Raw genomic sequence first — 113,750 nt, forward strand, 5'->3', positions numbered from 1 at the left:
GTCATCGGCGACGATGACATCACCGGGATTGACGTGCGCGCCTGCGCAGACGACAGGGACGTTTACGCTGCCCAGCGTGTTCTTCACCGTTCCTTGCGCGAAAATCGCCTTCGACCAGACGGGGAATTGCATTTCGGTCAGATCGCGCACGTCGCGCACCCCGGCATCGATGATGAGGCCGCGGCATCCGCGCGCCTGCGCGCTGGTGGCAAGAAGATCGCCGAAATAGCCGTCTTCACAGGGGCTGGTGGGGGCGAGCAGCAGGATGTCGCTTTCCTGCAATTGTTCGATGGCGACGTGAACCATCCAGTTGTCGCCCGGAGGCGCGCTGATCGTGACGGCGCTGCCCGCAATGCGCGCGCCGGAATAGATCGGGCGCATGTAACTGGCGAGGAGCCCTGTGCGGCCCTGCGCTTCATGTACGGTCGCGGTGCCGCATGCGGCGAGGCCGTCGATGACGTCCCGGTCGGCGCGTTCGATATTCTGGACGACGATACCCATAAGTTCTCCTTCAGCTTCGGCTATGCGCCCGGTGTTGGGGGATCGCCAATGCGAAGCTTTGCCGTGTTATAATATTTTGCTAATCCTGTGGTATGAACGAACGACTTCCCAACATACGGCACCTGGCCGCATTCGCCGCGACGGTCGAACATGGGTCCGTTACGCGCGCGGCTGACAGGATCGGCCTGACGCAGCCCGCGCTGACTCAGGCGATTTCCCGGCTTGAGGCGGATCTTGGCTGTCAGCTGTTCGAGCGTGAGCCCGGCGGGATGCGCCCGACGGAGCCTGCCCTGCTGCTCGCCCCGCGGGTTGAGAGCGCGATTTCGCGTATCGGATCCAATCGCGTCACGGCGACACAGATGCGGGCCTTCATCGCCTTGGCACAGGCGGGCAGCTATGCTGCGGCGGCAGAGCGAACCGGGCTGACCTCCGCCTCGCTCCACCGCGCGGTTGCCGATCTGTCGCTGGCCGTGTCGGAGCGACTGGTGGACCGGCGCGGCAGGCATCTGACCTTGACGCGCAAGGGGGAAAGGCGGGCGCGTGATTTCGGCCTGGCTCTCGCCGAGATTCGCAGCGGTTATGCCGAGGTGTCGCAATGGCTGGGCAAGGCCGGCGCGCGGATCGCGATAGGTGCCATGCCGCTTAGCCGGGCGCGATGGCTGCCCCGCGCCATCCTCGTGTTCAAGGAGCGTAATCCGCATATCGACGTTACTGTCGTGGAAGGCAGCCATAGCGAGCTTTCCGGACCGTTGCGCGACGGGGAAATCGATTTCCTGCTGGGCGCGCTGCGGGATGAAGCCGGGTTGGATGACTTGCGCCAGCAAACGGTGTTCGAGGACAGGCCAAGGATCATCATGCGAAGCGGTCATCCGCTGGCAGCGCGGTCGACGCCGCCCGATACTTCCGATCTTGCGCGATATCCCTGGGTGCTGCCCAATCCGCAGACACCGCTTTACGGGTACTGGAAGGACATGATGTCCGATGATGGAAGCCAGCCGCCGCATGTGACGATCGAGTGTGGTTCGGTCCTGACGGTTCGCGAACTGTTGCTCGAAACCGATATGCTTACGTTGCTATCGCCCGATCAGTTGCGGGTCGAGATCGAGGCGGGCCTGCTCGTCGCGCGTGATACGCCGACGCCCGTTTTGCGCACCATAGGCATCACCACCCGGCAGGATTGGCGTCCGACGCAATCGCAGCAGCAGATGATCGACATCCTGTGCAATATCGGTCGAAACATTTCGTAAAAACTTATACCTGAACTGCGCTATTCATTTGGAACCGGCGGGCCGCTTGGGCAAACCGTTTCCCATGAACGACAAGATTGCCCTGATCGGTTTCGGAGAGGCCGCCACCACTTTCGCGCAAGCGGCGCGGTGGAGCGGCTGTGCGTTCGACATCCTGCCGGATCGCGCACGGGTGATGGCGGATGCGGGCATCGAATGTTCGGCGACTGCCGCGGATGCCCTCAAAAATGCCGATATCGTGCTCTCGCTCGTCACGGCGGACAGTGCGCTGAACGTGGCGCGCGACTACGCTCCGTATTTGCAGGCCGGGGCGATCTGGTGCGACATGAATTCCGTGGCGCCCGATACAAAGCGCGATGCCGCGCTTGCCGTGGAAGCGGCGGGAGGGCGCTATGCGGACGTTGCGGTTCTGGCACCGGTCAATCCGGCAAGGCTGGCTGTTCCGCTGCTCGTTTCCGGTCCGTGCGCTGCCGAGGCGGTCGTGGCGCTGGAAGCATTGGGGTTCACCAATGTCCGGTCGGTCGGGTCCGAAATCGGCCGTGCTTCGGCGATCAAGATGATCCGGTCGGTCATGGTGAAGGGGCTTGAAGCTCTGACCGACGAGATGATGCAGGCGGCCCGTGCCGCAGGCGTCGTCGACGAAGTGCTGACCTCGCTCGACAAGAGCGAGAAGTCTGCGCGGTGGGCCGACAGGGCCGAATACAATCTGGAACGGATGACGACGCATGGTTTGCGCCGCGCCGCGGAGATGGAGGAAGCCGCAAAGACCCTCGCGTCTTTGGGCATCGAACCTCTGCTGACGTCCGCCACAGTCACGCGGCAACGCGAAGCCGCCACACGCCATGAAAAAGTCGGGAGCAAGGAATGAGTTTGGTTATCGATTGTCACGGCCACTACACCGTGCTGCCCAAGCCTCACGAGGATTGGCGGGCCGAACAGATCGCCGCCTTCGAAGCGGGGAGGGAAGCGCCGCCCTATCCGGACATTTCCGACGACGAGATCCGTGAAACGATCGAAAGCAACCAGCTGCGCCTGTTGAAAGAGCGCGGCGCGGACCTGACGATCTTTTCCCCGCGCGCCAGTGCCATGGCGCCCCACGTGGGCGACCAGTCGGTGGCGAGTGCCTGGGCACGGGCCTGCAACGACCTGATCTACCGCGTTACGCAGCTTTATCCCGATACTTTCGCAGGGGTGTGCATGTTGCCGCAAAGTCCGAAATCGGACCTTTCGGCATCGGTGACAGAACTGCGTCGCTGCGTCGAGGAAATGGGTTTCATCGGTTGCAACCTCAATCCCGATCCGGGTGGCGGCCATTTCGAGCATCCTCCGCTGACCGACGAATACTGGTTCCCGATCTATGAGGCGATGTGCGATCTCGACGTGCCCGCGATGATCCACGTTTCGGGCAGCTGCAATCCGGCCATGCACGCTACCGGCGGTTATTACCTGGCGGCGGACACTGTCGCGTTCATGCAGCTGCTGCAGGGGGACTTGTTCTCCCGCTTCCCGACGCTTCGCCTGATCATCCCGCATGGCGGCGGGGCCGTGCCCTACCACTGGGGGCGGTATCGCGGACTGGCCGACATGTTGAAGCAGCCGGACATCGAAACGCACCTGATGAACAACGTGTTCTTCGATACCTGCGTCTATCACCAGCCGGGCATCGACCTGCTGGCCGACGTGATCGCGAACAAGAACATCCTGTTCGGCAGCGAAATGGTGGGCGCGGTTCGCGGTATCGATCCGCAGACGGGCCATTATTTCGACGATACGAAACGCTACGTCGATGCGCTCGATATCTCCGATGCGGAACGCCACGCCATTTTCGAAGGCAATGCCCGGCGCGTATTTCCGCGCCTTGATACACAATTGAAGGAGCGAGGGCTGTGACAAGCTGGGTCGAAAACGCCTGGTACGTGGCAAGCTGGGACGCGGGCATTACGTCCACGCCCAAGGCGCGCACCATCTGCGGCATCCCGATGATGTTCTATCGCAAGCTCGACCGCAGCGTCGTGGCGATGCGCGATGCCTGTCCGCACCGGATGCTGCCGCTTTCGATGGGGATCAAGGAAGGCGACTCGATCCGCTGCAAGTACCACGGGCTGAAGCTGGGGCCTGATGGCGTGGCCGAGGAAATGCCGCTGCGCAACGATCCCGTGAACAAGCGCATCTGCGCGGAAACGTTCGCAGTGCACGAACGCCATCGTTTCGTGTGGGTGTGGATCGGCGACAAGGACAAGGCTGATCCGGCGCTTATCCCGGATCTTTGGCCCTGTTCCGCCGATGGCTGGACGTTCGACGGCGGCTACTATCACATCGCCTGCGATTATCGCCTGATGATCGACAACCTGATGGACCTGACGCACGAAACCCACGTGCACTCCAGCTCCATCGGTCAGCCCGAAATCATGGAAGCCCCGCTGGAATGCGAGGTCAAGGGTGACAAGGTCGAGCTGTGGCGCTGGATGTCGGGCATCGACGCTCCGCCTTTCTGGCGCGAGGCGCTGGGCAAGGAAGGGCCGGTCGATCGCTGGCAGATCTGCCAGTTCCTGCTGCCCTCCAGCGTGATGATCGACGTTGGCGTGGCGCCGGTTGATGCGGGGGCGACTCTGGCCAATCACGATCAGGGCGTGCGCGGCATGGTCGTCGATTGCATGACGCCCGAGACCGAGACGAGCCACCATTACTTCTGGGGCATGGCCCGCAATTTCGATATCAACGACGTCGGTTTCACCGCGCGCTTCAAGGCTCAGCAGGGCGGCGTCTTCGCCGAAGACAAGGTCATCCTCGAGGCGCAGCAGCAAGCGATCGAGCAAAATCCGGACCTGAAGATGAACAGCTATTCCATCGACCAGGGCGGCGTGCGCGCAAGGCAGATCATCGCCCGCGCAATCAGGGCAAAAGAGGAGCAAGGCGCATGAGCGGGCCGAAAGACATCCACACCTATCTTGCCGAGTTCGACGACATTCCCGGCACCCGCGTGTTCACCGCCGCCCGGGCAAGAAAAGGCTATCACCTCAACCAGTTCGCGATGAGCCTGATGAAGGCCGAGAACCGCGACCGCTTTCGCGCCGACGAAAAGGCCTACCTCGACGAGTGGAAACTGTCCGACGAGGTGAAGGCGGCCGTGCTGGCGCGCGATTACAACGCGCTGCTCGACCTTGGCGGCAACGTCTATTTCCTGTCCAAGCTCTTTTCCACCGACGGCATCAGCTTTGCCGAAGCGGTTTCGACCATGACCGACATGGACTTTCCCGCTTATCGCGAAATGATGAACCGTGGCGGTCGTTCGCCCGAAGGACTGCGTTCGATAAGGGAGAAACGCTGATGGCCCGTATTACTGCAGGCATCGCCACGAGCCATGTCCCGCTGCTTGGCGTGGCGGCCGATCAGGGCAAGTCGGGCGACGAGTACTTTTCGCCGATCTTCGCAGGTTACGAATGGTCGCGGGAGTGGCTGGCTGAAAACCTGCCCGACGTGATCGTGCTGGTCTACAACGATCACGCATCCGCCTTCGACATGAAGATCATCCCGACTTTCGCCATCGGCTGCGGCGAGAGCTATGCCCCCGCGGACGAGGGGTGGGGGCCGCGGCCCGTTCCCGACGTCGAAGGGCACCCGGACCTTGCATGGCATATCGCGCAAAGCCTGATCCTCGACGAATTCGACATGACCATCATCAACGAGATGGACGTCGATCACGGGCTGACCGTACCGCTGACCATGCTGTTCGGCGCGCCCGACAAGTGGCCGTGCAAGGTGATCCCCTTGGCGGTCAATGTCGTCACCTACCCGCCGCCTTCGGGCAATCGCTGCTGGGCGCTGGGCGAGGCAATCGCGCGGGCCGTCGACAGTTTCCCCGAAGATCTCGACGTGCAGGTCTGGGGCACGGGCGGCATGAGCCACCAGCTTCAGGGCCCTCGCGCCGGCCTGATCAATCCGGAATGGGACAACATGTTCCTCGACGGACTGGTCGGCGACACCGACAAGCTGCGCCATATTCCGCATATCGAGTATCTGCGCGAAACCGGCAGCGAAGGCATCGAGATGGTCATGTGGCTGATCATGCGCGGTGCCCTGGGGCGTGAGACAAGGGCGCTCCACCGCCACTATCACGTGCCCTGTTCGAACACGGCCATCGGGCACATCGTGCTCGAGCCAGTCGACGGCACCGTGCCGCCTTCCACGACGATCGAAGGCAACAATTCGGCCGCCAAGGCATAAGCGCCAAGGCCATAAACGAATACATTCAGGAGAGTCCCATGATCCGCATCGCCCTCGTCGGCGCCGGCGCTTTTGGTGAAAAGCATCTGGCCGGCCTCAAGAACGTTCCCGATGCCGAAGTCGTCACCGTCGTCAGCGCATCCGAAGCAGAATCGCGCAAGTTGGCCGACCAATTCGGCGTGGCCGACGTTTCGGACGACTACGAAGCCACTTTGCAGCGTGACGACATCGACGCGGTCATCCTGACCACGCCGACCCCGATGCACGCCGCACAGGCGATCCAGGCGATGGATGCCGGAAAGCATGTCGAGGTCGAGATTCCGGCTGCGGATAGCTGGGCCGATGCGCAGGCCGTGTTGGCCAAGCAGCAGGAAACCGGCCTTGTCTGCATGGTCGGCCACACGCGCCGCTTCAATCCGTCGCACCAGTACGTGAAGCAGCAGATCGATGCCGGGAAGTTCACGATCCAGGCGATGGATATCGAGACGTTCTTCTTCCGGCGCACCAACACCAATGCCAAGGGCGAGCCGCGTAGCTGGACCGACCACCTGCTCTGGCACCATTCGGCCCATTCGATCGACATTTTCCAGTACATGACAGGGGCGAAGGTCGTGAAGGCCAACATCCTGCAAGGGCCCAAGCATCCCGACCTCGGCATCGCGATGGACCAGTCGATCCAGATGAAAACGGACAAGGGCCAGATCCTGACGCTTGCGCTGTCGTTCAACAACGACGGGCCGCTGGGCACCTTTTTCCGTTACATTGGCGATACGGGCACCTATATCGCGCGCTACGACGACCTGGTGAATGGCCGCGAGGAACCCATCGATGTCAGCAATGTCGATATCAGCATGAATGGAATCGAATTGCAGGACCGGGAATTCGTCGCCGCGATCAGGGAAGGGCGCGAACCCAATTCCTCCATCGCCCAAGTCATGGACTGCTACCGCGTGATCGGCGAACTTGCCGAAAGTCTTGAGCAGCAGGACGGCTGGTCTTGAGCGCAAGGCAGCTTTGCGGCCGATCGGTGCAGCCGATCGGCCTGGGGTGCATGAACCTGTCGTGGGCCTATGGCGAGCCGCCGGAACACGCGGAAAAGATCCGCCTGCTCAACGAAGCGCTCGATCACGGTTACGACCACCTCGACACTGCGAATATCTACGGACAGGGCAAGAACGAGGAACTGCTGGCCGAGGCAGTGATGCACCGGCGCGGGGAGTTCTTACTTGCCAGCAAGACGGGCATCATCGTCGATGGCGCGCGGCGGGGTATCGATTGTTCGCCCGATGCCATTACGCAAAGTCTTGATGCCAGCCTGACGCGGCTTAAGACCGATCACATCGACTTGTTCTACATGCACCGCTTCGATCCGAAGGTGCCGATTGCCGACAGCGTCGGCGCCATGCAGCGCGCGATCGAGGCGGGGAAGATCGGGGCATACGGCGTGTCCGAATGGTCTGCCGCGCACATCCGCGAGGCGCATGCCTGCTATCCGGTCGGGGCAGTTCAGACCGAACTGTCGCTCTGGACCCGCAATGTCGAACTGGGCGTGCTGGATGCGACCGTGACGCTTGGCATACCGCTTGTCGCGTTCTCACCCGTGGGCCGCGGCGCGCTGGGTGGTGTCTTGAAAAACCCGGCAAAGCTGAGCGAGAAGGATCTGCGCCGCAAGATGCCGCGGTTCAGCGAAGAGAACTGGCCCGTAAACCGCCAGTTGATCGAGCGGTTTGACGCCATCGCCGCGCGGGAAGGGCTGGCGCCTGCCCAATTGGCGCTGGCGTGGGTTCTGGACCAGGGCGCGAATGTCCACGCGATCCCGGGCACGACCAGCATCGCCCACATGGCCGAAAACTTCACGGCCGGTTCCATCGCGGTGGACCGGGCAGTGCTGGATGAGGCGGGTGCGGTGATCAACACGCTTACCGTGGCCGGGCACCGCTATCCCGAGATGATACGCCCGACCATCGACACCGAAGAATACTGAAGCCCTGAGGGCAATGCTCGATCTGCGGGACCGCCATGGCTGTCCGCGCAGAGGCTGCCGATTTGGCGGTGATGGCTGGCACGCCGCACGGCCCGATGAACTATAATCAAAACTTCTAGTGATGGACAAAAACAAACAATTGGACCGCTTGTTCTAAGCGGCGCAGTCTGACCGGCGTGAAGGCCAAAAAAGGCCACTGGGGAGGATTGTGAGATGAAGCATTTCGCGTTGGCGAGCACGGCCATGGTGCTGGCGCTGTCCGCAACATCGGTGTCGGCACAGACCGCAGATGACGCTTCGGGCGATAGCCGGACTTCGACGAACGAGGTTCGCGGCGGCATTAGCGAGATCGTCGTCACCGCGCAGCGCCGCGAAGAAAGCCTGCAGGACGCCGCGATTCCGATCAACGCGGTCGATGGCGCGGAACTGGCGCGATCGGGTGTGTCCGACGTTACTCAGCTGAACAAGGTCGCCCCCGCGCTCTACGTGCCCGAAGCGGGCGGCGCGAATGTCGGTTACTTCGTGCGCGGCGTCGGCAATTTCGCCAACAATGGTTATACGAACCCTGCCGTCGCCTTCAATCTCGACGGCGTCTATATCGGCCGCCCTTCCTCGACCGTTGCCTCTTTCCTCGATGTCAATCGCGTCGAAGTGCTGAAGGGGCCGCAAGGCACGCTCTACGGCCGTAACGCGACCGGCGGAGCAGTGAACGTCATTCCCAATGCGCCGCGCCTCGACGTGCTGGAAGGCAGCGTTTCGGCGCAATACGGCAATTACGATGCGCTGGAATTGGGTGGCGTCCTAAACGTGCCACTCGGCGAAACCGTGGCCGCGCGCTTCGCCGGTGCCTGGACCGATCGCGATGGCTACTATTCGGACGGAACCGGCTCGGCCGAAAACCTTGCCTTGCGCGGGCAGCTGTTCTTCGAAATTTCGCCCGCAGTGGACCTGCGCCTGTCCGCCGATTATTCGACACAGAAAGGAACCGGCCCGGGCCTTGATGTCGACGGCGTCTATACTTTCGCTCCGTTCACGCCCGATGCGACGGTCCCGAACTGGCAGTTCATTCCCGCGCCTGCCACTGTGTCGGACCCGTTTACCGGCCTTTTCGTACCCGAAGCGCTGGGCTTCATTCAATCGAGCGCCACGGCCGCACCGCTCTATTCGCCCGTCACCGGCTACGCTTATCCGTTCCGTGACGACGAGTACTGGGGCATGAATGCCGAACTCAACGCCGATCTGGGTTTCGCGGACCTGGTGGTGATCCCGGCCTATCGCCGGTCGGAGCTCGACAACCTGTTCAACGGCGCGCCGTTCAAGGGCGCGCTCAACCAGGACAAGGCCGAACAGTTCTCCATCGAAGCGAGGCTGTCGGGCGATGCGGGTCCGCTCGAATGGCTCGTCGGGGCATTTTACTTTGACGAGGACGTGTCCGGCCTCAATTCCTATAACCAGTTTTCGACGATTTCATTTCAGGACTTTGCCACCAAGACGGAATCCACCGCTGTCTTCGCTCGTCTGAGCTACAGCGTGACGGACGATTTCCGGTTGGTTGGCGGCATCCGCTATACCGACGAAAGCCGGTCGATCGATGCGCAGTCGATCGCGGTGGCGGGCGTGTGCCTGATCGAGCCGGCCTTTGGTCCGCCCAGCTGTCCGCAAGTTCCGACTTTGCCGCTGGGCCTGACACTGGAAGACAGCATCGCGCAGCTCGACCCGGCCCTGTTCCCCGCCGGTTCGCCGCTTACCCGCCCGTCGCCTTATGGCGCGTTCCCCTACGGTCCGTTCGGCATGATGGGGCCACAGGCACTGCTGATCGTGACGCCGACCGAAATCGTGAGGGACGCAAGCGATGACCAGATCACCTGGCGCGCCGCGGCAGAGTACGACGTCACCCCCGACAATCTGCTCTACGCCATCTTCGAAACGGGCTTTCGTGCCGGTGGTTTCAACCTGACGTTCGGCCAGGAGGAATACGACCCGGAATTCATCGACGCCTATACACTTGGCGCGAAGAACAGCTTCCTGAACAATCGCCTGCAGCTCAACTTCGAGGCTTTCTACTGGGATTACCGCGGGCAGCAGCTGGCGGCGCTGGGGGTCGATGCGCGGGGTAACAACTCGTTCTTCACCCGCAATGTGGGGAAATCCACCATCAAGGGTGTGGAGATCGATTTCCAGGCGCTGGTTGCGCAGAACACGTTGCTGCGCGGGGGCGTGCAGTATCTCGACGCACAGTTCGACAGCTTCGTCTACGATCAGGTCGACCTGTCGGACCAGACCGACCCGCCCAACTTCCTCACGCCGATCACGGGCTGCGACTATACCCAAAACCTTGGCGCACAGCGGTCCTTCACCATCGATTGTTCGGGCAAGCCATCGCTCAATGCGCCGAAATGGACGGTGAATTTGGGCCTGCAGCAGACCTTCGAGCTGACCGATTACGAGATCATCGCCACGATCGATGGGCGCTCTCGCAGCAATCGCGTGACCGGGTTCAATTACCTGCCGACCGGGAACAGCGGCAACGACTTCACGCTTGATGCAAGCATCTCGCTCGTACCCATCGACAAGGGTTTCACGGCCGGGCTGTACATGCGCAATATCACGAACGAGGCGATGCCGTCGCTGTACCAGCTGGGCGCTGCGAACGTGGCTTCGGTGAAGTATGAGCCGCCCCGGACCTACGGCGTGCGCGTCGGGTACGAGTTCTGATCGTGGCGTGTTTCCGTCAGGTTGCCGTCGGCGTAGCCGCCATGCTGACGGCGCTGGCCGCGCCGGTCGGTGCGCAATCGGGGCAGTCGGGTTCGGATTCTGAAGGCATATGGATCACTTTGGGCACTGCCGGGGGGCCGGTTACGAACCCCCGGCGCTCCCAACCGGCGAACCTGCTTCGGTTTGGCGGCAAGGATTATCTTGTCGATGTCGGTGATGGAACGGCGGGTCAGATCAGCCGGGTCGGCGTGCAGAGCAAGATGGTCGATGCCGTCTTCATATCGCATCTTCATTTCGATCATACCGGCGGGCTGGCTGCGCTCCTCGGCCTTCGGTTCCAGACCAGCAGCCGCGATCCGCTCACCATATACGGGCCTCCGGGCACGGGTGAGATGGTCGACGGGTTGCTTGCCTCGATGGTGCCGGGCGCCACGGCCAATTACGGGGTTGCCGGGGCTCCTCCCGTCGATCACCGTGCGAACATAAAGGTCGTGGAACTACGCGGCGGTGACAGCGTGACGGTGGATGGCATGACCGTGACCGCAGCGTCCAATACTCATTACAGTTTTCCGCCCGGCAGCGATCTGGCACAGCGTTTTCAGGCACTCTCGTTCCGTTTCGACCTGCCCGGTCGCTCCATCGTCTATACCGGTGATACCGGGCCCAGCGATGCGGTGGTAAACCTTGCCAGAAATGCCGACCTGCTGGTGGCGGAGATGATGGACATTCCACTGACCATCGAACGCATGAGCAAGGCAAATCCCGGGATGCCGGAACCGATGCTGAAGTCCATGCAAACCCATCTCAGCGAACATCACCTTTCACCCTCGGACGTGGGCGAACTGGCCCATGCCGCGGGTGTCGGATCGGTGGTCGTGACCCATTTTTCGGGCTGGGAAGCGGATGACCCGCGCCATTTCGCTTATCTGCAGGGCATTGGCGCGGTCTACGATGGCCCATTCGTCATCGCCAGCGACATGGACGCGTTCTGATGGATTAGCTGCGCGAAGATAGTTCCCTGATCTTTTCCCTCAACCACATGAGGCCCGGATCGGCTTCGCGCGTGGCGTGAAACTGCATCATTTCGCGCATCGGCGGTATGGGGAAAGGCGTGGGCAGCACTTTGAGCGGCAGGCGCTTTGCCATGTAGTGCGCCAGCCTTTCGTGCATGACGCATAGCCGCATCGTGCCGGGGACGAGGAACGGGGCCTGGATGAAGGAGGGCACGCGCACTTCGATCCGCCTTTCCACGCCGTTGCGCTCGAACCATTCCTCGGCAAAGGTGTGCTTTCGCGCCACGCTCACGCCAACGTGGCCGGAATTGGTGAAGGTAGAGCGGCTCAGGCCATCGGTAACCATCGGATTGTCGGCGCAGGCGACAGTTACGTGCCTCTCCTCGAAAACCAGCTCGTAAGGGTGGTCGGGGTGAACGAAGACCTCGGGCGTGAGCATGAGGTCCAGATCGCCGTTGCCCAGCGCGACCTGCGATTCCGGTCCGGGAAGTTCGAACGCAAAGCGGATCGAGGGTGCTTCCTGCGCAAGGGAATTGATCAGCGGCGCGAACAGCACGGTTGAAATATAATCCGAGGCCGCGATCCGGAACCGGCGATCCGACTGGCGCGGATCGAACCGGCCCTGGCGCGTGATGAGCGCGCGCAGTTCGGAAACCTTTTCGGAAATTTCACCCTGCATCGTCAGCGCGAAAGGGGTGGGGATCATGCGCTTGCCATGCTGGGCAAGGATGTCGTCCTGAAAGCTTTCGCGCAGGCGTTTCAAAGACGCGCTCATCGCCGATTGGGTGACGTTCAGGCGATTGGCCGCCTTGGTGACGTTCTGCTCCTGCATCAGCACATCGAAGGCCACGAGGAGGTTCAGATCAAAGTTGTCGAGCCGCATGCTCCATCGATAGCGATGATGATAAGTAAGCAAAAGAAAAAATTGGACTGATTTTGCGGTGAGTGAGACTGTCTCTCCACACGCTCTTTGGAAGCGCGGGAGAGATTTTGACAATGCAAAACCTGGAAGTCCTCGTCATCGGTGGCGGGATCGGCGGGCTGACCGCTGCGATCGCACTGCGCCGCGATGGCCACAACGTGACGGTGATCGAGAAAGATCCCAACTGGGCGGTCTATGGCGTCGGCATCATTCAGCAGGGCAATGTCCTGCGCGCGATGAACCAGCTGGGCCTGCTGGACGACTACATCAATGCATCGGTCGGCTTCGACACGGTCGCGGTCCACGCCCCCGACGGTACCGAAGTCGCGCGCGTGCCCAGTCCGCGCCTTGTCGAAGGTTATCCCGCCAATGTCGGCATCGGCCGGCCCGCGCTGCAAAAAGTGCTGGGCGACCGCACGATAGCCGCGGGCGCAGAAGTGCGCCTTGGCGTCACCGCGGACAGCATCGCGGACGACGGCGAAGGTGTCACGGTAGAGTTCTCCGACGGCACGACGGGCCGGTTCGATATCGTCGTCGGCGCGGACGGCGTCTATTCGGACACGCGCCAGAAGATCCTGCCCGATGCCGAAAAGCCGGAATATACCGGGCAGGCAGTCTGGCGTTACAACCTTCCGCGCCCGGACGATCTGGATGCGCTCCACGCCTATAACGGTCCGACCGGCGTTGGCCTCGTGCCGATGAGCCCGGACCTCATGTACATGTTCGTCACCACGCCGGAACCGGACAACCCCTGGTATGAGAAAACCGGCATCGCAAAGACGATGCGGGAAAAGCTGGCGAATACCGCGCCGCAGTTGCAGGAAATGGCCGAAGGCATCACCGATGACGACGGGGTGGTCTATCGCCCCTTGGAAGCCATGATGATTTATGGTCCTTGGAGCAGTGGCCGGGTCGTTCTGCTGGGTGATGCCGTCCACGCGACGACGCCGCATCTGGGGCAGGGCGCGGGCATGGCGATCGAGGACAGTATCGTTCTGGCCGAGGAACTGGCCAGGGCCGACACGCCCGAAGCGGCTTTCGAAGCCTATCGCGAGCGCCGGTTCGAACGCTGCCGCTATATCGTCGAAAGCTCGCTGGCGATTTGCCACGGCCAGATCGGCAAGGGGCCCCCGGTCGACAATCACAAGGCAACCGCCGAAATGTTCAAGGTCGTGGCCGAGCCGATCTGAGCGTCCGTGCCCAGCCGCTTTTACCGAGTGCAAAGCGAGCGGGTGGACCTTTCACCATGGGGATCACCGGCAGTGTAGCCCCAAAGAATTCATCGAAAACGCGCCTGCCGCATTTTCGAACAGCTGATGAAACAAGAGGAATTGCAATGAGCCGAGTCACCGAGATCCGCTACGTCGGCTACGGCGTCCAGGACTTCGACAACGAGCGCAAGTTCTACGCCGACGACTGGGGCCTGGTCGAAGTCGAAGCCAATGACGACACCGCATGGTTCAAGACCCACGGTCATGACGAACACCACGTGGTCCGCCTGCATCGCAGCGAAACCAACTGCGTCGAAGTGATCGCGCTCGCCGCAGACAGCCGTGAGGACGTGGACGCCCTGCAGGCGAAAGTCGAAGAGGCCGGGTGCAAGATCATCCACGCCGCGCGTGAACTCGACGCGCCGGGCGGCGGATACGGCTTCCGCTTCTTCAGCCCGGACGGGTTGCCCTTTGAAATCAGCGCCGACGTCAAGCGTCTCGACAAGCGGGCGATGGAGCGTTGGGAAGGCGTGCCGGTCAAGATCAGCCACATCGTACTGCATTCGCCCGATCATCACGCGCTGACCAAGTTCTTCACCGATGTCCTTGGCTTCAAGGTTTCGGACTGGCTTGGCGATTTCATGGTTTTCCTGCGCTGCAACGATGCGCACCATCGCATCGCCCTGCTGCCCGGGCCGCCGTGCCTCAATCACGTTGCCTATGACGTGCTGAGCGTTGACGACATGATGCGGGGCGCCAGCCGCCTGCGCAAGCGCGGCACGGACCTGCGCTGGGGCCCCGGTCGCCACACGGCGGGGAACAATGCGTTTTCGTATTTCTGCACACCCGCGGGCTTTGCCGTCGAATATACGGCCGAGCTGGAGAACGTGGACTTCGAAACGCACGAACCCAAGGTGCACGAGCCGGGTCCGCAGATCATGGACCAGTGGGGCGTTGGAACCGGTGGGCCGCAGACGATGCCCAAGCCCGAGGCCGATCCCTGCCTTTTCCAGCCGGCGGGAGCGTAATCGATGTCGCTCTATTCCCCCTTCAAGAACTACATCTGGAACCTCTCGGTCGCCATCGCGATGGAGAGCGGCGGGCGCATCGGCGAGATCGTCGACATGTGCCAGCCGATCCTCGACGCTGCGGATAAAGGCGCGGATGCGGGCACGCCGCAGTTCATGCAGGCATGGGCCGGGATGGGCCACAAACTGCTGGAACTGGCCGCAGAGGACGAGGCCAAGGGCCGGATGTTCTCCGCATCGGACAAGCTGGAGCGCGGAGCGCTCTACCTGCTCGTCGCCGAACGCATGCAGGGTCACGGAACCAAAGGGCGCGAGGAAACTTACGCGCTGGCCCGCGATACGTTCGACAAGTCCACCCGGCTCGGCAAGATCAACCGCGAGCGCGTCGAAATACCGCTTGAGAACGGCACGATGTCGGCGCTCTTCACCCGCGCTCCGGGTAACGGACCGAAGCCCTGCGTGGTGTTCTGCAACGGCCTCGATAGCTGTAAGGAAATGCTCTACTGGACCGGCGTACCTGCCGCCCTCGCGCGGCGGGGTATCTCAACGCTTTGCGTCGATCAGCCCGGTACCGGCGAGGCGCTGCGCCTGCAGAACCTGCCTGTCGATCCCCATTCGGAAAGCTGGGCCAGCAAGGCCGTCGACTGGCTGGAGCAGCAGGACGAGGTCGACAACGCCAAAATCGGCATGACCGGCATCTCGCTCGGCGGGCACTTCGCACCGCGCGCCGTTGCCTATGAGCCGCGCTTTGCCAGCGGTGCGGTATGGGGTGCGAACCACAACTGGCGTGAAGTGCAGGACAAGCGGATGGAGCGCGAAGGCGAAAATCCCGTCCCGCATTACTGGGCGCACGTCCATTGGGCCTTTGGCGCCAAGGATCAGGAAGACTTCCTTGAAAAGTCGACCGACATGAACCTCAACGGCCACATGGACCGGATCAAGGTGCCATTCCTTGTCACCCACGGTGCACACGACCGGCAGATCAACGTCGGTTACGCCGACGATCTCTATGACCAGCTCGTCAATTCGCCGCGCCGCGAGAAGGTGATCTTCACCGAACGCGAAGGCGGGGTCGAGCATGTCGGCGCGGACAACATGAGCTATGGCCGCGACCTCATCGCTGACTGGTTTGCCGAAACGCTGGGCGGTCATTGCGGATGACATCCGCCGCTTGGCCCGGCCCGGCGGTCAAACAACGGGAAGGGGGCATGGACTGGCCGGCTTCGGCCAACATGCCCCTTGCCCCGTGTGCCGGTGACAAGGCACGCGCGCAGTGACCACGCAGACCAGCCCCGTGGCATCGATGGGCAACGGGCAGACCCGTCACGGCGTCGTCGTCCTTGCCGCGTCGATCATGCCGATCATGGCGATCATCTCGCTGGTCCCGGTGCTGCCGCTGCTGGAGCGGGAATTTGCCTCCGTGCCGGGCAGCGAGTTTCTGGTGCCCATGGCGCTGACGATACCGGCCCTGTGCGTGGCGCTGTTCTCCCCGCTTGCCGGGTGGCTTTCGGACCGGATGGGTCGCAAGCGGTTGCTGGTCGCGGCGCTGGTGCTTTACGCGGGCTTTGGCATCGTCCCCTGGTTCCTGACCGACCTGATGCTGATCATCGCCTCGCGCATACCGCTGGGTCTGGCGGAAGCGGCGATCATGACGATCGCCACGGCCCTGATCGGTGATTACTTTTCGGGTGAACGGCGGGAGAACTGGATCGCGATCCAGATCGCCACGGGCAGCATCGCGGCCATCGCGCTGATCGCCATCGGCGGAGGTCTGGGAGAGCTCTTCGGCTCTCGCGGTCCATTCCTGCTTTACCTCGTGGCTTTGCCCATCGCTCTTGCCGCGGCGCTCATTCTTTACGAACCCGCAAAGCCGCATGGTGATGAAGAGGCACGCGGCGTGCGTTTCCCGTTTGCCGCCGTTTTGCCGCTGGTGGCCACGACGCTTCTGGCAGGGATCGTCTTCTATACCGTGATCGTACAGCTCGGCCCGATCCTGCAGCTTTCGGGCAGTGTGTCTCCGGGGGTCATCGGCCTTATCGGTGCGGGCGCGAACCTGGGCGTGGCGGCGGGCAGTTTCCTGTTCAAGCGATTCAGGAGGAACGCGGGACCGCTGCTTCTGGCGCTCGGCTTTGCCCTGGCCGCTGCGGGTTATCTGGGCGCGGGTCTTTCGGACAGTCTCGTTTCGATTTCCGCCTTCGCCATTCTTGCCTGTGTCGGCAGCGGTGTCGTCCTGCCCAACATGATGACCTGGACGATGCGCCGCGTGCCGGTCGAAACGCGCGGGCGCGGCATGGGTCTTTGGACCGGCGCTTTCTTTCTGGGCCAGTTCATCGCACCGCTGGTGGCCGTCGCCCTCATCGGCGCGGCGGGTGGGCTGGCCCCCGCACTGACGCTTTACGCCGCGGTGATCGCCGCAGCCGCGCTTGGCGCGCTACTGGTGGCACGAAGCGGTGCGAGCCGCGCCGCACATTCGCCATTGAATTGAGAGGATAGAGCATGAACATCAAACCGATCCGCCGGATCGTGACCGGTCACGATGCCGAAGGCCGCGCCATCATTCAGGAAGACGGCGCGGTCGCCCGCATGCAGCGCATCGGTGGCGACATCGGGCCCATGTTCCATGAAGTGTGGAACACGCAGTCCACGCCCGCCGTGATCGACGCGGCCAGCGGAGAGCCGGAGGAGGAAGGCATCGTCCTTGCCCCGCCAAAGAACGGCACGCGCATTCGCGTGCTCGACATCCCGCCCGAAGGGGACGGCATCCGCAACATGACACCCGAAGAGGCCGCGGCCCACTTTGCCGAGGTTGGCGCAGGCCATGCATCCAACGCCGCCAAGTCCGGTGCGAAACACGCGTTGATGCACCGGACGGAGACGATCGATTACGGCATCGTCCTTGAAGGGGAACTGGTGCTGATCATGGACGAAGGCGAAACCACCGTGCGCGCGGGCGATATCGTGATCCAGCGCGGCACGAACCACGGTTGGGCCAATCGCAGCGACGCCAATTGCCGTATCGCTTTCATCCTGATCGATGGCGCTTTCGAAGAAGGCCTTGCCTGATGCGCCTTGCGACCAGACGGAACGGGACGCCCGATGGCGAATTGATCGTGGTGTCGGCCGATGGCACGCGGTGTCTGGCCGCTGGCAACGGCGTGCCCAACCTGCTGGGCGCGATGGGCGATTGGTCCGCCGCCGCCGATGTGCTGTCGATGCTGGCCGGGCGTCTCGACGCGGGTGAGGGCGAGCCGCTCGACATGGGCGCGCTTACTGCGCCGATGCCGCGCAGCTGGCAATGGCTCGACGGGTCTGCTTTCGGCACGCATGCTGAACTCATGCAGATCGCGTTTCAGCAAGAGCCGCTGCGGCACGAACGTCCGCTGATGTACCAGGGCATGTCGGACCGGTTCTTCGGCCCCACTGAAGACGCGGTCTTTCCCGACGAGAAGGCCGGCATCGATTTCGAGGGCGAATTCGGCGTGATCGTCGACGCCGTGCCGATGGGCACGAGTGCGCAGGACGCCCTAAATCACATCAAGCTGATCGTGCAGATCAACGACTGGTCGCTGCGCGCCTATGCCGTGCCGGAAATGCAGACCGGGTTCGGTTTCATCCTGGCAAAGCCTGCCAGCACGATAGCGCCCTTTGCGGTGACGCCCGATGAACTGGGCGATGCATGGCGCGATGGCCGTGTCGGCCTTGACCTGTGCATCGACTGGAACAGCGACAGGTTCGGCAGCGCCAATGGCCGGGAAATGGCGGTCGGTTTCCATGACCTGGTCGCCCATGCCGCCACGACCCGGGACCTGGTGGCCGGGACGGTGATCGGATCGGGAACCGTTGCCAACAAGGGTTACGCACAAGTCGGATCGAGCTGTATTTCCGAACGCCGCGCGATCGAGATCATCGCCGATGGGAAGCCGTCGACCCAGTTCATGAAATTCGGCGATACCGTGCGGATGGAAGCCAGGCTGTCCGATGGGCGCGCCCCGTTCGGTGCAATCGAACAGAAAGTCGCCGCGCCCACAAGCTGAGCGGCGCGCCGTACTGGACGCAGCTTCGCTCGACCGCGTTATGGCAATTTTGCCGCGCCCGTGGTGACTTTCGTCACAGGGGCGCGGCACGTTTAGGGCGCTAGCATCTGCCGTGGCCAACAGCTGCGAGCGGACCCGCTGCCAATTAGATCACTGAAATTTCACGAAAAAGCGGACTGTTGCCTCGTTTCGTCCGACACCAAAGACCCACGCAAAATTTTTTCACACTTCCTGCATCCGGTTGGCGATCGGCGACGTAGCTGCACGTGCCCGCGACAAATGCGTGGCACCGCATCAGGGGTGAAGGCGTGTTCGAACGTTTGATCCTGTTACCCGGTGCGGTTCGAACAGAACCGGGAGCAGACAATGCGCAAGATGAGAACACTTACCCTTTCGGCAGGAGGGCTGGCGCTTGCCACGGGCGCCGCATTGCTCGTGCCGGGCCTCGGCGGATTTGCCGCCGATCACCTCGACCCGCCGGCGCGAACCGATCCTTCGGTCGATGCAACGCCCGACCGGGCGGCCGACATCGCGGACCTCTTCGCGTGGCACGATGACAACAACGTCAATCTCGTCCTGACTTTCGCAGGCCCGCAAGCCACCGATCAGCCGGCCACTTACGATCGCGACGTTCTCTACACGATTAACGTGTCGAACGCGTCTCCGCGCACAACCGCCGAATTGCCGATCGAGGTTCGCTTCGGTCCGGGCAATACGGACGGTAGCTACGGCGTCCAGATTTCCGGCGTGCCCGGCGTGACCGGCGCGATTGCCGGGCCTGTCGAAACCGACCTGATGCAGGACGGCGTCATGGCGCGGGCAGGACTGTTCGACGATCCGTTCTTCTTCGACCTCCAGGGCTTCAAGGATACAGCGGCGACCGGCGAACTCATGTTCGACAGCACCCGCGATTTCTTCGCAGGTCAGAATCTTACCGCTGTCGTGATTTCCATCCCCAAGGACCGGATCGCGAATGGCGACAATCCCGTGGACGTATGGGCCACGACCGCACGTTTCGGAGGACAGCTGTGATGACTTACTCAGCAAGAAGTGCCGCAAAGGCCCTTGGCCGCCTCGCGCCGATCACGATCGCAGCCCTTCTGGTCAGCGGCTGCGGGGGCGACGATGACTACATGAAGGACGACCCGGTCATGATGCCGTCGCCATCGCCCAGCCCATCGCCAACCGCGACGCCGACACCCACCGCCAGTTACGACGTGACCGCCTGCCTGACGCAGGAAGTCGCACCGGGGGTTTCGGTCGCCGATCTCGTCGTGCCGGACACCCTGACGCTGAACCTTGCGGGCACGTCGGGATTTCCGAACGGGCGCAAGCTGGCCGACCCGGTTATTGACGTGACGCTGGCCGTGATCTTCCTCGACCTATCGGTCGATGGGCCGGGCACGCTGGCCGGGCTTCCACTGAACCCGCCGAAAAACGACGTGGCATTCCGCTCCTCGTTCCCATTCCTCGCCGCCGCCCAAGGTTCACCGCCTACGGCAACGCAGGGAAGCGGTTTCGATTTCAGGAGTGACGGTGCCTCTGCCTATACCCGCGTCGATCGCATGGGGATGCCCGCGGTATCGACGGCCCTTATCGGTTCGGATCAGAAGAACGCCTACAACGACGCCGATCCGGCCGATGACGCCAGCGGCGTCTTCGTCGACGAGCTGACCGAACAGCTGACAGGCCTGACCAACGCGCTGGCGGATGATCTTGTCGCTGCTGGCCTCACGCCGTGCGCGACACCGGTCTCGTGACAATGGGTGCATCGCTTTCGCAGGAGGGCGATGCACCTTCGCCCTTTGTCGGGAGTGCGTTCGACTTTGTGCGTTGGGGCGGGGGTTGGGCGATACTTCTTCTGCCTCTTGCGATCGTCCTTGCGGTCGTCCTGGCCGAATGGGCTTCGAGCTCTGAGGGTCAGGACGAGCTGCTCGGTCGGTCAGCGCCCGTTCCGGCAGAGCTGGGGCAAGGCTTGGCCTTCGGGCCCGCCACACACGGCCTTGCCCTGGCTGCCAATGCAGATGCGATCGCGCTTGCGAATGAGCGCGTGGCGAATGGCCCTGGCCAGTGGCTCCGTCAGGAAGGACTGGCGGCCGCCTTGTTGCAGCGTTTTGCGCTTACCCACGATTATGCCGATCTGAAGAATGCCTCGGATACGCTGAGAAAGGCGCGCGGCCTCGCACCCTCGGGATCGGGGCCATGGCTGCGCGAGGCAGCGGCGGCGATGATGAATCACGACCTTGCAAAGGCCGAACGCGCGCTCAACGGGGCGGCGGCTATGGCGGTCAGTCCGTCGCGCCCGGACAGGGCGGAGATCGCCGCGATACGCGGGGACATCGCATTCTATCGCGGCGAAATGACCGGTGCGGCGCATCGCTACAGAGAAGCGCGAAACCTCGACGAGACCTCTACCCAACCTTACCGCCGTGCTGTCCTGGCGCGCTCGCAAGGACACTTCGACGAAGCACGACAGCTTTTTGCGGCGGCGGCCGCGACGGGCGATACGCCGCAGATGCGCGCGCAAATCGCGATGCAGATCGGCAGGACCGATAGCGCGCAGGGGCGCTATGCCTCGGCCGCGGAATGGTATCGCGAAGCGGACCGCCTGTTTCCCGGAAGCCCGCTGGGCGCTGCCCTCAACGCCGAAGCGCTGGCATTGTCGGGTGACAGCGATGGGGCGATTGCGGCGCTTGAAAAAGCAATCGCGGCGCATCGTTGGCCCGAGATGATGGACGCGCTTGCGATGATCCACAGAAGCAGGGGCGAACGCGCCGAGAGCGAATACTGGTCGGCACAGGCGAGGGAAATCTGGGCGGATCGGATGTCCATGGCACCGCTTGCCGCACAGGCCCACGCCGCCGAACACGAACTGGCTTTTGGCGATCCGCGCCGCGCATTGCGACTGACAAGCGCGAACCTTTCGGCCCGCCCACATGGCGAGGCGCGCATCCTCATGGCAAACGCCCTTTTGGCCAATGGGCAGCCGGACAAGGCCCTGGGCCAACTTCGGGCGGCAGAGCGAGAGGGGTGGCGCAGCGCGCCGATGTTCGCGGCCATGGCCGAAGCTGCGGCGATGACGGGCGACGATGCTCTCTCGACCGAAGCGACCGAGAAGGCCGAACGCATCAATCCCGAAATCTTCAAGTCAGCAACACGATTGGCATGGTTTGGTCATGGCTAGAATTCTGCAAATCCTCATCGCCCTCTCCCTGCTGGTCTGCGGACAGTCGGCAGCTGCGCACCTAACGCCCAATAGCGAGATCAGCCTTCGGCCGGTATCTGACGGATATGCCGTCAGTATCATCGTGCCCGCGGCCGAATATACATACGCGTCGGGGAATGCGTCAGACAACCGCGCCTCATCGCTGGATGACGCGGTCGGATACCTCAAAGATCGATTTCGGGCGACCGGCGAGGACGGAACGCCTCTTGCCATCGACATCCTCGACGTCAAATTCGCGCAAGTCGAAGGCCCCGAAGACCTCTTTGCCGAGGCAAGGATAACGCAGCCGCCGGGCAGTGCGGATTCCCCGTTCACGCTGCACTGGTCCGTCGTCATCGACCGTGTGCCCGATCACTTCGCGCTCGTGTTCATGGACAAGGACGGTTCGCGCCAGGTCCAGGGTTCGCTGCGGCAGGTGGACCAGTCGCTCAGCATCGATCCGAAAGGGGCGCCGTCCGCCGGATTTGCGAACGCGGTCTGGTTGGGGGCGTCACATATCATTGGCGGGTTCGACCACCTGCTTTTCCTGCTGGCCTTGCTGATTTCCGCGCCGCTTATCGCGCAGAAGGGGCGCTGGGTCGGAATAGCACCGCCCAAACGTGCAATCTGGCAAGTTGCGAAAGTCGCGACCGGATTCACGCTTGGCCATTCGATCACGCTTGTCGTGGCGGGGCTGGCGAACTGGAGCCTGCCGGTCGCTCCGGTCGAGGCGCTGATCGCGCTGTCGGTGGTGGTCACCGCGACACACGCGATACGACCGATTTTTCCTGGGCGGGAGGCTTGGGTCGCAACCGGCTTCGGACTCGTCCACGGACTGGCTTTCGCGACGCTTGCGACCGGTTCGACCGCAATGCCTTCGCTCAACCTGACGACGTTGCTTGGCTTCAACATCGGTATCGAACTGGTGCAGCTTGCCGTGCTTGCGGCAGCCCTGCCGGTCCTGTTCCATGCGATGCGCGACGCGCGTTTTGGCAAGATACGCAATGCTGCGGGCCTGTTCACCGCCGTGTGCGGATCCATCTGGTTGATGCAGAGGCTGTCCGGCGCGCTGGCGTGATCGGTATGAACAAGTGGCATGGGCGAAAGGCGGTCAGAGGGCCGTCTGAATTGTAGAATTCGGTGCCCAACCGTGATACCGGCCCCCCATCATCCGGCAGGAACAGGGGGAGGGTCTTTATCATGGCTGAATTGAAACTGGGTACACTGGCCGTGCACGCGGGTTGCGAACCCGATCCGGCCACCAATGCGCGGATCACGCCGATCTACCAGACCGCGGGCTACGTTTTCGACAGCGCGGAACACGCCGCGGACCTGTTCTCGCTCAAGCAGTTCGGCAACATCTATTCGCGGATCATGAATCCAACGAACGACGTGCTGGAAAAAAAGATCGCGGCGCTCGAAGGGGGCGTCGGGGCTTTGGGTGTGGCCAGCGGTCATGCGGCGCAGCTGATCGCGTTCCACACGTTGATGGAGCCGGGCTGCAATATCGTGGCGGCTCGCAAGCTTTATGGCGGCTCGCTCAACCAGATGGGCGAATCGTTCCGCAAGTTCGGTTGGGAAACGCGCTTCGTCGATGCCGACGATCCGGAAAACGTGCGCGCGGCGATCGATGAAAAGACGCGCTGCATTTTCGTGGAAAGCCTTGCCAATCCCGGCGGTGTGGTCACGGATATCGCGGCCATCGCCGATGTTGCGCACGCCGGCGGCGTGCCGCTTATCGTCGACAACACGATGGCGACCCCAATGTTGTGCCGCCCGTTCGAACACGGGGCCGACATCGTCACTCATTCGACGACGAAATTCCTGAACGGCCACGGCAATGCGGTGGGCGGGGTAATCGTCGATTCCGGCAAGTTCGACTGGAAAGCGCATGGCGACAAGTTTGCCAGCCTGACGCAGCCGAACGGATCGTATCACGGCGCGGTTCTGGTCGATGCGCTTGAACCCGTGGGGCCGATTGCCTTCATCATCGCCTGCCGCGTCCTTGGGCTTCGCGACCTTGGCCCGGCGCTGGCACCGCAGAACGCGTGGCTCGCGCTGACCGGCATGGAAACGCTGGCCCTGCGGATGGAGCGGCATTGCGAGAACGCGCTGAAAGTCGCGCAGTGGCTGGACGGGCACGACCGTATCGAATGGGTGTCCTACGCCGGGCTGGACGACAGCCCCTACAAAAAGCTGGCCGACAAATATCTGGGCGGCAAGGGCGGTGCGGTTTTCACCTTCGGCGTGAAAGGCGGGTTCGAAGCAGGGGTGAAGCTGGTTTCCAGCGTGAAGCTGTTCAGCCATCTGGCGAACATCGGCGATACGCGCTCGCTCATCATCCATCCGGCATCGACGACGCACAGCCAGCTGGAAGGCGAGGACCTGATCGCCGCAGGTGCGGGGCCGGACGTGGTACGCGTTTCGATCGGGATCGAGAATGTCGATGACCTGATCGCGGACCTCGACGCGGCGCTGCAAAGTATCTGATCGGGGTTTCGGCCCGCATAAGCAGCCGGTTCCGGCGTCGACGAGATGACACGAAAAAGGCGGCGACCCATCACGGGGCGCCGCCTTTTTCCATGTCCGAAATGTCGTTTCGTCAGGCCGGTTCGGTCTCTGCCGCGGCCTGCACGCAGAACGGGCAGTTGGTGGCGAAATGGTTGGGCCTGATTTCAGTGAGGATCGGTTCCTCGTGCTTCATGCGCTCGTCATGCTCGATCGGGCTACGCGGCCAGAAGTTGCAGCCTTCTGGCGGGTTCATGGGCGAAGGCGGATCGCCTTGAAGCACGATGCGGCTGCGCGTTTTTTCCGATGTCGGATCGGGACGCGGAATGGCGCTCATCAATGCGCGGGTATAGATGTGCAGAGGATGATCGACGACGTCGCTTGCCTCACCCAGTTCGAGGATGCGGCCCAGATACATCACGGCGATCCGGTCGGCGATGTAGCGAACCACCGAAAGATCGTGGCTGATGAAAATCATCGTCAGCCCCATCTCGCGCGTCAGACGCTTCAACAGGTTCAGGATCTGCGACTGGATCGACACGTCTAGAGCGGAGACAGGCTCGTCCGCGATGATCAGCTTGGGCTCGGGCGCAAGAGCGCGGGCGATGGCGACACGCTGACGCTGGCCGCCCGAGAATTCGTGCGGATAGCGCTTCATCTGGTTGGGGTTCAGGCCAACCGTGCGCAAAAGTTCGGCTACCCGCGCGCGCAGGGCATCGCCCTTTACGTTCGGGTGCCGCGTTCGGATCGCCTCCGACAGGGTGTCGAGGACCGTCATGCGCGGGTTCAGCGACGCATAGGGGTCCTGGAAGATCATCTGGAAGTTGATGCGTTCCTTGCGGATTTCGGTGTCCGAAAGCGCTGACAGTTCCTTGCCTTCAAGGAAGATGCGGCCCGAAGTCGGGCGGATCAGCTGCATCACGGTGCGCGAAAGGGTCGACTTGCCGCAACCGGATTCGCCGACCAGGCCCAGAATTTCGCCTTCCCGTACGGTCAGCGTGACGCCGTCGACCGCCTTGACCACGCCCTTGCTTTCACGCGTCAGCAGCGTCTTGCCCATGTCGAAATGGGTGTGGACGTCGTCGAGGACGAGGAAATCGTTCTGCGGATCGACCGGCACGGCTGGTTCCACATGCTCGCTCATTCGGCCGCTCCCGTCTCTATCGCTTCATCCGGGCTGTCGGTCTTGGCCAGCACCGTTTCGATCGGGGCGGAACTGTCACAGAAGCCGCAGTCGGCATAACAGTGCCCATCGGCCATCTCGACCAGTTCAGGACGATCGCCTTCGGGCTTGCCGGTCTTGGGATAGGGACAGCGCGGATAGAAGGCGCAGCCGTGGATCGGCTTCGACACGTCTGGCGGCAGTCCGGGAATGGTATAAAGCTCTTCACCCTTGGTCTGCAGCGACGGGATCGTCTTCTGCAGGGACCGCGTATAGGGGTGCTTGGCCTCGTAGAAGACCTGTTCGGCCGTGCCGCTTTCCATCATGCGGCCGCCGTACATCACGTTGACTTTGTCGCAGGTGCCGGCAACGACGCCGAGATCGTGAGTGATCAGGATGACCGCGGTGCCGAGGTCTTCCTGACGCTTCTTGATGATGTCCATGATCTGCGCCTGCACCGTCACGTCGAGCGCGGTGGTCGGCTCGTCCGCGATCAGCAGATCGGGTTCGGTGATCAGGGCCATCGCGATCATCACGCGCTGACGCATGCCGCCCGAAAACTCGTGCGGGTAGTTGTGCACGCGTTTAGCCGCTTCGGGAATGCCGACTTCTTCCAAGGCGGCGATCGCCTTGTTGATCGCCGTTTTCTTGTCGACGTCGTAGTGAAGGCGCAGCGATTCGATCAGCTGGGTCGAAATCCTCAGGAACGGATTGAGCGAGGTCATCGGGTCCTGAAAAATCATGCTGATCCGATTGCCGCGGATCTTGCTCAATTCCTTCTTGCTCATCGTCAGCAGGTCGCGGCCGTCGAACATGGCCGTGCCGCCGTCGATCCGGCCCGGAGGTTCCGGGATCAGCCGCATCAGAGAATAGCAGGTTACCGACTTGCCGGAACCGGATTCGCCGACGATGCCCAGCGTTTCGCCCTTGTCGAGCGAGAAGGAGACACCGTCCACCGCGCGGACGACGCCGTCGCGGGTGTAGAACGATGTCCTGAGGTCTTTGACTTCGAGTAGAGCCATGATCGATCAGTCCTTCGCGCTCTTGGGGTCGAGCGCGTCGCGCAGGCCATCACCCAGGAAGTTCAGGCAGAACAGGGTGAGGGCAAACAAAAAGGCGGGGAACATCAGCAGCCACGGGAAGATTTCCATGTTCTGCTGACCTTCGTTGATGAGAACGCCCCACGATGCATTCGGCGGCTGAACGCCAAGGCCGAGGAACGACAGGAACGCCTCCAGCAGCATGACGGCCGGAACAGTCAGCGTCGCGATGACGATGACGGGGCCGAGCACGTTGGGGATCAGGTGGCGCAGGATGATGCGCTTGTGGCTGTAGCCCAGCGAAACCGCCGCCTCGACGAATTCCTGTTTTTTCAGGCCAAGCACGCCGGAACGGACGATACGCGCCATCGAAAGCCATTCGACGCAGCCGATCGCCACGAACATCAGCCACATCGAGCGACCGAATGCGACCATCAGCAGGATGACGAAGATGGTGAAGGGCAGAGCATAGAGCAGGTCGACGAAACGCATCATCGCCGCATCGACCTTGCCGCCCAGATAACCCGCGGTCGCGCCGTAGATCACGCCGATGAGCAGCGAGACGACCGTTGCGACGAGGCCCACCATGAGCGAGATGCGCCCGCCTTCCATGGTGCGGACCAGCAGGTCACGGCCCAGCGTATCGGTACCGAACCAGTGTTCGGCGGACGGGCCGGTGGCGCCCAGGAACAGGTCCTGTTGCTGACTGTCGTAGGGCACGAGGAACGGGCCGACGACGCAGAACACGCAGATTACGAGGAAGATCACGAGGCTTGCCACGGCAAGCTTGTTCTTCTTCAGGCGCGACCAGGCGTCCTTCCAGAGGGAAGACCCTTCGACCAGTTCCTCGTCGGCGATCTCCGATGCGCTGTGCTTTGGCAGCGGCGCGGCTTCGTTGCCGAGAACGGCAGTTTCGGAATGATCAGTCATACTTCAGCCGTGGGTTGAGGGCGACCTGTGCGATGTCGACCAGAAGGTTCATCAGAACGATCAGCGATGCGAAAAGAACGGTAAGGCCCAGGATCAGGAAGTCGTCGCGGTTGAGTGCGCCCTTCACAAACCACTGGCCAAGCCCCGGAACCTGGAAGATCGTTTCGACGACGAAGGAACCGGAAATGATACCGGCAAGCGCAGGGCCGAGGAACGTGATCGCGGGGATGAGGCCGCCCTTGAGGCAGTGCTTCCACACGATGGTGCGTTCGGGCACGCCCTTGGCACGCGCGGTGCGGACCCAGTCCTGGTTCAGCATTTCTAGCATGCCGCCACGCGTCAGGCGGGCGAAGTATGCGGCATAATAGAGGCCAAGCGTCGCTGAGGGCAGGACCACGAATTCGGGCCCGAACCAGCCAGCGACCGGCAGGACCGCGAAGATCAGGCCGAAGACCAGTGCGAGCAGCGGACCCATGACGAACGTCGGCAGGCAGATGCCGGCCATGGCCGTCGACATCGGGACATAGTCGAGCCAGGTGTTTTTCTTCACCGCCGCGATGATGCCCGCCGGAATGCCCAGCAGGAGCGCGATGGCGAGCGAGATCGAACCGAGTTTTAGCGAGACCGGGAAGCTTTCCGCGATGATGTCGGTAACCGAGCGGTTGGCATAGACCGCGCTGGGCCCGAAATCGCCGTGCAGGATATTGCCGAGCGAGGCGATGAAACGTTCCGAAGTCGGCTTGTCATAGCCGTAGAACGCCTCGATCTGGGCGAGGATTTCGGGCTGGATCGCGCGTTCGGAACTGAACGGGCTGCCCGGCGTCGCCGCCACGAGGAAGAATGTCACCGCATAGATTCCCAACAGGACGAGAATGCCCTGCAGGAAGCGGAGTGTGATGAATTTTGCCATTGGCGGTTACGCTCGCTTCTGGAAGGCGGGCGACCCGATGGGGCCGCCCGCCAGTTTCGTGTCACTCGGCGTTGATAGAAACGTACTTGTAGGGGTGGTTGTCCAGCAATTTCGGATACCAGCCCTGTACGCGCGGATCCTTCAGATAGACGCGCGTGTACCAGTAGACCGGCACGATCGGCAGATCGGTCAGCAGCAAGTTCTCCGCTTCGCGAAGCAGGCCGAGGCGTTCTTCCTCGCTCTGCGCAACCTGTGCCTGTGCGACCAGACGGTCGTACTGGGGATTGGACCAGCCGGTGTCGTTGTTGCCGTTGCCGGTGGTGAACATGTCGATGAAGGTCGACGGGTGCACATAGTCACCGATCCAGGCAGACCGCGAGATGTCGTAATCGAGGTTGGACTGGCTATCGAGATAGACCTTCCATTCCTGGTTATAGATGCCGACGTCGATGCCAAGGTTCTGCTTCCACATGGCCTGCATCGCTTCGGCGATCTTGCGGTGCGCTTCGGACGTGTTGATCAGGATTTCCGCCTTGGGAAAGCCCTTGCCGCCCGGATATCCGGCCTCTGCCAGAAGCTTGCGACCAAGTTCGGGATCGTACTTCACCTTGTCCGACGTTTCGTAGCCCGGAATGCCCGCGGGCACATAACCCGTGGCAGGTGCCTGTCCGCCTTTCGTCACCTTGTCGACGAGGAGCTGCTTGTCGAACGACACGGCCAGCGCTTCACGAACTTTCGGATTGTCGAACGGCGGGCGCGTGACGTTCACGCGGTAGAAGTAGGTGCCGAGATAAGGCTCGATCTTGAGCTCGTTCGGCATCTTTTCCTTGAAAATCGGAATCTTGTCGGGCTGCACCGTGTTCGTCATGTGCAGGCGGCCGCCGCGGAACATCGTCTCTTCGGTGGCGGCATTCTCGACCGGATAGAACTCGATCCCCTTGAGCTTGACCGTGCCCGCGTCCCAGTACGTGGGATTGGGTTCGACCCGGATGACCTGGTTGGTCACCCATTCCTTCAGCACGAAGGGGCCGTTTCCGACGTAATTCTCGAACGTGGACCAGCGGCTTGCGCGGTCTGCCATCCCGCCATTTTCCTCGACCACGCGTGGGTTCACGGGGAAGAAGCTGTAATGCTTCAACATATTGAGGAAGTACGGGGTCGGCCCTTCGAGCGTGACCTGGAGCGTCTTGTCGTCGATGACCTTGACGCCGACGGTGGAGAAATCCTTCGTCTCGCCATTGTGGAACGCCTGCGCGCCCTTGATGACGTAGAGCATCGGGGCATATTCCGCGCCCAGCGCCGGGGTCAGAATGCGCTGCCAGCTATAGGCGAAGTCGCCCGCGCGAACAGGGTCGCCGTTGGACCACTTGGCATCGCGAAGGTGGAACGTCCAGACGGTGTAGTCGTCGTTGCTTTCCCACGATTCCGCCATGCCCGGTTCGGGTTTCAGGTCGTCGGTCGGATGATAGGAGATCAGCCCTTCGAGCAGGGCCGAGATGATCTTGTTCTCCGGCACGCCAGTCACGAGATGGGGGTCGAGGCCTTTCGGCTCTGAACCATTGCCCATCATCAGAATGCCTTCGCGTGCGGCAACATCGGTGGCGCGTTCACGATCTCCGCACGAAGCGAGGCCGAGACCCATGCACGCCGCCAGGATGACATTTCGAAGTAGTTTCATTTGCATCCTTCACGGGTATGAAATTTTATTGCGTCTCGCAAGCACAGTATCCCCGAACAACGCCTGAACGCGTGCTTTTTTCCGGATTTCGCTTGCTGCAACGCGGTAAAGGCACGCAGGCCTTCGAAAGATTTATTCGCCCTCGAATTCGACGAGCGATAGCGGCGAGATGTCGGCCTGGCGCAGTTTCGCCGCACCGCCCAGTTCGGGCAGGTCGATGACGAACAGCGCCTTGTCGACATGCGCTCCGCGGCCGCGCAGCAGCTCGACCGCTGCAAGAGCAGTGCCGCCGGTGGCCAGCAGGTCGTCCACCAATACGACTTTCGCGCCGGGGCCGCAGGCATCGTCATGCATTTCCAACATGTCGGTGCCATATTCGAGCGCATATTCGATGGACACGCGCGAACCGGGTAGCTTGCCCGATTTGCGCATCATCAGCACGCCGCAGCGCAGGCGATAGGCAAGCGCGGAGGCAAAGACGAAGCCGCGCGCCTCGATCCCTGCGACAAGGTCGGGTTCCTCGCCTTCGATCAGGTCGGCCAGCCGGTCGATCGTTTCGTGAAAGGCCCCGCCTTCGAGCATCAGCGTCGAGATGTCGCGGAACATGATTCCGGGTTTGGGATGATCGGGGATCGTGCGGATGAGATCTTTCAGATCGCCATTGTCATCCATATTGCTGAACCGGCCTCCTGTGGTTTCAGGAAGGACGATAGGGAAAGCCTATCGCCCCCGCAACGCCTGCTCGATAACGGCGGGGTCGGTTTTTGAAACCACCGCTCGCTTGCCGCGCGGCGTCCTTGTCGCTAAGGGCGGCGCTTTCCGACAGGAATCCACGTTCTTTCACAGGCTGAAGCACCATGAAGATCAGCGGCGTCGACATTCGCCCCGGCAACATTCTCGAATACGAAGGTGGCATCTGGAAGGTTGCCAAGATCCAGCACACGCAGCCCGGGAAGGGCGGTGCCTATATGCAGGTCGAAATGAAGAACCTGCAGGACGGCCGCAAGACGAACGTGCGCTTCCGCAGCGCCGACACGATCGAGCGTGTGCGCCTGGATACGAAGGACTTCCAGTATCTCTATGCCGAAGACGACATGCTCGTCTTCATGGATACCGAAACTTACGAACAGATCATGCTGCCTGCCGACCTTCTGGGCGATGCGGTCGCTTTCCTTGAAGACGGCATGCAGGTCCTGCTCGAACTGTGGGAAGAAAAGCCGATTTCGGTCCAGCTTCCCGAACAGGTCGAGGCCACCATCGTCGAGGCCGACGCCGTGGTTAAGGGGCAGACCGCTTCTTCCAGCTACAAGCCCGCAGTGCTCGAAAACGGTGTGCGCGTCATGGTGCCGCCGCATATCGAAAGCGGCACGCGCATTGTCGTCGACGTGTACGAACGTACTTACGTGGGCAAGGCCTCGTAAGGAAAACAGACGATGGCAATTACCGGACTTATCCGCGTGATGGAGCGCGCCGCCCGCAAGGCCGGACAGCGCCTGCGCCGCGACTTCGGCGAAGTCGAACACCTCCAGGTCAGCCGCAAGGGCCCTGCCGACTTCGTGTCGAAGGCGGACCGCGCAGCAGAGCGTACCTTGTGGGACGAACTGAAGGTCGCACGGCCGGGCTGGGGTTTCCTGCTCGAGGAATCGGGCGAAATCGAAGGTGAAGAGGGCAAGCCCCGCTTCGTGATCGATCCGCTCGACGGCACATCGAACTTTCTCCACGGGCTGCCGCACTTCGCGATTTCGATCGCGGTGCAGGAACCCAAGCTCGACGGATCGGGCTGGGGCGAAGTCACGCATGCCGTGGTCTATCAGCCGGTTACGGACGAGACGTTCTGGGCCGAAAAGAGCCGCGGTGCATGGCTGCACGATGCGCGCCTTCGCGTGTCCGCCCGGCGTGAACTTTCCGAATCGCTGATCGCGACCGGCGTGCCCTTCGGCGGCTACGGCAACTTCGGCGAATGGGCGAAGATCGCGGGCGAAATCGCGCCGCGTGTGGCCGGTATCCGCCGTTATGGCGCTGCCTCGCTCGATCTCGCCTGGGTTGCCGCGGGCCGGTACGAAGGTTTCTGGGAAGCGGGCTTGAAGCCTTGGGATTCGGCGGCGGGCTGCTTGCTCGTGCGTGAAGCCGGCGGTTTCGTGTCGGATTGGCGCGGCCGTTCGCTGCCGATCTGCGACAGCACGATCCTTGCGGGTAACGATGTATTGCACTCCCGGCTTCACAAGTTGCTCGTCGGCGCGCTGAAACCTGCTTGAAGCAGGCGGGCGCTGCGGTTAGGAGCGACGTCCCGCGTGCAAGCGCGGCAGGCCCCTGTGGCGGAATGGTAGACGCGAACGACTCAAAATCGTTTGTCTTAGGACGTGCCCGTTCGAGTCGGGCCAGGGGCACCATTACCGGGATTGCGATTGAAATAATGAAACGCGCGCTTCTCTCCTTGGCTGTAGCGCGCGCTGCTAAGGGCTGGTAACCATGGGTTATATGCCCGGCATTCCCCCCTATCATGCACTGGGCGCGATGGTCCTGACCCTCGCGATGTTCATAGCATTCGCCCGCGGCCGAATCGCGACGGAGATCGTCAGCCTCGTCACGATCGTCCTGATTGCGCTGGGCCTGTTCTTCTTCCCGTTGGAAGGTGAGAGCGCGACACAGGGCCTGACGCTTGCCTTTTCGGGCTTCGGGCACCCCGCGCTGATTACGATCTGCGCCTTGATGGTCATGGGCCGCGGCCTTGTCGTCACCGGCGCGCTGGAACCTGCGACACGCCTTCTGGCTACGGTCTGGAAGCTCAACAAGCATCTCGGGATGCTCGTATCGCTGCTTCTGGCGATGATCCTGTCGATGATGGTCAACGATACGCCGGTGCTGGTCCTGTTGCTGCCGGTCTTTGTCGGCCTTGCCGAACGCGGGGCCATGGCGGCATCGAAGACGCTGATTCCGTTGAACGCAGCGGTCCTGATCGGCGGCATGGCGACCACCATCGGCACGTCGACGAACCTGCTGGTCGTCTCGATCGCGGCGGACCTTGGCATGGCGCCGATGCGGGTGTTCGATTACACGCCCATCGTCGCGGTCGCGGCGCTGGTGGCGATTCCCTATCTCTGGCTCGTCATGCCGCGGCTACTTCCGGACAACGGACAGGCTTTCTCGCGGGCGCGGCGGACCTTTTCGGCAACGCTTCGTGTCGATGACGACAGCGAACTGGTCGGACAGACCCCGCGCGATTTGCTGGAAAATCTGCCCGAGGGCTTCGCGTTCGAAGGATCGCTGGACCGGCAGATCACCGCCAATTCACGCCTCCCCGTTTCCGGCACCCACAAGGCGCTGGAAGACGCGGTCCGCATCCTGAAGGCACGCGTTGCCCCGGCCTGGGTGGTGGAACGCATCAACGCTGCCGCGCGTACGCAGGCCAGTGACGTCGTCGTTGTCGAAATGGCGGTTACCGCCGAATCGCGCCTTGTCGACCTGACAATCCCGTCATCGGGTGTTGCCGGGCAGTTCGGCGTCGCGGTTCTTGGTATTCACCAGCTCAATCGCGGGCCGGATCGTGGCCGCCATGAATATTCCGAACTCCAGCTGAAACCGGGCGACGTGCTGCTTGTCATGGGCCCGCTGGCAGAGATCGAGGAATTTGCCGAGAGCGACCGGCTCCTCGTCCTCGAAGGCATCGTCGAGGTTCCGCGCCGGTCCAAGGCGGTTCTGTCCGCGGCAATCATGTTCGGTTCGGTCGCCACCGCCAGCATGGGCTTGTGGCCTATCGCCATCGCTGCGCTCGTCGGTGCGATCCTGATGTTCGCGACCGGCTGTGTGAAGTTCGACCGCGTGGGCAGGGCGCTTTCCGCCAATGTCATCGTGCTGGTCGCGGCCAGCATCGCGATCGGTCGTCTTATCCTGGAAACCGGGGCCGCGGCATGGCTGGGCGCATTGCTTTCCGCCGGGCTCCAGTTCCTGCCACCGGCGATGATCGTCGCGGCCGTCATGCTTTTCGTGACGCTGCTGACGAACTTTGCCTCCAACGCGGCGGCAGCGACGGTGGGCACGCCAATCGCGTTCAGCATTGCCGAAAAGCTGGGCCTTCCGGTCGAGCCGCTGGTCCTTGCCGTCCTGTTTGGCTGCAACCTGTGTTACGCGACCCCTATCGCCTATCAGACGAACATGCTCATCATGGAAGAAGGGCAGTACCGGTTCAGCGACTATCTGCGCACGGGCGTTCCGCTCGTGATCCTGATGGCGACCACTTTGTCGTTGATGCTGGTGTTCTTCTACATGTGACGATGGCTGGCCGGACGGCCCAGGCGATAGCCGATGGCCGGTTCGGACAGGAAATAGCGGGGAAGATCAGGCTCTGGTTCGATCCGCTTGCGAAGCCGGTTGATGGCAACGCGCAGGTTCTGCCGGTCCGTCGTGCGCGAACCCCATGCCTTCTCCAGTAACTCTTCGTGTGTCGCGAACCCGCCCTGCTTTTCGAACAGGGCCTCGACAAGGGCGGCTTCCCGCTCGTTAAGGCGATGGACTTCGCCGCCAAGCGACAGTCGGCCACTATCCATATCGAACGACAGGTCCGGCGGCAGGGCAGGGCATCCGCCCAGAAGATCGAGCCTTGCCGAAAGCTGGTCGGGGTCGACAGGGCCGGTTGTCAGGAATTCGTGCACCCCTTGGTCAAGAGCGCGCTTGCGCTGTGTCTTGCGGGCAATGGTGGCGAGAGCCAGGACAGTGCGTCCTTGTAAGATGCGTGCGGCAATTCGATCCCCGGCATCGGGCAAGTCCAGGCTGACGAATGACAGCGTTTCGAGTCGTCCTGACGAACTGATTCGCGTCAGAACCGCCGAAATCTCGCTGCGATCGGCATCGGTGCAGTCAAAAAGCGCATCATCGGGCAAAAGATTGTCGGCAATCATCGTGCGTTTGCTGTGCGATCCGGGACGTAAAAGCAATGTGGGAACCATTTCACTTGTTGCGGCATTGCCACAGGCGGAATCCCGCGCTTTTTGTCATATTTTCCGATATTGACATTGATGTCAGGGCGCGGTTTTCTAGCAATCTGGATCAACCGGGGTTTACTGCAATGGATACTGCGCCGACATCGATTCTTCCCCAGGGCAATGGAGAGGAAAGCACCAGCGACATCGCTGCGTGGCTCGATACTATCGCCAAGCCCGAAGGCGCCCGCTCCGGCGAATTTCGCCGCACTCTGGACGGCCTCCTCGGCGGCTGAAATTGCCCCGCAGGATCGCGCTTGCGGAACAACATACTGACCTTCGGTGTTTTCCCTTCAAGTTGATTTGAAGGGGAGACCTCCGATGGTCGAAGAACGTTATACCGAAACCCGCACGCCCGAGGGCAATACCCATACCCATACCGAGATCGTCCGCGATGCGTCAGTACGCTCTCGCGGGGGATTTGGCTGGCTCATCGTCGTGATCCTTCTGCTGGCCGTCGTACTTGGCGGCTTTGCCCTAATGAAGAGCAGCAATTCCGAAGTCGCGCGCGACAATGCCATAGCGGATGCGGCAAGCAGCGTCGGTGACGCTGCCGAAAGCGTCGGGAACGCAGCGGATACCGCGGCAGATAATATTTCCAACTAAGCTTGAACCCGTATCGGTCGTTTTGGCCGAATGGATGCGATGAACGCCGGGGCTCTTTAGGGGCTCCGGCGTCTTTGCGTTTACGGCGCATTTACCATGCGTGTTTAAGTTTGCAGGCCATGTTCCAGGCACGCATTCAGCCCTGCGATTTCAGCTCCCCAAGGGGTGAGGAGATCACGCCCCCGGATAAAGTGGGATGAGCGCGACGTTCGTCGTATCGCTCGTCCAGGCGCTGGCCGCGCTCGCGTGCCTTGCATCGGCCTATATGCTTTGGCGCGGACAGGCGGCTGCGCCGTCCCGCGCGCTGGTGATCGCGGGGCTCGGCACGGCGGCCGCACACATGCTGGCCAGCACGCCGGGCATTATCGATCCGGCCGGTATCTGGCTTGTCACAGCGCTGCGCAATCTCGTCTGGCTTGCCCTGATTCGAGCTCTTTTCGCGGCCGACGGACGCCATGCAAGCCTGCGGCCCGTCGAACCCTTGCTGGTTGCGCTCGCGCTGGCCGAACTGCTTCAGGTTCCGCTGGCCGTGATGGCTGGCATCTTCTCCGATCCCGTCGCTTTTTCGTTGATGGCCAAGGTTTCGGCGATTTTCCACCTGCTCTTCGCGATCGGCATACTGGTTCTCGTCCACAACCTTTACGGCGGTGCCGGACCGCAGCAACGGCCGCGCATCAAGTGGATGGCAGGCGCGCTGGTCGTGGCCTGGGGCACGGAACTCAACGTCTTTGCAGCAAGCTACCTTTGGGGCGAATTGCCGGTGGCAATGGAACTGCTGCGCGCCTCGGCGTGGGCCGTGGCTGCGTTTTTCCTGTGGCTCGACGGGCGGCAGTCGGGCGCACGCGAATTTTCGCCATCGCGCACGGTGACGTTCCAGTCACTGTCCCTCATCGTCATCGCGCTCTATCTGTTCGCGCTGTTCACGATCGACGGCGCGGTGACCGGTGATGATCCGGGTCTCGGCATTGTCGGACGTTTTGGCGCGGTGGTTTTCGCCGTGGCAATCGGGGCGCTGCTCGCTTCGCGCAATTTGCGTGCCTGGCTGCGCGACATGATCGTGCGCAACCTGTTCCGGCATCGCTATGACTACCGCGAGGAATGGTTACGGCTTTCGGCGACGGTCGGCGCCAATTCCGCCCCGGCCGAACAACGCGCGGTCCAGGCCCTGGCCGATATCATGGACAGCCCCGGCGGCTTCCTGCTCTCCCCCGGGGACGAGGGGGCGTTCGAACTCAGCGCGCACTGGCATTGGCCAACGCTGGACGTTCCGGCCACTGGCCTGTCCGAGCCGCTGGCGCGCATCATCGGGCATGACGGCGCGGCCATCGAACTCGATGCGGTGCGCGGCGGCCACCAGCCTTTCGGCGGTCATCACTTGCCCGAATGGCTGTTGTCGACGGAACGGGCATGGCTGCTCGTGCCGCTTCAGGTCGATGGCCGGACGACGGGCGTGATCGTCCTTGCCCGCCCTGCCTATTCGCGCGCGCTGGACTGGGAAGACCACGACTTGCTGCGTATCGTCGGGCAACAGCTTGCCGCCCATCTCAGCCAGAACCAGGCGCAAAAAGCGCTTTTGGAATCGGCCCGGTTCGAGGAATTCAATCGCCGCATGGCTTTCGTGATGCACGACATCAAGAACCTTGCCAGTCAGTTCGGCCTGCTGGTGTCGAATGCCGAACGCCATATCGAGAAACCGGCCTTTCGTGCCGACATGCTGGTCACCTTGCGCAAGGCCACCGAGCGGCTCGAAAGCCTGTTGGGGCGGCTTTCCAGTTATGGCGCGAACGGGGTGGGTAAACCGGTGCCGGTCGCGCCGCTCGATGCGGTACATTCGGCGCTGAAGTCGGAGCTGGCCAGCGGCCTTGTGGAGATCGGCCACGGCGGCGGCGCGACGATGCTGGGCGACCGGGAGGCGCTGGAGACCGTGCTCAAGCACCTGGTCCGTAATGCGATAGAGGCGAGCGAACCGGGCCAGAAGGTCGAGATTCATTTCCCCGGCACCGACCGCATGGCAGGTGTCGCCATCGTCGACAGCGGTAGCGGGATGACGCCGGAATTCCTTCGCGCCGGACTGTTCAAGCCGTTCGTTTCAACCAAGAACAACGGCTTCGGCATCGGGGCATACGAAGCGCGCGAGCTGGTGCGCGCGATGGGCGGCAGGCTCGAGGTGGAATCGCGCGTCGGGGCCGGTTCGCGGTTCGTGATCTGGTTGCCGCGTGCGGCGGATCTGGCCGACGAAGACAGGAAGGTTGCGTAAGATGGGCGGGAAAAGCGAAACGGCGCTGCCAAGGCTTCTGGTGATCGAGGACGATCCCGGCCTGCAGGCACAGCTGAAATGGGCATGGGACGATTTCGACGTCACGTGCGTCGGAGACCGCGATGCCGCGCTTGCCGCGCTTCGGTCCGAGGAACCCGACGTCGTTACACTCGACCTGGGCCTGCCGCCCGATCCTGACGGGACGAGCGAGGGCTTTGCCGTGCTCGACGCGATCATGGAACTGAAGCCCGACACCAAGGTCATCATCGCCAGCGGCCACGGCGCGCACGAAAGCGCGCTTCAGGCGATCGAGCGCGGGGCCTACGATTTCTATGCCAAGCCGGTGAAGATCGACGAACTGGCCCTGATCGTGCGCCGTGCGCTGCACTTGCGCGAGATCGAACAGGAGAACCGCTCGCTCGCCGCGAAAACGGGCGAGGAACGACGCGTGCTTGGCACATTGGTGACTTCCGCGCCCGAAATGGTCCGCGTCGCCCGCACCATCGAACGCGTCGCGCCCGCCGACGTTTCCGTCCTGCTTCAGGGGGCGAGCGGGACGGGCAAGGAACTGCTGGCGCGCGGATTGCACGATTCCAGTCCGCGCCGCGGCGGAGCGTTCGTTGCGATCAACTGCGCCGCCATTCCCGAACACCTGCTGGAAAGCGAACTTTTCGGGCACGAAAAAGGGTCCTTCACCGGCGCGACTACGACGCGTGAAGGCAAGATCGAACTGGCCCAGGGCGGCACCCTGTTCCTGGACGAACTGGGCGACATCCCGCTTGCGCTCCAGGCGAAGCTGCTGCGTTTCCTGCAGGAGCGTACCCTCGAACGTGTCGGCGGGCGAAAGTCGATCGCGGTCGACACGCGCATCGTTTGCGCCACGCACCGCGATCTTCAGGCGATGATCGCGGAAGGCACTTTCCGCGAGGATCTCTATTACCGCCTGGCAGAAATCGTCGTCGCCATCCCCACGCTTGCCGAAAGGCCGGGCGATGCGCCGCTGCTGGCGCGGCATTTCCTGCATCGCTTCGCCAAGGAGATGAACCCGAAAGTCACCGGCTTTTCCGCCGATGCGCTGGCGGCGGTGGATACCTGGCACTGGCCGGGTAATGTTCGCGAGCTTGAGAACCGGGTCAAACGCGCCGTCATCATGGCCGATGGCAAGCTGGTGAGCGCAGAAGACCTCGACCTGGCAGAGCCTGACGAGGAGCTGGCCCACGCGCTGAACCTGAAGGCCGCGCGCGAGCAGGCAGACCGCAAGGTGATCCGCCATGCCCTTGCCCGCAGCGACGGCAACATCAGTTCCACCGCGCGGATGCTCGGCATCAGCCGGCCCACGCTCTACGACCTGATGAAGCAGTACGACCTTTCGGCCTGACCTGCCTCAATCGATGGTGGCGTTCGCCTCTTCGGGGTGTTTTTTCGAATAACGGACCGACCACCACAGCGAGATGAGGATCAGCGTCGCGCCGACGAGGCCGGTGATGACTTCGGGGATGTGGAACTTGGCGGTCAGCAGCATGATCACGCCCAGCACGATGATCGCCCAGAACGCGCCGTGTTCGAGATAGCGATACTGCGCCAGCGTGCCAGCGCGCACGAGGTGGATCGTCATTGAACGCACGAACATCGCACCGATCGACAGGCCAAGCGCGATAATCAGCATGTTGTTGGTGAGCGCGAAGGCACCGATCACGCCGTCGAAAGAGAAGCTGGCGTCCAGCACTTCGAGGTAAAGGAACCCGCCAAGACCGGACCGCGCCGCGCCTTCGGCTGCCTTGTTGTCGGCCATGTCGAGCAGGGTGCCGATGGCCTCGACCGCGATGTATGTCACGATGCCCAGCATGCCGGCGGTCACGAAGGTCAGCGCCTCTTCGTCGGGCAGCAGCAGCGAAATACCGTAAAGGCCAAGCACGAGGATGGCGATTTCCGCCGCCTTGATGTTCGAGACCTTGGCGAGAAACGCCTCGATCTTGCGAATCCAGTGGATGTCCTTTTCGCCGTCGAAAAAGAAGTTGAGCCCCACCATGGTCAGGAACGCGCCGCCGAAACCCGCAATTCCGGTATGGGCCGACGACACGATCTCCTCGTAACGCTTGGGCTCGTTCAGGGACAGGTGGATCGCCTCGATCGGGTTCAGATTGGCCGCGATGCCGACGATGGCGAGCGGGAACACGATGCGCATGCCGAAGACGGCAATGGCGATACCCCACGTCAGGAAGCGCTGCTGCCATTTGGGCGGCATGTCCTTGAGCACGGTCGCGTTGACGACCGCGTTGTCGAAGCTGAGCGATACCTCAAGGATCGACAGGACCACCACGATCCACAGGACGTTGAATACGCCTGTGATCCCGTCACCTTGCGAAATGCCCAGCCAGACGGCGAGGGCAAGGCAGATGAACGTGAAAATGAACGAGCCTTTGTAATGGGCAAGGAGCGTCTTCAAGGTAGGGGGATCCAGTCAGGACAGAGGCGCGGGTTTGTGAGGGCGAACGATCCGGGGGCGGATTAGTTCAATCCTTCTTGGCGGGATAGACTTGTGCTTCGCCCGGGAAAGTCCGGTCGCGGACTTCCCTGGCGTAAGTCGCGGCCGTTTCGGAGATGACGGCGGCGATGTCGTTGTATTTCTTCACGAAACGGGGGACGCGTTCGAACATGCCCAGCATGTCTTCGGTGACGAGGACCTGCCCGTCGCACTTTTCCGATGCGCCGATGCCGATGGTGGGGATGGAGACTTGCTCGGTCAGGCGAATGGCGATGTCTTCGACCACACCTTCGATCACGACGGCGAAAGCACCTGCTTCTTCCACGGCCTTGCCGTCGGCCACGATTTTGGCTTCTTCGGCATCGCTGCGTCCGCGCGCCATGTAACCGCCCAACGCGTTCACCGCCTGCGGGGTCAGGCCCACGTGGGCCATGACCGGAATACCGCGCTGTGACAGGAAGCGGATTGTTTCCGCCATGGCCTGGCCGCCTTCAAGTTTCACTGCCGCCGCGCCGGTTTCGGCCAGGATTCGGCTTGCGCTTTCGAAAGCCTGCTGCGGCGATGCCTCGTAGCTGCCGAAGGGCATGTCGACCACGACGACCGAATGATACGACCCACGAACGACCGCGGCCCCGTGGGCGACCATCATGTCGAGCGTGACGGGTAGGGTCGAGGGCAGGCCGTAAATCACCTGTCCCAGCGAATCCCCCACCAGCAGCATGTCGCAATGCGGGTCGAGCAACTGGGCCTGACGCGCGGTATAGGCGGTCAGCATGACGAGGGGTTCTTCGGTCACGCCATCCACCTTGCGGCGCATGATCTTCGGCACCGTCAGGCGCTTCATCGGGGCGGGAGTCGGGTTGGCCCGGCTGGTCGAAGTGTCGAGTTGGAAAGTCGTGGACATGCCGATGCTTTTAGCGAAGCTGGTCAAAGTCGCAAACCACGCCTCGACGCGGGCTTCATTTAGTTGCAGAACGCGCCAAACCGGTTTCGACCGAGACAAAATGAAAGCAAGGGCAGGGAAGACACGCATGGCTGCAGCAGGCGGAGCAACGGGGCGCGAGGGATGGTCGTCGAAGACCGGGTTCGTGCTGGCGGCGATCGGGTCTGCGGTCGGGCTGGGCAATCTCTGGCGTTTCCCGGCAGAGGCGGGTGCGAACGGCGGCGGGGCCTTCGTCCTGTTCTACATCTTCTGCGTACTGCTTATCGGTTTGCCGGTTCTCCTGTCCGAAACGCTGATTGGCCGCCACGGCCAGTCGTCTGCGACGTTGAGCGCGCGCAAGCTGGCGGTGGAATCCGGCGCCTCGCCCTATTGGGAAGCGGTTGCGGGCATCGGTGTCCTTGCCGCGTTCCTAATCGTCAGCTTCTACTGCGTGGTCGGGGGCTGGGTGCTCTATTACGTCTGGCAGTTCATCGCCGATCTCATGGCATCGGGCGTTACCGGCGGGGCATTCGATGGCGTCGAGGTCGATACGATCCGCGCGTTCTTCCCCGACCTCCTGGCAAGTCCGGGGCTTACCGTTGGACTTACCCTCCTGTTCCTTGCCGTCACGGGCTTCTTCGTCGTGCGCGGGGTTACGGGCGGGATTGAGGTCATGGCCGTGTGGCTGATGCCGGTTTTCTTTGTCCTGCTGGTCGCGATCACGGTCTATGGCGCGTTCGGCGGAGCGTTTGGACAGGCGATGGACTTCCTCTTCACGTTCGAGCCGGAGAAGCTGACCGGCGATGTCATGCTGGCCGCGGTGGGGCAGGCGTTCTTCTCGCTCTCGCTGGGTGTTGCGGGGATGGTGACTTACGGCTCCTACGTCGGGCGTGACGTGAACCTTGCCGGTACGTCCACGATTATCGCGGCGGCCGATACCTCGGTGGCCCTGATCGCGGGTGTGTGCATATTTCCGATCGTCTTTGCCGCAGGGCTGGCTGTCGATGGCGGGCCGGGGCTGATGTTCCAGACGATCCCGGTCGCATTTCAGGCGATCCCCGGCGGGACGATCGTGGGCCTGCTGTTTTTCCTGATGGTAACCGTCGCGGCGCTGACCAGCTCGGTCGCACTGCTGGAAGTGCCGACCTCATGGGCGATGGAGAAGTTCAAGGCTTCGCGCCGAACCTGTGCGCTGGGCGTGATTTCGGCAGCGGGCGCACTTGGCACGCTGGCGGCGCTATCGTTCAATGCGATGGCCGATTTCCATGTGCTGGGCTTTATCCCGCTGTTCGAAGGGCAGGGCATGTTCGACGTGCTGGACGGCGTGACGTCGAAGCTGTTCATGCCGATCGGCGCGATCCTGGTCTGCATCCTTGTCGGCTGGGTCGCCGATGCCCGGCTGGTCGATTCCGAAAATGGCCTGGACGGCGCATTGCATGTGTTCTGGCGCTTTCTCGTGCGCTGGGCCTGCCCGATCGTGCTGGCCGCTATCCTATTCGTGGGGCTGACCGCCTAGGCTGGCATCAGCAAGAGCATCCGCCAAAGAAAAGGCCGCCCGGTGAGGGGCGGCCTTTTTGGTTATGGGGTTTGGGGGTCAGAGCGCGGTTTCGACCTGTCCGCCCTTCACATCGTCGGTGACGTCCATGCCAAGCAGCATCTTGCCGACGGAAAGCAGGCTCATATCGCCGGACCAAATCGAGGCGTCGCCAAGGTCCATCCGCATCAGCAGAAGGCGCGGGTCGTTCTTGCCTTCGGGAAACCAAGCTTCGACCGTGTTGTCCCACTGCTTGTCGAGGCGTTCCCTGCTCGTCTCCTCGGTCAGTACGCCGTGGAAGCGGGCGAAGACTTCGTGTCCCTTCGATGCGAACGTGGCGGTTGCCGGGCCCATCTTGGCAAAGCGGTTGTCGCGATAGGTGAAGAACCAGATCGTGCTGTTCGCATCCTTGTCGAGCTGCGCGGTCATCGGGGCGGCGCTGTCGGGATCGGCGTCGAGCTGGAGCATGACGAAGGGCGAATCGGAAAGTTCTTCCCAGAACTCGTGCTTCATTTTTTCGGGATCGGGGTGCTTGTCATATTTCATTGCGAATCCTTTCTCTTTTGCCTCACCAACGGATGGGACGGACCTGCGTTCCGAGAGGCGGGCCGACATCTTTCCCCGGCGCGACGAAGCGTGGGCATGGACTGCGCATTGGGAACATAATAAGAACAAAGATCGTTCCACACGGGATTCGCCATGACCGATTCGGCCGCTCTTTCCCGCGGCGGTGACGGACCTTCCGATGCGCTTCGGGCCGATACGGCCCAGGGCTTGCCGGAAGGACTGTTTCCGGCCGCCCGCCTCGCTCCCGCCCGCTGGCTGGGGGATGGTGCAGGCGCGTCTGCGAAACCTGCTGCCGATGACTGGAGCCCGGCTTCCCCCTTTCGCGGGGCGGGCGACATCTTTGCCCATGCGCACGAAGGCACAGGCGCTGCGCTGGCCATCGCACTGGCCGAAGGCGCGCCGCGTATCGGCCCGGCGCGCGACGTTCCTGCTCAATGCAGCGATGAACGCCCTTTCCTGTGGGTGCAGGACAAGGCCGCGCGCAAGGCAGGCGGCAGGCCCTATCTGCCCGGACTGCCGCGCGATCTGCGCCACCGGCTGGTCCATGTCTGTGCCGATAGCCCCGCCGACCTGCTCTTCGCGCTGGAAGAAGGCATCCGGTGCCGTGACCTCGCCTTCGTGATCGGAGAGATCGCCGGCAATCCCAGGGAACTGGACTTCACCGCCTCGCGCCGACTGGTGCTGGCCGCCGAAAGGCATGGCGTGCCGCTCTGGCTCGTAAGGCTCGATGCACGGCGCGATCTGGGCGCGGCGCGGATGCGATGGGACGCAGTGGCCGCGCCGTCGGGCCGGTCGCGGTGGAACCCGCAGGCCCCCGGCGCCCCGCGCTGGAAGGCGGACCTGTTCCGCGCGCGCGGGGTCCGGCCGGGGCCATGGTGGATCAGCAGGGAGGAAGAGGCCGATGGGCGAAGTCGCCTTGAAGCCGCCCGCGTCGCCGCCGCGCCGGGTGCTGGCGATCTGGCTGGCCCGGCTGGCGATCGATCGCTGGCGGCGCGCGCGTCCGGCACCTGACGGGCGCCTGCTGGCGGGTGGAGAGGGCGAGGACGCCGCACCCGTCGCGCTGATCCGCGAAACCGCGCACGGGCCGCGCATCGCCGCCGTCAACGCCGCTGCCGCCGCCGCTGGCGTGCGAGCCGAAACGATGCTGGCCGACGCGCGCGCGGTCTGTCCCGGCGTCGTGACCCATCCTGCCGATCCGGCGGGCGATCTCGCGTTCCTGGAAAAGATGGCGGTCTGGGCCCAGCGCTGGGGCCCGTGGAGCGCGATGGACCCGCCCGACGGACTGATCGTCGATGTGACGGGCGCGGCCCATCTTTTCGGTGGAGAGCGCCGCCTGCTGGCCGATGCCGAGACTATGCTCAACAGTCGCGGGCTGACCGCGCGTGTCGCCATTGCGCCGACGGCGGGGGCTGCCTGGGCGCTGGCGCATCATGGCCCGCCCGGCGCGATCCTTGCCGCCGATGACGACATTGCCGAACGGCTTGCACCCTTGCCGATGGCGGCCCTGCGGCTTGATGCCGATGTCCTGCTGGTGCTGCGCCGCCTCGGGCTGAAGCGGCTCGGCGACATCTCCGGCATCGGGCGCGATGCGCTGTCCCGCCGGTTTCGCAACAGGCGCACGCCTGCGGCCAATCCGCTGCTGCGGCATGACCAGCTTGTCGGCCGCGTGCCCGAACCGTTGCTGCCTGTCATCGCGGAACATCCGGCCATGGTGCAGCACCGGTTGATGGAGCCGATCCGGCACTTGTCGCTACTGGAAATCGTGCTGGGCGATCTGGCCGCTGCGATGGTGCGCGAACTCGAAGGACGGGGGCAGGGCGCGCGCCGGCTCGACCTTGCGTGCTGGCGCGTCGATGGCGAAGTCGCCTGCCGCCGCCTCGAACTTGCCGCCGCCAGCCGTGATCCGGCGCATATCTGCCGCCTCTTCACCGAAAAGCTGCAGGACCTGGAGGCCGGTTTCGGGTTCGAGATGGTGCGCCTTACCGCGACCTGGGCCGAACCGCTTGATCTTGCGCAATGCCGCCTGGGCGAGGAGAAGGGCGAGCAGGGGACCAGTCTTGCAGCCTGCATCGACCGGCTGAACACGCGGCTTGGTGCCGATGCGGTACGCAGGCCCGTGCCCCATGCCAGCCACCTGCCTGAACGCGCCCAACGCTGGCAGGCCCCGCTGGACCCGCTACCTGCCTCGCAGGAGGAGATGCGCTTTCACCAGCGCCCGCTGAAATTGCTGGATCGGGCCGAGACGATCGAAGTGCTCTATGCCACGCCCGACGGGCTGCCCCGCCGGTTCCGCTGGCGCGGGACATTGCACGAAGTCGCCAGGGCAGAGGGGCCGGAACGCATCGCGCCGGAATGGTGGCGCGAGAAAGGGGGCACGCGTCTTCGCGACTATTACCGGATCGAGGACGGGGAAGGGCGCCGATACTGGGTCTATCGCGCGGGGCTGGCCGGGGACGGGCGCGGCGGATTGCCGCAGTGGTTCCTGCACGGATTGTTTGCGTGAAGCGGACAGAGAAAAGGGGTGATGTGCATGAAGCCCATCACCCCCACACGGAGGCCGTCCGTGTATCAGTATCTCTATAAAAAATGCGAACGGCATTGCCGCATTCGGTGCGGTTGCTCGCTCTGGCGAATCCGGTTCGCCTCTTGCCGCGGACTATGGCCCAGAAATGGTTAACAACCAAGAAAAAACGGCAGATTTCCTAGGCTTCCGGCAAAAGAAAGCGGGCCGAGGCCCGCTTCTGTTAGAATTATGACGCTGCTTCAAGGTTTTCGGCCCTGACCTTGCCAGCCCCTGCGCCGGAGAGGAAATCCAGCAGATCGCGTGTCAGCCTGTCCTGCTGGGTCGCGAAAACGGCATGGGGCTCGCCTTCGTACTCGATCAGCTTTGCGCCCGGCACCTTTTCGGCAACCACATGGCCGGTGGCCTCGATCGGGACGGTCTGGTCCGCGGTGCCGTGAATTACCAGCGTGGGCACCTTCACATGATCGAGGTCGGGCCTGAAATCCGTGGTCGCAAAGGCGTCGGCAGCCTGCAGGATATTGCGAAGGCCGGCATGCATCGTCGTCTGCCATGCCCAGTCCAGCTGCTCGTCACTGACGGGTGAGGCGCTGTCGACGGTACGGCCATAGAAATCCTTGAAGAAGCCGGTGAAGAACTTGCGGAAGTCGTCCTTCATGCCCTTCGTCATCTCGTCGAAGGTTTCCTGCGGCACGCCATCGGGATTGTCCGGCGTCTTGAGCATGTAGCCCGCGACCGAACTGACGAAGATGGCGCTGGACACGCCCTTTCCGCCATGGCGCGACATGTAACGGGCGATCTCGCCGCCACCCATGGAAAAGCCGACAAGCGCTACGTCATCGCTCGCGCCGGTTGCCTTCAGGACATCGGCCAGGTCGTCGGAATAGGTATCGTAATCGTTGCCGTCGGAAGGCTGGTCGCTGCGGCCGAAACCGCGGCGGTCATAGGCGATGGTGCGATAGCCGGCGTCGGCAAGGGCGATCATCTGCGGATCCCAGCTGTCTGCCGAAAGGGGCCAGCCATGGATGAGGACGACGGGGCGGCCTTCGCTCGGGCCCCATTCCTTGACGTAGATGTTCGTTCCGTCGCGGGTCTGGATGATGGTCATGATTATTCTTTCCGGCTCTCGCCTCGTGTGTTTTCGGTGCCGTGCACCTTTGATCATCAATCGCCTTGAACGCCCCTTCGTTCCCCGCGGCCCGACAGGGTGCGCGCAGTTTCGGGTGAGGCGATTCACAAAGGTTATTGGCTTATGCCGGATAAGAACATAAAAAGAACATATGGCGCATAAATCCACTCTCGACCGGCTCAGGATTCTTGCCGATGCGGCAAAATACGATGCCTCCTGCGCGTCTTCGGGGACGAGCAAGCGGGATAGCCGGGGCGGGAAGGGCATCGGGTCGACCGAAGGGATGGGCATCTGCCATGCCTATGCGCCGGACGGCCGGTGCATCTCGTTGTTGAAGCTGCTGCTCACCAATCACTGCGTGTTCGATTGCCACTACTGCGTGAACCGCAAGAGCTCGAACGTGGAGCGGGCGAAGTTCACGCCGCAGGAAGTCGCAGACCTGACGCTCGCCTTCTACAAGCGCAATTACATTGAGGGGCTCTTCCTTTCATCGGGCATCATCCGTTCGTCCGATCACACGATGGAGATGCTGGTCGAAACCGCGCGAATCCTGCGCGAGGAGCATGACTTTCGCGGGTATATCCACCTCAAGACCATTCCCGAGGCGGACCCTGAAATCGTGCACTGCGCCGGGCTTTATGCCGATCGCGTCTCGATCAATGTCGAATTGCCGACCGATGCGGGGCTGACCCGCCTTGCACCCGACAAGAACGCGGGTCAGATCGACAATGCGATGGCAGGAATGAAGTCCGCCATTGTCGAGGCGAAGGACGCGAAGAAACGGTTCCGCCACGCACCCAAATTCGCGCCCGCCGGCCAATCGACGCAGATGATCGTCGGCGCCGATGCGGCGAGCGATGCCGACATCGTGACGCGGGCCAGTTCGCTCTATACCCGGCACCGGCTGCGGCGCGTCTATTACAGCGCATTCAGCCCGATTCCCGATGCCAGCGCGGTCCTGCCGCTGAAACGTCCGCCGCTGATCCGCGAACACCGGCTGTACCAGTCCGACTGGCTGATGCGATTCTACGGCTTTGCCCCGCATGAAGTGGCGCAGGCGGCGGGCGCGGACGGGATGCTGCCGCTCGACATCGATCCCAAGCTGGCCTGGGCGCTGAAGTTCCGGGAAAGCTTCCCCGTCGACGTGAACCGCGCCCCGAAAGAGACGCTGCTGCGCGTGCCGGGGCTGGGCACGCGGGCGGTGGGGCAGATCCTGATGGCGCGGCGGCATCGGCGGTTAAGGCTGGATGACGTGGCCAAGCTGACCGTCTCGGTAAAGAAGGTGCAGCCGTTCATCGTGACTGCCGATTGGCGGCCGGTGCTACTGACCGACCGGGCGGACCTCAAGGCGCTGATCGCTCCCAAGGCGGAGCAGCTGGAGCTGTTCGCGGCATGACGGCGCTTCAGCACGTTCGCCTTGGCACGTATTACGTCATGCCGATGGCCACTTCAGACGATTTCGAGGAGTGGCGCGATCACGCGCGCCGCTTGCTCATGGCCGACGTCCCACCCGACCGTGTCGCATGGACCGAACCGGGCGGCAGTGCGGGCGACCTGTTCTCTCATGGCGATCGCCGCTTGCCGGTGCCGGACCGCGACGCGCCGCAGCCGCGTGTATCGAAACGGTTCATGGACATTGCCAAGACTGTCCTGTTGAACTCTGATCTGGAACGATTTTCTCTTCTCTATCGCGTACTCTGGCGCTTGCAGGCGAAGCCGCGCCTGATCGAGGACATGGCTGATCCCGACGTTCGCGCAATGGCCGACATGGCACGCGCGGTGCGCCGCGACATTCACAAGATGCGCGCCTTCGTCCGCTTTCGCGTGGTCGAGGAAGAGGCCGAGGACGGTTCACGCGGCGAACACTACGTCGCCTGGTTCGAACCGTTCCACCACATCCTGCGCCACAACGCGGGCTTTTTCACGCGGCGGTTTGCCAACATGCGCTGGTCGATCCTGACCCCGCGCGGCAGCCTGCACTGGGACGGCGAAACGTTGCGGGAAGGCCCGCCCGCAACCCGCGCCGATGCGCCCGGCGGCGATCCGGCGGAAGACCTGTGGCGCAGCTACTACGCCTCGATCTTCAATCCCGCCCGCCTGAAGGTCGGCGCGATGCTGAAGGAAATGCCGCGCAAGTACTGGAAGAACATTCCCGAGGCGCAGCTCATCCCAGAACTGATCGCCGGCGCACAGGCGCGTGAGGCGACGATGGTGGAAAAGGGCGCGCTCGACATGGGGGAACGACCCGAAACGCTGGATGCCATCAACAAGGCGATCCACGCCTGCGCGCGCTGCCCCATCGGCGAACTGCACAATACCGCCGTCATGGGTGAAGGGCCGCAGGACGCGGTTTTCATGATCGTGGGCGAACAACCGGGCGATCAGGAGGATTTGCAGGGCCGCCCCTTCGTCGGTCCCGCGGGGCAGTTGCTGGACGTGCATCTGGCGCAGGCCGGTATCGACCGCAGCGCGGCCTATGTCACCAACGCGGTCAAGCACTTCAAACATGCCCAGCGCGGGAAGCGCCGGCTGCACCAGTCGCCCACGGCCAAGGAAATCGACATGTGCCGCTGGTGGGTTGAGAGCGAACGCATGATCGTACAGCCCAAGCTCGTGCTGGCCATGGGCGCAAGTGCGGCGCGCGGCATGTTGGGGCGGACGGTTTCGATCACCAAGGCCCGCGGCGCGCCAATACCGCTGGAAGATGGCAGCGAGCTTTGGGTCACCGCACATCCGTCCTACCTGCTTCGGCTCGACGGGGCGGGGCGGGAGGAGCAGGAACGGCTTTTCCGCGAAGACCTTGCCGCTGTCGCCGCGCGTCTTGCGCAGTTGCAGGCGGCGTAAGGTGCGCCGATGCCCGATGCTCCGCTTACTCCCGACAAGCGCCGGGTCGAGGTCGATCCAGACAGCATAGGCGCGCCGTGCCGTGCCCCGTTCGTGGAACTGGGGCTGGTGTCCTGTTTCACGTTCCTGCGCGGTGCTTCGGACGCGGTGGACCTTGTCATGACCGCGCGTTCGCTGGGCTATGACGCCATCGGGATTGCCGACGCGAACTCGATGGCGGGCGTGGTGCGCGTTCACACAGAGGCGCGGACGCTGAAACTACGGCCCGTCATCGGCTGCCGGATCGAAACGGTCGAGGGGCTGGCTTTCCTTGCCTATCCCAGGGACCGCACCGCCTATGGCCGCCTGTGCGGCCTGATCTCGGCAGGGCGGATGCAGACCCTTTCCGGCGAATGGCAGGAAAAGGGCGTGTGCGAGATCGATCTGGCCATGCTTTCGGCGCATGGCGAGGGGGTGCAGCTGATCTGCCTGCCGCCGCGCGATCTTGATCGGGTGATCACCGTGAAGCTGCCCGGTAATGTCGTGCCGATGGACGGGGGCGAGGCTGCGCGGGTGGAAACGCGCCTGCCGTTCGCGCAGCTGGTCCCGCACCTTGCCCGCGAACTGCCGATAATGGGGCACCTGGCGGCCAGCTACCTCTATACCGGTGACGATATCGCCCGGATCGAACGGCTCGATGCGCTGGCCCGCGAAAACGGTCTTGGATTGCTGGCCACGAACGACGTGCACTATCACGCGCCGGACCGACGTCCTTTGCAGGACGTGATGACCGCGATCCGTCACAAGACTACCGTGGCAAAGGCGGGCCACCTGCTGGATGCCAATGCGGAGCGGCACCTGAAGGCCCCCGAAGAGATGTGTCGCCTTTTCGCCCGCTGGCCCCACGCGATCCGCGCCGCGCGCGAGGTGGCCGACGCCTGTGACTTCACGCTGGACGAGCTGCGTTACGAATATCCGGAGGAGATATATCCCGAAGGCCGCACGCCGCAGCAGCATCTTGAAATACAGACGTGGCAAGGAGCGAAAAGGCGTTATCACAATGGCTTGCCTGACACTGTTAAGGAAACACTGAAACGCGAACTGGTGCTGATCGCGAAGCTTGATCTTGCCCGCTATTTCCTCACCATCAAGGAAATCGTCGACTTCGCGCGTAGCGTCGATCCCCCGATCCTGTGCCAGGGACGCGGCAGCGCGGCCAATTCGGCGGTCTGCTATTGCCTTGAGATCACCGCCGTCGACCCGGCCCAACATGCCCTTTTGTTCGACCGGTTCATTTCCGAAGAGCGCAAGGAGCCGCCCGACATCGACGTCGATTTCGAACATGAGCGGCGCGAGGAAGTGATCCAGCACATCTATGAAAAGTACGGCCGCCAGCGGGCCGGGCTTTGCGCCACCGTCATTCACTATCGCCCGCGCATGGCGATCCGCGAGGTGGGCAAGGCGATGGGCCTGTCCGAGGACGCGACCAGCGCGCTAGCCGGTACGGTCTGGGGCGGATGGGGCCGCGATATCGGTGAGGCGCACGTGGCCGAAACCGGCATGGACATTTCCGACCCGCACTTGCGGCGCGTTCTCAAACTGACCGAACAAATGATTGGAATGCCACGTCATCTTTCGCAGCATGTCGGCGGTTTCATCCTCACCGAAGGCGCGCTGACCGAAACGGTGCCGATCGGCAATGGCGCCATGCCAGACCGCAGTTTCATCGAATGGGACAAGGACGACATCGAGGCGCTGGGCATCCTCAAGGTCGATGTCCTCGCGCTCGGCATGCTGACCTGCGTGCGAAAGTGCCTCGATCTCGTTGCCGATCATCACGGCAGCCGGATGACGCTGGCCACCGTCCCGCGCGAGGATCCCGAGACATATGCCATGCTTCGCAAGGGAGACTCGCTGGGCGTGTTCCAGGTGGAGAGCCGGGCGCAGATGAACATGCTGCCCCGCCTGCGCCCGCGTGAATTCTATGACCTTGTCATCCAGGTCGCCATCGTGCGACCGGGACCGATCCAGGGCGACATGGTGCATCCCTATCTGAAACGCCGTCGGGGCGAGGAGAAAGTGCAGATCCCTGCGCCCGGCCCGGATCACGGCCCGCCCGATGAACTGTCCAGCATCCTTGGCCGAACGCTGGGCGTGCCTATCTTTCAGGAGCAGGCGATGAAAATCGCGCTCGACGCGGCGAAGTTCTCTTCGGCAGAAGCGAACCGGCTAAGGAAGGCCATGGCGACGTTTCGGTCCCGCGGAATGGTGGACGAGTTGCAGGACATGATGGTCGAGCGCATGGTGAACCGCGGTTATGACCGCGACTTCGCCCAGCGCTGCTTCAACCAGATCAGGGGCTTTGGCGAATACGGCTTTCCCGAAAGCCACGCGGCCAGTTTCGCGCATCTCGTCTATGTGTCGAGCTGGCTGAAATGCCATTACCCCGCCGCCTTCGCCTGCGCGCTGCTCAATTCCCAGCCGATGGGGTTTTACGCCCCGGCACAGATCGTGCGCGACGCGGCAGAACACGGGGTCGAAATCCGCCCCGCCGACGTCAACGCCAGCCAGTGGGACTGCACGCTGGAGCCGAATGAAAGGGGCGTGGCACTGCGACTTGGCCTGCGCATGGTAGATGGATTGCCCGAACACGTGGCGGCCATGCTGATCGACGTGCGGGACCGGGAAGGGGCCTTTGCCGACGTGACGGCGGTGCGCGAACGCAGCCGCATCCCTGCCGCCCATGTCGAACGGCTTGCCAGCGCCGATGCCTTCACCTCGATCGGCCTGGCGCGCAGGCAGGCGCTGTGGGATGCGCGCAGCCTGGTTTCCGCACCGCCGCTGCCGCTGTTCGAACATGCCAGGGCACGGGACGAGGGGGCAGAGGCGGCACCTGCGCGCCTGCCGACGATGCCCTTGTCCGAAGAAGTGGTCGCCGATTACCAGACCACGCGGCTGTCGCTGAAGGCGCACCCGATGGCCTTCTTGCGCCCGCATCTTGCCGAACGCGGCTTCGTCCGGGCGAGCGAGCTGAGATCGCGCAAGTTCCGCTCCACCGTGCAAGTCGCCGGTGTCGTGCTGATCCGCCAGCGACCGGGCAGCGCCAAGGGGGTGTGCTTCATCACGCTGGAGGATGAAACCGGGGTCATCAACCTCGTCGTCTGGCCGCACCTGAAGGAGAAATACCGCCGTGTCGTCATGGGATCGCGCCTGATGGAAGTGCGCGGGCGCGTCGAATACGACGACGAGGTCATCCATGTGATCGTCAGTCACATGGAGGATGCGACGCACCGGCTTGACATGTTGTCCGAGGATGTCCTGCCGATGACGCTGGCGCGCGCGGACCATGTCGCCAGCCCGCTTCCCGGCAAGTTCAACCCCAGAAACAACCCGCGCGATAATCTTCGCGAAGGGCCGGACGATCCCTATGTCTCGGCCCCCGACGGCGCGGTTGCAGGCGCCCCCGTGGACGAGGCGAAGCTTCCCATCGATCCGTGGGAGCCGCCGCCCGCAGGCAATCGCGAATGCGGCTTTCAGGGGCGCCACCCGCGAGACGTTCGGATCATCCCGAAAGAGGGCCGCAGGATACTTCCGAAATCTCGGGACTTTCATTAGGGATGCCCCGTTTCGCAAAGCTTCCCCGCCGTCCCTTTCGCCTGGATTACCTGCTGATCGCGCTGTTCGTCGCGGGAGGCGTGGTGCTTTACGGGATCGACTGGCTGGCCCGGCATCCGGAGCATGATCCCCGCGCGCCCCTGACGATCACGCAGGAAGAAGGCTGGGCCACGGGCGGCAAGCTGGCGGCGCTACGCGAAGACGGTGCGGCATGCCGCGACGTGCTGACACGCTCCGACATCGAATTCGAAAGCCTGGAACCGGCAGGCGAGGGGCAGTGCCGGCGGGCGGACCGCCTGCTTCCGGCGACCGACGCGGCACCGGGGCTGGCTTTCACGCCGCGCCGGGCCGATGCGACCTGTGCGGTTCATGCAGGTCTTGCCTGGTGGCTCGATCACCGCGTCCAGCCCGCCGCCCGCGAACTGCTGGACAGCGAAGTCGTGCGGATCGTTCAACTGGGCACCGCGAACTGCCGCCGCGTCAACGGGTCGGAAAGCGGGCGGTGGAGTGAGCACGCCACCGGCAACGCCATCGATATCGCCGCTTTCGAACTGGCCGACGGTCGGCGGATTTCGGTCCGGGAGGACTGGACATCGCAAGGCCCGGAAGGGGTCTTTCTGAAGACCGTGCGCGACGGGGCCTGCGACGTGTTCGGGACGACGTTATCGCCCGATTACAACGCGCTTCACGCCGATCACTTTCATCTGGACCAGGCGCAGCGCGGTTACGGCGGTTTCTGCCGGTAGGAGCAGGGCGGACCGGTGAAGGCCCGCCCCGCAACGCGTTATTTCCAGTTCACTTCACGCAGCAGCATCGAGCTGAGGACGTGGCGGAATTCGGCGCGACCGGCGGATGCTTCCTGCATCTGGGATTCGGTGCGCGCATCCCATTCGCGATAGGCCTTGTCGCGGGCGTCTTCCTCGGCCGAAGTCGGGAAGCTGGGGAACCGGCGGATGAGGTAGAGCGTGGGCTCACCTTCGCGCGGGTTCACGTTGTACATGATCTCGTAGCTTGAGAGCCAACCCTTCGAGACAGCGAAATCGGCGCTCTTGCGCCATTCGGACGCAAGCCACTTGGTATATTCCAGCTCGTGCCCGTCATCGACCGAGATGCCGGTCACTTCGACATAATCGCCGTTGTCGACGGGCCACTCGCTCTGGGCCGACGCGACTTGCGGAGCGGCCATCGCCGTCGTTGCCAGAACGACGGGCGCAAAGATACGAAGCATTTTCATAAGGTCTACCTTTCCCATCCCGCAGCCAGAAAGACCGCGGGGTTCCCAAAAGACAAAGGCATGGGCGACCCACTCCCCCCGGAGGGCCATCCCTTTGCTTTTTAAAGGCTAGGCTTAGACCAGCGTTGAGTCCAGCCGCAGTTCAAACGGCTTCGAAAGCATACCCGGCAGAGCGGACGGTGCGAACCGGATCCTTGCCGCTTTCGACGGTCAGGCCCTTGCGCAAACGGCGGATGTGAACGTCAACGGTGCGCAGTTCGATATCGCTGCCCGTGCCCCAGACCGCGTCGAGCAATTGGCCGCGGCTAAACACGCGGCCCGGGTGTTCCATGAAGAACTTGAGCAGGCGGAATTCGGTCGGGCCGAGTTGAAGCGAGTGTCCGCGGCGGGTCACGCGGTGGCTGGTGGCGTCGAGCTTGATGTCGCCGACTTCCAGCATCTCTCCGGCAAGTGCGGGACGCACGCGGCGCAGAACTGCGGAGACGCGCGCGATCAGTTCGCGGGGCGAAAACGGCTTGGTGACATAGTCGTCCGCCCCGGTTTCGAGGCCGCGAATACGGTCGTCCTCGCTGCCCCGTGCGGTGAGCATGACGATGGGAACATGGGCGGTGGCCTTGTCGCGGCGCAGGCGGCGACAGATTTCGATGCCGCTGGTCCCTTCCACCATCCAGTCGAGGATGACGAGATCGGGGGCCTGTTCGGTGGCAAGGAGCATGGCTTCATCGCCGTCGGCAGTTGCCACGACGTCATAGCCTTCGGCTTCGAAGCGGTACTGGAGAAGCTCTGCCAGCGAGAGGTCGTCTTCAACGAGGAGCAGGCGTGGAGAAGGCAAAATCGGGCCTTTCGGTCTTTTCGAACTGCACCACCTTCACACGTCTTTTGTTACCCGCTTATGACAAGAAGGCGACCATCAGACGTTCCCTTACGGGTTCATTTCTTCGCGATCCGGCGGATAGACGCCGGTTGCGGCAAAGTGGACCATTTCGGCCACGTTCGTCGCGTGATCGCCGACGCGTTCGACATTGCGCGCAACGAACAAAAGCTGTGCCGCCGAACCGATCGTTGCCGGGTTCTCCACCATGTAGGTGACGAGGTTGCGGAAGATCGAATCGTAAAAGGCATCGACCACGGCGTCCCGCTGAATGACTTCGCGGGCGAGCTGCGGGTCGCGGGCGGCATAGGCGGTCAGCACGTCGTGGACCATTTCGGCTGCGACTTCGCCCATTGCCGGGATCAGCGCGATCGGTTCGAAATGGCGGCGTCCTTCGATCTTGCCGACGCGCTTGGAGATGTTTTTCGCATAGTCGCCGATGCGTTCGACGACGCCGGCGATCTTCAGCGCCGCGATCACTTCGCGAAGGTCGTCGGCCATCGGGGCGCGCAGGGCGATGATACGGACGGCAAGGCGATCGACTTCCGTTTCCAGCGCGTCAATTTCCTTGTCTCGGGTGATGACTTTCTCGGCCAGGTCTTCGTCACCGTTGACGATCGCTTCCAGCGCTTCCTGCACCGAAAGCTCGGCCAGACCGCCCATCTCCGCGATGAGGCCGCGCAAACGCGTGATGTCTTCTTCGAAGGCCTTGACCGTATGTTCCATGCTGCCTGACTTGTCTCTTTCAAATCGCCCGGTCATCCGTAGCGGCCGGTGATGTAATCCTTGGTCCGTTCTTCGCGCGGATTGGTGAAAATGTCACTGGTACGACCATATTCCACGAGGTTTCCGAGGTGGAAAAACGCCGTGCGCTGCGAAACGCGGGCGGCTTGCTGCATCGAGTGGGTGACGATCACGATGGCATAACGCCCGCGCAGTTCGTCGATCAGTTCCTCGATCCGGGCCGTGGCGATCGGATCGAGCGCCGAACAGGGTTCGTCCATCAGGATGACTTCGGGATCGACTGCGATGGCGCGGGCGATGCACAGGCGCTGCTGCTGTCCGCCCGAAAGCGCGGTGCCCGAATCCGCCAGGCGGTCCTTAACTTCTTCCCAAAGGCCGGCGCGCTGCAGCGACTGTTCGACGATCTCGTCCAGTTCGCTCTTCGATTCGGCGAGGCCGTGAATCTTGGGGCCATAGGCGATGTTGTCGTAGATCGATTTCGGGAACGGGTTCGGCTTTTGAAAGACCATGCCGACACGCGCGCGAAGCTGCACTACGTCCATCTTCGAGCGGTAGATATCCTCTCCGTCTAGGAGGATTTCGCCGTCGACACGCGCGCTGGGGATCGTGTCGTTCATGCGGTTGAGCGTGCGCAGGAACGTCGACTTGCCGCAGCCCGACGGGCCGATGAATGCGGTCACGTACTTGGTGTGAATGTCGATCGACACTTCGTCGATCGCCTTCTTCTCACCATAGTAGACCGACACCTTGCTGGCGCTGATCTTCGCGGTACCGGCGTCGCTGAAAGCTGTGTTCGCCTGTCCCTGGAGGTCCGGGTTATTCATCTTCATCCTTTACCAGCGCCTTTCGAACCGATTGCGCAGATAGATGGCCAGGCCGTTCATGACCAGCAGGAACAGCAAAAGAACGATAATCGCTGCGCTGGTGCGTTCGACGAAGCCGCGGTCGATTTCGTCCGACCAGAGGAAGATCTGGACGGGAAGCACGCTCGACGGGGAAGTAAATCCGTCGGGCGGGGTGGCGACGAATGCGCGCATGCCGATCATCAGCAGCGGCGCCGTTTCGCCAAGGGCACGGGCCATGCCGATGATGGTGCCGGTCAGAATGCCGGGCAGGGCCAGCGGCAGGACGTGGTGGAACACGACCTGCACCGGTGATGCACCGACGGCCAGCGCGCCGTCACGGATCGAGGGCGGTACCGACTTGATCGCGTTGCGGCCCGAAATGACGATGACCGGCATCGTCATCAGCGCCAGCGTCATGCCGCCGATCAACGGGGCCGAGCGGTAGTTCGGGAAAATCGCGAGGAAGACAGCGAGGCCCAAAAGGCCGAAAATGATCGAGGGAACAGCCGCGAGGTTGTTGATGGACACCTCGATGATGTCGGTCCACTTGTTCTTCGCTGCGTATTCTTCGAGGTAGACCGCGGCCAGCACGCCGATCGGGAAGGCGAGAGCAAGCGTGATTATCATCGTCAGCAGCGAACCCTTGAGCGCGCCCCAGATGCCCGCTTCCTGCGGGTCGGTCGCGTCCGCGCGGCTGAAGAAGCCCCAATCGATGGCGCGCGTCAAAGCGCCTTGGGATTCGAGCTCGGCGGCCAGCGCCCGCATTTCGGGGCTGCCTTCACCGCGGTAAGCGGCGGCAAGGTCTTCGCTGACCGGCACGGATACGACGGTATCTTCGGAAAGCATCGAGGGGCTTGAGATCAGCTGGCCGGCAAGGTCACGCCATGCACTGCTGCCCAGCTGCTCTGCCGCTTCGGGGCCATAGGCCTCGCTCGCCGCGAACTGGAGAACGTCAGGCAGGCCCGCGCTTTGCAGTGCGCCGAGCGCGCCCGGCTGCTCCAGACGGTCCTGCGAGATGGTGAGACCCGCGCCGCCGAAATCGACCGGCACCTTCATTTCGGTGCGCGTGAAACCGGCAATGCCGTTTGCCGTCATCGTGATCAGCAGGAACGCCAGCACCAGTGCCGAGAACAGCACCGATGAAAGCGCCAGCAGCTTGAACCGGCGTTCAGCGGCGTATCGCTTCTGAATGCGCGCTGCCAGCCGCTCGTTGCGGGCCTTGCGGACAAGCTCGGCGTCGTGTGCGGATGCGTGAGGGGTCGCTTCGCTCATGATCTTACTCGTAGGCTTCGCGGTAACGTTTGACGACGCGCAGTGCGACGAAGTTCAGTGCCAGGGTCACAAGGAACAGCACCATGCCCAGCGCAAATGCGGAAAGCGTCGCCGGATGGTCGAAGCTGCCTTCGCCGGTCAGCATTGCGACGATCTGATAAGTCACCGTGGTCATGCTTTCGAACGGATTGGCGGTCAGGTTCGCCGCGGCACCGGCGGCCATCACCACGATCATCGTTTCGCCGATCGCGCGGCTAATGGCGAGCATGACGCCCGCGACAATACCGGGAAGCGCGGCGGGGATCAGGACTTTTCGGATCGTCTCCGACTTGGTCGCGCCCATTGCCAAGCTGCCGTCGCGCATCGCGCTTGGCACGGCGGCGATGGAATCGTCGGCCATCGAGGACACGAACGGAATGATCATCACGCCCATGACGAGCCCGGCGGCAATCGCGCTCTCGCTCGACGCGCTGGCGATACCGACCGAGCGGGCCACGTCGCGGATGAAAGGGGCAACAGTCAGCGCCGCGAAATAGCCGTAGACGACGGTGGGAACACCGGCGAGGATTTCGAGGATCGGCTTCATCCACTTGCGGAACGTGGGGTTCGCGTATTGCGTCAGGTAGACCGCGCTCATCAGGCCCAGAGGGATCGCGACGATCATGGCGATGATCGCACCGATATAGATCGTGCCCCAGAACAGGGGCAGTGCGCCGTAATCCTCGCTGTTGGTGAAGGACGGATCACCCATCGGGTTCGGCGACCATTGGGTTCCGAACAGGAAGTCGATCGGATTGACCATCCCGAAGAAGCGGATCGTCTCGAACAGCAGGGAGGCGACGATACCGAAGGTGGTCAGGATGGCGACCAGCGATGCAAGCAGAAGACCCAGCATGACGCCGCGTTCGACGCGGGTGCGCGCGGTGAAATCGGGGCGCAGGCGGGTGAAAGCGAAGACCCCGGCGGCAAAGCCGACCAGCACCGTCACGACCATGCCGATGATGCCGTAAAAACGCATCGCTTCTCGTGCGGGTTCGACCAGTTCGGCTGCCAGGGGATTGAACACGCCCTGGGCCGAGCCGCTGGCCACGGCCATCGCCTCTGCCAGGACCGAATCGCGGGTAATTCCGAATGCGGGTAGTTTCGCGGCGGCAGGATCGGACAGGATCGCCTGCATCACCAGGTTCGGACTTACCGCGTTCCAGACAAGTGCGAATATGACGGCCGGTACGAACGCCCACATGGCGACGTACCAGCCGTGATAATTCGGCAAGGAGTGCAGGCGAACGCCCTCATTCGAGGCGAATGCCCAGGCACGTGACCTTGCGGCCAGCCATCCGATCAAACCGAGACCGATGGCAACGAGTACAAAGATGGCTGGCGACATATTCCCTGACTTTTTAGGTCCGGACTATTTCAGTTTCGAGGCGTCGATGACGGTCATGTTCGTCACGACATCGGCGTTGGCGGACTGTATCTCGTCGGTCGACGCGATCATGCCCTTGCCCGTAAGCAGGCCGCCCTTGCCCCAATTCGAAACCCAAGTCGAGAGATACTCGCGAAGGCCGGGGATCGCATCGAGATGCTGCTTCTTCACATAGACGTAAAGCGCGCGGGCACCGGGATAGCTGTTCGAGGCGATGTTGTCGTAAGTCGGTTCGACGCCGTTGATGGCAAGACCGCGCAGCTTGTCGGCGTTCTCTTCAAGGAAGGAATAGCCAAAAATGCCGATCGCTTCGGGGTTCGAGGCAAGCTTCTGGACGATCAGGTTGTCGTTTTCGCCCTGCTCGACATAGGCGCCGTCATTGCGAACACCGGTGCAGATCGCTTCGAAGCGTTCCTCGTCGGTGTCCTTGAGCGCCTTGGTCGCCGGGTCCGACTTGCAGCCTTCGGTCATGATCAGTTCGGCCAGCGCATCGCGCGTGCCCGAAGTTGCCGGCGGGCCATAGACGAGGATCGGCTCGTTCGGGAGCGAGGGGTCGATGTCGGACCAGTTCTTGGCGGTGTTCGGCTTGCCATAAGGCTCTGCCGCGATGGCTTCGTAAAGCTGCGCGGTGGTGAGGCCGAAAGTCGGGCCTTCCTTCGATTCGGCGATGGCGATGCCGTCCTTGCCGACTTCGACTTCCATGACTTCGGTGACACCGTTGGTCTTGCAGGTTTCAAGCTCGCTTGCCTTCATGCGGCGCGATGCATTGACCATGTCGGGGTATTCGGTGCCGACGCCTGCGCAGAACAGCTTCATGCCGCCGCCGGTGCCGGTCGATTCGATGATCGGCGACTTGTACTGTCCGGCGTAGCTGCGGGCGAATTCCTCGGCTGCGGCCTTGGCGAAGGGATAGACGGTCGACGAACCGACGGCCTTGACCTGGTCGCGCGTGGACGCCTGCTGTCCGCCGCAAGCCGCGAGGGCGAGGCTGGAAACAGCGGCAATGACGAATGTCTTGGTGAAGCGCATGGAATGTTTTCCTTTTTCTTGAACTCTTGCCGGGCGCTCTATGGACCTGTCGTGACAATGATATGACAGCCACGCGTCGCCCGGTCAAAAATTTGAAAACCTATTTACATCAATGATTTGTCAGGTTTTCCTGACGAGCCTGTGAACAAAATCCGCGGATCAGAAGTCGATCTGGGCGCGAACACCGAAGGCATCGACCCCGTACGAGGTGTCTCCGCCCGCCGCGACGAGGGCGGCATCGGTATATTCCAGCCGGCCGTAGTTCATCATCAGGCGGGTGTAGTCGGTCGGCGTCCAGATCAGCGAGACGAGGTAACCGTCCTGCGTTCCGCCAGCGATGGTGCTATCGTTGAGATCGAGGCGATCGTAGCGCACGTTGATCTGCACCGCGCCGATGCCGCCCTCGTCGACGGGGTTCGAAGGCTTCACGCGGTCGAAAATGCCCTTCTTGTAGCCGCGGCTGTCACCGCCGGTCAGGAAGTATCCGACTTCGGCATAACCACCGAAGAAAGTCGGATCGGACAGGCCGGGGCGGGCCGACTTCTGCCAGAACGCTTCGCCGGCGAAGTGGAACGGGCCGTTGATGGCCGCCGCTTCGAGGCCGTAGCCGGTTTCCGAGGTCGCGAGGTATGCGCCGGTGTCGATATAGCGATTGCTGGTAAAGTGGACGAGGGGACGCTGGCGATAGCGGACCGACAGGTTTTCCTTGTCGAGTTCGGTGTAGTGGACCGATCCGCCGAGGTGGAGCTGGGTGTTGCCCATTTTCGGCATGAAGACGACGCGGCCATCCGCGCCCCACTGCTTGTTCGACAGTTCTTCCATGTTGTCGGTGAACAGGCCGCCCTGGACCAGGACATCACCGGCTGCGACCGATGCCGAGAGACCGACACGGCGCTCGAAATTGAAGGCGTCGGTAAAGGCGGCACGTTCGATGAACGAGGTGAAACGGCTGCTGGTCAGCTCTTCCATCGACTGGAAGTTGTTCTGCTGACCGGCGGCGACCTTCAGGCCGCCGTCTTCGTACGTGATCATCGCGTCGGCAATCTCGACCTCGTTACCGGCGAAGTCGGCTTCGAACTTGTAACCGAAGCCGCCCGGAACGTCGCCTTCGACGCCAAGGCGGATGCGGCGAGCCTCGTTGCCAAAGCCGTCTTCACGGCCGTCGATGTCGGGTGCGTTGGTGAAACCGGCATCGTACTGAAGGCGGCCGCGCGGCTTGAAGCTCCAGCCACCCTTGCCCTCGATCAGCGGCGCGCCCTTCCATTTGACGGTCGTGTCGCTCTTGGCTTCGTTGGCAGCGGCAAGCGCGGTGCCAGAGGTTTCGGTGGCCGCGCTGGCAGCAGTGGTTGCGGCATCGGCTTTCGCTTCTGCGACGACAAGCTGGTCTTCCAAGACGTCGATTCGGGCCGCCATCGCCTGCATCTGGGCGCGCATGGCCTCGATCTCGGCCTGCATGGCCGATGCGTCCTGCGCCTGTGCGGGGGTGGAGATTGCGGTCGCGGCGGCAACGGCGATCAGCGAAACCTGATTGATCCTCATGACGATTCTTGCCTTCCTGACAATTCGATGTCTGAACGGCGACGCATCTATGACCGTCACGTGACGCTTTTGTTACAGTTGGCCGCCAAGGCACTATCCTGCCGGGGATAACCGTATCGGCCGCTGTAATATCAGGGTAATTTTATGACGCGGTTCAGGCCGCGGAAGCCGCTTCGGCCGGGCGATGGCGCGGCAGGCGTACGGTGATCGTGGTGCCGACACCGATCTTGCTTTCGATATCCATGCGCCCGCGATGCCGTTCGACGATGTGCTTCACGATGGCAAGGCCCAGACCCGTCCCGCCGACGGCGCGGCTGCGGCCGGGATCGGTGCGGTAGAAGCGACGGGTGAGATGAGGCACGTGTTCGGGCGCGATACCTTCGCCGGTGTCGACCACCTTAAGCTCGAACAGGTCGTCCCGGCGCTGAACTGACACGCGAACCGGTTCCCTTTCCGATCCATACTTCAGCGCATTTTCGATGAGGTTGCGGGCAAGCTGGTGCAGCTGCTGCTCGTCCCCGCGAACCGGCATCGGCACGCCCGCGCGTTCAAGGATGATGCGATCCTTGCCGTGCAGAGACTGCATCCCGGAAACCAGCGTTTCCATGCTGTTGCCGAAATCGACGACCGTAGCGGGCAGGTCGTGCTTCTCCGCCTCGATGCGGGACAGGCTCATCAGGTCTTCGACCAGAGCTTGGAGCCGTTTGCCTTCGCGCGCGATCGTTTCGAGGAAGCGCTTGCGCGTTTCCGGTTTCATCGGGCGGGCCTGTTCTTCTTCGTCCGCATCGACGAGCGTCTCTACATATCCGATGATCGAGGCGAGCGGCGTGCGCAGTTCGTGGCTGGCATTGGCGACGAAATCGGTATGCGCGCGGCTGATGTCCGCCTCTGCCGTGCGGTTCACCAGTTCGATCATCGTCTTGGTCGCATCGACGGGGCGAAGCGATATCGCCCAGACGCTGCGCGGGCCGGTCAGGCCGCGAATGATCGCTTCGCCGCCCTTGTCGCTTTCCAGCAGGCGCACCGCTTCGGGATGGCGCAGCGCGACGCGGGCGTCCTGTCCGACGACATGGGGGCCAAGCACATCGCGCGCGGCGCTATTGGCCAGAACGATGCGTCGGTTTTCCATGACGAGATAAGGCAGGCTGAGCGGTTCAATCAGCTCGCGCATCCGGTCTTGCGTGATCGCCATGCCGTCATCGCGCGGTTTTTCCCGTTCGGGTGCAGGGCGCAGCACCAGCAGCGACCCGCACCAAACGATCCACAGCGCGAAACTGATGAGGAATTCGTACGTGGCGATCAGCAGGGCGATCGAGCCCGCCGTGGCAAGAGCCAGTCCAGCCCAAGGCATGGTACGCTTCATCGCGGACCATCCGTCTTGGGCGTTGCCGAAAACTTGGCGCAGGGAATCACGTTGGCATTCGTCACGGCGACTGGCTGTAGTCGCGCGAAACGCGCCGCGCCACTGTCATATAAACGTAATATCAGGGAGGAGACTGGTGACCCCTACGGGAATCGAACCCGTGTTTCAGCCGTGAGAGGGCCGCGTCCTAACCGCTAGACGAAGGGGCCGTGCCTGACCGGGGCAAACGCCGCGCCGGAGTGGCAAATACTGCACCGCGTGGTGACCCCTACGGGAATCGAACCCGTGTTTCAGCCGTGAAAGGGCCGCGTCCTAACCGCTAGACGAAGGGGCCACGTCGCGGTGCAGGTGGGCCATCTACGGTCGCTTTCGCGGACGGTCAAGGGACCATTTGCACTTTTATTGCGCGAAGCCGAAATTGGTTGTCGGCAAGCCTGCCTCAATCGGCAAAAGCGGCGTCCTCCACGTGAAGCTCTGCCGCCGGGACCGCCCCCCAATCGTCGATCTTCGGTCGTCCCGCCAGCCACAGGCTGCGCCCGCGCGATGCGTGGAGGAGCGCTTGCCCCATGTCGCTTTCCTCCGCGCGAAAGACGATTGCCTTGAACCGCGCGCCGTCCTGTCCGGCTGCGATCAGGCGCACGTGGCCGTTGCCGACAACGTCGGCCTTCACCAGCTTCACCGGGCCGACCGCGATGCGCGGCGCGGGCCAGCCCACACCGAAGGGCCCCGCCGATTCGAGCAGTTCGACCAGATCGGGTTGCAACCCGCGCGGGCTGACCGAGATGTCCACGACGGTCGCCTGCGATGCGCGGGCGCGGTCCACGTCGCGGGCAAGCTGGCTGTCCAGCCAGTCGGCCAGGGCATCGATTTGCCCTTCTTCCACCGTCAGGCCCGCCGCCATCGCATGACCGCCGCCCTTTACCAGAAGCCCGTGTTCGCGGGCGGCGATGATCGCGGCGCCAAGATCGACCCCAGAGAGCGACCGGCCCGATCCCTTGCCTTCGCCGTTTTCGTCGAAGGCGACCACGATCGTCGGCTTGCCTGCCTTTTCCTTGATACGCCCGGCCACGATGCCGATCACGCCGGGATGCCATCCCTTGCCCGACAGGACGAGGACGGAGCGGTTGTGCTGCCCGGCAAGTTGTTCTTCCGCTGCGGCCTGGACCTCGGCCTCGATCGCGCGGCGCTCTTCGTTCAAGGCATCGAGGCGCGAGGCGATGTCCTGGACTTCGGGCAAGTCCTCTCCGGTCAACAGGCGCACGCCCAGCGTCGATTCGCCCACGCGCCCACCGGCATTGATGCGCGGGCCGAGCGCGAAACCCAGATCGCTGCATTGCGGTGCGCGTTTCAGGCGGCTCGTGTCGATAAGCGCGCTAAGACCGACGTTGCGGCGATGTGCCATGACCTTGAGGCCTTGTGCCACGAAAGCGCGGTTCAAGCCGTGGATCGGCGCAACGTCGGCAACCGTGCCCAGCGCGACGAGATCGAGCAGGCCCATGAGGTCGGGGGCAGGGCGATCCGCGAAGAATCCCCGGCTGCGCAAGGTACGCACCAGCGCCACGCCGAGCAGGAAGGCGACGCCGACGGCGGCAAGGTGGCCGTGCGATGCGGCCTCGTCGCTCGAATCGAGGCGGTTGGGATTGACCAGCGCGACGGTCCTGGGGTTTTCCGAAGCACACTTGTGGTGGTCGACGACGATCACGTCGATGCCCGCTTCGTGCGCCATGGCCAGCGCCTCGTGCGCCATGGCCCCGCAATCGACCGTGACAATCAGGCTGGAGCCTTGCTCACCGATCCGAACCAGCGCCTCTCCCGAAGGGCCGTAGCCTTCGAGCAGGCGGTCGGGGATATAGTGCGCAGGGTTCGCGCCCAGTTCGCGCAACAGGCGGATAAGCAACGCGCTGCTGGTCGCGCCGTCCACGTCGTAATCCCCATAGATCGTGATCGCTTCACCCGAAACGACGGCCTGCGCCAGGCGGTCGGCGGCGGTGTCCATGTCGGCAAAGATCGAGGGATCGGGCAGGAAGTCGCGGATCGTGGGATTGCGATGCCGTTCGATATCTTCGGCCGAGACCCCGCGCGAAGTCAGCAATTGCGTGACGAGGTCTTCCCCCGCCATGCCGCCGCCCGCGCCCAGTGCCATGTTGCCGCCGCGCCAGCGCCATGCCTTGCCGCTGAGCGAGTGGGTGATCCCGCAGGCCGCGCCTTCGAGTTCGTGATGTCCTGCTAAAGATGCCATGTCAGGCAGATACAGCATCGCAGGCCTGCTGCGCAAAGGTCAGCGCAAGACGCGTCCACGCCTTTCCACCTGCACGGCGGACCTGCTAGCCATGAAGACATGAGTGAAGACGCGAACCTTCTTATCGTCTGGCATTCGCGAACCGGCGGAGCCGAGGCGATGGCTGGTGCAGCGGCAGTCGGTGCCGCGGGACGCGCAAGGCTTATCCAATGCGACGAGGCCGGTCCCAACGACTTGCTGGCGGCAGGGGCGTACCTTTTCGTCTGCCCCGAAAATCTCGCGTCGATGTCAGGCGCGATGAAGGAGTTTTTCGACCGTTGCTACTATCCGGTGCTCGGCAGGATCGAGGGCAGGGGCTTTGCCACTGCGATCGCCGCGGGGTCTGACGGCGAGGGGGCGACGCGGCAGATCGACCGTATCGCGACGGGGTGGCGGCTGAAACGCGTGACGGATCCCCTGATCGTCAATTTCACGGCGCAGACGCCAGAGGAGATCATGGCGCCCAAGGTGCTGTCTGCTGAAGACGAGAAAACCTGCCGCGATCTGGGGGCCGCCCTTGCCGAGGGGCTGACGCTCGGTATCTTCTGATAGTGAGACCAATGCATCGTCGATGCGTAATTTTGTGTCCATATCGGATACAGCCCGTGTCTTGGCCCTCGACGGATCACAAGGCGACTTGCATATCAAGACCACAGCGCAGCGGGAGCGCGGGACGATGGACGGCAACGAAACAAATTCCGATGACATGATGGCTGCCGGGAAGGCTTGCTTCCGGTTCTGGTTCGACGACGCCAAACGTGCCGAGGACAAGCTGGCTGCCCGTCATGGCGCGGCTACCGTCCCCGTGTCGATTTCGTACAAGGGTCTGGAATTCAGCCTGCGGCCCGCATCGGCCGGTGTGGACGACGCCCAGTTCATCGCGGTCAATCCGATCGACCTCCCCGAAGGTCCCTCGCACGAACTGATCTTTGCCGGGGGCGAAGCGGGATCGTTCGCCGCGCTCGCCATGGTAATGACCACACTCGCCGCCGAGATCGCTGAGGCCGGGGCTGCCCGCGCCGTCATGTGGGTTCCGTCAGGCACGGTCACGGGCGCGGATTTCTTCGTGAAACTCGCAAAGGCATGGGCCGATGGGGGGGCATTCCCCGCCATGGTCCTTGTCGCTTTAAAGAGCGATGGGAACGCGGGGCTTACCTCGCGGGGGCTCGATCTCTTCTGCGGACAGGAATTGATGCTCGACCTCGCGCCGATGGCGATGCCCGAACAGGCGAAGGTTGCGATCCGGATGATCGATCATCTGGTTGCCGAAGGGCCGGTAACCGAAAACGAAATCGTTGAAGTCGACGGCTTCGGCTCTTTCGAAATCGGTCCGCGCAACAGTGGTAAGAATATTTACCTTAGACGCACACCATTTGCTTAAACCTGCCTTCCCATGAAGCGGCATGGGAACGGGCAAGGAGTCGCATTGCCGAAACCATAACGCGGTCCGCTGGTTCTCCAGTGTAAATCGACGCGGTTGGGCTGGGCACCGCAGGGGTTGGCAAAAACACCACCTTCTGCCGCGCCAGACTTTTGCCCGCCGCAGTTTTGCGACGATGTTTTATTCGATTTCTCCGAAGGGGGAGTGGTTCAACGATTTCAACGTGAACGGCATGCTTTTGCCGGGAACGGAGGCGGCAGCACTGCATGCGGGGCTTCCCCTGCATCGCGGGCCGCACAGAATTTACAATGAACTGGTGTTCGAAAGGGTCGGCGCAGTTGAAATGGAGTGGTCGCACACTCGCAGCCGTAATGAGCTGCTTGCACGAGATGTCGCCTTGGCGCGCATCCGTCTTATCCAGCGCGGGTTGGCGCGTGGATTGGCAAAGGGCGGCCATGGTCCCTTCGTGTTGAACCGCCGCGATCCGATCGGGCGCGACAAGGATTTTTCCGACCTCGATGCGATGGCAGACGCACTGTGGGGCGCAGTTGCCGACGTGTGAATCTGGCGGCGGCAAGTGTCCCTGCCGCCGCCGTATCAGGATCAATCCGGACGCGTGATCAGTCCGGCCGCGTGGCGTTCGCCGCGCTCAGGATCGCGCGCACGCTAGCAGTCGCGACGTCGGCGCTGATGCCGACGCCCCAGACGATGTCACCGGTATCAGTCATGCATTCGACATAAGCCGCCGCACGTGCGTCCGAGCCCTTGGACAAGGCGTGCTCGGAATAATCGAGCACTTCGAGTGTCATGTCGAAAGCGTCCGAAAGCGTCGCCACGACGGACGAGATCAGCCCGTTGCCGCGGCCCGAAACCGTGCGTTCCTTGCCATCTTCGCTGATCGTCCCGGAAAACACCCGTGTGCCGTCCTTGGCGCGCTGTTCCTCGTAATCGACCAGCTGGAAGTGCTGCGGGCGCGAAATGTGATATTCGTGCCGGAAGGTGTCCCAGATATCCTCGGCGTTGAGTTCGCGCCCGGTTTGGTCGGCCATGCGCTGCACCGCCTTGGAGAAATGCGCCTGCATCCGCTTGGGCAGTTTCAGGCCCTTGTCCTGTTCCAGAACCCAGGCAAAACCGCCCTTGCCGGACTGCGAATTGACGCGGATCACCGCCTCGTAATTGCGGCCAAGGTCGGCAGGGTCGATCGGCAAATAGGGCACGCGCCACTGTTCGTCGTTCTGCTTTTCGTGCGCCTCGAAACCCTTCTTGATCGCGTCCTGGTGGCTGCCCGAAAACGCGGTGAAGACCAGTTCGCCGCCATAGGGGTGACGCTGGTGCACGGGGATCTGGTTGCAGTATTCGACGGTCTCGATCACGTCGTCGATGTCGGAGAAGTCGAGGCCCGGATCGACGCCTTGCGTGTACATGTTCAGCGCCACGGTCACGAGACAGCAGTTGCCTGTCCGCTCGCCATTGCCGAACAGGCAGCCTTCGACGCGGTCCGCGCCCGCCATGATGCCCAGTTCCGCCGCCGCGACGCCGGTGCCACGATCGTTATGCGTGTGCAGCGATACGATCGCGCTTTCGCGGTTGGGGAGGTTGCGGCAGAAATACTCGATCTGGTCGGCGTAGATGTTGGGGGTGGCACATTCGACCGTCGCCGGCAGGTTCAGGATAATCGGACGTTCCGGCGTCGGCTGCAGGATCTGCATCACCGCCTCGCAGCACTCGATCGAAAAATCGAGTTCGGCCGTGCTGAACGTTTCAGGTGAATATTCGAAGTGCCAGTCGGTGTTCGGGCGCTTGCCAGCCTCGTCACGGATGACCTTGGCCCCGGCCTCTGCGATGCCGCGCACTTCTTCTTTCGTCATGCGGAATACGATGTCGCGCCACGCGGGCGAGACCGCGTTATAGACGTGGACGATCGCCTGCTTCGCGCCTTCCAGGCTGTCGAAGCTGGTTCGGATCAGGTCTTCGCGGCTTTGCGTCAGGACCTGTACCATGACGTCGTCGGGGATGCGGCCCGAACGCACCAGGTTCTGGATGAAATCGAACTCGGTCGCGCCCGCGGCGGGGAAGCCGACTTCGATCTCTTTCAGGCCGACCTTGACCAGCAGGTCGAAGAAGCGGTTCTTCTTCACGCTGTCCATCGGATCGATCAGCGACTGGTTGCCGTCGCGCATGTCGGTCGACAACCAGCGCGGCGGCTTGGTGATCGTGCGCGACGGCCATTGGCGGTCGGCGATGTCGATCTGCGGGAACGGACGGTACTTGGCCGAGGGGTTTTTCAACATCCCACCGGGTGCTTTGCCTTGCGGAGCTTGGGTCATGACAGGAACTTCTTGGCTAATTCGACTGGGCTTTGGTGGCTTTCGATCCCCCGGGCGACAGGTGCGCCGCCAGCGGACAGCGCAAGGGTCACGCCCGAGGGCGAGTAAGTCGAAGTAGCAGGCCCAGGGCCGTGGAGGCGTAAATCGCGGTCATTGCGAAAGCGGCTATGGTCGCTCGATTCCTCTTTGTCCAGACCCGAATCCGGCCGTTTTCGGCCCGGTGGCAAAGTCTGGGTTCAGCCGCCACTTTCCTTCAACAGGGGCGTCACGTCGGTTCCCTGGGCCTGCAAACCTTCGATCACGTTGGCCTGCGTGCGCGAGACATCGGCTTTCGCGGCCATCAGCTTCAGCGCCTCGATCGCTTGCCGGTCGTGGACCTTGCCTTGCGCAATTACCAAGGCCGGATCGGACAGTGTCGCCAGCCCCTTGGTTGGATCGGCGTCGAGCACCAGCAGGTCTGCGGCGCAGCCGACCGCGAGACACGCGTGCGTCTCGCCTTCTTTCAGCACGGAAGCGGCATTGACGGTCGCGGTCTTGAGCACTTCCACCCGCGTCAGGCCGGCCTCTTCCAGCAAGTTCAGTTCGTCGAGCAGCGAGAGGCCCGCCGGATTGGCGTGGATGCCCGCATCGCTTCCGGCGACAAGCGTAACACCGGCATCGGCCATGGCCTTCGTCATCAGCTTGTAGAATTCGAAAGCTTTACGGGCAGGGGCCACGGCCTCGTTCGCCCAGCGGTCGTAGTTCGGCTGTTCCTGCGCGACCAGCATCGGGTTCAGCCATTGGGTACCGGGCCGCGACACGTAGGCGCCCTTGGTTTCGGCGGTGCGGAGCAGGTTGTAGAACGCTACCAGCGTCGGATCGACGGCGACGCTCGCATCAGCAATATCCGCGGCCAGCGCCTTTGCGGCATCGGAATCGCGGCTATCGCGAAGGCCGTGCCAGACGATGCTTTCGGTATGTTCGATGGTGACGAACCCTTGATCAAGCAGGTCTTCGAAGGGGATGTTGAAGGGCTTTTCGTAAGGCATGCCCTCTGCCCGGCGGCCCTCGGGCGTATGGCCCATGATCGTCATGCCCAGGGTGTCAGCCTCGGCCTTGATCCCGCGCCATGCCTCTGGCGTCAGGTTGGAATAGACCTTGATCCGGCGAAAGCCCGCTTCGTGCTGGGCGCGGACGGCTTCGCGCGCTTCTGCTTCGGTGTCGACATATTGGTGGATGATCTGGCCGTTGGGACCGTGGCTGTTGAGGATCGGCCCGGTTGTCACGATGCGCGGGCCGGCAAGCTCACCGGCCGCGACGCGCTTCGCCAGTCGCAAGTGGAACGGCATTCCCGATGCGTTACGCACCGTGGTCACCCCGTGGGCGAGATTGGCGGCCAGTTCCGCCTCGTCCCAGATATGGACGTGCATGTCGTAAAGACCGGGCATGACGACGCGGCCTTCGCCTTCGACGACGACCGCATGGTCAGGGGCCTGGATTTCGTCGGCGACGCCGATCGCGACGATCTGTCCGCCGTCGATCAGGATGGAGCGGTTGGCGGCAATTTCCGGCTGTTCCGCATTGAGGTCGAGAACGCCGACATTGCGAAGCAGCAAGGGCTCCGCCGTGACCGGAACTGCCGCAAGCAGCGCGGTGCCTGTCAGACAGGCAGCCAAGATCCGTGATTTCATGTTGACCCCCATGATGCCGACCCGCGCCAAGGCCTAACCCACTGGGGCGAATTTGCGAAGGGGTGACCCGGCGCGGCGGACGGGCTGCGCCGGGCCATTACCTCACTGCTTTTCGAATCCCGCCGAGATGTCGAGTTCGACTTCGTCCGAAACGAGGGGGAGGAAGGCGTCGATCCCAAAGGTGCTGCGCTTCAACAGTGCGCGACCTTCAAAGCCCACGGTTTCGGCCTTGCTCATCGGATTTGCGCCCGCGCCAGTGAATTGCGCGGCGATCACCACGGGGGCGGTGACGCCGTTGAGGGTCAGATCGCCGACGATCTGCGCGGTCGTCTCGCCAGTCGGTGTCACCATGGTCGAAACGAAGCGTGCCGGGGCCGGATCGGGACCGAAGAAATCGGGAGCCGCGCCGTCGGAGCCGGGACGCAGCAAATGGTCCTTCAACCCTTTTGATGCGGTCGCGACCGAAGCGATCGGGATCGTCACGTCAAGCTTTGCTGCCGAAGGATTGGCCGGATCGAGTTCAAGCGTTCCGGTCACGTCACCGAAGATGCCGAAATAGTCGTTGAAGCCGAAATGGTTCACGCGCCAGCCGACCAACGTATGGCTGGGATCGGTCGCGTAAGTACCGGCGGTCACACGCGATGCGTCGACAACTCCCGGCAGGCTGGGTTCTTCGTGGTGATCGGCCAGAACCGGCGCGGCAACGGCAAGGCCTGCGGCGGCAAGGATGGCAGGTACGAAAAGTCGCTTCATCGGGTTTCCCTTTGCTACATCACTGCACTGGAGTGTGGTGCCTGCGCCGGAAGGCTTCAATCGGGTACAGCGGTGTGCCTGCCCGAAAGATGAGGGGGCGCAATACAAAAGCCCGCCGGATCGCAGTGATCCGGCGGGCCTTCGTTTTCGTTACCTTGCGCCCAGGCGCGCGGCGATCAGTTCTTCGACTTGTCGACCAGCGCGTTGGCGCCGATCCACGGCATCATCGCGCGAAGCTTCGCACCGGTTTCCTCGATCTGGTGGCGCTGCGCAGCCTTGCGCGATGCCTTCAGTTCCGGCTGACCGGCGCGATTGTCGAGGACGAAGTCCTTCACGAAGCGGCCCGACTGGATGTCTTCCAGAACACGCTTCATTTCCTTCTTCGTCTCTTCGGTGATGATGCGCGGTCCGGTCTTGATATCGCCGTATTCGGCGGTGTTCGAGATCGAGTAGCGCATGTTGGCGATACCGCCTTCATACATCAGGTCGACGATCAGCTTCAGTTCGTGAAGGCATTCGAAATAGGCCATTTCCGGTGCGTAACCGGCTTCGACCAGCGTTTCGAAACCGGCTTGGACGAGCGCGGTAGCGCCGCCGCAAAGAACGGCCTGTTCGCCGAAGAGGTCGGTTTCGCACTCTTCGCGGAAGTTGGTTTCGATGATGCCCGAACGGCCGCCGCCGACGGCGCTGGCATAGGCGAGGGCGACGTCATGGGCATTGCCGCTGGCATCGTTTTCGACCGCGATGAGGCAGGGCACGCCGCCGCCACGCTGGTATTCGCTGCGCACGGTGTGGCCCGGGCCCTTCGGCGCGATCATGATCACGTCGATGTCGCTCGGCGCTTCGATCAGGCCGAAGTGGACGTTCAGGCCGTGAGCGAAGGCAAGGGCCGAACCCGGCTTCATCTTGCCGGCGATGTCGTCGTTGTAAATCGCGGCCTGATGTTCGTCGGGCGCGAGGATCATGATGAGGTCGGCCCACTCGGCAGCTTCCGAGTTGGTCATGACCTTGAAGCCGGCACTCTCGGCCTTCTTCGCAGTGGCCGAACCAGCACGCAGGGCGATGGCGACGTCCTTCACGCCGGAATCGCGCAGGTTCTGTGCATGGGCGTGACCCTGCGAGCCGTAGCCGACGATGGCGATCTTCTTGTCCTTGACCAGGTTCAGGTCGCAGTCGGCGTCGTAATAGACTTTCACTTCAATTCCCCTTGGCTTTTCGCCTGATGATATGGCCTGCCCGCCGTATTACGCAGCGGCGCATAGCTGTGTTGGATGGTTGCTTCAAATGTATCGTTTGGAACGAAATCAGGCCCCGTTCACGCCGCGCATCATGCCCACGATGCCGGTGCGGCCTACTTCGACCAGACCAAGTTCGCGCATCAAGGCCACGAAACTGTTGATCTTCTCAGGAGCGCCGGTGATTTCGAAGATGAAACTCTCGGTCGTGGAATCGACCACCTTGGCGCGATAAACGTCGGCAAGGCGCAGCGCCTCGACCCGGTTGTCGCCCTTGCCGGCCACTTTTACCAGGGCCAGTTCGCGTTCGACGTGCGGGCCCAGTTCGGTGAGGTCCGAAACCTTGTGAACCGGGACCAGCCGTTCCAGCTGTGCATGGATCTGGTCGATCACCGCGGGCGGGCCATGGGTGACGATGGTGATCCGGCTGACGTTATGGTTTTCCGAAATGTCGGCAACGGTCAGCGAATCGATATTGTAGCCGCGCGCGGTGAAAAGGCCCGCGATCTTGGCAAGGATGCCGCTTTCGTTGTCGACGGTGATGGCAAGGACGTGACGTTCCTGCGCTCGGTGCTCGATCTGCATCAGACGGATGCCTTCTGCTGTGCGGTGACGGTGACGGCGGCAGGCGCCTCGTCTCCGTAAAGGATCATGTCGGTGTGCGATGCGCCGGAACGGAACATCGGCAGGCAGTTCGCCAGCTTGGCAACGCGGCAATCGACGATGACCGGGCCGTCGTGTTCGATCATGGCCTTGATCCCTGCGTCGAGGTCAGCAAGATCGTCGATCACGATCCCCTTCCAGCCATAGGCCTCTGCCAGCTTCACGAAATCGGGCAACGAATCCGAGTACGAGTTCGAGTACCGCGATTCGTAGGTCAGTTCCTGCCACTGGCGGACCATGCCCATGTATTCGTTGTTGAGGATGAAAACCTTGACCGGTAGGCGATACTGGCTCGCCGTGCCCAGTTCCTGAATGTTCATCTGGATCGACGCTTCGCCGGCAACGTCGATGACGAGCGCGTCAGGGTTACCCAGCTGCGCGCCGATCGCGGCGGGAAGGCCGTAGCCCATCGTGCCGAGCCCACCACTGGTCAGCCACTTGTTGGGGCTGAAGAAGTGGAAATGCTGTGCCGCCCACATCTGGTGCTGGCCGACTTCGGTGGTGATGATGGGATCGTACTGCCGGGTCAGCTCGAACAGGCGTTCGATCGCCAGCTGGGGCATGATCTCTTCTTCGGACTTGGGATAGGACAGCGAGTTGCGCGCGCGCCAGCCGTCGATCCGGGCGTACCATTCCGACAGGTTTTGCGCAGAAGCGCCGGTCGCTTTCCACTCGTCGATCATCTGGCGCAGGACAAGCGCGCAGTCGCCGATGATTGGCAGGTCGACCTGAACCGTCTTGTTGATGGACGAACGGTCGATGTCGATGTGGATCTTTGTTGCATCGGGCGCGAAATCCTCGATCCGGCCAGTGACGCGGTCGTCGAAACGCGCGCCGACACAGATGACGAGGTCCGAACGGTTCATCGCCATGTTGGCTTCGTAAGTGCCGTGCATTCCCAGCATGCCCAGCCACGCCTTGTTCTGCGCGGGGAAGGCACCAAGGCCCATCAGCGTGCTGGTCACCGGCGCACCGGTCAGGTCCTGCAGCTCACGCAACAGTTCCGATGCCTCCGGCCCGGAATTGATGACCCCGCCGCCCGTATAGAGGACGGGTGCCTTTGCTGCCGCGATCAGGGCCACGGCCTTGGCAATCGCCTCTGGCGCGCCGGTCGTGGGCGGATTGAAGCGTGAACGCGGCTCGGCCTGCGTCGTGGGCGCGCTGGCGACCTGAACGTCCTTGGGAATGTCGATCACGACGGGGCCGGGGCGTCCGGTCGTGGCGATCTTGAAGGCCTCGTTGATCGTCGCGGCAAGGTCGGCCGGGTCTTTGACGAGGTAGTTGTGCTTCGTGCAGTGGCGCGTGATGCCGACCGTGTCCGCTTCCTGGAACGCGTCGGTGCCGATCATCGCGGTTGCGACCTGGCCGGTCAGGACGACCATCGGAATCGAATCCATGAACGCATCGGCAATACCGGTCACGGCATTGGTCGCGCCGGGACCGGAGGTGACGAGGACGACGCCCGGCTTGCCGGTGGAACGGGCATAGCCTTCGGCCGCATGGGCCGCCCCTGCCTCGTGCCGGACGAGGATGTGGCGGATGCGGTTGTCGTTGAACAGGGCATCATAGATCGGAAGCACCGCGCCGCCGGGATAGCCGAAGACCACTTCGACTCCCTGCTCGACAAGGGTGTCCATCAAGATGTCGGCGCCGCTGCGCTCCGTCACGTTTCGTCTCCGTCAGCAAGGGTTCTGGTCAAGAAAATGGGCCCGGGTGACGTGCACCCGGGCCTCTCTCTCCCAACTCAATTGAAGGGCGCACTAGGCGACACAGAATATCATGTCAACCGCAAATTTCGTAATAATATTTCTATTATTGCCGCTTTTGAGTAATCTTTTGTTTCAAACCGGTGCCAGTCAGCCGGTGGCTGGTGGCGGAACCAGGTGTACTGGCGCTTTGCGTACCGACGAGTCGCCTGCGAACCGCGCCTTGCCGCCTCGGCCTCGTCGTATTCGCCGCACAGGAAACCCGCGATTTCCGGAACACCGATCGCCCGCATCACCGGCAGGTCGGGATCGAGCTTGCGGGCCAGCAGGTCGCGAGCTTCGCCGATCGCGCCTTGTTCCAGCATCAGGTCGAAGCGAAGATCGCACTTTTCGTAAAGCGTGTCCCGGTCCGGGATCAGGATCGCGGCGGTCAGGTCGATCGCGTCACCGATCCCGCCTTCCAGCCGCCGTTGCCAATAAGCCATCGGATGGCCCGTACTGCGCACGACTTCCAGCGCGCGGGCGATACGGGTCGTGTCCGCGGGATTGAGCCGGGCCGCCGCTTCGGGGTCTTCTATGGTGAGAGCGGCGTGGGCATCGGTGACATCGAGGGCGCGCACGGCTTCGCGGATGGCAGGGTCGATGGCCGGGATCGGGGCGATGCCGTCGATCAGGGTTCTCAGGTAAAGGCCGGTCCCGCCGACAAGGATGGGCAGGCGGCCTTCGCCATGGGCCCTGGCAATCTCCTGCTTCGCCCGTGCGGCCCAGTCGGCGGCCGAACAGGGCTGCGCACCGTCCCATGCCCCGAACAGGACATGGCGCACACCGCGCATTTCCGCATCGCTCGGCCGGGCGGACAGGACACGCAAATCGGCATAGACCTGCGCGCTGTCGGCATTGATCACGGTGGCCGGCATACCGGCCTTTTCAGCCCCAAGGGCGAGGTCGACCGCGAGATCGCTCTTGCCGCTGGCGGTCGGCCCTGCAATGAGCGCGACCCGAGGCTTCGCATCACCATGCGAGAAGCCGGAATTCGAGGAGATAGCATCCGTGCTCATTGCCCGGCTGATAGCAGACCCGGCCATATTGGAAACCGCGCTCGACAAGGCGGCGAAGGCCCTGGCCGAAAAGGGTTGGGCCATTGCAGGCGCCCAGATGCTCGATTTCTGCGGCGATGTTCTGGAGATCGACCTGGCTGACGGAGACCCGGCGGAAGTGCGCGCGATCCTTGGCGAGGCATTCGGCCCCTGCGATCTGCTGATGTCCGATCGCGAAATCGCGGTGCCGCAGCTTTTCGTGTCCGACATGGATTCCACCATGATCGGTCAGGAATGCATCGACGAACTGGCTGATTATGCCGGGATCAAGGACCAGATCGCCGAGATCACCGAACGTGCGATGCAGGGCGAACTGGATTTCGCCAGCGCGCTGACCGAACGCGTCGGACTTCTTGAAGGACTTGAGGAAAGCGCGATAAGGCGTTGTCTTGACGAACGTATTCGCCCGATGCCCGGCGCGCGTGTGCTTGTCGAAACGCTGAAGTCTCGCGGCTGTCGCACTGTTCTGGTCACCGGAGGGTTTCACTCGTTCGCCGATCCGGTTGCCGAAATGCTCGGTTTCGAACGCGTTGTCGGTAACGTGCTGGGCGTCGACGGGGGTAAGCTGACCGGCAAGCTGGCGGCGGAAATCGTCGACAGCGGGACGAAGCTGGCGACGCTGGAGCAGGAATTGGCGCGACTGGGCAATGGCGCGCTGTCACTGGCGACCGGCGACGGCGCGAACGACATTCCGATGATCGAGGCGGCGGATTTTGGCGTTGCCTACTACGCAAAGCCCAAGGCCAAGGCGGCGGCAAACGGATGGATCGAACGGGGCGACCTGACCGATCTTCTGAAACTGCTCGGCGTGCCGCAGGGTGACTGGGTCGCCGACTAGATCCAGCTGCTGATCCGGGAGAGCGGTTTCTTGATTGTGGCATGATCGGGCACCGTCGCATCGGCGGCAGGGTGGCCGACGACCACGATCATCATTGCTTTCTCTTCCTTCGGCCGCTGGCAGATTTCGCGCAGGAAATGCATCGGCGCGGGCGTGTGGGTCAGTGTCGCCAGTCCCGCTTCGTGCAGCGTTGACAGCAACAGGCCGCACGCAATCCCGACGCTTTCAGTGACGTAGTAGTTCTGCGTCACGTGATCTTCATCGATGCCGCCGCGCCGCTGGGCGAAGACGACGATGAGCCAGGGCGCGGTTTCGAGGTAGGGCTTGTCCTGGTCAGTGTGGAGCGGGGCGAGGGCGTCGAGCCACTCTTCACCCGCGCGCCCGTCATAGAACGCCTTTTCTTCCGCTTCTGCCGCCTCGCGGATGGCGCGTTTTGCTTCGGGCGAACCGACGACGGCGAAATGCCATGGCTGATGGTTCGCACCCGACGGAGCGGTTCCGGCAGCGGCGATCGCCATTTCGATTACTTCGCGCGGAACGGGTTTGTCGGTGAAAGATCGGCACGAATGGCGCGTGCGCAGCCGTTCATAGGCCGCGCGCGCGATCTCCACGCGTTCCTCGTCGCTCAGGTCCGGCAGCGCAGGGAAAGGCTGCCGGTCCTCGCTCACGCTTCCATCCACTCTTCGAAAAAGGACAAGTGCGCAGCCTTCAGGTCGGCGACCGCAACACGGCTTTCGCCGGCGATGGAGCGGAAGACCACCTCGTCACCCTCGACATCGCCAAGCGCGACGGCAGCAAGGCCGGCGGCTTCGGCCGCTTCGAGGATCGGTTCCGCCTCGGCAGCGGTCACGACATAGCGCGACTGGTCTTCACCGAACCAGAACGCAGCGGCACTGGACCGACCTTCGGGCAGGGCAACCGCGCAGCCAAGGCCGCTTGCCATCGCCATTTCGGCCAGCGCCACGGCAAGGCCGCCGTCCGAACAGTCGTGAACGGCGGTCGCCACGCCGTCGGCGATCAGCTTGCGCACGGTTTCGCCCGCACGCTTGGCAAGCTCCAGCCCAACCGGCGGGGGCGGACCTTCCTCACGCCCGTGCAGGTTGCGCAGGTAAAGCGACTGGCCAAGGTGGCCGCTCTCACCGCCGATGACGACGATCTGGTGGCCCGCGGCCTTGAAGCCAATGGTCGCCATGATCTCGTGGTCCTGCATCAGGCCGACGCCGCCGATGGCGGGCGTGGGCAGGATGGCCGAACCGCCGCCAGTCGCCTTGCTCTCGTTATAAAGGCTGACGTTGCCCGACACGATCGGGAAGTCGAGCGTGCGGCAGGCATCGCCCATGCCGTTGAGGCAACCGACGAACTGGGCCATGATCTCGGGCCGCTGCGGATTGCCGAAGTTGAGGCAGTTGGTTACCGCCAGCGGCGTCGCGCCGACGGCCGAAATGTTGCGATAGGCCTCTGCAATCGCCTGCTTGCCGCCTTCGTATGGGTCGGCATAGCAATAGCGCGGGGTGCAATCGGTGCTGATCGCCAGAGCCTTTTTCGTGCCGTGGACACGAACGACAGCCGCGTCGCCGCCGGACTTTTGAAGCGTATCGGCGCCGACCTGCGAATCGTACTGTTCCCAGATCCACTTGCGCGAGGCGAGATCGGGCGTCGCCAGAAGGGCCTTCAGATCGGCCGCGACATCGGTGCTTTCCGGCACTTCGCCCAGCGGCTTGGTACCGGCCCAGGCGGCATATTCCTCGCGGCTGACATAGGGGCGTTCGTATTCCGGCGCGTCTGCGGCCAGGGGCCCAAGCGGAATGTCGCAAACGACCTCGCCGCCGAATTCGAGCACCATGTGCTGCGTATCGGTGACTTCGCCGATGACCGCGAAGTCCAGCTCCCACTTGCGGAAGATAGCCTCGGCCATTGCTTCCTTGCCGGGCTTCAGGACCATGAGCATGCGCTCCTGGCTCTCGCTCAGCATCATTTCATAGGGTGTCATACCCTCTTCGCGGCAAGGCACCTTGTCCATGTCGAGCCGGATGCCCGCCTTGCCGTTGGTCGCCATCTCGACCGACGAGGAGGTGAGGCCCGCCGCGCCCATGTCCTGGATCGCGACGATGGCGTCGGTCGACATGAGCTCAAGACAGGCTTCGATCAGCAGCTTTTCCACGAAGGGATCGCCGACCTGAACGGTGGGGCGCTTTTCCTCGATGTCGTCACCGAAATCGGCGCTGGCCATCGTTGCGCCGTGAATACCGTCGCGGCCCGTCTTCGATCCGACATAGACGATGGGGTTACCGACGCCCGTCGCGGCCGAATAGAAAATCTTGTCCGCATCCGCGACACCGACGGTCATCGCATTGACAAGGATGTTGCCGTCATAGGCCTTGTGGAAATTCGTCTCGCCCCCGACGGTCGGCACGCCGACGCAGTTGCCATATCCGCCGATGCCTTCGACCACGCCTTTGACAAGATGCTTCATCTTGGGATGGTCGGGCCGTCCGAAACGCAGCGCGTTCATGTTCGCCACCGGACGCGCACCCATCGTGAACACGTCGCGCAGGATGCCGCCAACGCCGGTTGCCGCGCCCTGATAGGGTTCGATGTAGGACGGGTGGTTGTGGCTCTCCATCTTGAAGATCGCAGCCAGTTTCGTCCCATCCGGCCCGTCGCCGATGTCGATGACGCCCGCGTTCTCGCCCGGACCGCAGATGACCCACGGTGCCTCTGTCGGCAGCTTCTTCAGGTGGAAGCGCGAGGACTTGTAGGAGCAATGCTCGGACCACATGACCGAAAAAATGCCCAGTTCGACCAGGTTCGGTTCGCGGCCCAGCGCATGCAGGACGCGTTCGTATTCTTCGGGGGAGAGGCCGTGAGCCTCGACGACGTCAGGGGTGATCTCGCTCATGCTTCGCGCCCTTAAACAGGCCAGCGTCCCCTTGCCAGTCCCAATTTGCCGGTTGTCAGCCCTTTGTCGACGCTTGACCGCATCGAAGCGCGTCGCCATTGCTGTCGCCCATGGATGAGGCTCCTCAAGATATCTCCGCCCTGACTTACGAACAGGCCCTCAAAGCATTGGAAGACGTGGTGCGCAGGCTGGAAAGCGGGGAAGTCGCGCTGGACGAATCGATTTCTCTGTACGAGCGCGGTGAAAAGCTGCGTGCCCACTGCCAGGCGCGGCTCGACGCGGCGCAGGCCCGGATCGAGAAGATCGTGGCCGGTCCCGACGGCGTGCCGCAGGGCACGCGTCCGTTCGACGAAGGCGCCTGAGGCGATGGCGGTCGAAGGCGTGGTCGGTCGTAACGTGCTGGGCGAGGCGCTAGCCTCGATCCGGGAAGAGGTGGATCGCCACTTCGACATTCTTCTTCCCGTACCCGACGATGCACGCGCCCGGTTGATAGAGGCCATGCGCTATGCCGCGATCGGTGGGGGCAAACGACTGCGTCCGCTGCTGTTGACGGCGACGGCACAGATGTTCGGCGTGGACCGCGAGGCTGCGGTGCGGACCGGGTGTGCGGTCGAATCGATCCACGTCTATTCGCTGATCCACGACGATCTGCCCTGCATGGACGATGACGACATGCGCCGCGGCCAGCCGACGGTTCACCTCCAATATGACGAGGCGACGGCGGTTCTGGCGGGGGACGCGCTTCATGCGCTCGCCTTCGACATTCTGGTCAGCCCGCAAGTGACCAGCGATCCCTTCGTGCGCAGCGAACTCGTGGCGTGCCTTGCCAGAGGCAGCGGCATGGACGGCATGGCGGGCGGCCAGATGATGGACATCGTCGCCGAAGAAGCGGGCGAGGGGGATGATGGCTTCGACCTGCATACGGTGACGCGGCTTCAGCAGCTCAAGACCGGCGCCTTGTTGAGCGCATCGGTCGAAATGGGCGCGATACTCGGGCGCGTGCCGCCGGAAGGGCGCGCGCATCTGAAAAGCTATGCCCGGGACATCGGGCTCGCGTTTCAGATCGCCGACGACCTGCTTGACCACGAAGGTGACGAGGAACTGGCAGGCAAGGCGCTTCGCAAGGATGCGGAGGCGGGCAAGGCGACTTTCGTGTCGCTGCTGGGTGCACAGCGCGCTCGCGAACAGGCAGAAATGCTGGTGCGACAGGCAATCGGACACCTGACGTCCTATGGCGCGGAGGCCGAAGTGCTGCGCGCCGTTGCACGTTATATCGTCGAACGGGACCGCTAAGGACCGTGCAGGGGCCGGATACGGGGAGAGGCATGAGCAAGCGTATCGGAATCTATCCGGGAACATTCGATCCCATCACGTTGGGCCACCGCGACATCATTCGCCGCGGGTCCAAGCTGGTCGACGAACTGATCATCGGGGTGACGACGAACCCGTCGAAGAACCCGATGTTCACGCCGGACGAACGCATGGAAATGGTCAAGCGCGAGGTTGCCGACCTTGGCATCGACAATGTCCGGGTCGTGGGGTTTAACGCCTTGCTGATCAAGTTCGCGCAGAAAATGGGCGCGAACGTCATCGTGCGCGGCCTGCGCGCGGTTGCCGACTTCGAATACGAATACCAGATGGCGGGCATGAACCAGCAGCTCGATCCGGGGATCGAGACCGTGTTCCTCATGGCCGACGTCTCGCTTCAGCCGATCGCATCGAAGCTGGTGAAGGAAATTGCCCAGTTCGGCGGCGAGATTTCCCGCTTTGTCAGCAAGGATGTCTGTGACGAAGTCATCGCCAGGGTCGAACGGGAAGGGCCGAAGGGCGACTATTGATCCGCTGGGTCCGGCAACGGACCCGGTCACGCCATTCATTGAAACGTCAGCCACGGACCGCTAAGCGGCGGACCGAATGTAATTTCGGGATTACCAGAACGACATGAAGTTCCGCCTTACCGTCCGCGCCGCTGTTCTTTCCGCCGCGCTTGGCCTTTCTGCAATCGCCGCCCCCGCCATGGCCCAGGACGCCCCCGCCGCAGAGGCGGAGACGACCGAGGCTGCGACGCCGGCTCCTATCGATCCGGCCACGTACTGGCGCGTCGACCCATCGTTGCAGACCGATCCAGACAACATCCTGTTGCTCGACCTGTCGAACGGCGGCCGTGTGGCCATCCGGCTGAAGCCCGAATGGGCCCCCAACCATGTCGAGCGTATCAAGACGCTGACCCGTCAGGGGTTCTATAACGGCGTAATCTTCCACCGCGTCATCGAAGGGTTCATGGCGCAGACCGGTGATCCGACGGGCACGGGCCGGGGCGGTTCGCAGCTTCCCGACCTGACCGCCGAATTCAACCGCGTGCCGCACCTTCGCGGTACCGTTGCCGCAGCGCGCGAAGGCGCGAACGAGGATTCGGCCAACAGCCAGTTCTTCATCGTGTTCTATCCCACGATGCAGCTCGACATGAAGTACACCAACTTCGGCCGCGTCATCGCCGGCATGAACTATGTCGATTCAATCGCGCGGGGACAGCCGCCGGCAAATCCGACAAAGATCCTTCAGGCCTCGCTCGCCAGCCAGCACCTGGCCCCGCCGTCGACCACGCCGATGCAGGGAGAGATCACCAGCGACATGCTGAACGCCCCGCTGACCGAGGAAGAGGCCGCCGCGCTCGACGCGGGCAACTGAGCGGTTTCCTTCGCGCGCGCCAACGGCTAGGCGCGCTCGATCATGCGCGTTGACCTTTTCGATTTCGACCTTCCGCCCGAACGCATAGCCCTGCGCCCGGCGCGTCCGCGCGATTCCGCGCAATTGCTTGTCGCGAACGGTGATGCGCCCTTGGCGGACCGGATCGTTCGCGACCTGCCAGACGTGCTGAACAAGGGCGACGTGCTGGTCTTCAACGACACGCGCGTCATTCCCGCCCAGTTGGAAGGCCGCCGCGGGGATGCCCGCATCGGCGCGACCTTGCACAAGCGGATCGACTTGCGCCGTTGGCAGGCCTTCGTCCGCAATGCCAAGCGACTGCGGGTCGGCGAGCGGGTCGATTTTCCCGCCGACGTCACCGCCATTGCCGAACAACGGTTGCACGATGGCAGCTTCGTCCTGGCCTTCGAAGGGGAAGAGCCGGTCGAGGTCCTGCTCGAACGCGCAGGGCGGATGCCGCTGCCGCCCTATATCGCGGGCAAGCGCGAGACGGACGAGGCGGATCGCAGCGATTACCAGACGATGTTTGCGCAAAAGGACGGCGCCGTGGCCGCCCCGACGGCCGCGCTCCACTTCACGCCCGAACTGATTGCTGCCCTCGATGCGGCAGGTGTCGTGCGCGAAACGCTGACCCTGCATGTGGGAGCGGGCACGTTTCTGCCAGTGAAGGCCGACGACACCAACGATCACGCGATGCATGCAGAATGGGGCCGGATCGACGCGGCGACGGCGGATCGCCTGAATGCGGCGCGGGCTGCGGGCGGACGCGTGATTTCTGTCGGCACGACCAGCCTGCGCCTTCTTGAAAGCGCGACGGGGGAGGACGGCGTGATCCGTCCGTTCGAAGGCGATACCTCGATCTTCATCACGCCGGGATATCGCTTCCGCGCGATCGACGGGCTGATGACGAATTTCCATTTGCCCAAATCGACGCTGTTCATGTTGGTCAGCGCGCTGATGGGGCTGGAAAAGATGCAGGCCGTCTATGGCCATGCCATCGCCAACGACTACCGGTTTTACAGCTATGGCGACGGGTCGCTGCTGATACCCTGAGTGTGCAAAAAAAGGCCCGCCACAATAAAGCGGCGGGCCGAAGTTTGTTGGAGAAGACACGAGCCAGGTAAGCACGTGCTGAGGCTTCTTCGCGTATGCAGCGTGGGGTTTCATTGATATTTGTCAAATGCGCGTTTTTCCTCGCATCTTGCATCACGGGAATGAAGGCACACATTGCCGCAGTGACTGATCCAATCCTGAAAATCACCGGACTCGACAAGACTTACCCCGGGCGCGGCGCGGCCCCGGCGGTCAAGGCGCTCGACAATGTCGATCTTGAAATCCGCAAGGGCGAGATTTTCGCCCTGCTCGGCCCCAACGGTGCGGGCAAGACGACGCTGATCGGTGCGGTCTGCGGACTGGTGCGGCCGACCGGCGGGACGATCGAGGCTTTCGGCAAGGATCTTCATCGCGACTGGCGGAATATCCGCTCGCGCATTGGGCTGGTTCCCCAGGAAATGGCGGTCGACATCTTCGATACCGTGATCCGCTCGGTCCGGTATTCGCGCGGTCTGTTCGGCAGGCCTGCCGACGAAAAGCGGATCGAGGAAGTCCTGCGCGCCCTGTCGCTGTGGGACAAGCGCGATGCCGAACTGCGGATGCTTTCAGGCGGCATGAAGCGGCGCGTGCTGATCGCAAAGGCATTGGCGCACGACCCGGACCTCTTGTTCCTCGACGAACCGACGGCGGGCGTCGATGTCGAACTGCGCCGCGATATGTGGCGGCAGATCGACATCCTGCGCGAACTGGGCGTCACGATCATTCTCACCACGCACTACATCGAAGAGGCCGAGGAAATGGCCGACCGTGTCGGCGTGATCGACAATGGGCGGATTCTGCTGGTCGACGACAAGGCAGCGATCATGACCCGCCTTGGCCGGACCGAGGCGAGCTTTGCCCTGAACGAGCCGATGCTCGAAATCCCGCCCACGATCATGCGCGAGGGCCTTAGCCTTTCGGAAGAAGGGCGTGTTCTGGTGTTCCGCGGCGGCGACGGAGCAGGGGGCGGCAAGGAGGCTGTCGCCGAAGTGGCGCAGCAACTGGCGCGTCAGGGCATCGGATATTCCGCGATAGACATGCGCGAATCGAGCCTTGAGGATATTTTCGTAAAGCTTGTCGAAGACCAGCCGGAGATCGCGGCATGACGATGGGTTTCAACGCCCGCAGCGCATGGGCGATCTACAAACGCGAACTCGCGCGGGCATGGCGTACCGTTTTCGGCACGATCATTTCGCCCGTGCTGACCACGTGCCTTTATTTCATCGTCTTCGGCGCAGCCATCGGATCGCGCATGACCGACATCGGCGGCGTGAACTACGGCGCGTTCATCGTGCCGGGCCTGTTGCTGCTCACGCTCTTGTCGGAAAGCACGTCGAACGGCAGTTTCGGCATTTACATGCCGCGCTTTACCGGCGCGATCTACGAATTGCTGTCCGCGCCGGTCAGCGTGGCCGAAACGCTGGTCGGCTTCGTCGGTGCCGCAGTGACCAAGTCGCTGATCATCGCGGTGATCATCCTGGCGACAGCAACGTTGTTCGTCGATTACACCATCGCACACCCCTTCCTGGCCTTCGTCTATATCGTGCTCGTCGCGTCCTCGTTCTCCCTGTTCGGGTTCATCCTGGGCCTGTGGGCTGACGGGTTCGAGAAGCTGCAGATGGTGCCATTGCTGGTTCTCACGCCGCTGACGTTCCTGGGCGGTACGTTCTATTCGATCGACATGCTGGCCGAACCGTGGCGCACGGTCGCGCTGTTCAATCCGATCGTCTACCTCGTCTCCGGCCTGCGCTGGACGTTCTTCGAACAGTCGGACGTGACGATCGGGGTCGCTTTCGTCGCGACCGCCGGGTTCCTGGCGCTGTGCATCGGCATCATCAGCTGGATTTTCCGCACCGGGTGGCGATTGCGCGACTGATTTGCTAGCGGCTCGCCCATGAAACGGACAGCCGCACTCTCAACCGCCTTTCTTGCCCTTGCCCTTCCTGCCGCCGCGCAGGCAAAGTTGCCCGAACCCGTCCTGAAGATGATCGCCGCCGCAGAGGCGACGGGCGATGAAGAGCAGGTGGCCGCCGTCTATGCCGCGGCCGAGGCAGCCTATCCGCAAGAAGTAGAGACACTGGCCGTTCGCAAGGCCAGGTTCGACGGCCTGGCCGAAAAGCGGGCTGAGATCGTAGAGCTTCGCGAAAAGGAAGCGATCCGCAAGGCTGGCCTGTTCGAATACTGGAAAGGGAGGGGCGAGTTGGGCGCGATCCGCGCGACCGGCAATAGCGACGACCTTGGACTTACCGCGGCGCTTGGCCTTGAACGCGTCGGCATCGACTGGCGCCACAAGGTTGCCGCGCAGGCCGACTATCAGCGAAGCGATGGCGATACGACGCGTGAGCGCTTCCTGTTATCTTACGAGCCGAACTTCAATATCGCGGACAACAGCTTCATCTTCGGCCTTGGTCAGGCAGAGCGGGACAGAATCCAGGGTTATTCCTCGCGCTTCTCGATCTCGGGCGGGCTTGGCCATCGCTTCTTCGACCGCGAAGACCTGAGCTTTCAGGTAAAGGCCGGTCCGGCATGGCGTACCAGCAAGATCCGCGACGACGTCGAACCCGGTTCGGACCGTGAGAGCTATTTCGCAGGGCTCGCCGCGATGGATTTCGCCTGGCAATTCGCACCGACGCTGAAATTCACCCAGAACGCCAGCGCCTTCGTGCAGAGCGGAAACGACACTTATACCAGCCTGACGGGCATCGAGGCAGAAATGGGCAGCGGGCTTTCGGCGCGGCTGTCCTATCGCATCCTGCACGATACGAGTCCGCCCGACGATTCGGTAAAGACCGACACGCTTTCGCGCATCACGCTGATCTACGATTTCCAGTAACCGGATCAGCCGGGGAAGAACCAGCCGTAGATCAGCTTTGCGGTCAGCAGGACGCTGATCGTTACGAGCAGGGGGCGGATCAGTTTCGCGCCGTGTTTTACGGCAAACTTCGATCCGATCCACGAACCGACCATGGACCCAACGGCCATACACAGGCCCAGCGTCCAGATGATCTTGCCGCCCAGCGCGAAGACGATGACGCTGGCTATGTTCGTGACCATGTTGAACAGCTTGGCATGGCCTGTTGCCGCGGTAAGCCCTTCACCGCGAAGGCCGACGAGCGATGCAGCGAAGAAACCGCCGGTGCCGGGGCCGAAGAACCCGTCATAGAATCCGATCGCGCCGCCAACGGGGGCATAGCCCTTGCGGCTGACGAGTTCGTGCGATTTCGTGTCGTCCATGCGGGGCGAAAAGATGACATAGGCCGCAACCCCCATCAGCAGGAGCGGCACGACCAGTTCCAGCACACGGGTCGATATCTGCTGCACCAACAAGGACCCAATCGCCGCGCCGACGAAGGCGATGAGGGCAAGCCACTTTTCCTTGCGCCATTCGACAAGCCCGGCCCGCGAATAATTGCGAAACGCCATCGATGTCGCCCCGAGCGCGTTGATCTTGTTCGTACCCAGCGCCAGCGACGGCGGCAGCCCGGCAAAAAGCAGCGATGGCATCATGACCAGCCCGCCGCCACCGGCGACCGAATCGAGAAAGCCGGTAAACACGGCCAGAAGAGGCAGGGCGATAAACAGCCAGGGTTCGATTTCCATGCGCCCTCCATAGCCGAGCCTGCACCGGACGAAAGCTGGTCTTTCGTCGCTTTCACACCATATTCGGATCGTGACGATACAATTCGATCTCTTCGGGGCCGGAAAGCAGGAGCCGCCTGTGCCGGGCCTTTCGCTATCGGACAGGCTAGTCGATGCAGAGGGTGACGCGCGGCTTTGCGCATTGATCGACGCGACCGGACTGTCTCCATTCCGCTTTCAGCAATGGACCGGCAAGCGGATGACGCGGTCGTTCGGGTGGCATTACGATTTCGAAGGTGGCGGCATCGCGAGGGCCGAACCGATGCCGGAATGGCTGCTGGCGATGCGAGACCGTGCCGCAGGATGGTTCGATGACGATCCGACTCTTTACGAACAGGCGCTGCTGATCCGTTACGATCGCGGAGCGGGGATCGGTTGGCACCGTGACAGACCGCAATTCGGGCGCGTTATCGGACTCTCGCTCGGCTCACCGGCCACGATGCGGCTGCGCAGGCGCAGTGGTGGCGGATTTGAACGTGCCAGTTTTGCACTCGAGCCCGGCCACGCCTACCGCCTCGATGGGCCGGCCCGGAGAGATTGGGAACATTCGATCGTGCCGATGGAACGGCCGCGCTGGTCGATCACGTTCAGGACACTGGCCTGACATGCTGGTCCTGACGGGCTGGCGCTGATCCTCGCAAGGCGCTAGGGGCCTGCTTTTCCATTACCTGGCGTTCCATGACCCGATTTGCCTTCACAATCCACGCCCGCGACGGCAAGGCGCGCACTGGCGAAATCGCCATGAAGCGCGGCACGATCCGCACGCCCGCCTTCATGCCCGTCGGCACCGCCGCAACAGTCAAGGCGATGAAGGTAGAGGACGTGCGCGCAACCGGCGCGGACATCATTCTTGGCAATACCTACCACCTGATGCTGCGTCCGGGGGCAGAGCGCGTGGCGCGGCTTGGCGGATTGCACAAGTTCATGGGATGGGACCGCCCGATCCTGACCGATAGCGGCGGGTACCAGGTGATGAGCCTGTCGGACCTGCGCAAGATCACCGAAGAAGGCGTGAGCTTCAAGAGCCACCTCGACGGGTCGAAGCACATGTTGAGCCCCGAACGCTCGATGGAGATCCAGCGACTGCTCGGCTCCGACATCGTCATGGCTTTCGACGAATGCCCCCGCGCGGACCAGGACCGCGACGCGATCGCGCAAAGCATGGAAATGTCGATGCGCTGGGCAAGGCGCAGCCGCGAAGGGTTCGACAGCGGCGAGGAGCACGCCGCGCGGTCTGCGCTGTTCGGCATCCAGCAAGGCGCGCTGGACGAGGAATTGCGCGGTATTTCGGCCCAGAAGCTGACCGATATCGGTTTCGACGGCTATGCCATAGGCGGTCTTGCCGTGGGTGAGGGGCAGGAGGCGATGTTCGCCACGCTAGACTTCGCACCGGGTCAGCTGCCCGACGACAGGCCGCGCTACCTCATGGGTGTGGGCAAGCCCGACGATCTGGTCGGTGCGGTGGAGCGGGGCGTCGACATGTTCGATTGCGTCCTGCCCAGCCGGTCCGGCCGCAACGGTCAGGCCTTTACGTGGAACGGACCGCTCAACATTCGCAACGCCCGCTTTGCCGAGGACGAGGCGCCGCTGGACGATCGTTGCACGTGCCCGACCTGTGGGAAGTATTCGCGCGCCTATCTGCACCACCTGAACAAGGCGGGCGAAATCCTGGGCGCGATGCTGATGACCGAGCACAACATCTCGTTCTACCAACAACTGATGCAGGCGATGCGCGACGCGATCGGGCAGGGCAGCTTTGCCGCCTTCGCTGCTGATTTCAGGCGTGATTACCTGCGCTGATCAGGCGGCAAGGGGGGCATCGTCTTCGGGTGAATTGCGCACCTGCAACTGCGTATCGCGATACTTGAAGAACTGCCCGCTGGCCTTGTCATAGTAACCGGCACCGATTCCTGCCGCCTGCTTCATCGCAAGGTTCAGTTCGGGGTACCATTTGCCGATCCGGTTTGGCGTGATGAAACGGTATTCCATAGTGCTGGATAAATGCTTGATGGCGCCCGGAGGTTCCCGGCCAAGGCGTTGATCGCATTGCAGAAATGATGGTGCAGTGCACAAATGAAAAAGGGCGGGAAGACCCGCCCTTTTCCGTGAATTCGTGTGGTTACCCGACTGATCAGCGCGAGTAGAACTCGACGACCAGGTTCGGTTCCATGCGGACCGGATAGGGCACTTCGTCAAGCGTCGGAACGCGGGTGAAGGTCACCTTGTCGTTGCCGTCGGTGGCGACGTAGTCGGGGATCTCACGCTCAGGCAGGCTCTGCGCTTCGATGATGAGCGCCATTTCCTTGGCCTTGCTGCCGAGGCTGATGACGTCACCGACGCGGATGCGGCGCGAGGGGATGTTGCACTTCACGCCGTTCACGAGGATGTGCCCGTGGTTGACGATCTGGCGGGCCGAGAAGACGGTCGGCGCGAACTTGGCGCGGTAGACGATCATGTCGAGGCGCTGTTCCAGCAGGCCGATCAGGTTCTGGCTGGTGTCGCCCTTCATCTTCGACGCGTCGAGGTAGGTCGCCTTGAACTGCTTTTCGGTCACGTCGCCGTAGTAGCCCTTGAGCTTCTGCTTGGCGCGCAGCTGCAGGCCATAGTCGCTGACCTTGCTCTTGCGGCGCTGACCATGCTGGCCGGGGCCGTAGGAACGCTTGTTGACCGGGCTGTTCGGGCGGCCCCAGATGTTCTCGCCCATGCGACGGTCGAGTTTATGCTTGGCGCGGGTGCGCTTCGTCATGGTATTCTCCAATATGCTGTCCCCGCCACCATGGCAGGGCCAAAGCCCGGCATCGCACCGACTGGCCTTCTGCCAGTCGCGGCCACCGCTTCACCGGGGTGCGGGGCCTATCGGGAACGGACCTGTAGCAGGCCCGGCCGACGTGGATGCGCGCCCCTTAAAGGAAAGCGGCGTGGTGTCAAGCGAAACGGGCACTCGACACGGGCGCGGGGCTTGGGCAAAGCGCGCTCCTATGAACACACCTTTCAAGTCGCCGGAAAACTGTGAAACGATGGCCGAGGTGCGGGTTGGCGTCGATGCGACCGACCGTGCCTTGATTGATCTGCTGGCCACCCGTTTCGGCTTCATGCGGGCCGCTGCCCGGATCAAGGCCGAGCGGTCAGAAGTCCGCGATGAAGATCGCAAGGCCGCGGTGATCCGCGCCGCCATGAACGAGGCGCTGGAAAAGGGCGTGCCCGTCGGCCTGATCGCAAAGATCTGGGAAGAGCTGGTCGAAACTTCGATAGCCTACGAGATGGAGGAATGGGACCGCATCCGGTCCTGATCCGGCCCTTCCCGATCGGTCAGGTCTTGTCCCGTTTACCCAGCGCGGAAAGCATGCCGCGCATCGTTCGCACTTCCAAGTGGTTCCAGCCCGGCTTCGTCAGCATGTTGCGAAGCGTGCGGCGGGTCGCGGCGGCGCGGCTTTCGGGAAAGAAATAGCCCTTGGGCTCCAGCAGGGCTTCCAACTGCGCGATCATGCCGTCCAGCTGGTCCTGCGGGGCAGGGGGCAGTACTTCCTCCTGCGTGGGCTGCGCCAGAACCGAATTGGCAGTCTTTGACCATTCGTAGGCCATAAGGATCACGGCCTGCGCAAGGTTGAGCGAGCCGAATTCCGGATTGATCGGCACCGTTACAATATTACGTGCAATCGCGACGTCGTCTGTTTCCAGTCCCGACCTTTCCGGACCGAACAGGATCGCGTGACGGCCGCTGGCGGTCGCCATCTCGCGCGCGGCTTCCTCTGGGGTCAGCACGGGCTTCGTCACGCCGCGCTTGCGCACGGTCGTGGCGTGGACGTGCTCGCAATCGGCAACCGCGTCGGCCACGGTTTCAAAGACCTGCGCCTTTTCCAGAACGATGTCCGCGCCGCTGGCGGCAGGGCCCGCGCTGGGATTCGGCCAGCCGTCGCGCGGTGAAACCAGTCGCATTTCGGCCAGGCCGAAGTTCAGCATGGCGCGTGCGGCCTTGCCGATATTCTCGCCCAATTGCGGGCGAACGAGGACGATCACGGGTTTCATGGCTCAGTCCTGCGCCGCGTCGCGCACGGTTTCGGCGAACTGGGCAAAGTCCTGCGCCTCGGAAAATTCGCGATAGACGCTGGCGAAACGAATGTAGGCGACCGGGTCCAGCTGACGCAGGCCTTCCATCACCATTTCGCCGATCTCGGCTGCCTTGATCTCGCTTTCCCCGCGGGTTTCGATCTGGCGCTGCACGCCCGAAACCAGCCGGTCGACGCGGTCCTGTTCGATACCCCGCTTGCGACAGGCCAGGTTGACGGCGAGTTCCAGCTTCGTGCGGTCGAACACCTCGCGGCGATCACCACTTTTCAGCACGAATATCTCGCGCAGCTGAATGCGTTCGAAAGTCGTGAACCTTGCGCCGCAGCCTTCGCATTGACGACGCCTGCGGATAGCCGCGCCGTCTTCTGCGGGGCGGCTATCCTTTACCTGGCTCGATTCATTGGCACAGAACGGGCAGCGCAAGTCGTGTCCTTCAGATCTTGCCCTTGGCCTTCGCGTAGCCGAGCCCGCCGCCGACGATACCGCCGATGATGGGGCCAACGAAGGGCACGGGAATCGCGATAAGCGCACCGATCGCGCCCCATTTCAGGGCGGTCTTGGTTTCGGGCGTCATCTGGTTGCCGTTCTCGGCCATTTGGAACTCCTTAGCTGTAGATCGGGAATCGATCGCACAGCTCTTCGACGCGCTGGCGCACGTTCTGTTCCACTTGGGCGTCACCTTCTTCGCCGCAGCGGGCAAGACCGTCGAGAACGTCGGCGACCATGTGGCCGATCTGGCGGAACTCCTCGGCCCCGAAACCACGGGTGGTCCCGGCGGGCGAACCGACGCGGATGCCGCTGGTCTTCGTCGGCGGAAGGGGGTCGTTCGGGATGCCGTTCTTGTTGCAGGTGATGCCTGCACGCTCCAGCGCCTCGTCCGCGTCCTTGCCGGTTACGCCCAGCGGGGTGAGATCGATCAGAGCAAGGTGTGTATCGGTGCCGCCCGACACGACTTCGGCGCCGCGTTCCTTCAGCGTGGCGGCAAGGACCTGGGCGTTCTCGATGACCTTCTTGGCGTAGTCCTTGAATTCGGGGCGGAGCGCTTCGCCGAATGCAACTGCCTTGGCGGCGATGACGTGCATCAGCGGGCCGCCCTGAAGACCGGGGAAGACGGCCGAGTTGATCTTCTTGGCCAGCTTCTCGTCATTGGTCAGGATCATGCCCGAACGCGGACCGCGCAGCGTCTTGTGCGTCGTGGTGGTCGCGATGTGCGCGTGCGGGAAGGGCGAGGGGTGGACGCCAGCGGCCACGAGCCCTGCAAAGTGCGCCATGTCGACATGCAGCAGCGCGCCGACCTTGTCGGCGATGGCGCGCATGCGGGCAAAGTCGATGATGCGCGGATAGGCGCTGCCGCCTGCGATGATCAGTTTGGGCTCATGCTCCAGCGCCAGCGCCTCGACCTCGTCATAATCGATGAGGTGGGTGTCGGGGGTCACGCCGTACTGCACGGCGTTGAACCACTTGCCCGACAGCGCAGGCTTTGCACCGTGGGTCAGGTGGCCGCCCGCATCGAGGCTCATGCCCAGGATCGTGTCGCCCGGTTTCACCGTGGCGAGAAGCACCGCGCCGTTCGCCTGCGCGCCGGAGTGCGGCTGAACGTTGGCGAAGCCGCAGCCGAACAGTTCCTTGGCACGCTCAATCGCCAGCGTTTCGACCGCATCGGAAGGCGCGCAGCCCTGGTAATAACGCTTGCCGGGATACCCCTCGGCATACTTGTTGGTCAGCACCGAGCCCTGCGCCTCAAGCACCGCCTTCGAAACGATGTTTTCCGATGCGATCAGCTCGATCTGCTTGCGCTCCCGCGCCATTTCGGCGTCGATCGCCTTGGCAATGGCCGGATCGGTCACGGCCAGATCGTCGGTGAAGAAGCCGGGGGCTCTGATAATGGTATCGGTGGTCATGATCTGGCTCTCACTGAAAAAGGGGGCTGACAGTCAGCAGGAGGGGTTCGAAAGCTTGTCGACACGTCCGGCGTGGCGACCCCCGCCGAAGTCTGTCGAAAGAAAGGCGTCAAGGCATGCCTTGGCCATGTCGATGCCGGTCAGGCGGGCACCCATGGCGATGACGTTCGCATCGTTGTGTTCGCGGGCCAGCGCGGCCGAAAGCGGTTCGGACACCAGCGCGGAGCGGCACTTGGGATTGCGGTTCACGGCGATCGAAATGCCAATTCCCGATCCGCACAGCGCGACGCCATATTCGGCCGTCCCGTCCGCCACGACCGAGGCGAGCTTGTAACCGTAATCGGGATAGTCGACGCGGTCCGCGGTTTCGGGACCGAGATCAGCGACTTCGTGGCCCTGTTCGATCAGGTATTCGCGAAGCGCGGACTTGAGGTCTACGGCGGCGTGATCGGAGGCGATGGCGATGCGCATTTTGTTTCCGTGTCGCAGATGGGATTCGGCTCGCGCCTGCGCATAGTGCGAAGAACGGCGAAAGGCCACCGCTATCGCGGCCTTGCGGGGGATAGGGAGCGCCGTGATCCAAATTTACGCTCCAAAACGTGGAACTTAGCCTTCGCGGGATCGCTTCATGCAGGACAGAACAATCCAACGCATGGAAAGGGCCCGATCATGGCCGACCCCAAGAAAGTTCCCCATACCACTACCGATGCCGGCATCCGCGTACAGAGCGACGAGCATTCGCTGACCGTGGGGCGGGACGGGCCGATCGTTCTAAACGATCACTACCTTCTCGAGCAGATGGCCAATTTCAACCGGGAGCGTATTCCCGAGCGTCAGCCACACGCCAAGGGAAGCGGCGCGCATGGCTATTTCGAAGTGACGCAGGACGTGTCGAAGTACACCAAGGCAAAGGTTTTCCAGCCCGGTACGAAGACCGACACGCTGATGCGTTTTTCGACCGTCGCCGGTGAGCGCGGCAGCCCTGACACCTGGCGCGACCCGCGCGGATTTTCGGTCAAGATGTATACCGAGGATGGCAACTTCGACATGGTCGGCAACAATACGCCGGTCTTCTTCATCCGCGATCCGATGAAGTTTCAGCACTTCATCCGCAGCCAGAAGCGCCGCGCCGACAACGGCCTGCGCGATCACGACATGCAGTGGGATTTCTGGACGCTTTCACCCGAAAGCGCGCACCAGGTCGCCTACCTGATGGGCGATCGCGGCATTCCCAAGACCTGGCGCGAGATGAACGGCTATTCCAGCCACACCTATAGCCTGGTGAATGCCGAGGGCGAGAAGTTCTGGGTGAAGTTCCACTTCAAGACCGACCTTGGCGACGGCAATGCGCACTTCACGCAGGAAGAGGCGGACATGATGGCGGGCAAGGACGGCGACTTCCACCGCCGCGATCTGTTTGCCGCGATCGCCAAGGGCGACCATCCCAGCTGGACGCTCTATTGGCAGATCATGCCCTGGGAAGACGCCAAGACCTATCGCATCAACCCATTCGATCTCACCAAGGTATGGCCGCACGCGGATTACCCGTTGATCGAGGTCGGCAAGCTGGTGCTGGACCGCAATCCGACCGACTTTCACACCGAGATCGAGCAGGCCGCGTTCGAGCCGAACAACATGGTGCCGGGCATCGGCCTTTCACCCGACAAGATGCTGCTGGCCCGCGGGTTCTCCTACTCGGACGCGCACCGCGCGCGTCTTGGCGTGAATTACAAGGAAATCCCGGTGAACAGGCCGCAGAGCCCGGTCCACTCCTACAGCAAGGACGGAGCAGGGCGCACGCAAGGCGTTACGGATCCGGTCTATGCGCCCAATTCCTACGGCGGCCCGGCGGCGCAGCCCGATATGGGCGGAGAGGCGGGCATCTGGCACGCTGACGGCGACATGGTGCGAGAGGCGTATACCTTGCGCGAAGACGACGATGATTTCAGCCAGGCCCGCGCGCTGATCAACGACGTCATGGATGATGACGCCCGCGAACGGCTGGTCATGAACGTGACCGGACATCTGTGTGATGGCGTGAGTGAGAAGGTCCTCGTCCGCGCCTTCGAATACTGGCGGAACATCGACGGCCCGACCGGGGAGAAGATCGAGAAGGCCGTCCGCGAAAAGCTCGGCGGCGAATCGAAGGCACCGGGCATGGCCTCGGCGCTTTCGATCTCCGGCTGATTACGGTTGCCGCAATCATGAAAAGGGGCCGCTCCATGAAGGGGCGGCCCTTTTCGTTTGCCTATTGCACCGGCGGAGAGAACAAAAGCTTGATATATGAGCGCAGTAAAACGACCTGTTGAGGCAGGATCGAGGAATCCTCCAGGGCGCGCGACAGGATGATGCCGCCTTCGACCTGCCCGCTGACCATGTCGGCCACGGCATCAAGGTCGACTTCGTCGCGCGGCGGATAGATCGCTGCGATTTCGTCCAGCATGGCCCGAAACCGCTTCCGCCAGCCGAGCACGGCCTTGCGGTTCGATGCTCGCACGTCGCGATTGAACAGGCGGTCCTGATAGGCCGCTGTCGCGACGATGCAGCCGGGATGCTGGTTCGGCATGTCGGCGATGAGTTCGGCCAGAAGTTTCAGCCCGATCAGCATCGTCTGCAAGGGATCGTCCGACAATTCGCGGGCGCGCCCGAACAGATCGTCGAACAATGCGTCCTCGACCTCGATGTGCCGCTCGATCAGGGCGAGAGCCAGGGCGTTCTTGTCCGGAAAGTGATAGAAAAACCCGCTCTTCGTAATTTCTACGCTGGCGACGATCTCCTCTATCGAGGTCGCGTCGAATCCTTTGCGCAGGATCGCTTCCTGCGCGACATCCATGATGCGCTGACGGGTGCCGCTCGCTCGCGACATGACTGACCCTCCTCATGGCCCCAACGGTAGTTACTTTACCGCCGGTACAGTCGTGCCCGCAAGGTGATCGGCGATCTGATCGAAAGTCACATGCAAGTATCTGAAAGATCGCGATTAAACTGACTGCACCACGGGTCTACTGGATCGCGGCTCCGCCCTGCGCGATAATTTGGCCATTCAATGACATGGTTGGGGATAGACAATGTCGCAATTTGCAAACCTGATGCAGGCCCGAAGGCCTTACCTTACCGATGGAGGGATGGAGACCTGGCTGTTCTTTCAGCAGGGCTTCGAAGCACCCGAATTCGCCGCAATCGCGCTGATCGAGGATGACGAGGCGCGTAGTGCGATGCGCCGATATTTCGATGGCTTTCTGGAAATGGCGGAGGCGGTCGGCACCGGCTTCGTGCTCGACACCGCAACATGGCGCGGCTCACCTGTCTGGGCCGCGGCCATCGGGCAGAGTGAAGAAGGGCAGATCGCCCTCAACCGCCGCGCCGCGGACTTTGCCCGCGATATCAGGGCTGACTGGGCCGGGCGCGTGCCCAATATCGTTCTCAACGCCGTGATCGGACCTGCTGGCGATGGCTATGCGCCGGGCAAAGTGCCGACGTCGGACGAGGCGCTGGCGATCCACCGCAAGCAGGTGGCTGTGCTGGGCGAATGCGACGTCGACATGATTTCCGCGATCACGATGACCAACATTGGAGAGGCAATCGGCATCGCCCGCGCCGCAAGCGAAGCAGGGCTTCCGGTCGTGATCTCCTTCACGGTCGAGACCGATGGACGCTTGCCGACCGGCGATCTGCTCGGTGAGGCGATCGAGCAGGTCGATGCCGCAACCGGCGGCTATCCGGCGTATTACATGGTCAACTGTGCGCACCCTGACCATTTCCGTGATGCGATCACAGGCGGCAAGAACTGGGTCACGCGTATCGGCGGCCTTCGCGCCAATGCATCGCGCATGAGTCACGAGGAATTGGACAACGCCGAGGTGCTGGATGACGGCGACCCGGAGGAATTCGGCAAGCTGCACGGCGAACTGGCCAGAATGCTTCCGAACTTGCGCGTCGTGGGCGGCTGCTGCGGCACCGATCATCGCCATGTCGGCCACGTCTGCCGAGAGGTCTGCGGCGCGGGTCAGAACGCCTGACGCGCATAAAAAAACCCCGCCGTATGTGGCGGGGTTTTTCGTCTTACTGGTCGAGGAAGGAGCGCATCTTGCGGCTCCGGCTCGGGTGCTTGAGCTTCCTCAACGCCTTCGCCTCGATCTGGCGGATACGTTCGCGGGTGACCGAGAACTGCTGCCCGACTTCCTCCAGCGTGTGATCGGTGTTCATGCCGATACCGAAACGCATGCGCAGCACGCGTTCCTCACGCGGGGTGAGCGAGGCAAGGACGCGGGTGACCGTTTCCTTGAGGTTCGCCTGGATCGCGGCGTCGACCGGAATGATCGCATTCTTGTCCTCGATGAAATCGCCGAGGTGCGAATCCTCCTCGTCGCCGATTGGCGTTTCGAGGCTGATCGGTTCCTTGGCGATCTTCATCACCTTGCGAACCTTTTCGAGCGGCATCGACAGACGCTCTGCCATTTCCTCGGGCGTAGGTTCGCGGCCCTGCTCGTGCAGGAACTGGCGGCTCGTGCGGACGAGCTTGTTGATCGTCTCGATCATGTGGACCGGGATACGGATCGTGCGTGCCTGGTCAGCGATCGAGCGGGTGATCGCCTGACGGATCCACCACGTTGCATACGTGCTGAACTTGTAGCCGCGACGATACTCGAACTTGTCGACCGCCTTCATCAGGCCGATGTTGCCTTCCTGGATCAGGTCCAGGAACTGAAGGCCGCGGTTCGTGTACTTTTTCGCGATGGAAATCACGAGGCGCAGGTTCGCCTCGACCATTTCCTTCTTGGCGATACGGGCCTCACGCTCCGCCTTCTGCACCATGTTCACGATGCGGCGGAATTCGTGCAGCGCCATACCGGTCTGCGAAGCGATGTCGGCGATTTCGGCGCGGATACGCTCAACCGCGTCTTCTTCCTTCTCTGCGAAGGCGGCCCACTTCTTGTCCTTCTTGGACATTTCGGCAAGCCAGGTGTCGTCCAGTTCGCGGCCGACATATTCCTTGAGGAAGTCGGCGCGCTTTACCTTGTGACGCTCTGCCAGGCGGAGCATCTGGCCGCCAAGCGCGGTCAGGCGGCGGTTGAAGGCATAGAGATTGTCGACGAGGAATTCGATCTTCGTCGCGTGGAACTGCACGGACTCGACCTCTGCGGTCAGTTCTTCGCGCAGCTTCTCGTATTTGTCTTCCTTGGACGCGGCAAAGCTCTCGCCGCGGCCCATGGCATCGACGCGCTCTTCCTGAAGCTTTTCAAAGGACTTGAACAGCTTGGTGATGCGGGCGAAACGTTCGATCGCGTCGGGCTTCAGCGCCGCTTCCATCTGCGCGAGCGAGAGGGTGTTGTCCTCGTCGTCGTCGTCTTCCTTGCGGCTCGAACCTTCTTCGCCGTTCTCGCCCTCGGAAGATTCCTCGTCCTCGTCGTCGTCATCCTCCTTGTAGGAGGGGCCGGCCGTTTCCTCGGAAATCTCGCCGTCGCCTTCGTCCTCGTCGTTGAGGTTTTCCGGCGCGGGCTCCTTCGACAGCATGGCATCGAGATCGAGGATCTCGCGCAGCTGCATTTCCTCGTTGTTGAGAGCCTCGGACCACTGGATGATGGCGTGAAACGTGATCGGGCTTTCGCAAAGGCCCATGATCATCATGTCACGGCCAGCCTCGATGCGCTTGGCGATGGCGATTTCGCCCTCGCGGCTGAGCAATTCGACCGCGCCCATTTCGCGCAGGTACATGCGAACTGGATCGTCGGTACGCTCGATCGTTTCCTTCTTCTTGGCAGGGGCCTTGTTGGCCGTGCCCGAAGACGGGGTATCCGAATCGTCGTCGTTGTCGTCGCTGCCGACTTCCTCGGGGCCGCCGTCTTCGCTGTCGGAATCATCGTCGCTTTCGACGATGTTCACGCCCATCTCGCTGATCGCGGCCATGATGTCCTCGATCTGCTCCGACGACATCTGGTCGGACGGAAGCGCCTCGTTCAGCTCGTCATAAGTGATCACGCCGCGCTTCTTGGCGCGAGCGATGAGTTTCTTGATGGAGGCTTCGTTGAGATCGATCAGCGGAGCATCGCCGCTTTCGTTCTTTTCCTGTGTCGCCATTACCGAAATATGTTCCCGTATCCCTTGAGCCGGCCGTCCAAGTCGCGATATTCAGGCCGACGCATTCGCGCGCGATGCCGCCATTTGCATGAGACGGCGTTCGAATTCCAGCTTTCTCTTCAGCAACCGCTGCTGTTCCGCATAGGCTCCTTCCGGATCCTCGGCAAAACGCGCGGTCGCCTCGGCGAGGGCGGACTCGATTGCGGGTCTTTCGACCAGCAGCTCGATCGCCTGCACCAGTTCTCGCGTGGCCTCGTGCTCCTCTGCGTGATCGGTCAAAAAGGCAAATTTCATGCCGCCGATCGTTTCCCTGTCGGGTAGGGCCAGTCCACGTCCTTGCAATATGGCCGTAACTTCACCCGTTTCAAGCGGCTGCGAATCGATTTTCGCCGCAAATTTTCGGGTTTCCGCAGCTTCCAGCAATGCGTCGAGAACGCGGGCGTGCATCGCGTCCTCCGGGTGCAGCGTGGCGAGCCGGTCGCTCTCCTCCGCGATGACGCCGGGATGGCGGGTCAATCCAACCAGAAGCGCGGTAATCAGGCGGCTTCGCGCAGCCGCGGGGGTCAGCTGTTTCAGACGGCCCGATGCGGGTTCTGTGCCAAAGCGGTTGGGGAAAGGTGCGCGCCCTTTCTGGAACGAACCGCGCTGAAAACCGGACCGCTGTTCGCGCGGCGGGAAGGCGAATGCGCCATATCGGTCGAGCAATTCGCGCCTGTAGAGCGAGCGGATGTCGGGATGCTGGATCGTCTCGGTATGTTCGATCAGGCGCGCTTTCAGGCCCGCCTTGTCCTCTGGCGTGCGCAGCGGCTGTGCGTCACGCTCGAACCGCCAGATCGCGTCGAGCAGCGTCTCGCCCTTCGAAAGCAACGCTTCCATCGCCTGCGCCCCGTCACGGCGGATGAGGTCGTCGGGGTCCATCTTTTCCGGCAACGTCACGATGGACAGGGAATGACCGGGTTTCAGCATGGGCAACGCACGCGCAATCCCGCGCAGCGCCGCGCGCTGGCCCGCGCTGTCGCCGTCGAAACATAGTGTGGGCACAGGGACAAGCCGCCAGATCAGTTCAAGCTGGTTCTCTGTCAGGGCCGTACCCATCGGGGCGACCGCTTCGCCCATGCCTGCGCCGGCGAGCGCGATGACGTCCATGTAGCCTTCGACCACGACGATCCGGTCCGTCTGGCGCGAAGCAGCGGCGGCGCGGTGCAGGTTATAGAGGGTGCGCCCCTTGTCGAAGACCGGCGTGTCTGGGCTGTTCAGGTATTTCGGCGCATTGGGGGCGTCGGCAAGAATACGGCCGCCAAATGCGATAACACGCCCGCGCCGGTCCTGGATCGGGAGCATCAATCGACCGCGAAACCGGTCGTAAGGCTCTTTACCCTCGACATCGATCAGCAGACCTGCCTCGATCAGCATTTCTTTCGGAAAGCCCGACAGCGCCTTGGCAATCGCACCGCGATCGTCAGGGGCATAGCCGAACCCGAATTCGCGGATCGCCGCCGCCTTGATCCCGCGCTTTTCCAGATAGGCGCGGGCCTGCGTCCCGGCGGGCGAGGCGAGGTTGTCGACGAACCACGCCTGCGCCGCAGCCATGACATCGTGCAGCGATGCGCGCTGTTCTGCCGCCTTGGCCATGCGCGGGTCTGGGGCGGGGACTTCCATCCCGGCCTCTGCCGCCAGCTCCTTCACCGCGTCCATGAAGGGCAGGCCCTGCTGATCGGTCATCCAGCGGATGGCATCGCCATGCGCGCCGCAGCCGAAGCAGTGGTAGAAGCCCTTTTCGTCGTTGACGGTGAAGCTGGGCGTCTTCTCGTTATGGAAGGGGCAGCAGGCCTTGAACTCGCGCCCCGCTTTGGTGAGCCGCGTGGTACGGCCGATCACGCCCGAAAGCGTGATGCGGCTACGCAGTTCGTCCAGCCATTGGGGTGAGAGCGCCATCTCTCACGGATATTACGAAAGAGAGGCCTTAACCAGTCCGCTGGCCTTGCTCATGTCAAGCTGTGCACCGTGACGTGCCTTCAGCTCGGCCATGACGCGCCCCATGTCCTTCATGCCGGTCGCGCCAAGCTCGGTCTTGATAGCCTCGATCGCGGCCTTGGTATCCTCCTCGCTCATCTGCTGGGGGAGGAATTCCTCGATCACTTTCATCTCGGCTTCTTCGGCGGCGGCCAGTTCCTCGCGGCCGCCCTGGCGGTACATCTCGATCGATTCGCGGCGCTGCTTGGCCATCTTCTGCAGGACTTCGATCACCATGGCATCGTCGTCGACCGGCTTGTCGGACGTGCGCAATTCGATGTCGCGGTCCTTGATCTTGGCGAGGATCAGGCGAACAGCGTTAAGGCGTTCCTTGTCCTTTGCCTTCATGGCATCGATCTGGGCGGACTTCAGGTCATCGCGAAGCATGGTGGAGTCTTTCGGTCAAAAATGCGGTTGAAGCGGGCCGATAGCGAAAAGAAACCTGCCCGGCCACCTTGACGGTACAGTTGCACCCCACTAGCGAGCGAGCCTTAGCACGCATCGCTGGATTCTAAGATAACGGAGCGCCTTTTTTATGGCAGACGCCGCACCCTCGCACGCGCCTCAACCAAAGGGAGCAACGGCCGTTATCGTCTTTGCCGACGGTCATGTCGCATGGGGGCGCGGATTTGGCGCGACCGGCGATGCGGTTGGCGAACTTTGCTTCAACACGTCGATGACCGGTTATCAGGAAGTGATGACCGACCCGTCCTACGCCGGGCAGTTCGTCTGCTTCACTTTCCCGCATATCGGCAATGTCGGCACGAACCCCGAAGACGTCGAGGGCCTTTGCGATTCGGCACTGGGCTGCGTCGTGCGCGAAGACGTGACCGACCCGTCGAACTTCCGCTCGATGGGTGACCTGCCGCAGTGGATGGCAGAAAAGGGCAAGATCGGCATTGCCGGGCTCGACACCCGCGCGCTGACCCGCCGCATCCGCATCCAGGGCGCGCCCAACGTGGTCATCGCGCATGACCCGGACGGCAATTTCGACCTGAAGGCGCTCCACGCCAAGGCGCAAGGATGGCCGGGTCTTGAAGGGATGGACCTTGCCAAGACCGTTGCGCGTTCGTGCCATCAGGACTGGACCGGCGGCCACTGGACGCTGGGCGAAGGCTATGGCCAGCCTGGCAGCGAGGGCCGCCCGCACGTCGTGGCGATGGATTTCGGCGCGAAGGACAACATCTTTCGCAACCTCGTAAAGGCGGGCGCGAAAGTGACCGTGGTGCCCGCAGAGGCAACGTTCGATCAGATCATGGAACTGAAGCCTGACGGCGTGTTCCTGTCGAACGGCCCCGGCGATCCGGCGGCGACGGGCGAATACGCGGTGCCGGTGATCAAGTCGCTGCTGGATGCCAGCGTGCCGCTGTTCGGCATCTGCCTCGGCCACCAGATGCTGGCAATTGCCGCAGGGGCCAAGACCGGCAAGATGTTCCAGGGCCACCGCGGCGCGAACCACCCGGTCCAGCGCGTCGGCGGCGTGTGGGGCGAGAGCGAGGGTCTGGTCGAGATTACCTCGATGAACCACGGTTTCGCAGTCGACGGCACCACGCTGCCCGAAGGTGTGATCGAAACGCACAAGTCGCTGTTCGACGGCACCAACTGCGGCATCGCCATTACCGGCAAGAAGGCCTTCGGGGTACAGTATCACCCCGAGGCTTCGCCGGGGCCGATGGACAGTTTTTACCTGTTCGAGAAGTTCGTGGGTGAGTTGGGGTGAAGCGAAGGCGTGCTTTGCTGATTGCCCTTAGCATGGCCGCTAGTTTCTTTGGAGGATGGGTTTTCAGTCAGATGGAGAAACGCGCTGAACTGAAATTGGCTATTCGGGGAACACAATCTGTTGAGTGGAGGTCCGATAGCGAACTCTATGAAATGGATGACATCTCTCCAACATTTCTCGTAACACACTGTAAGGCAAAGAGTTTTGATATCGAGAGCGGAACTCACGGTAATGAGACTGCATCGATCGATCTCTACAAGGAAGAGCCCTCTGTAATCGACTGCATACTCTCAAGCGCGACTTTTGGCCCAAGGCTCCAGGTCGGTCTGTATTTGCTAGGTGATAAAAATTGATGCCCAATCGCGCCGACATCTCCTCCATCCTCATCAGCGCCGCCGCGCTGTCGGTGGCGATGCCCGCCGTTGCTTCGGCGGAGGATGGCTGGGTTGTCGGTGGCAACGAAGAACACCCCGTCCATATCGAGCACACGGTCGCCGCTGCCACGTTGCAGTTCTATGCCGAATACGACGCCGACGATGCCGAGTACGATCTCAGCGTGCACATCAGGGTTGCCCCCTGCGACGAAGACGGCGCGACCTCCATCGAGGTGCGCAACGGCGTTTTCCCCTACGACGATACTGCCGAGGAGCGCGCGAGGCTCGTTCGCCGCTTTATGGAAAGCGCTGTCGAGAATGCGCAGAACGGCTGCGCGCTTCCTGACGATTTTGCCCAGCGTATCCTGAAAGGCTTCGGTCCTGCCTATCGCGAGGCCGATGCCATGATGATCGAGGCCGGCATCCTGCCGCTGCCCGATCCCTTCGCCTTTTTCGATGAGCCGAACCCGGCCCCTGCCCAAGAGACAGAAAGCCAGTAATGCCCAAACGCACTGACATCTCCTCCATCCTCATCATCGGCGCAGGCCCGATCATCATCGGGCAGGCGTGCGAGTTCGACTATTCGGGCACGCAGGCGGTCAAAGCGCTGAAGGAAGAGGGCTACCGGGTCATCCTGGTGAACTCCAACCCCGCCACGATCATGACCGATCCGGAAATGGCCGACGCGACTTATGTCGAGCCGATCACGCCCGATTTCGTAGAACGCGTCATCGCCAAGGAACGCCCCGACGCGATCCTGCCGACGATGGGCGGGCAGACCGCGCTCAACACCGCGTTGAAGCTGTACGAAACGGGCGTGCTGGATAAGTACGGCGTGAAGATGATCGGCGCGGATGCCGATGCCATCGACAAGGCCGAAAACCGCCAGCGGTTCCGCAAGGCTATGGACGCGATCGGGCTGGAATCGGCACGTTCGGGCGTTGCCAACACTGTCGAGGAAGCGTTCGAAGTGCTGGAGACCACGGGCCTGCCCGCGATCATCCGCCCCTCGTTCACGCTGGGTGGCACCGGCGGCGGCATCGCCTATAACAAGGCCGAGTTCGAGAAGATCGTGCGCGAAGGCCTCGACGCCAGCCCGACCACCGAAGTGTTGATCGAGGAATCGCTGCTCGGCTGGAAAGAGTACGAGATGGAAGTCGTTCGCGACAAGAACGACAACTGCATCATCATCTGCTCGATCGAGAATGTGGACCCGATGGGCGTCCACACCGGCGATTCCATCACGGTCGCACCGGCGCTGACGCTGACCGACAAGGAATACCAGATCATGCGCACCGCGTCTTTGAACGTGCTGCGCGAAATCGGTGTGGAAACAGGCGGTTCGAACGTACAGTTCGCAGTGAATCCAGCTGACGGCCGGTTGATCGTGATCGAGATGAACCCGCGCGTTTCGCGTTCCTCGGCGCTGGCATCGAAGGCCACCGGCTTCCCCATCGCGCGCGTCGCGGCGAAACTGGCCGTGGGCTACACGCTGGACGAGATCACGAACGAGATCACCGGGGCGACTCCCGCCAGTTTCGAGCCGACGATCGACTATATCGTCACCAAGATCCCGCGCTTTGCCTTTGAAAAGTTCAAGGGGTCGCAGAACAAGCTGTCGACCGCGATGAAGTCTGTCGGCGAAGTCATGGCCATCGGGCGCAACATGAAGGAATCGCTGCAGAAGGCGCTGCGCGGCCTCGAAACCGGGCTCGACGGGTTCAACCGGGTCGAGGAGCTGGAAGGCGCATCGAAGGACGTGCTGACCGCGCGTCTGTCCGAACGCACGCCCGAACGGCTGCTGATCGTGGCGCAGGCTTTCCGCGAAGGGATGACGCAGGACGAAATCCACGCCGTCACCCAGTACGATCCCTGGTTCCTGACGCACATTCGCCAGATCATCGAGGAAGAGAGCCGCATCGTCGAAAACGGCGTCCCCGGCGATGCCGAGGGTCTGCGCCGGTTGAAAGCCATGGGCTTTTCGGACAAGCGGCTTGCCACGCTTGCCGTGCGTTCGATCGGTGTCGCTGGCGGCCTAGGTGAAACGCAGGCGAAGCGGTCGGGCCTGCTGCACGATACGCTCAGGGCTATGGCGGGCGGCACCTCGGAAGAGGAAATCCGCAAGCTGCGCCACAAGCTGGGCGTGCGTCCGGTGTTCAAGCGCATCGACAGCTGCGCCGCCGAGTTCGAGGCGATCACACCCTACATGTACTCGACTTACGAGGCCCCGCTGTTCGGTGAGCCCGAGAACGAGGCCGACCCGTCGTCGCGCAACAAGATCGTTATCCTTGGCGGCGGGCCGAACCGGATCGGGCAGGGGATCGAGTTCGACTACTGCTGCTGCCACGCATGCTTTGCGCTGGCGGACGCAGGGTTCGAGACGATCATGGTCAACTGCAACCCGGAAACCGTCTCGACCGACTATGACACGTCGGACAGGCTCTATTTCGAACCGCTGACGGCCGAAGACGTGCTGGAAATCCTTGCCGTCGAAATGTCGAACGGCACGCTGGCCGGTGTGATCGTGCAGTTCGGCGGGCAGACCCCGCTGAAGCTGGCCGCAGACCTTGAAAAGGCGGGTATCCCGATCCTGGGCACTTCGCCCGATGCGATCGACCTTGCCGAAGACCGTGAACGCTTTGCCAAGCTGGTCAACAAGCTCGGCCTCAAGCAGCCCGCCAACGGCATCGCCCGCAGCCAGGAAGAGGCGAGGGGCATCGCCGCGCAAATCGGCTATCCGGTGCTCATCCGCCCGTCTTACGTCCTTGGCGGCCGCGCGATGGAAATCGTCGACAGCGAAGCGCAGCTTGACGAATATATGGCAACCGCGGTTCGCGTATCGGGTGAAAGCCCGGTCCTCATCGACCAGTATCTTCGCGATGCCGTCGAATGCGACGTCGATGCCCTGTGCGACGGGACCGACGTGGTCGTGGCCGGTGTCATGCAGCACATCGAGGAAGCTGGTGTCCATTCCGGCGACAGCGCCTGCACCCTGCCGCCCTACAGCCTCTCGGACGACATCATCGCCGAGATGGAGCGTCAGGCCGATGCGCTCGCCCGCGCTCTGAAGGTCGTAGGCCTGATGAACATCCAGTTCGCGATCAAGGAAGATGAGGTTTACCTGATCGAGGTGAACCCGCGCGCATCGCGCACCGTTCCCTTCGTGGCAAAGGCCATCGGCGACCCCATCGCAAAGATCGCTGCACGCGTCATGGCGGGCGAGAAGCTGACCGACTTGCCCAAGATCAAGCGCAAGGTCGATCACGTCGCGGTCAAGGAAGCGGTCTTCCCGTTCGCCAAGTTCCCCGGCACGGACCCGGTGCTCAGCCCCGAAATGAAGTCCACGGGCGAAGTCATGGGCATCGATACCGACTTCACCGCGGCCTTCATCAAGAGCCAGCTGGGCGCAGGCGCCCTGCTTCCCGAAGGCGGCGTCCTGTTCGTATCGGTCAAGGACAGCGACAAGGATCACATCCTTCCCGCGGTCAAGAAGCTGGAAGCCAACGGTTTCGCCATCATCGCGACCGGCGGAACGCAGAAGTTCCTGGTCGAAAACGGCGTTGACGCAGAACGCGTGAACAAGGTGGCCGAAGGGCGCCCGCATATCGTGGACCGGATCATCGACGGCGACGTTTCCTTGATCTTCAACACGACCGAGGGATGGCAGTCTTTGAAGGACTCCGCGTCGATCCGTCAGGCCGCACTGGAAGCCAAGGTCGCGATCTACACGACCGCGGCGGCAGCGGTCGTCGCGGCCGATGCGATTGCGGCTCAACGTGGCGGCACGCTTGAAGTGCGCTCGCTTCAATCCTATTATGGCTGACTGATCGGATTTCCCTCAAACGTTCAGGTACTCCGCACGCCGACTTCTTTACGAAGGGGCGAACGGCGAACCTGTCGCGGGGAAATCCATGGCGACTGATAGAACAGGGAAAGACATGGCGAGTATCGAAAAAGTCCCGATGCTGGCGGAAGGCTACGAAAAGCTGACTGCTGACCTCAAGGCACTGCGACTTGAACGTCCTCGCGTCGTGGACGCGATCGAGGAAGCGCGCGCCCACGGCGACCTTTCCGAAAACGCCGAATATCACGCCGCCAAGGAACGGCAGGGCCAGATCGAGGCGCAGATTGCGGAACTGGAAGACAAGATCAGCCGCGCGCAGATCATCGATCCGGCATCGCTTTCGGGTGACAAGATCGTGTTCGGCGCGACCGTTACGCTGCTGGACGATGACGACAAGCCGGTGAAGTACCAGATCGTCGGTCAGACCGAAGCAGACGCGAAGAAGGGCCGCATCAGCTACAACAGCCCGCTGGCCCGCGCGCTTATCGGCAAGAGGGTCGAGGACGAAATCGAGGTGACCGTCCCTTCGGGCGACCGTTTTTACGTCGTCGACAAGATCGAGTTCATCTGAACCCACGCCCACACGGGCCAGGTTCGAAGAAAAACCCCGCGGGCCGGTTTGGCCTCGCGGGGTTTTCTGGTTTCCTACTTCTCGCCGCCCATATTCGGCTCGAGCAGCTTGTGGAGGTGCACGATGACGTACTTCATTTCTGCATCGTCCACGGTGCGCTGTGCGTTGGAGCGCCAGGCTTCTTCGGCGCTGGAATAATCGGGAAAGACCCCGACGAGGTGAACCGAAGGCAGGTCGGCGAATTCGAGCGAGCGCGGGTCGGTAACCCGGCCACCCATCACAAGATGCAGCTTCTGCGTCATGAGAACGGGTTCCATTCCAGTTGAGGGAGAAGGCCGCCCCTTCGTTGAAGCGTGCCCTTGCGCGCACCCATTAAAGAAAAATCGGCCCGGCGCAAGATATGCACCGGACCGACATTTGTCTTAGTAAAAGGTGAGGCGGCGATCAGCGCTTGATCTTTCCGGCCATCGACTGTGCCTGCGCAGCGGTCGCTTCGCCCATATGCTTGATGCTGGACAGGACCGAGGTGCCAGTTTCAGCAGCCGTGTCGGCAAGCGATTCGCTGGCGGCAGCAAAGCTCTCGCCAATTTCGCCAAGCTTTTCCTGGCTTGCTTCGGCAGCGTCTTCGGCCATCGAAAGCATGCGCGCGCCATAAGTGGCGGCAAGCTCGGCGACGAGACCACCAAGCGCCAGCGTACTGCTGCGCAGCTTGCGGCTCGGCTTGCCGGGCAGGGCATATGCGATGGCGATGCCAGCAGCGAGTGCGCCGCCGATTGCGATCACAGGATGGTCCTTCACGAACTGCTTGGTCGAGCTCGCCGCGGCCTTGGTCTGTTCCGCGGCCTTGGCACGGGCAGGGGCGGTGCGTTCGGCAATCCGCTTCTGCGCGGCGGACACGCGATCGGACAGGGACTGTGTTTCGGGTTCGGGATTGCTCGCCTGGATATTCAGCGGAATGGCGGCGCTGTCATTGGCGGGCTGTTGGTCTGTGTCGGTCACGAAAGTGGTCCTTCCTGTCGGAATGTTCTTGTTTCGCCCGATCATGAACCGGGCCTTTGCCAAATCAATGCAGTGAAAGGCCTGTGGTTCCGCAGGAAAGCCCGATAACCTACCGGGCGACGCCGTTTTCTTCCTCACGCTGGTCACTGTCCGCATCTTCGTCCTGTTCAGTGCCGATGATGCTTGCCGCAAAGGCCATCAGGGGCTTGCGGAAGAGAAGCGCGGTAACGGCTAGCGCGCCTATACCCGTCAGTGCCTTGTTGCGATTGGCGACGTCGGCGGCCTCTTCACCAAGGTAACGTGCATCCTCGCTGATGCGCGTGGCGACACGCTTGCCAAGCGAGGCGGCGTCGAGATCGGCGCGAACGAGGTTCTTTTGCGTGTCGAAGACGTCGCGGGCTGTTCTGCGGAGGCGCTTGGCCTCGATGACTTCGGCCTCGGTCATGCCTGTTCCTCGGTGCTCAACACGGACTTCACGCGGTCGAGGCGGGACTTGCCCATCGACACGAATACGAATGCGATGAGCAGGAGCGCACCGACCACAACAGCCGTCGAACCCCAGTAAGTGATGATCTGCCCCAGCGCGAGGATCAGTCCGAAGACCAGACCCATCACCGCGAAAAACGCCAGCACGCCCGCGATCGCGAACGAGATGGCGATTTTCTTGCCCTCGTTCGCGCCGTAAATAGCGCGCTTCTTGTGAAAATCGATCTCCGCCTCGGCAAGAAGGCGCCCGTCGCTGACGAGCGCCTTTATGTCTTCGGCCAGCGACCTTTCGGCCGCCAGATCCGCACTGTCCGAGGCATCGGAATCGTAGCGGGTGCTATCCAGCATTACCCCTTCCGTTCCTGTCCGGAACTCACTTGGAGCGGAACAGGCGGGCGAGCAGGAAACCGGCGCCGACGGCGACGGCAACTGCGGTGCCCGGGCTCTTGCGGACGACTTGCCGTGCATCTTCGCCAAGCTCGTCAAGGCTCTTGGCGTCGAGCTTTGCCGCGTTGGTTTCAAGGCTGCGCGCTGCCGAACGGGCATAGTCGCCGTACTTCACGCCCAGCTTTTCATCGATCGTGCCGGCGTTGTCGGTGGCAAAGCGGCCCAGCGAAACCATCGCCTCGCTCGTCTTCGCCTTGGTTTCCAGCGCCAATTCGGCTGCCTTGGCCTTCGCCTGCTCGCTATATGCGGCGGCGTCGCCCTTCAGCTGTTCGCCCTTTTCACCGGCGCGGCCCTTGTAGCCGTCTGCCTTGACCTTGGCATCCGCCTTGAGCGTTCCTGCCTTTTCGACTGCTTCCGCCTTGAGAGCGGCGGCACCGGCTTTCGCTTCGTCGAGCGCCTTCGAAAAGCGGCTCTTGGCTTCGGCGCGGTTCGAATTCACCGGCGTTTCCGGCGTGGTGGGTTCGATCGGTTCGACCATCGTTTCCATCTTTCTTCCTTAATCCACCCGAGTACCGGGCGGCCCCTTTAGTGATATGTGGCGGGCAGCCTCGCGGCTCCCCCCGTTTACCTGACCAACGAGTGTTGCCAGCGATTGTTCCGCCATCTATCGGCTCCGAGCGTATCATATACGGAAACGCGATGCGCGTGCCGTCTCAGACTTGACAGGAAGGTGCCCGAAAATGACCGCCATCATCGATATCCATGGCCGCGAAATCCTCGATTCCCGCGGGAATCCGACGGTGGAAGTCGACGTCCTTCTCGAAGACGGATCGATGGGCCGCGCCGCGGTTCCCTCGGGCGCATCGACCGGCGCACACGAAGCCGTCGAACTGCGCGATGGCGACAAGACCCGCTACATGGGCAAGGGTGTTCTAAAGGCGGTCGACGCCGTGAACGACCAGATTTCCGAGGTTTTGCTTGGCCTTGATGCCGAGGACCAGCGCGACATTGACCTTGCCATGATCGCTCTCGACGGGACGGAGAACAAGGCCCGCCTTGGCGCCAACGCGATCCTCGGTACCTCGATGGCGGTGGCAAAGGCCGCGGCCGCAGCGCGCGGAATGCCGCTTTACAGCTATATCGGCGGTGTTTCGGCCCATGTCCTGCCGGTGCCGATGATGAATATCATCAACGGCGGCGAACATGCCGACAACCCGATCGATTTCCAGGAATTCATGGTCATGCCGGTCGGTGCCGAGTCGCTGGCCGATGCAGTGCGCTGGGGCGCGGAGATCTTTCACACGCTGAAGAAGGGTCTTTCGGAAAAGGGCCTGTCGACCGCCGTTGGCGACGAAGGCGGCTTTGCCCCGAACCTTGCCAGCACGCGCGACGCGCTCGACTTCATCATGCAGTCGATCGAGAAGGCCGGTTTCAAGCCGGGTGACGACATCGCACTCGCGCTCGACTGCGCCAGCACCGAGTTCTTTACCGATGGCCGCTACGATATCGCGGGCGAGGGGCTATCGCTCACCGGCGAGGAAATGGCCGATTACCTGGCCGACCTGTGCGCCAACTACCCGATCAAGTCGATCGAGGACGGCATGGCCGAAGACGACTTCGACGGCTGGAAGGCTCTCACCGACAAGGTGGGCGACAAGGTCCAGCTGGTCGGCGACGACCTGTTCGTGACCAACCCCAAGCGCCTGACGATGGGCATCGGCCAGGGCCTTGCAAACTCGCTGCTGGTCAAGGTCAACCAGATCGGCACGCTGACCGAAACGCTGGAGGCGGTCTCGATCGCGCAGCGCAACGGCTACACCGCGGTCATGTCGCACCGTTCGGGCGAGACCGAGGACAGCACGATCGCCGACCTGGCGGTTGCCACCAACTGCGGCCAGATCAAGACCGGATCGCTCGCTCGGTCCGACCGGCTTGCCAAGTACAACCAGCTGATCCGCATCGAGGAAGAGCTGGGCGCGTCGGCATTCTACGCCGGGTCCAGCGCGTTCGGCCGTCTCGCATAAGGACAGCCGCCGCAATGGCAGTGGCGCGTTCTTAACGGTCGCGTCCAGATATTTGCGAAGCGTGGCAAGGTCTCGTAAAAGGGTTCTCGCCACGTTTTTGCCACATTGAAAGTCGGGTTCTGCCTTGCGCCACGCAATCCTAGCTGCTTCCGCCCTCCTGGCGGTGTCGTTCGGGACGCTGGCTGCGTGTTCGTCTTCGGATGATAGCGGCTATGTCGCGACGCAAGGCACAGGCGTCGGCATCGACGTCGAGGCGATGGACAAGGCAATACCGCCGGGCGACGATTTCTACCTGTACGCCAATGGCGGGTGGCTTCAGTACGCCGAAGTTCCCGATGACCAGCCCTCTGCCAGCAGGCGCGATGCCGCGGCCAGTCTGCTGGAAACACGGCTGCTCGCCATCCTGCAGGAACTGGCTAACAGCCCGCAGCCCAGCGGCAGCGGAGAGGCACAACTTCGCGAATTCTACCGCGCCTTCATGAACCGTGCCGCGATCAAACGGGCGGGCCGCGACATCGTTGCCGACGATCTGGCGCGCTTTGCCGATATCGAAACCGCGCAAGACCTCGCCCGCGCCATCGGTGAAAACGTGCGCGGCGAAGCGAACCCGATGCTGGCCGATGGCGACAATAGCGACGGACTGTTCTCCGTTGCCGTCATGGCGGGTCCGGATGGGGAAACGCAGATACCCTATCTTTTCGCGGGCGGACTCGGTCTGCCGCAGCCTGAAGATTATGCCTATACGCCCACGCGAGCGGCCTATCGCGTCTATGTCGCTCGGGTTCTGGGCTGGGCCGGGCTGAACGGCGCGGCTTCGCGGGCCAGGGCGGTCGTGGAACTGGAGCAGAAGCTTGCTGCGGCCCAGGGCGAAGGTCCGGGCGAAACCGTGACCTGGGATCGCGCGGCGCTCAGTACAGAGGCGCCGGGCATG

108 protein-coding genes and 3 tRNA genes (2 of these 111 running past the window's edge) are annotated in these 113,750 nt (G+C 62.7%); 60 read left to right on the top strand and 51 right to left on the bottom strand.

Features of this window, described 5'->3' with window-relative positions:
• Positions 1-501 carry the 5' portion of a 4-carboxy-4-hydroxy-2-oxoadipate aldolase/oxaloacetate decarboxylase gene (gene ligK / locus FAX90_RS00640; RefSeq protein WP_144094587.1) on the bottom strand. Its footprint begins 171 nt before the window's first position, so only the first 501 of its 672 coding nucleotides appear in the window; it begins with the start codon at positions 499-501; its stop codon lies beyond the left edge, outside the window.
• Between the two features lie 92 nt (positions 502-593).
• On the opposite strand from ligK, the gene FAX90_RS00645 reads away from it, so the two are divergent.
• The 10 genes from FAX90_RS00645 (at position 594) to FAX90_RS00690 (ending at position 11,663) form a co-directional block, all read left to right on the top strand.
• A complete protein-coding gene (locus tag FAX90_RS00645) occupies positions 594-1,748 on the top strand; it encodes a LysR family transcriptional regulator (protein WP_144094589.1) in 1,155 nt (384 codons plus the stop codon).
• 64 nt (positions 1,749-1,812) lie between these two features.
• A complete protein-coding gene (locus tag FAX90_RS00650) occupies positions 1,813-2,616 on the top strand; it encodes an NAD(P)-dependent oxidoreductase (RefSeq protein ID WP_144094591.1) in 804 nt (267 codons plus the stop codon).
• Positions 2,613-3,638, top strand: a complete 1,026-nt coding sequence (locus tag FAX90_RS00655; protein WP_144094593.1) for an amidohydrolase family protein — start codon at positions 2,613-2,615, stop codon at positions 3,636-3,638. Before FAX90_RS00650 ends, FAX90_RS00655 begins: the two co-directional genes overlap by 4 nt.
• Complete coding sequence (locus FAX90_RS00660) at positions 3,635-4,669, top strand: aromatic ring-hydroxylating oxygenase subunit alpha (protein ID WP_144094595.1); 1,035 nt, start codon at positions 3,635-3,637, stop codon at positions 4,667-4,669. Before FAX90_RS00655 ends, FAX90_RS00660 begins: the two co-directional genes overlap by 4 nt.
• On the top strand, positions 4,666-5,076 hold the full coding sequence (gene ligA / locus FAX90_RS00665; RefSeq protein WP_144094598.1) for a protocatechuate 4,5-dioxygenase subunit alpha: 411 nt from the start codon (positions 4,666-4,668) through the stop codon (positions 5,074-5,076). The genes FAX90_RS00660 and ligA overlap by 4 nt, the downstream gene beginning before the upstream one ends.
• Positions 5,076-5,972 (top strand): class III extradiol dioxygenase subunit beta, encoded by an 897-nt coding sequence (locus FAX90_RS00670; RefSeq protein ID WP_144094600.1) that lies wholly within the window; start codon positions 5,076-5,078, stop codon positions 5,970-5,972. The genes ligA and FAX90_RS00670 overlap by 1 nt, the downstream gene beginning before the upstream one ends.
• A 41-nt stretch (positions 5,973-6,013) precedes the next feature.
• Positions 6,014-6,973 (top strand): Gfo/Idh/MocA family oxidoreductase, encoded by a 960-nt coding sequence (locus tag FAX90_RS00675; protein ID WP_144096769.1) that lies wholly within the window; start codon positions 6,014-6,016, stop codon positions 6,971-6,973.
• A complete protein-coding gene (locus tag FAX90_RS00680; RefSeq protein WP_170234806.1) occupies positions 6,970-7,956 on the top strand; it encodes an aldo/keto reductase in 987 nt (328 codons plus the stop codon). Before FAX90_RS00675 ends, FAX90_RS00680 begins: the two co-directional genes overlap by 4 nt.
• Positions 7,957-8,169: 213 nt before the next feature.
• Complete coding sequence (locus tag FAX90_RS00685) at positions 8,170-10,671, top strand: TonB-dependent receptor (protein ID WP_144094604.1); 2,502 nt, start codon at positions 8,170-8,172, stop codon at positions 10,669-10,671.
• A 2-nt stretch (positions 10,672-10,673) separates the two neighbouring features.
• Positions 10,674-11,663 carry an MBL fold metallo-hydrolase gene (locus FAX90_RS00690; RefSeq protein ID WP_240704653.1) on the top strand — a complete coding sequence of 330 codons (990 nt, stop codon included), beginning with the start codon at positions 10,674-10,676 and terminating at the stop codon, positions 11,661-11,663.
• A gap of 4 nt (positions 11,664-11,667) precedes the next feature.
• Here the strand turns inward: FAX90_RS00690 and FAX90_RS00695 are convergent, their stop codons facing one another.
• Positions 11,668-12,567, bottom strand: a complete 900-nt coding sequence (locus tag FAX90_RS00695; RefSeq protein WP_144094606.1) for a LysR family transcriptional regulator — start codon at positions 12,565-12,567, stop codon at positions 11,668-11,670.
• Between the two features lie 113 nt (positions 12,568-12,680).
• Here FAX90_RS00695 and FAX90_RS00700 point away from each other — a divergent pair, with 113 nt between their 5' ends.
• The 11 genes from FAX90_RS00700 to FAX90_RS00750 all read left to right on the top strand — a co-directional run bounded on the left by FAX90_RS00700 (position 12,681) and on the right by FAX90_RS00750 (position 24,574).
• Complete coding sequence (locus tag FAX90_RS00700; RefSeq protein WP_144094608.1) at positions 12,681-13,796, top strand: FAD-dependent oxidoreductase; 1,116 nt, start codon at positions 12,681-12,683, stop codon at positions 13,794-13,796.
• A 146-nt stretch (positions 13,797-13,942) separates the two neighbouring features.
• On the top strand, positions 13,943-14,845 hold the full coding sequence (locus FAX90_RS00705) for a VOC family protein (protein WP_144094610.1): 903 nt from the start codon (positions 13,943-13,945) through the stop codon (positions 14,843-14,845).
• A gap of 3 nt (positions 14,846-14,848) precedes the next feature.
• On the top strand, positions 14,849-16,006 hold the full coding sequence (locus FAX90_RS00710) for an alpha/beta hydrolase family protein (RefSeq protein WP_144094611.1): 1,158 nt from the start codon (positions 14,849-14,851) through the stop codon (positions 16,004-16,006).
• A 112-nt stretch (positions 16,007-16,118) separates the two neighbouring features.
• Positions 16,119-17,330, top strand: a complete 1,212-nt coding sequence (locus FAX90_RS00715; RefSeq protein ID WP_240704654.1) for an MFS transporter — start codon at positions 16,119-16,121, stop codon at positions 17,328-17,330.
• Between the two features lie 11 nt (positions 17,331-17,341).
• Complete coding sequence (locus FAX90_RS00720) at positions 17,342-17,908, top strand: cupin domain-containing protein (RefSeq protein WP_144094613.1); 567 nt, start codon at positions 17,342-17,344, stop codon at positions 17,906-17,908.
• On the top strand, positions 17,908-18,879 hold the full coding sequence (locus tag FAX90_RS00725; RefSeq protein ID WP_144094615.1) for a fumarylacetoacetate hydrolase family protein: 972 nt from the start codon (positions 17,908-17,910) through the stop codon (positions 18,877-18,879). Before FAX90_RS00720 ends, FAX90_RS00725 begins: the two co-directional genes overlap by 1 nt.
• Before the next feature lie 366 nt (positions 18,880-19,245).
• Positions 19,246-19,911 carry a DUF4331 family protein gene (locus FAX90_RS00730; RefSeq protein ID WP_144094617.1) on the top strand — a complete coding sequence of 222 codons (666 nt, stop codon included), beginning with the start codon at positions 19,246-19,248 and terminating at the stop codon, positions 19,909-19,911.
• Positions 19,911-20,639 (top strand): DUF4331 family protein, encoded by a 729-nt coding sequence (locus FAX90_RS00735; protein WP_170234808.1) that lies wholly within the window; start codon positions 19,911-19,913, stop codon positions 20,637-20,639. The genes FAX90_RS00730 and FAX90_RS00735 overlap by 1 nt, the downstream gene beginning before the upstream one ends.
• A gap of 2 nt (positions 20,640-20,641) precedes the next feature.
• On the top strand, positions 20,642-22,063 hold the full coding sequence (locus FAX90_RS00740) for a tetratricopeptide repeat protein (protein WP_144094621.1): 1,422 nt from the start codon (positions 20,642-20,644) through the stop codon (positions 22,061-22,063).
• Positions 22,056-23,162: a HupE/UreJ family protein gene (locus FAX90_RS00745; RefSeq protein ID WP_170234809.1), complete on the top strand. Its 1,107-nt coding sequence runs from the start codon at positions 22,056-22,058 to the stop codon at positions 23,160-23,162. Before FAX90_RS00740 ends, FAX90_RS00745 begins: the two co-directional genes overlap by 8 nt.
• 122 nt (positions 23,163-23,284) lie before the next feature.
• Positions 23,285-24,574, top strand: coding sequence for an O-acetylhomoserine aminocarboxypropyltransferase (locus tag FAX90_RS00750; RefSeq protein WP_144094625.1), 1,290 nt, complete (start codon positions 23,285-23,287; stop codon positions 24,572-24,574).
• A gap of 112 nt (positions 24,575-24,686) precedes the next feature.
• Here FAX90_RS00750 and FAX90_RS00755 read toward each other — a convergent pair whose 3' ends face one another.
• The 6 genes from FAX90_RS00755 to FAX90_RS00780 all read right to left on the bottom strand — a co-directional run bounded on the left by FAX90_RS00755 (position 24,687) and on the right by FAX90_RS00780 (position 30,984).
• On the bottom strand, positions 24,687-25,736 hold the full coding sequence (locus tag FAX90_RS00755; RefSeq protein ID WP_144094627.1) for an ABC transporter ATP-binding protein: 1,050 nt from the start codon (positions 25,734-25,736) through the stop codon (positions 24,687-24,689).
• Positions 25,733-26,776: an ABC transporter ATP-binding protein gene (locus FAX90_RS00760; protein ID WP_144094629.1), complete on the bottom strand. Its 1,044-nt coding sequence runs from the start codon at positions 26,774-26,776 to the stop codon at positions 25,733-25,735. The genes FAX90_RS00755 and FAX90_RS00760 overlap by 4 nt, the downstream gene beginning before the upstream one ends.
• Positions 26,777-26,782: 6 nt before the next feature.
• The gene (locus tag FAX90_RS00765) at positions 26,783-27,724 is read right to left on the bottom strand and encodes an ABC transporter permease (protein ID WP_144094631.1); all 942 of its coding nucleotides are present in this window, start codon (positions 27,722-27,724) and stop codon (positions 26,783-26,785) included.
• Positions 27,717-28,634 carry an ABC transporter permease gene (locus FAX90_RS00770; RefSeq protein WP_144094633.1) on the bottom strand — a complete coding sequence of 306 codons (918 nt, stop codon included), beginning with the start codon at positions 28,632-28,634 and terminating at the stop codon, positions 27,717-27,719. The genes FAX90_RS00765 and FAX90_RS00770 overlap by 8 nt, the downstream gene beginning before the upstream one ends.
• 61 nt (positions 28,635-28,695) lie before the next feature.
• Positions 28,696-30,312, bottom strand: coding sequence for a peptide ABC transporter substrate-binding protein (locus FAX90_RS00775; protein ID WP_205700598.1), 1,617 nt, complete (start codon positions 30,310-30,312; stop codon positions 28,696-28,698).
• 132 nt (positions 30,313-30,444) lie between these two features.
• Positions 30,445-30,984: an adenine phosphoribosyltransferase gene (locus FAX90_RS00780; RefSeq protein WP_144094635.1), complete on the bottom strand. Its 540-nt coding sequence runs from the start codon at positions 30,982-30,984 to the stop codon at positions 30,445-30,447.
• Between the two features lie 185 nt (positions 30,985-31,169).
• Between FAX90_RS00780 and efp the strand changes: the two genes are divergently transcribed.
• The 4 genes from efp to FAX90_RS00800 all read left to right on the top strand — a co-directional run bounded on the left by efp (position 31,170) and on the right by FAX90_RS00800 (position 34,581).
• Positions 31,170-31,733, top strand: a complete 564-nt coding sequence (gene efp, locus FAX90_RS00785) for an elongation factor P (RefSeq protein ID WP_144094637.1) — start codon at positions 31,170-31,172, stop codon at positions 31,731-31,733.
• 12 nt (positions 31,734-31,745) lie between these two features.
• Entirely contained in the window at positions 31,746-32,567 is an 822-nt protein-coding gene (locus FAX90_RS00790) for an inositol monophosphatase family protein (RefSeq protein ID WP_144094639.1), read from the top strand.
• Between the two features lie 51 nt (positions 32,568-32,618).
• Positions 32,619-32,702 (top strand) — tRNA-Leu (locus FAX90_RS00795).
• A 79-nt stretch (positions 32,703-32,781) separates the two neighbouring features.
• Positions 32,782-34,581: an SLC13 family permease gene (locus FAX90_RS00800; protein ID WP_338080214.1), complete on the top strand. Its 1,800-nt coding sequence runs from the start codon at positions 32,782-32,784 to the stop codon at positions 34,579-34,581.
• Here FAX90_RS00800 and FAX90_RS00805 read toward each other — a convergent pair.
• Positions 34,572-35,207 (bottom strand): winged helix-turn-helix domain-containing protein, encoded by a 636-nt coding sequence (locus tag FAX90_RS00805; protein ID WP_170234810.1) that lies wholly within the window; start codon positions 35,205-35,207, stop codon positions 34,572-34,574. The genes FAX90_RS00800 and FAX90_RS00805 overlap by 10 nt on opposite strands.
• A gap of 167 nt (positions 35,208-35,374) precedes the next feature.
• Between FAX90_RS00805 and FAX90_RS16470 the strand changes: the two genes are divergently transcribed.
• The 4 genes from FAX90_RS16470 to prsR all read left to right on the top strand — a co-directional run bounded on the left by FAX90_RS16470 (position 35,375) and on the right by prsR (position 39,529).
• On the top strand, positions 35,375-35,524 hold the full coding sequence (locus FAX90_RS16470; protein WP_170234811.1) for a hypothetical protein: 150 nt from the start codon (positions 35,375-35,377) through the stop codon (positions 35,522-35,524).
• Positions 35,525-35,609: 85 nt separating this feature from the next.
• Positions 35,610-35,894, top strand: a complete 285-nt coding sequence (locus FAX90_RS00810) for a hypothetical protein (protein ID WP_144094643.1) — start codon at positions 35,610-35,612, stop codon at positions 35,892-35,894.
• A gap of 196 nt (positions 35,895-36,090) precedes the next feature.
• Entirely contained in the window at positions 36,091-38,151 is a 2,061-nt protein-coding gene (gene prsK / locus FAX90_RS00815; protein ID WP_144094645.1) for an XrtA/PEP-CTERM system histidine kinase PrsK, read from the top strand.
• A 1-nt stretch (position 38,152) separates the two neighbouring features.
• Positions 38,153-39,529, top strand: coding sequence for a PEP-CTERM-box response regulator transcription factor (gene prsR / locus FAX90_RS00820; protein ID WP_144094647.1), 1,377 nt, complete (start codon positions 38,153-38,155; stop codon positions 39,527-39,529).
• Between the two features lie 6 nt (positions 39,530-39,535).
• On the opposite strand, the gene FAX90_RS00825 is transcribed toward prsR, so the two are convergent.
• Both FAX90_RS00825 and panB read right to left on the bottom strand, forming a co-directional pair.
• A complete protein-coding gene (locus tag FAX90_RS00825) occupies positions 39,536-40,597 on the bottom strand; it encodes a DUF475 domain-containing protein (protein ID WP_144094649.1) in 1,062 nt (353 codons plus the stop codon).
• Between the two features lie 67 nt (positions 40,598-40,664).
• Entirely contained in the window at positions 40,665-41,540 is an 876-nt protein-coding gene (gene panB / locus FAX90_RS00830) for a 3-methyl-2-oxobutanoate hydroxymethyltransferase (protein WP_144094651.1), read from the bottom strand.
• Between the two features lie 127 nt (positions 41,541-41,667).
• On the opposite strand from panB, the gene FAX90_RS00835 reads away from it, so the two are divergent.
• Positions 41,668-43,074, top strand: a complete 1,407-nt coding sequence (locus FAX90_RS00835; protein ID WP_144094653.1) for a sodium-dependent transporter — start codon at positions 41,668-41,670, stop codon at positions 43,072-43,074.
• 78 nt (positions 43,075-43,152) lie between these two features.
• Here FAX90_RS00835 and FAX90_RS00840 read toward each other — a convergent pair whose 3' ends face one another.
• A complete protein-coding gene (locus tag FAX90_RS00840; RefSeq protein WP_144094655.1) occupies positions 43,153-43,638 on the bottom strand; it encodes a pyridoxamine 5'-phosphate oxidase family protein in 486 nt (161 codons plus the stop codon).
• 153 nt (positions 43,639-43,791) lie between these two features.
• On the opposite strand from FAX90_RS00840, the gene FAX90_RS16680 reads away from it, so the two are divergent.
• A complete protein-coding gene (locus FAX90_RS16680) occupies positions 43,792-44,670 on the top strand; it encodes a hypothetical protein (RefSeq protein ID WP_205700599.1) in 879 nt (292 codons plus the stop codon).
• The gene (locus tag FAX90_RS00850) at positions 44,561-46,162 is read left to right on the top strand and encodes a DUF6504 family protein (protein WP_144094657.1); all 1,602 of its coding nucleotides are present in this window, start codon (positions 44,561-44,563) and stop codon (positions 46,160-46,162) included. Before FAX90_RS16680 ends, FAX90_RS00850 begins: the two co-directional genes overlap by 110 nt.
• A 247-nt stretch (positions 46,163-46,409) precedes the next feature.
• On the opposite strand, the gene FAX90_RS00855 is transcribed toward FAX90_RS00850, so the two are convergent.
• A complete protein-coding gene (locus tag FAX90_RS00855) occupies positions 46,410-47,288 on the bottom strand; it encodes an alpha/beta fold hydrolase (RefSeq protein ID WP_144094659.1) in 879 nt (292 codons plus the stop codon).
• Between the two features lie 172 nt (positions 47,289-47,460).
• Between FAX90_RS00855 and FAX90_RS00860 the strand changes: the two genes are divergently transcribed.
• The 4 genes from FAX90_RS00860 to FAX90_RS00875 are packed head-to-tail and all read left to right on the top strand — an operon-like array spanning position 47,461 to position 54,493.
• The gene (locus tag FAX90_RS00860) at positions 47,461-48,705 is read left to right on the top strand and encodes a putative DNA modification/repair radical SAM protein (protein ID WP_144094661.1); all 1,245 of its coding nucleotides are present in this window, start codon (positions 47,461-47,463) and stop codon (positions 48,703-48,705) included.
• Positions 48,702-50,153, top strand: coding sequence for a UdgX family uracil-DNA binding protein (locus FAX90_RS00865; RefSeq protein ID WP_144094663.1), 1,452 nt, complete (start codon positions 48,702-48,704; stop codon positions 50,151-50,153). The genes FAX90_RS00860 and FAX90_RS00865 overlap by 4 nt, the downstream gene beginning before the upstream one ends.
• Before the next feature lie 9 nt (positions 50,154-50,162).
• Complete coding sequence (locus tag FAX90_RS00870) at positions 50,163-53,747, top strand: error-prone DNA polymerase (protein WP_144094665.1); 3,585 nt, start codon at positions 50,163-50,165, stop codon at positions 53,745-53,747.
• A gap of 2 nt (positions 53,748-53,749) precedes the next feature.
• Entirely contained in the window at positions 53,750-54,493 is a 744-nt protein-coding gene (locus FAX90_RS00875) for an extensin-like domain-containing protein (protein ID WP_144094667.1), read from the top strand.
• Between the two features lie 38 nt (positions 54,494-54,531).
• On the opposite strand, the gene FAX90_RS00880 is transcribed toward FAX90_RS00875, so the two are convergent.
• From FAX90_RS00880 to recJ, 12 genes are all read right to left on the bottom strand, one after another.
• On the bottom strand, positions 54,532-54,981 hold the full coding sequence (locus tag FAX90_RS00880) for a hypothetical protein (protein WP_144094668.1): 450 nt from the start codon (positions 54,979-54,981) through the stop codon (positions 54,532-54,534).
• A 142-nt stretch (positions 54,982-55,123) separates the two neighbouring features.
• Positions 55,124-55,813, bottom strand: coding sequence for a phosphate regulon transcriptional regulator PhoB (gene phoB / locus FAX90_RS00885; RefSeq protein ID WP_144094670.1), 690 nt, complete (start codon positions 55,811-55,813; stop codon positions 55,124-55,126).
• A 90-nt stretch (positions 55,814-55,903) separates the two neighbouring features.
• On the bottom strand, positions 55,904-56,578 hold the full coding sequence (phoU, locus tag FAX90_RS00890) for a phosphate signaling complex protein PhoU (RefSeq protein WP_144094672.1): 675 nt from the start codon (positions 56,576-56,578) through the stop codon (positions 55,904-55,906).
• A 32-nt stretch (positions 56,579-56,610) separates the two neighbouring features.
• Positions 56,611-57,420, bottom strand: a complete 810-nt coding sequence (pstB, locus tag FAX90_RS00895) for a phosphate ABC transporter ATP-binding protein PstB (RefSeq protein WP_144096774.1) — start codon at positions 57,418-57,420, stop codon at positions 56,611-56,613.
• A 9-nt stretch (positions 57,421-57,429) separates the two neighbouring features.
• Positions 57,430-58,713 carry a phosphate ABC transporter permease PstA gene (gene pstA, locus FAX90_RS00900; protein WP_144094674.1) on the bottom strand — a complete coding sequence of 428 codons (1,284 nt, stop codon included), beginning with the start codon at positions 58,711-58,713 and terminating at the stop codon, positions 57,430-57,432.
• Positions 58,714-58,717: 4 nt separating this feature from the next.
• Positions 58,718-60,100, bottom strand: coding sequence for a phosphate ABC transporter permease subunit PstC (gene pstC, locus FAX90_RS00905; RefSeq protein ID WP_144094676.1), 1,383 nt, complete (start codon positions 60,098-60,100; stop codon positions 58,718-58,720).
• 24 nt (positions 60,101-60,124) lie between these two features.
• The gene (locus FAX90_RS00910) at positions 60,125-61,168 is read right to left on the bottom strand and encodes a substrate-binding domain-containing protein (protein ID WP_144094678.1); all 1,044 of its coding nucleotides are present in this window, start codon (positions 61,166-61,168) and stop codon (positions 60,125-60,127) included.
• A 159-nt stretch (positions 61,169-61,327) separates the two neighbouring features.
• The gene (locus FAX90_RS00915; RefSeq protein ID WP_144094680.1) at positions 61,328-62,707 is read right to left on the bottom strand and encodes an OprO/OprP family phosphate-selective porin; all 1,380 of its coding nucleotides are present in this window, start codon (positions 62,705-62,707) and stop codon (positions 61,328-61,330) included.
• A gap of 154 nt (positions 62,708-62,861) precedes the next feature.
• Positions 62,862-64,070, bottom strand: a complete 1,209-nt coding sequence (locus tag FAX90_RS00920; protein ID WP_144094682.1) for an ATP-binding protein — start codon at positions 64,068-64,070, stop codon at positions 62,862-62,864.
• 134 nt (positions 64,071-64,204) lie between these two features.
• Positions 64,205-64,279: transfer RNA gene (locus FAX90_RS00925), tRNA-Glu, on the bottom strand.
• 50 nt (positions 64,280-64,329) lie between these two features.
• A tRNA-Glu gene (locus FAX90_RS00930) sits at positions 64,330-64,404 on the bottom strand.
• A gap of 105 nt (positions 64,405-64,509) precedes the next feature.
• Entirely contained in the window at positions 64,510-66,309 is a 1,800-nt protein-coding gene (recJ, locus tag FAX90_RS00935; RefSeq protein WP_240704655.1) for a single-stranded-DNA-specific exonuclease RecJ, read from the bottom strand.
• Between the two features lie 99 nt (positions 66,310-66,408).
• On the opposite strand from recJ, the gene FAX90_RS00940 reads away from it, so the two are divergent.
• From FAX90_RS00940 to FAX90_RS00950, 3 genes are all read left to right on the top strand, one after another.
• Entirely contained in the window at positions 66,409-66,897 is a 489-nt protein-coding gene (locus FAX90_RS00940; RefSeq protein ID WP_144094684.1) for a flavodoxin family protein, read from the top strand.
• Between the two features lie 88 nt (positions 66,898-66,985).
• Positions 66,986-67,729, top strand: coding sequence for a hypothetical protein (locus FAX90_RS00945; protein WP_205700600.1), 744 nt, complete (start codon positions 66,986-66,988; stop codon positions 67,727-67,729).
• Between the two features lie 22 nt (positions 67,730-67,751).
• Positions 67,752-68,291 carry an AHH domain-containing protein gene (locus tag FAX90_RS00950; RefSeq protein WP_144094688.1) on the top strand — a complete coding sequence of 180 codons (540 nt, stop codon included), beginning with the start codon at positions 67,752-67,754 and terminating at the stop codon, positions 68,289-68,291.
• Between the two features lie 58 nt (positions 68,292-68,349).
• Here the strand turns inward: FAX90_RS00950 and leuA are convergent, their stop codons facing one another.
• The 7 genes from leuA to miaA form a co-directional block, all read right to left on the bottom strand.
• On the bottom strand, positions 68,350-70,020 hold the full coding sequence (leuA, locus tag FAX90_RS00955; RefSeq protein WP_144096776.1) for a 2-isopropylmalate synthase: 1,671 nt from the start codon (positions 70,018-70,020) through the stop codon (positions 68,350-68,352).
• A 272-nt stretch (positions 70,021-70,292) separates the two neighbouring features.
• Entirely contained in the window at positions 70,293-71,726 is a 1,434-nt protein-coding gene (locus tag FAX90_RS00960) for an amidohydrolase family protein (protein ID WP_170234812.1), read from the bottom strand.
• A 102-nt stretch (positions 71,727-71,828) separates the two neighbouring features.
• On the bottom strand, positions 71,829-72,479 hold the full coding sequence (locus FAX90_RS00965) for a YceI family protein (protein ID WP_144094692.1): 651 nt from the start codon (positions 72,477-72,479) through the stop codon (positions 71,829-71,831).
• A 176-nt stretch (positions 72,480-72,655) separates the two neighbouring features.
• Positions 72,656-73,675 carry a ketol-acid reductoisomerase gene (gene ilvC / locus FAX90_RS00970; RefSeq protein WP_144094694.1) on the bottom strand — a complete coding sequence of 340 codons (1,020 nt, stop codon included), beginning with the start codon at positions 73,673-73,675 and terminating at the stop codon, positions 72,656-72,658.
• Between the two features lie 108 nt (positions 73,676-73,783).
• Positions 73,784-74,299 carry an acetolactate synthase small subunit gene (ilvN, locus tag FAX90_RS00975; RefSeq protein ID WP_144094696.1) on the bottom strand — a complete coding sequence of 172 codons (516 nt, stop codon included), beginning with the start codon at positions 74,297-74,299 and terminating at the stop codon, positions 73,784-73,786.
• Positions 74,299-76,044 (bottom strand): biosynthetic-type acetolactate synthase large subunit, encoded by a 1,746-nt coding sequence (gene ilvB / locus FAX90_RS00980; RefSeq protein WP_144094698.1) that lies wholly within the window; start codon positions 76,042-76,044, stop codon positions 74,299-74,301. The genes ilvN and ilvB overlap by 1 nt, the downstream gene beginning before the upstream one ends.
• A gap of 110 nt (positions 76,045-76,154) precedes the next feature.
• On the bottom strand, positions 76,155-77,141 hold the full coding sequence (gene miaA, locus FAX90_RS00985; protein WP_144094700.1) for a tRNA (adenosine(37)-N6)-dimethylallyltransferase MiaA: 987 nt from the start codon (positions 77,139-77,141) through the stop codon (positions 76,155-76,157).
• On the opposite strand from miaA, the gene serB reads away from it, so the two are divergent.
• The gene (serB, locus tag FAX90_RS00990; protein ID WP_144094702.1) at positions 77,134-78,018 is read left to right on the top strand and encodes a phosphoserine phosphatase SerB; all 885 of its coding nucleotides are present in this window, start codon (positions 77,134-77,136) and stop codon (positions 78,016-78,018) included. The genes miaA and serB overlap by 8 nt on opposite strands.
• Here the strand turns inward: serB and FAX90_RS00995 are convergent.
• Both FAX90_RS00995 and purL read right to left on the bottom strand, forming a co-directional pair.
• On the bottom strand, positions 78,015-78,686 hold the full coding sequence (locus FAX90_RS00995) for a nitroreductase family protein (RefSeq protein ID WP_144094704.1): 672 nt from the start codon (positions 78,684-78,686) through the stop codon (positions 78,015-78,017). The genes serB and FAX90_RS00995 overlap by 4 nt on opposite strands.
• Entirely contained in the window at positions 78,683-80,917 is a 2,235-nt protein-coding gene (gene purL / locus FAX90_RS01000; RefSeq protein WP_144094706.1) for a phosphoribosylformylglycinamidine synthase subunit PurL, read from the bottom strand. The genes FAX90_RS00995 and purL overlap by 4 nt, the downstream gene beginning before the upstream one ends.
• A gap of 110 nt (positions 80,918-81,027) precedes the next feature.
• Here purL and FAX90_RS01005 point away from each other — a divergent pair, with 110 nt between their 5' ends.
• The 8 genes from FAX90_RS01005 (at position 81,028) to FAX90_RS01040 (ending at position 87,548) form a co-directional block, all read left to right on the top strand.
• Entirely contained in the window at positions 81,028-81,279 is a 252-nt protein-coding gene (locus tag FAX90_RS01005; RefSeq protein ID WP_144094707.1) for an exodeoxyribonuclease VII small subunit, read from the top strand.
• A 4-nt stretch (positions 81,280-81,283) separates the two neighbouring features.
• Positions 81,284-82,210: a polyprenyl synthetase family protein gene (locus tag FAX90_RS01010; protein WP_144094709.1), complete on the top strand. Its 927-nt coding sequence runs from the start codon at positions 81,284-81,286 to the stop codon at positions 82,208-82,210.
• 32 nt (positions 82,211-82,242) lie between these two features.
• On the top strand, positions 82,243-82,755 hold the full coding sequence (coaD, locus tag FAX90_RS01015) for a pantetheine-phosphate adenylyltransferase (RefSeq protein ID WP_144094711.1): 513 nt from the start codon (positions 82,243-82,245) through the stop codon (positions 82,753-82,755).
• A gap of 103 nt (positions 82,756-82,858) precedes the next feature.
• Positions 82,859-83,605, top strand: coding sequence for a peptidylprolyl isomerase (locus FAX90_RS01020; RefSeq protein WP_144094714.1), 747 nt, complete (start codon positions 82,859-82,861; stop codon positions 83,603-83,605).
• Between the two features lie 42 nt (positions 83,606-83,647).
• Positions 83,648-84,676, top strand: coding sequence for a tRNA preQ1(34) S-adenosylmethionine ribosyltransferase-isomerase QueA (gene queA / locus FAX90_RS01025; protein WP_144094716.1), 1,029 nt, complete (start codon positions 83,648-83,650; stop codon positions 84,674-84,676).
• A 182-nt stretch (positions 84,677-84,858) separates the two neighbouring features.
• Positions 84,859-85,821, top strand: a complete 963-nt coding sequence (locus FAX90_RS01030) for an ABC transporter ATP-binding protein (protein WP_240704656.1) — start codon at positions 84,859-84,861, stop codon at positions 85,819-85,821.
• A gap of 2 nt (positions 85,822-85,823) precedes the next feature.
• Positions 85,824-86,591 (top strand): ABC transporter permease, encoded by a 768-nt coding sequence (locus tag FAX90_RS01035; protein WP_420810960.1) that lies wholly within the window; start codon positions 85,824-85,826, stop codon positions 86,589-86,591.
• 18 nt (positions 86,592-86,609) lie between these two features.
• Positions 86,610-87,548: a DUF481 domain-containing protein gene (locus FAX90_RS01040; protein WP_144094722.1), complete on the top strand. Its 939-nt coding sequence runs from the start codon at positions 86,610-86,612 to the stop codon at positions 87,546-87,548.
• 5 nt (positions 87,549-87,553) lie between these two features.
• On the opposite strand, the gene FAX90_RS01045 is transcribed toward FAX90_RS01040, so the two are convergent.
• Entirely contained in the window at positions 87,554-88,315 is a 762-nt protein-coding gene (locus FAX90_RS01045) for a TSUP family transporter (protein WP_144094724.1), read from the bottom strand.
• A gap of 70 nt (positions 88,316-88,385) precedes the next feature.
• Here FAX90_RS01045 and FAX90_RS01050 point away from each other — a divergent pair, with 70 nt between their 5' ends.
• Both FAX90_RS01050 and tgt read left to right on the top strand, forming a co-directional pair.
• Complete coding sequence (locus tag FAX90_RS01050; protein WP_240704657.1) at positions 88,386-88,958, top strand: alpha-ketoglutarate-dependent dioxygenase AlkB; 573 nt, start codon at positions 88,386-88,388, stop codon at positions 88,956-88,958.
• 74 nt (positions 88,959-89,032) lie between these two features.
• Positions 89,033-90,154 carry a tRNA guanosine(34) transglycosylase Tgt gene (gene tgt / locus FAX90_RS01055; protein ID WP_144094726.1) on the top strand — a complete coding sequence of 374 codons (1,122 nt, stop codon included), beginning with the start codon at positions 89,033-89,035 and terminating at the stop codon, positions 90,152-90,154.
• Here the strand turns inward: tgt and FAX90_RS01060 are convergent, their stop codons facing one another.
• The gene (locus FAX90_RS01060) at positions 90,155-90,343 is read right to left on the bottom strand and encodes a hypothetical protein (RefSeq protein WP_144094728.1); all 189 of its coding nucleotides are present in this window, start codon (positions 90,341-90,343) and stop codon (positions 90,155-90,157) included.
• Between the two features lie 142 nt (positions 90,344-90,485).
• Positions 90,486-91,100 carry a 30S ribosomal protein S4 gene (gene rpsD / locus FAX90_RS01065; protein WP_144094730.1) on the bottom strand — a complete coding sequence of 205 codons (615 nt, stop codon included), beginning with the start codon at positions 91,098-91,100 and terminating at the stop codon, positions 90,486-90,488.
• A 232-nt stretch (positions 91,101-91,332) separates the two neighbouring features.
• Between rpsD and FAX90_RS01070 the strand changes: the two genes are divergently transcribed.
• A complete protein-coding gene (locus FAX90_RS01070) occupies positions 91,333-91,644 on the top strand; it encodes a chorismate mutase (RefSeq protein WP_144094732.1) in 312 nt (103 codons plus the stop codon).
• 19 nt (positions 91,645-91,663) lie between these two features.
• Here FAX90_RS01070 and FAX90_RS01075 read toward each other — a convergent pair whose 3' ends face one another.
• From FAX90_RS01075 to rpiB, 5 genes are read right to left on the bottom strand one after another with little or no spacing between them, the layout of a single operon-like run.
• Positions 91,664-92,380: an RNA methyltransferase gene (locus tag FAX90_RS01075; protein WP_144094734.1), complete on the bottom strand. Its 717-nt coding sequence runs from the start codon at positions 92,378-92,380 to the stop codon at positions 91,664-91,666.
• 3 nt (positions 92,381-92,383) lie between these two features.
• The gene (gene nrdR / locus FAX90_RS01080) at positions 92,384-92,845 is read right to left on the bottom strand and encodes a transcriptional regulator NrdR (RefSeq protein WP_144094736.1); all 462 of its coding nucleotides are present in this window, start codon (positions 92,843-92,845) and stop codon (positions 92,384-92,386) included.
• A 10-nt stretch (positions 92,846-92,855) separates the two neighbouring features.
• Positions 92,856-93,017 (bottom strand): hypothetical protein, encoded by a 162-nt coding sequence (locus FAX90_RS16475; RefSeq protein ID WP_170234813.1) that lies wholly within the window; start codon positions 93,015-93,017, stop codon positions 92,856-92,858.
• 10 nt (positions 93,018-93,027) lie between these two features.
• Entirely contained in the window at positions 93,028-94,323 is a 1,296-nt protein-coding gene (gene glyA, locus FAX90_RS01085; RefSeq protein WP_144094738.1) for a serine hydroxymethyltransferase, read from the bottom strand.
• A gap of 33 nt (positions 94,324-94,356) precedes the next feature.
• Positions 94,357-94,794 (bottom strand): ribose 5-phosphate isomerase B, encoded by a 438-nt coding sequence (gene rpiB, locus FAX90_RS01090; protein WP_144094740.1) that lies wholly within the window; start codon positions 94,792-94,794, stop codon positions 94,357-94,359.
• 198 nt (positions 94,795-94,992) lie between these two features.
• Here rpiB and FAX90_RS01095 point away from each other — a divergent pair, with 198 nt between their 5' ends.
• Positions 94,993-96,510 (top strand): catalase, encoded by a 1,518-nt coding sequence (locus tag FAX90_RS01095; RefSeq protein ID WP_144094742.1) that lies wholly within the window; start codon positions 94,993-94,995, stop codon positions 96,508-96,510.
• A gap of 61 nt (positions 96,511-96,571) precedes the next feature.
• On the opposite strand, the gene FAX90_RS01100 is transcribed toward FAX90_RS01095, so the two are convergent.
• Positions 96,572-97,189, bottom strand: coding sequence for a TetR/AcrR family transcriptional regulator (locus FAX90_RS01100; RefSeq protein ID WP_144094744.1), 618 nt, complete (start codon positions 97,187-97,189; stop codon positions 96,572-96,574).
• A 202-nt stretch (positions 97,190-97,391) separates the two neighbouring features.
• Here FAX90_RS01100 and FAX90_RS01105 point away from each other — a divergent pair, with 202 nt between their 5' ends.
• Positions 97,392-98,342 (top strand): homocysteine S-methyltransferase family protein, encoded by a 951-nt coding sequence (locus FAX90_RS01105; protein ID WP_144094746.1) that lies wholly within the window; start codon positions 97,392-97,394, stop codon positions 98,340-98,342.
• 43 nt (positions 98,343-98,385) lie between these two features.
• Here the strand turns inward: FAX90_RS01105 and rpoD are convergent, their stop codons facing one another.
• Genes rpoD through FAX90_RS01120 form a run of 3 tightly spaced genes read right to left on the bottom strand, consistent with a single transcriptional unit; the run spans position 98,386 to position 102,801 of the window.
• Entirely contained in the window at positions 98,386-100,401 is a 2,016-nt protein-coding gene (gene rpoD / locus FAX90_RS01110; protein WP_144094748.1) for an RNA polymerase sigma factor RpoD, read from the bottom strand.
• 51 nt (positions 100,402-100,452) lie between these two features.
• Positions 100,453-102,336 carry a DNA primase gene (dnaG, locus tag FAX90_RS01115; RefSeq protein ID WP_144094750.1) on the bottom strand — a complete coding sequence of 628 codons (1,884 nt, stop codon included), beginning with the start codon at positions 102,334-102,336 and terminating at the stop codon, positions 100,453-100,455.
• A gap of 12 nt (positions 102,337-102,348) precedes the next feature.
• Positions 102,349-102,801 carry a GatB/YqeY domain-containing protein gene (locus tag FAX90_RS01120; protein ID WP_144094752.1) on the bottom strand — a complete coding sequence of 151 codons (453 nt, stop codon included), beginning with the start codon at positions 102,799-102,801 and terminating at the stop codon, positions 102,349-102,351.
• Between the two features lie 148 nt (positions 102,802-102,949).
• On the opposite strand from FAX90_RS01120, the gene carA reads away from it, so the two are divergent.
• From carA to greA, 5 genes are all read left to right on the top strand, one after another.
• Positions 102,950-104,134 (top strand): glutamine-hydrolyzing carbamoyl-phosphate synthase small subunit, encoded by a 1,185-nt coding sequence (gene carA / locus FAX90_RS01125; RefSeq protein ID WP_144094754.1) that lies wholly within the window; start codon positions 102,950-102,952, stop codon positions 104,132-104,134.
• Positions 104,135-104,166: 32 nt separating this feature from the next.
• Positions 104,167-104,487, top strand: coding sequence for a hypothetical protein (locus FAX90_RS01130; protein WP_144094755.1), 321 nt, complete (start codon positions 104,167-104,169; stop codon positions 104,485-104,487).
• Entirely contained in the window at positions 104,487-105,008 is a 522-nt protein-coding gene (locus FAX90_RS01135; protein WP_144094757.1) for a hypothetical protein, read from the top strand. The genes FAX90_RS01130 and FAX90_RS01135 overlap by 1 nt, the downstream gene beginning before the upstream one ends.
• Positions 105,008-108,331 (top strand): carbamoyl-phosphate synthase large subunit, encoded by a 3,324-nt coding sequence (gene carB, locus FAX90_RS01140; RefSeq protein WP_144094759.1) that lies wholly within the window; start codon positions 105,008-105,010, stop codon positions 108,329-108,331. Before FAX90_RS01135 ends, carB begins: the two co-directional genes overlap by 1 nt.
• A 115-nt stretch (positions 108,332-108,446) precedes the next feature.
• Positions 108,447-108,923 (top strand): transcription elongation factor GreA, encoded by a 477-nt coding sequence (greA, locus tag FAX90_RS01145; protein WP_144094761.1) that lies wholly within the window; start codon positions 108,447-108,449, stop codon positions 108,921-108,923.
• 74 nt (positions 108,924-108,997) lie between these two features.
• Here the strand turns inward: greA and FAX90_RS01150 are convergent, their stop codons facing one another.
• From FAX90_RS01150 to FAX90_RS01170, 5 genes are all read right to left on the bottom strand, one after another.
• A complete protein-coding gene (locus FAX90_RS01150) occupies positions 108,998-109,225 on the bottom strand; it encodes a DUF4170 domain-containing protein (protein ID WP_144096778.1) in 228 nt (75 codons plus the stop codon).
• 142 nt (positions 109,226-109,367) lie between these two features.
• Positions 109,368-109,922 (bottom strand): hypothetical protein, encoded by a 555-nt coding sequence (locus FAX90_RS01155; protein WP_144094763.1) that lies wholly within the window; start codon positions 109,920-109,922, stop codon positions 109,368-109,370.
• Positions 109,923-110,031: 109 nt separating this feature from the next.
• A complete protein-coding gene (locus FAX90_RS01160; protein ID WP_144094765.1) occupies positions 110,032-110,367 on the bottom strand; it encodes a hypothetical protein in 336 nt (111 codons plus the stop codon).
• Entirely contained in the window at positions 110,364-110,756 is a 393-nt protein-coding gene (locus tag FAX90_RS01165; protein ID WP_170234815.1) for a phage holin family protein, read from the bottom strand. The genes FAX90_RS01160 and FAX90_RS01165 overlap by 4 nt, the downstream gene beginning before the upstream one ends.
• A gap of 25 nt (positions 110,757-110,781) precedes the next feature.
• Complete coding sequence (locus FAX90_RS01170; protein ID WP_240704658.1) at positions 110,782-111,342, bottom strand: hypothetical protein; 561 nt, start codon at positions 111,340-111,342, stop codon at positions 110,782-110,784.
• A 193-nt stretch (positions 111,343-111,535) separates the two neighbouring features.
• Here FAX90_RS01170 and eno point away from each other — a divergent pair, with 193 nt between their 5' ends.
• Together eno and FAX90_RS01180 are read left to right on the top strand one after the other, a co-directional pair.
• Positions 111,536-112,819, top strand: coding sequence for a phosphopyruvate hydratase (gene eno / locus FAX90_RS01175; protein ID WP_144094768.1), 1,284 nt, complete (start codon positions 111,536-111,538; stop codon positions 112,817-112,819).
• Positions 112,820-112,943: 124 nt separating this feature from the next.
• On the top strand, positions 112,944-113,750 hold the beginning of the coding sequence (locus FAX90_RS01180; RefSeq protein ID WP_144094770.1) for a M13-type metalloendopeptidase. 1,092 nt of this gene lie beyond the right edge of the window; 807 of the gene's 1,899 nt are visible here — the first part of the coding sequence; its start codon is at positions 112,944-112,946; the stop codon falls past the right edge of the window.

The sequence above is a fragment of the Croceicoccus sediminis genome (genome assembly GCF_007570835.1).
Classification (GTDB): Bacteria; Pseudomonadota; Alphaproteobacteria; order Sphingomonadales; family Sphingomonadaceae; genus Croceicoccus; species Croceicoccus sediminis.

Excerpts from the sequence above, each read along its gene's own strand:
- FAX90_RS00645 (WP_144094589.1), top strand. The coding sequence starts at position 594 with ATGAACGAACGACTTCCCAACATACGGCACCTGGCCGCATTCGCCGCG.
- FAX90_RS00650 (WP_144094591.1), top strand. The coding sequence starts at position 1,813 with ATGAACGACAAGATTGCCCTGATCGGTTTCGGAGAGGCCGCCACCACT.
- FAX90_RS00655 (WP_144094593.1), top strand. The coding sequence starts at position 2,613 with ATGAGTTTGGTTATCGATTGTCACGGCCACTACACCGTGCTGCCCAAG.
- ligA (WP_144094598.1), top strand. The coding sequence starts at position 4,666 with ATGAGCGGGCCGAAAGACATCCACACCTATCTTGCCGAGTTCGACGAC.
- FAX90_RS00670 (WP_144094600.1), top strand. The coding sequence starts at position 5,076 with ATGGCCCGTATTACTGCAGGCATCGCCACGAGCCATGTCCCGCTGCTT.
- FAX90_RS00685 (WP_144094604.1), top strand. The coding sequence starts at position 8,170 with ATGAAGCATTTCGCGTTGGCGAGCACGGCCATGGTGCTGGCGCTGTCC.
- FAX90_RS00695 (WP_144094606.1), bottom strand. The coding sequence starts at position 12,567 with ATGCGGCTCGACAACTTTGATCTGAACCTCCTCGTGGCCTTCGATGTG.
- FAX90_RS00700 (WP_144094608.1), top strand. The coding sequence starts at position 12,681 with ATGCAAAACCTGGAAGTCCTCGTCATCGGTGGCGGGATCGGCGGGCTG.
- FAX90_RS00705 (WP_144094610.1), top strand. The coding sequence starts at position 13,943 with ATGAGCCGAGTCACCGAGATCCGCTACGTCGGCTACGGCGTCCAGGAC.
- FAX90_RS00710 (WP_144094611.1), top strand. The coding sequence starts at position 14,849 with ATGTCGCTCTATTCCCCCTTCAAGAACTACATCTGGAACCTCTCGGTC.
- FAX90_RS00720 (WP_144094613.1), top strand. The coding sequence starts at position 17,342 with ATGAACATCAAACCGATCCGCCGGATCGTGACCGGTCACGATGCCGAA.
- FAX90_RS00725 (WP_144094615.1), top strand. The coding sequence starts at position 17,908 with ATGCGCCTTGCGACCAGACGGAACGGGACGCCCGATGGCGAATTGATC.
- FAX90_RS00730 (WP_144094617.1), top strand. The coding sequence starts at position 19,246 with ATGCGCAAGATGAGAACACTTACCCTTTCGGCAGGAGGGCTGGCGCTT.
- FAX90_RS00735 (WP_170234808.1), top strand. The coding sequence starts at position 19,911 with ATGACTTACTCAGCAAGAAGTGCCGCAAAGGCCCTTGGCCGCCTCGCG.
- FAX90_RS00740 (WP_144094621.1), top strand. The coding sequence starts at position 20,642 with ATGGGTGCATCGCTTTCGCAGGAGGGCGATGCACCTTCGCCCTTTGTC.
- FAX90_RS00745 (WP_170234809.1), top strand. The coding sequence starts at position 22,056 with ATGGCTAGAATTCTGCAAATCCTCATCGCCCTCTCCCTGCTGGTCTGC.
- FAX90_RS00750 (WP_144094625.1), top strand. The coding sequence starts at position 23,285 with ATGGCTGAATTGAAACTGGGTACACTGGCCGTGCACGCGGGTTGCGAA.
- FAX90_RS00755 (WP_144094627.1), bottom strand. The coding sequence starts at position 25,736 with ATGAGCGAGCATGTGGAACCAGCCGTGCCGGTCGATCCGCAGAACGAT.
- FAX90_RS00760 (WP_144094629.1), bottom strand. The coding sequence starts at position 26,776 with ATGGCTCTACTCGAAGTCAAAGACCTCAGGACATCGTTCTACACCCGC.
- FAX90_RS00765 (WP_144094631.1), bottom strand. The coding sequence starts at position 27,724 with ATGACTGATCATTCCGAAACTGCCGTTCTCGGCAACGAAGCCGCGCCG.
- FAX90_RS00770 (WP_144094633.1), bottom strand. The coding sequence starts at position 28,634 with ATGGCAAAATTCATCACACTCCGCTTCCTGCAGGGCATTCTCGTCCTG.
- FAX90_RS00775 (WP_205700598.1), bottom strand. The coding sequence starts at position 30,312 with ATGAAACTACTTCGAAATGTCATCCTGGCGGCGTGCATGGGTCTCGGC.
- FAX90_RS00780 (WP_144094635.1), bottom strand. The coding sequence starts at position 30,984 with ATGGATGACAATGGCGATCTGAAAGATCTCATCCGCACGATCCCCGAT.
- efp (WP_144094637.1), top strand. The coding sequence starts at position 31,170 with ATGAAGATCAGCGGCGTCGACATTCGCCCCGGCAACATTCTCGAATAC.
- FAX90_RS00790 (WP_144094639.1), top strand. The coding sequence starts at position 31,746 with ATGGCAATTACCGGACTTATCCGCGTGATGGAGCGCGCCGCCCGCAAG.
- FAX90_RS00800 (WP_338080214.1), top strand. The coding sequence starts at position 32,782 with ATGGGTTATATGCCCGGCATTCCCCCCTATCATGCACTGGGCGCGATG.
- FAX90_RS00805 (WP_170234810.1), bottom strand. The coding sequence starts at position 35,207 with ATGATTGCCGACAATCTTTTGCCCGATGATGCGCTTTTTGACTGCACC.
- FAX90_RS16470 (WP_170234811.1), top strand. The coding sequence starts at position 35,375 with ATGGATACTGCGCCGACATCGATTCTTCCCCAGGGCAATGGAGAGGAA.
- FAX90_RS00810 (WP_144094643.1), top strand. The coding sequence starts at position 35,610 with ATGGTCGAAGAACGTTATACCGAAACCCGCACGCCCGAGGGCAATACC.
- prsK (WP_144094645.1), top strand. The coding sequence starts at position 36,091 with ATGAGCGCGACGTTCGTCGTATCGCTCGTCCAGGCGCTGGCCGCGCTC.
- prsR (WP_144094647.1), top strand. The coding sequence starts at position 38,153 with ATGGGCGGGAAAAGCGAAACGGCGCTGCCAAGGCTTCTGGTGATCGAG.
- panB (WP_144094651.1), bottom strand. The coding sequence starts at position 41,540 with ATGTCCACGACTTTCCAACTCGACACTTCGACCAGCCGGGCCAACCCG.
- FAX90_RS00835 (WP_144094653.1), top strand. The coding sequence starts at position 41,668 with ATGGCTGCAGCAGGCGGAGCAACGGGGCGCGAGGGATGGTCGTCGAAG.
- FAX90_RS00840 (WP_144094655.1), bottom strand. The coding sequence starts at position 43,638 with ATGAAATATGACAAGCACCCCGATCCCGAAAAAATGAAGCACGAGTTC.
- FAX90_RS16680 (WP_205700599.1), top strand. The coding sequence starts at position 43,792 with ATGACCGATTCGGCCGCTCTTTCCCGCGGCGGTGACGGACCTTCCGAT.
- FAX90_RS00850 (WP_144094657.1), top strand. The coding sequence starts at position 44,561 with ATGGGCGAAGTCGCCTTGAAGCCGCCCGCGTCGCCGCCGCGCCGGGTG.
- FAX90_RS00855 (WP_144094659.1), bottom strand. The coding sequence starts at position 47,288 with ATGACCATCATCCAGACCCGCGACGGAACGAACATCTACGTCAAGGAA.
- FAX90_RS00860 (WP_144094661.1), top strand. The coding sequence starts at position 47,461 with ATGGCGCATAAATCCACTCTCGACCGGCTCAGGATTCTTGCCGATGCG.
- FAX90_RS00865 (WP_144094663.1), top strand. The coding sequence starts at position 48,702 with ATGACGGCGCTTCAGCACGTTCGCCTTGGCACGTATTACGTCATGCCG.
- FAX90_RS00870 (WP_144094665.1), top strand. The coding sequence starts at position 50,163 with ATGCCCGATGCTCCGCTTACTCCCGACAAGCGCCGGGTCGAGGTCGAT.
- FAX90_RS00875 (WP_144094667.1), top strand. The coding sequence starts at position 53,750 with ATGCCCCGTTTCGCAAAGCTTCCCCGCCGTCCCTTTCGCCTGGATTAC.
- FAX90_RS00880 (WP_144094668.1), bottom strand. The coding sequence starts at position 54,981 with ATGAAAATGCTTCGTATCTTTGCGCCCGTCGTTCTGGCAACGACGGCG.
- phoU (WP_144094672.1), bottom strand. The coding sequence starts at position 56,578 with ATGGAACATACGGTCAAGGCCTTCGAAGAAGACATCACGCGTTTGCGC.
- pstB (WP_144096774.1), bottom strand. The coding sequence starts at position 57,420 with ATGAATAACCCGGACCTCCAGGGACAGGCGAACACAGCTTTCAGCGAC.
- pstA (WP_144094674.1), bottom strand. The coding sequence starts at position 58,713 with ATGAGCGAAGCGACCCCTCACGCATCCGCACACGACGCCGAGCTTGTC.
- pstC (WP_144094676.1), bottom strand. The coding sequence starts at position 60,100 with ATGTCGCCAGCCATCTTTGTACTCGTTGCCATCGGTCTCGGTTTGATC.
- FAX90_RS00910 (WP_144094678.1), bottom strand. The coding sequence starts at position 61,168 with ATGCGCTTCACCAAGACATTCGTCATTGCCGCTGTTTCCAGCCTCGCC.
- FAX90_RS00915 (WP_144094680.1), bottom strand. The coding sequence starts at position 62,707 with ATGAGGATCAATCAGGTTTCGCTGATCGCCGTTGCCGCCGCGACCGCA.
- FAX90_RS00920 (WP_144094682.1), bottom strand. The coding sequence starts at position 64,070 with ATGAAGCGTACCATGCCTTGGGCTGGACTGGCTCTTGCCACGGCGGGC.
- recJ (WP_240704655.1), bottom strand. The coding sequence starts at position 66,309 with ATGGCATCTTTAGCAGGACATCACGAACTCGAAGGCGCGGCCTGCGGG.
- FAX90_RS00940 (WP_144094684.1), top strand. The coding sequence starts at position 66,409 with ATGAGTGAAGACGCGAACCTTCTTATCGTCTGGCATTCGCGAACCGGC.
- FAX90_RS00950 (WP_144094688.1), top strand. The coding sequence starts at position 67,752 with ATGGGAACGGGCAAGGAGTCGCATTGCCGAAACCATAACGCGGTCCGC.
- leuA (WP_144096776.1), bottom strand. The coding sequence starts at position 70,020 with ATGTTGAAAAACCCCTCGGCCAAGTACCGTCCGTTCCCGCAGATCGAC.
- FAX90_RS00960 (WP_170234812.1), bottom strand. The coding sequence starts at position 71,726 with ATGAAATCACGGATCTTGGCTGCCTGTCTGACAGGCACCGCGCTGCTT.
- FAX90_RS00965 (WP_144094692.1), bottom strand. The coding sequence starts at position 72,479 with ATGAAGCGACTTTTCGTACCTGCCATCCTTGCCGCCGCAGGCCTTGCC.
- ilvN (WP_144094696.1), bottom strand. The coding sequence starts at position 74,299 with ATGCAGATCGAGCACCGAGCGCAGGAACGTCACGTCCTTGCCATCACC.
- miaA (WP_144094700.1), bottom strand. The coding sequence starts at position 77,141 with ATGAGCACGGATGCTATCTCCTCGAATTCCGGCTTCTCGCATGGTGAT.
- purL (WP_144094706.1), bottom strand. The coding sequence starts at position 80,917 with ATGAGCGAGATCACCCCTGACGTCGTCGAGGCTCACGGCCTCTCCCCC.
- FAX90_RS01005 (WP_144094707.1), top strand. The coding sequence starts at position 81,028 with ATGGATGAGGCTCCTCAAGATATCTCCGCCCTGACTTACGAACAGGCC.
- FAX90_RS01010 (WP_144094709.1), top strand. The coding sequence starts at position 81,284 with ATGGCGGTCGAAGGCGTGGTCGGTCGTAACGTGCTGGGCGAGGCGCTA.
- coaD (WP_144094711.1), top strand. The coding sequence starts at position 82,243 with ATGAGCAAGCGTATCGGAATCTATCCGGGAACATTCGATCCCATCACG.
- FAX90_RS01020 (WP_144094714.1), top strand. The coding sequence starts at position 82,859 with ATGAAGTTCCGCCTTACCGTCCGCGCCGCTGTTCTTTCCGCCGCGCTT.
- queA (WP_144094716.1), top strand. The coding sequence starts at position 83,648 with ATGCGCGTTGACCTTTTCGATTTCGACCTTCCGCCCGAACGCATAGCC.
- FAX90_RS01035 (WP_420810960.1), top strand. The coding sequence starts at position 85,824 with ATGGGTTTCAACGCCCGCAGCGCATGGGCGATCTACAAACGCGAACTC.
- FAX90_RS01040 (WP_144094722.1), top strand. The coding sequence starts at position 86,610 with ATGAAACGGACAGCCGCACTCTCAACCGCCTTTCTTGCCCTTGCCCTT.
- FAX90_RS01045 (WP_144094724.1), bottom strand. The coding sequence starts at position 88,315 with ATGGAAATCGAACCCTGGCTGTTTATCGCCCTGCCTCTTCTGGCCGTG.
- tgt (WP_144094726.1), top strand. The coding sequence starts at position 89,033 with ATGACCCGATTTGCCTTCACAATCCACGCCCGCGACGGCAAGGCGCGC.
- FAX90_RS01060 (WP_144094728.1), bottom strand. The coding sequence starts at position 90,343 with ATGGAATACCGTTTCATCACGCCAAACCGGATCGGCAAATGGTACCCC.
- rpsD (WP_144094730.1), bottom strand. The coding sequence starts at position 91,100 with ATGACGAAGCGCACCCGCGCCAAGCATAAACTCGACCGTCGCATGGGC.
- FAX90_RS01070 (WP_144094732.1), top strand. The coding sequence starts at position 91,333 with ATGAACACACCTTTCAAGTCGCCGGAAAACTGTGAAACGATGGCCGAG.
- FAX90_RS01075 (WP_144094734.1), bottom strand. The coding sequence starts at position 92,380 with ATGAAACCCGTGATCGTCCTCGTTCGCCCGCAATTGGGCGAGAATATC.
- FAX90_RS16475 (WP_170234813.1), bottom strand. The coding sequence starts at position 93,017 with ATGGCCGAGAACGGCAACCAGATGACGCCCGAAACCAAGACCGCCCTG.
- glyA (WP_144094738.1), bottom strand. The coding sequence starts at position 94,323 with ATGACCACCGATACCATTATCAGAGCCCCCGGCTTCTTCACCGACGAT.
- rpiB (WP_144094740.1), bottom strand. The coding sequence starts at position 94,794 with ATGCGCATCGCCATCGCCTCCGATCACGCCGCCGTAGACCTCAAGTCC.
- FAX90_RS01095 (WP_144094742.1), top strand. The coding sequence starts at position 94,993 with ATGGCCGACCCCAAGAAAGTTCCCCATACCACTACCGATGCCGGCATC.
- FAX90_RS01100 (WP_144094744.1), bottom strand. The coding sequence starts at position 97,189 with ATGTCGCGAGCGAGCGGCACCCGTCAGCGCATCATGGATGTCGCGCAG.
- FAX90_RS01105 (WP_144094746.1), top strand. The coding sequence starts at position 97,392 with ATGTCGCAATTTGCAAACCTGATGCAGGCCCGAAGGCCTTACCTTACC.
- rpoD (WP_144094748.1), bottom strand. The coding sequence starts at position 100,401 with ATGGCGACACAGGAAAAGAACGAAAGCGGCGATGCTCCGCTGATCGAT.
- dnaG (WP_144094750.1), bottom strand. The coding sequence starts at position 102,336 with ATGGCGCTCTCACCCCAATGGCTGGACGAACTGCGTAGCCGCATCACG.
- FAX90_RS01120 (WP_144094752.1), bottom strand. The coding sequence starts at position 102,801 with ATGCTTCGCGATGACCTGAAGTCCGCCCAGATCGATGCCATGAAGGCA.
- carA (WP_144094754.1), top strand. The coding sequence starts at position 102,950 with ATGGCAGACGCCGCACCCTCGCACGCGCCTCAACCAAAGGGAGCAACG.
- FAX90_RS01130 (WP_144094755.1), top strand. The coding sequence starts at position 104,167 with ATGGCCGCTAGTTTCTTTGGAGGATGGGTTTTCAGTCAGATGGAGAAA.
- FAX90_RS01135 (WP_144094757.1), top strand. The coding sequence starts at position 104,487 with ATGCCCAATCGCGCCGACATCTCCTCCATCCTCATCAGCGCCGCCGCG.
- carB (WP_144094759.1), top strand. The coding sequence starts at position 105,008 with ATGCCCAAACGCACTGACATCTCCTCCATCCTCATCATCGGCGCAGGC.
- greA (WP_144094761.1), top strand. The coding sequence starts at position 108,447 with ATGGCGAGTATCGAAAAAGTCCCGATGCTGGCGGAAGGCTACGAAAAG.
- FAX90_RS01150 (WP_144096778.1), bottom strand. The coding sequence starts at position 109,225 with ATGACGCAGAAGCTGCATCTTGTGATGGGTGGCCGGGTTACCGACCCG.
- FAX90_RS01160 (WP_144094765.1), bottom strand. The coding sequence starts at position 110,367 with ATGACCGAGGCCGAAGTCATCGAGGCCAAGCGCCTCCGCAGAACAGCC.
- FAX90_RS01165 (WP_170234815.1), bottom strand. The coding sequence starts at position 110,756 with ATGCTGGATAGCACCCGCTACGATTCCGATGCCTCGGACAGTGCGGAT.
- FAX90_RS01170 (WP_240704658.1), bottom strand. The coding sequence starts at position 111,342 with ATGGAAACGATGGTCGAACCGATCGAACCCACCACGCCGGAAACGCCG.
- eno (WP_144094768.1), top strand. The coding sequence starts at position 111,536 with ATGACCGCCATCATCGATATCCATGGCCGCGAAATCCTCGATTCCCGC.